This window comes from Acinetobacter sp. CIP 101934 (assembly GCF_000369585.1).
GTDB classification, from domain to species: Bacteria; Pseudomonadota; Gammaproteobacteria; order Pseudomonadales; family Moraxellaceae; genus Acinetobacter; species Acinetobacter schindleri.
This window is the reverse complement of record NZ_KB850094.1, coordinates 1,380,437-1,495,779: the sequence shown is the minus strand read 5'-3', so window position 1 is coordinate 1,495,779 and position 115,343 is coordinate 1,380,437. Positions and strand designations below refer to the sequence as shown.

The 115,343-nt window shown below is 42.4% G+C and carries 101 protein-coding genes, 1 tRNA gene, 1 other RNA gene and 2 pseudogenes; 51 read left to right on the top strand and 54 right to left on the bottom strand.

Going from position 1 to position 115,343, the window contains the following annotated elements; all coding sequences use genetic code 11:
• Positions 1 to 64 precede the first annotated feature (64 nt).
• A complete protein-coding gene (locus F899_RS07450; protein ID WP_004894501.1) occupies positions 65 to 544 on the bottom strand; it encodes a phasin family protein in 480 nt (159 codons plus the stop codon).
• A 203-nt stretch (positions 545 to 747) separates the two neighbouring features.
• Here F899_RS07450 and F899_RS07445 point away from each other — a divergent pair, with 203 nt between their 5' ends.
• From F899_RS07445 to fdx, 8 genes are all read left to right on the top strand, one after another.
• On the top strand, positions 748 to 1,392 hold the full coding sequence (locus tag F899_RS07445; protein ID WP_004812747.1) for a hypothetical protein: 645 nt from the start codon (positions 748 to 750) through the stop codon (positions 1,390 to 1,392).
• Between the two features lie 115 nt (positions 1,393 to 1,507).
• Positions 1,508 to 1,981 (top strand): Rrf2 family transcriptional regulator, encoded by a 474-nt coding sequence (locus F899_RS07440; RefSeq protein WP_004812744.1) that lies wholly within the window; start codon positions 1,508 to 1,510, stop codon positions 1,979 to 1,981.
• Position 1,982: 1 nt separating this feature from the next.
• Positions 1,983 to 3,200 (top strand): IscS subfamily cysteine desulfurase, encoded by a 1,218-nt coding sequence (locus F899_RS07435; protein WP_004812743.1) that lies wholly within the window; start codon positions 1,983 to 1,985, stop codon positions 3,198 to 3,200.
• A gap of 103 nt (positions 3,201 to 3,303) precedes the next feature.
• Positions 3,304 to 3,690, top strand: a complete 387-nt coding sequence (gene iscU, locus F899_RS07430) for a Fe-S cluster assembly scaffold IscU (RefSeq protein WP_004812740.1) — start codon at positions 3,304 to 3,306, stop codon at positions 3,688 to 3,690.
• A gap of 41 nt (positions 3,691 to 3,731) precedes the next feature.
• Entirely contained in the window at positions 3,732 to 4,052 is a 321-nt protein-coding gene (gene iscA, locus F899_RS07425; protein WP_004894496.1) for an iron-sulfur cluster assembly protein IscA, read from the top strand.
• A gap of 135 nt (positions 4,053 to 4,187) precedes the next feature.
• The gene (gene hscB / locus F899_RS07420; protein ID WP_004812736.1) at positions 4,188 to 4,703 is read left to right on the top strand and encodes a Fe-S protein assembly co-chaperone HscB; all 516 of its coding nucleotides are present in this window, start codon (positions 4,188 to 4,190) and stop codon (positions 4,701 to 4,703) included.
• 40 nt (positions 4,704 to 4,743) lie between these two features.
• Entirely contained in the window at positions 4,744 to 6,603 is a 1,860-nt protein-coding gene (hscA, locus tag F899_RS07415; protein WP_004894493.1) for a Fe-S protein assembly chaperone HscA, read from the top strand.
• A 15-nt stretch (positions 6,604 to 6,618) separates the two neighbouring features.
• Positions 6,619 to 6,957, top strand: a complete 339-nt coding sequence (fdx, locus tag F899_RS07410) for an ISC system 2Fe-2S type ferredoxin (RefSeq protein WP_004812732.1) — start codon at positions 6,619 to 6,621, stop codon at positions 6,955 to 6,957.
• Positions 6,958 to 7,097: 140 nt separating this feature from the next.
• Here fdx and F899_RS07405 read toward each other — a convergent pair whose 3' ends face one another.
• The 5 genes from F899_RS07405 to aspA all read right to left on the bottom strand — a co-directional run bounded on the left by F899_RS07405 (position 7,098) and on the right by aspA (position 14,833).
• Positions 7,098 to 8,576: an adenylate/guanylate cyclase domain-containing protein gene (locus tag F899_RS07405; protein WP_005221802.1), complete on the bottom strand. Its 1,479-nt coding sequence runs from the start codon at positions 8,574 to 8,576 to the stop codon at positions 7,098 to 7,100.
• 58 nt (positions 8,577 to 8,634) lie between these two features.
• On the bottom strand, positions 8,635 to 9,069 hold the full coding sequence (locus tag F899_RS07400; RefSeq protein ID WP_004894486.1) for an HIT domain-containing protein: 435 nt from the start codon (positions 9,067 to 9,069) through the stop codon (positions 8,635 to 8,637).
• 241 nt (positions 9,070 to 9,310) lie between these two features.
• Positions 9,311 to 12,769, bottom strand: a complete 3,459-nt coding sequence (gene mfd, locus F899_RS07395) for a transcription-repair coupling factor (protein WP_005221800.1) — start codon at positions 12,767 to 12,769, stop codon at positions 9,311 to 9,313.
• A gap of 122 nt (positions 12,770 to 12,891) precedes the next feature.
• Positions 12,892 to 13,251, bottom strand: coding sequence for a hypothetical protein (locus F899_RS07390; RefSeq protein WP_004894481.1), 360 nt, complete (start codon positions 13,249 to 13,251; stop codon positions 12,892 to 12,894).
• A gap of 130 nt (positions 13,252 to 13,381) precedes the next feature.
• Complete coding sequence (gene aspA, locus F899_RS07385) at positions 13,382 to 14,833, bottom strand: aspartate ammonia-lyase (protein WP_004894477.1); 1,452 nt, start codon at positions 14,831 to 14,833, stop codon at positions 13,382 to 13,384.
• Between the two features lie 409 nt (positions 14,834 to 15,242).
• Between aspA and putP the strand changes: the two genes are divergently transcribed.
• Positions 15,243 to 16,757: a sodium/proline symporter PutP gene (gene putP, locus F899_RS07380; protein ID WP_005221798.1), complete on the top strand. Its 1,515-nt coding sequence runs from the start codon at positions 15,243 to 15,245 to the stop codon at positions 16,755 to 16,757.
• A gap of 55 nt (positions 16,758 to 16,812) precedes the next feature.
• On the opposite strand, the gene F899_RS07375 is transcribed toward putP, so the two are convergent.
• Positions 16,813 to 17,310, bottom strand: coding sequence for an Lrp/AsnC ligand binding domain-containing protein (locus F899_RS07375; protein ID WP_004812716.1), 498 nt, complete (start codon positions 17,308 to 17,310; stop codon positions 16,813 to 16,815).
• A 118-nt stretch (positions 17,311 to 17,428) separates the two neighbouring features.
• Between F899_RS07375 and putA the strand changes: the two genes are divergently transcribed.
• From putA to F899_RS07355, 4 genes are all read left to right on the top strand, one after another.
• Positions 17,429 to 21,181: a trifunctional transcriptional regulator/proline dehydrogenase/L-glutamate gamma-semialdehyde dehydrogenase gene (putA, locus tag F899_RS07370; RefSeq protein WP_005221796.1), complete on the top strand. Its 3,753-nt coding sequence runs from the start codon at positions 17,429 to 17,431 to the stop codon at positions 21,179 to 21,181.
• 179 nt (positions 21,182 to 21,360) lie between these two features.
• The gene (trmA, locus tag F899_RS07365; RefSeq protein WP_005221794.1) at positions 21,361 to 22,443 is read left to right on the top strand and encodes a tRNA (uridine(54)-C5)-methyltransferase TrmA; all 1,083 of its coding nucleotides are present in this window, start codon (positions 21,361 to 21,363) and stop codon (positions 22,441 to 22,443) included.
• A gap of 242 nt (positions 22,444 to 22,685) precedes the next feature.
• Complete coding sequence (locus F899_RS07360; protein WP_008305254.1) at positions 22,686 to 22,910, top strand: hypothetical protein; 225 nt, start codon at positions 22,686 to 22,688, stop codon at positions 22,908 to 22,910.
• Positions 22,911 to 23,212: 302 nt separating this feature from the next.
• A complete protein-coding gene (locus F899_RS07355; RefSeq protein WP_005221793.1) occupies positions 23,213 to 23,794 on the top strand; it encodes a lecithin retinol acyltransferase family protein in 582 nt (193 codons plus the stop codon).
• A gap of 20 nt (positions 23,795 to 23,814) precedes the next feature.
• Here F899_RS07355 and F899_RS07350 read toward each other — a convergent pair whose 3' ends face one another.
• The gene (locus F899_RS07350) at positions 23,815 to 24,726 is read right to left on the bottom strand and encodes a bestrophin family protein (RefSeq protein ID WP_005221790.1); all 912 of its coding nucleotides are present in this window, start codon (positions 24,724 to 24,726) and stop codon (positions 23,815 to 23,817) included.
• 148 nt (positions 24,727 to 24,874) lie between these two features.
• Complete coding sequence (locus F899_RS07345) at positions 24,875 to 26,602, bottom strand: glutamine--tRNA ligase/YqeY domain fusion protein (protein WP_004894460.1); 1,728 nt, start codon at positions 26,600 to 26,602, stop codon at positions 24,875 to 24,877.
• Between the two features lie 477 nt (positions 26,603 to 27,079).
• Between F899_RS07345 and F899_RS07340 the strand changes: the two genes are divergently transcribed.
• The 3 genes from F899_RS07340 (at position 27,080) to F899_RS07330 (ending at position 28,972) form a co-directional block, all read left to right on the top strand.
• Positions 27,080 to 27,589: a peptidylprolyl isomerase gene (locus F899_RS07340; protein ID WP_004812701.1), complete on the top strand. Its 510-nt coding sequence runs from the start codon at positions 27,080 to 27,082 to the stop codon at positions 27,587 to 27,589.
• Between the two features lie 110 nt (positions 27,590 to 27,699).
• Positions 27,700 to 28,416: a UDP-2,3-diacylglucosamine diphosphatase gene (locus F899_RS07335; protein ID WP_005221788.1), complete on the top strand. Its 717-nt coding sequence runs from the start codon at positions 27,700 to 27,702 to the stop codon at positions 28,414 to 28,416.
• A gap of 94 nt (positions 28,417 to 28,510) precedes the next feature.
• Entirely contained in the window at positions 28,511 to 28,972 is a 462-nt protein-coding gene (locus tag F899_RS07330) for a super-infection exclusion protein B (RefSeq protein ID WP_227590966.1), read from the top strand.
• A 181-nt stretch (positions 28,973 to 29,153) separates the two neighbouring features.
• On the opposite strand, the pseudogene hpaI reads toward F899_RS07330, so the two are convergent.
• Positions 29,154 to 29,948 (bottom strand): annotated as a pseudogene (gene hpaI / locus F899_RS15560) (4-hydroxy-2-oxoheptanedioate aldolase).
• Between the two features lie 243 nt (positions 29,949 to 30,191).
• On the opposite strand from hpaI, the gene nfsB reads away from it, so the two are divergent.
• Complete coding sequence (gene nfsB / locus F899_RS07320; protein ID WP_005221780.1) at positions 30,192 to 30,845, top strand: oxygen-insensitive NAD(P)H nitroreductase; 654 nt, start codon at positions 30,192 to 30,194, stop codon at positions 30,843 to 30,845.
• A 108-nt stretch (positions 30,846 to 30,953) separates the two neighbouring features.
• The gene (locus tag F899_RS15395; RefSeq protein WP_004812688.1) at positions 30,954 to 31,175 is read left to right on the top strand and encodes a hypothetical protein; all 222 of its coding nucleotides are present in this window, start codon (positions 30,954 to 30,956) and stop codon (positions 31,173 to 31,175) included.
• Here F899_RS15395 and F899_RS07310 read toward each other — a convergent pair.
• From F899_RS07310 to F899_RS07295, 4 genes are all read right to left on the bottom strand, one after another.
• A complete protein-coding gene (locus F899_RS07310) occupies positions 31,144 to 31,998 on the bottom strand; it encodes a DMT family transporter (RefSeq protein WP_005221778.1) in 855 nt (284 codons plus the stop codon). The two genes, F899_RS15395 and F899_RS07310, sit on opposite strands and share 32 nt — an antisense overlap.
• 94 nt (positions 31,999 to 32,092) lie before the next feature.
• Positions 32,093 to 33,127 (bottom strand): class II fructose-bisphosphate aldolase, encoded by a 1,035-nt coding sequence (fba, locus tag F899_RS07305; RefSeq protein ID WP_004812686.1) that lies wholly within the window; start codon positions 33,125 to 33,127, stop codon positions 32,093 to 32,095.
• A gap of 119 nt (positions 33,128 to 33,246) precedes the next feature.
• Entirely contained in the window at positions 33,247 to 33,525 is a 279-nt protein-coding gene (locus tag F899_RS07300; RefSeq protein ID WP_004812685.1) for a hypothetical protein, read from the bottom strand.
• Between the two features lie 157 nt (positions 33,526 to 33,682).
• Positions 33,683 to 34,870, bottom strand: a complete 1,188-nt coding sequence (locus F899_RS07295; protein WP_005221775.1) for a phosphoglycerate kinase — start codon at positions 34,868 to 34,870, stop codon at positions 33,683 to 33,685.
• Between the two features lie 140 nt (positions 34,871 to 35,010).
• Here F899_RS07295 and F899_RS07290 point away from each other — a divergent pair, with 140 nt between their 5' ends.
• Entirely contained in the window at positions 35,011 to 35,394 is a 384-nt protein-coding gene (locus tag F899_RS07290) for a DUF2237 family protein (protein ID WP_005221773.1), read from the top strand.
• The gene (locus tag F899_RS07285; RefSeq protein WP_004812682.1) at positions 35,394 to 35,987 is read left to right on the top strand and encodes a Maf family protein; all 594 of its coding nucleotides are present in this window, start codon (positions 35,394 to 35,396) and stop codon (positions 35,985 to 35,987) included. Before F899_RS07290 ends, F899_RS07285 begins: the two co-directional genes overlap by 1 nt.
• Before the next feature lie 59 nt (positions 35,988 to 36,046).
• Here the strand turns inward: F899_RS07285 and F899_RS07280 are convergent, their stop codons facing one another.
• A complete protein-coding gene (locus F899_RS07280) occupies positions 36,047 to 37,366 on the bottom strand; it encodes a BapA/Bap/LapF family prefix-like domain-containing protein (protein ID WP_005221771.1) in 1,320 nt (439 codons plus the stop codon).
• Positions 37,367 to 37,738: 372 nt separating this feature from the next.
• On the opposite strand from F899_RS07280, the gene F899_RS07275 reads away from it, so the two are divergent.
• Entirely contained in the window at positions 37,739 to 38,908 is a 1,170-nt protein-coding gene (locus F899_RS07275; protein WP_005221768.1) for a ribosomal protein uL16 3-hydroxylase, read from the top strand.
• Positions 38,909 to 38,988: 80 nt separating this feature from the next.
• Here the strand turns inward: F899_RS07275 and F899_RS07270 are convergent, their stop codons facing one another.
• The 3 genes from F899_RS07270 to F899_RS07260 form a co-directional block, all read right to left on the bottom strand.
• Entirely contained in the window at positions 38,989 to 39,768 is a 780-nt protein-coding gene (locus tag F899_RS07270; protein ID WP_005221766.1) for a glutathione S-transferase N-terminal domain-containing protein, read from the bottom strand.
• Positions 39,769 to 39,869: 101 nt separating this feature from the next.
• The gene (gene rraA / locus F899_RS07265) at positions 39,870 to 40,379 is read right to left on the bottom strand and encodes a ribonuclease E activity regulator RraA (RefSeq protein ID WP_005221764.1); all 510 of its coding nucleotides are present in this window, start codon (positions 40,377 to 40,379) and stop codon (positions 39,870 to 39,872) included.
• Between the two features lie 11 nt (positions 40,380 to 40,390).
• Positions 40,391 to 41,056 carry a Rossmann-fold NAD(P)-binding domain-containing protein gene (locus F899_RS07260; RefSeq protein WP_005221762.1) on the bottom strand — a complete coding sequence of 222 codons (666 nt, stop codon included), beginning with the start codon at positions 41,054 to 41,056 and terminating at the stop codon, positions 40,391 to 40,393.
• Between the two features lie 214 nt (positions 41,057 to 41,270).
• Here F899_RS07260 and rpsT point away from each other — a divergent pair, with 214 nt between their 5' ends.
• Positions 41,271 to 41,540, top strand: coding sequence for a 30S ribosomal protein S20 (rpsT, locus tag F899_RS07255; protein ID WP_004786139.1), 270 nt, complete (start codon positions 41,271 to 41,273; stop codon positions 41,538 to 41,540).
• 248 nt (positions 41,541 to 41,788) lie between these two features.
• Here rpsT and F899_RS15920 read toward each other — a convergent pair whose 3' ends face one another.
• The 3 genes from F899_RS15920 to F899_RS07245 form a co-directional block, all read right to left on the bottom strand.
• Positions 41,789 to 41,914 carry a hypothetical protein gene (locus tag F899_RS15920; protein ID WP_005221760.1) on the bottom strand — a complete coding sequence of 42 codons (126 nt, stop codon included), beginning with the start codon at positions 41,912 to 41,914 and terminating at the stop codon, positions 41,789 to 41,791.
• A gap of 120 nt (positions 41,915 to 42,034) precedes the next feature.
• On the bottom strand, positions 42,035 to 42,784 hold the full coding sequence (locus F899_RS07250; RefSeq protein WP_034433974.1) for a histidine phosphatase family protein: 750 nt from the start codon (positions 42,782 to 42,784) through the stop codon (positions 42,035 to 42,037).
• Between the two features lie 60 nt (positions 42,785 to 42,844).
• A complete protein-coding gene (locus F899_RS07245) occupies positions 42,845 to 43,696 on the bottom strand; it encodes a 3'(2'),5'-bisphosphate nucleotidase CysQ family protein (RefSeq protein WP_005221758.1) in 852 nt (283 codons plus the stop codon).
• 12 nt (positions 43,697 to 43,708) lie between these two features.
• Here F899_RS07245 and F899_RS07240 point away from each other — a divergent pair, with 12 nt between their 5' ends.
• The 4 genes from F899_RS07240 to F899_RS07225 all read left to right on the top strand — a co-directional run bounded on the left by F899_RS07240 (position 43,709) and on the right by F899_RS07225 (position 46,713).
• Positions 43,709 to 44,395 (top strand): HAD-IA family hydrolase, encoded by a 687-nt coding sequence (locus F899_RS07240; protein ID WP_005221757.1) that lies wholly within the window; start codon positions 43,709 to 43,711, stop codon positions 44,393 to 44,395.
• Positions 44,388 to 44,828 carry an RNA-binding S4 domain-containing protein gene (locus F899_RS07235; RefSeq protein ID WP_004812671.1) on the top strand — a complete coding sequence of 147 codons (441 nt, stop codon included), beginning with the start codon at positions 44,388 to 44,390 and terminating at the stop codon, positions 44,826 to 44,828. Before F899_RS07240 ends, F899_RS07235 begins: the two co-directional genes overlap by 8 nt.
• 146 nt (positions 44,829 to 44,974) lie before the next feature.
• Entirely contained in the window at positions 44,975 to 46,018 is a 1,044-nt protein-coding gene (gene recA / locus F899_RS07230; RefSeq protein WP_005221756.1) for a recombinase RecA, read from the top strand.
• Between the two features lie 77 nt (positions 46,019 to 46,095).
• On the top strand, positions 46,096 to 46,713 hold the full coding sequence (locus tag F899_RS07225; RefSeq protein ID WP_005221755.1) for a regulatory protein RecX: 618 nt from the start codon (positions 46,096 to 46,098) through the stop codon (positions 46,711 to 46,713).
• A 201-nt stretch (positions 46,714 to 46,914) separates the two neighbouring features.
• Here the strand turns inward: F899_RS07225 and ffs are convergent.
• Positions 46,915 to 47,011, bottom strand: an RNA gene (gene ffs / locus F899_RS15390) — signal recognition particle sRNA small type.
• 293 nt (positions 47,012 to 47,304) lie between these two features.
• Here ffs and F899_RS07220 point away from each other — a divergent pair.
• Positions 47,305 to 48,126, top strand: coding sequence for a YbgF trimerization domain-containing protein (locus F899_RS07220; protein ID WP_005221754.1), 822 nt, complete (start codon positions 47,305 to 47,307; stop codon positions 48,124 to 48,126).
• 57 nt (positions 48,127 to 48,183) lie between these two features.
• On the opposite strand, the gene lpxA is transcribed toward F899_RS07220, so the two are convergent.
• The 12 genes from lpxA to rimO form a co-directional block, all read right to left on the bottom strand.
• Complete coding sequence (gene lpxA / locus F899_RS07215; protein ID WP_004894416.1) at positions 48,184 to 48,972, bottom strand: acyl-ACP--UDP-N-acetylglucosamine O-acyltransferase; 789 nt, start codon at positions 48,970 to 48,972, stop codon at positions 48,184 to 48,186.
• The gene (fabZ, locus tag F899_RS07210; RefSeq protein WP_026056779.1) at positions 48,969 to 49,454 is read right to left on the bottom strand and encodes a 3-hydroxyacyl-ACP dehydratase FabZ; all 486 of its coding nucleotides are present in this window, start codon (positions 49,452 to 49,454) and stop codon (positions 48,969 to 48,971) included. The genes lpxA and fabZ overlap by 4 nt, the downstream gene beginning before the upstream one ends.
• Before the next feature lie 5 nt (positions 49,455 to 49,459).
• Positions 49,460 to 50,530 (bottom strand): UDP-3-O-(3-hydroxymyristoyl)glucosamine N-acyltransferase, encoded by a 1,071-nt coding sequence (gene lpxD / locus F899_RS07205; protein ID WP_005221753.1) that lies wholly within the window; start codon positions 50,528 to 50,530, stop codon positions 49,460 to 49,462.
• Between the two features lie 3 nt (positions 50,531 to 50,533).
• Complete coding sequence (locus F899_RS07200; protein ID WP_005221752.1) at positions 50,534 to 51,031, bottom strand: OmpH/Skp family outer membrane protein; 498 nt, start codon at positions 51,029 to 51,031, stop codon at positions 50,534 to 50,536.
• A gap of 89 nt (positions 51,032 to 51,120) precedes the next feature.
• A complete protein-coding gene (bamA, locus tag F899_RS07195) occupies positions 51,121 to 53,610 on the bottom strand; it encodes an outer membrane protein assembly factor BamA (protein ID WP_005221751.1) in 2,490 nt (829 codons plus the stop codon).
• Between the two features lie 40 nt (positions 53,611 to 53,650).
• Positions 53,651 to 55,006, bottom strand: coding sequence for an RIP metalloprotease RseP (gene rseP / locus F899_RS07190; protein WP_004812654.1), 1,356 nt, complete (start codon positions 55,004 to 55,006; stop codon positions 53,651 to 53,653).
• Positions 55,007 to 55,009: 3 nt separating this feature from the next.
• Positions 55,010 to 56,206 carry a 1-deoxy-D-xylulose-5-phosphate reductoisomerase gene (gene ispC, locus F899_RS07185; RefSeq protein ID WP_004812652.1) on the bottom strand — a complete coding sequence of 399 codons (1,197 nt, stop codon included), beginning with the start codon at positions 56,204 to 56,206 and terminating at the stop codon, positions 55,010 to 55,012.
• Positions 56,207 to 57,031 carry a phosphatidate cytidylyltransferase gene (locus F899_RS07180; RefSeq protein WP_005221750.1) on the bottom strand — a complete coding sequence of 275 codons (825 nt, stop codon included), beginning with the start codon at positions 57,029 to 57,031 and terminating at the stop codon, positions 56,207 to 56,209.
• A gap of 3 nt (positions 57,032 to 57,034) precedes the next feature.
• Complete coding sequence (gene uppS / locus F899_RS07175) at positions 57,035 to 57,787, bottom strand: polyprenyl diphosphate synthase (protein ID WP_005221749.1); 753 nt, start codon at positions 57,785 to 57,787, stop codon at positions 57,035 to 57,037.
• Between the two features lie 7 nt (positions 57,788 to 57,794).
• Positions 57,795 to 58,349 carry a ribosome recycling factor gene (gene frr / locus F899_RS07170; RefSeq protein WP_004812648.1) on the bottom strand — a complete coding sequence of 185 codons (555 nt, stop codon included), beginning with the start codon at positions 58,347 to 58,349 and terminating at the stop codon, positions 57,795 to 57,797.
• Between the two features lie 77 nt (positions 58,350 to 58,426).
• Positions 58,427 to 59,155 (bottom strand): UMP kinase, encoded by a 729-nt coding sequence (pyrH, locus tag F899_RS07165; RefSeq protein WP_004812647.1) that lies wholly within the window; start codon positions 59,153 to 59,155, stop codon positions 58,427 to 58,429.
• 40 nt (positions 59,156 to 59,195) lie between these two features.
• Positions 59,196 to 60,539 carry a 30S ribosomal protein S12 methylthiotransferase RimO gene (gene rimO / locus F899_RS07160; protein ID WP_004894397.1) on the bottom strand — a complete coding sequence of 448 codons (1,344 nt, stop codon included), beginning with the start codon at positions 60,537 to 60,539 and terminating at the stop codon, positions 59,196 to 59,198.
• A 351-nt stretch (positions 60,540 to 60,890) separates the two neighbouring features.
• On the opposite strand from rimO, the gene glnL reads away from it, so the two are divergent.
• Entirely contained in the window at positions 60,891 to 62,000 is a 1,110-nt protein-coding gene (gene glnL, locus F899_RS07155; protein ID WP_004812645.1) for a nitrogen regulation protein NR(II), read from the top strand.
• A complete protein-coding gene (glnG, locus tag F899_RS07150) occupies positions 61,987 to 63,459 on the top strand; it encodes a nitrogen regulation protein NR(I) (protein ID WP_004894395.1) in 1,473 nt (490 codons plus the stop codon). Before glnL ends, glnG begins: the two co-directional genes overlap by 14 nt.
• Positions 63,460 to 63,519: 60 nt before the next feature.
• On the opposite strand, the gene F899_RS07145 is transcribed toward glnG, so the two are convergent.
• From F899_RS07145 to mnmG, 3 genes are all read right to left on the bottom strand, one after another.
• Complete coding sequence (locus F899_RS07145; RefSeq protein WP_005221747.1) at positions 63,520 to 63,846, bottom strand: hypothetical protein; 327 nt, start codon at positions 63,844 to 63,846, stop codon at positions 63,520 to 63,522.
• A 128-nt stretch (positions 63,847 to 63,974) separates the two neighbouring features.
• A complete protein-coding gene (mhpT, locus tag F899_RS07140) occupies positions 63,975 to 65,186 on the bottom strand; it encodes a 3-(3-hydroxy-phenyl)propionate transporter MhpT (RefSeq protein ID WP_005221745.1) in 1,212 nt (403 codons plus the stop codon).
• 305 nt (positions 65,187 to 65,491) lie between these two features.
• Positions 65,492 to 67,372 carry a tRNA uridine-5-carboxymethylaminomethyl(34) synthesis enzyme MnmG gene (mnmG, locus tag F899_RS07135; RefSeq protein ID WP_005221744.1) on the bottom strand — a complete coding sequence of 627 codons (1,881 nt, stop codon included), beginning with the start codon at positions 67,370 to 67,372 and terminating at the stop codon, positions 65,492 to 65,494.
• 265 nt (positions 67,373 to 67,637) lie between these two features.
• Between mnmG and F899_RS07130 the strand changes: the two genes are divergently transcribed.
• The 8 genes from F899_RS07130 to purD all read left to right on the top strand — a co-directional run bounded on the left by F899_RS07130 (position 67,638) and on the right by purD (position 75,648).
• Positions 67,638 to 67,982: a hypothetical protein gene (locus F899_RS07130; RefSeq protein ID WP_004894381.1), complete on the top strand. Its 345-nt coding sequence runs from the start codon at positions 67,638 to 67,640 to the stop codon at positions 67,980 to 67,982.
• A 126-nt stretch (positions 67,983 to 68,108) separates the two neighbouring features.
• Entirely contained in the window at positions 68,109 to 68,999 is an 891-nt protein-coding gene (locus F899_RS07125) for a bile acid:sodium symporter family protein (protein WP_005221743.1), read from the top strand.
• Between the two features lie 81 nt (positions 69,000 to 69,080).
• Positions 69,081 to 69,968: a bile acid:sodium symporter family protein gene (locus F899_RS07120; protein ID WP_005221741.1), complete on the top strand. Its 888-nt coding sequence runs from the start codon at positions 69,081 to 69,083 to the stop codon at positions 69,966 to 69,968.
• Between the two features lie 134 nt (positions 69,969 to 70,102).
• Positions 70,103 to 71,005 (top strand): 50S ribosomal protein L11 methyltransferase, encoded by a 903-nt coding sequence (gene prmA / locus F899_RS07115; protein WP_005221739.1) that lies wholly within the window; start codon positions 70,103 to 70,105, stop codon positions 71,003 to 71,005.
• A gap of 14 nt (positions 71,006 to 71,019) precedes the next feature.
• Positions 71,020 to 71,898, top strand: coding sequence for a DUF3426 domain-containing protein (locus tag F899_RS07110; RefSeq protein ID WP_005221738.1), 879 nt, complete (start codon positions 71,020 to 71,022; stop codon positions 71,896 to 71,898).
• 400 nt (positions 71,899 to 72,298) lie between these two features.
• Entirely contained in the window at positions 72,299 to 72,568 is a 270-nt protein-coding gene (gene fis / locus F899_RS07105) for a DNA-binding transcriptional regulator Fis (protein WP_001086304.1), read from the top strand.
• Between the two features lie 94 nt (positions 72,569 to 72,662).
• Positions 72,663 to 74,237, top strand: a complete 1,575-nt coding sequence (purH, locus tag F899_RS07100) for a bifunctional phosphoribosylaminoimidazolecarboxamide formyltransferase/IMP cyclohydrolase (RefSeq protein ID WP_005221736.1) — start codon at positions 72,663 to 72,665, stop codon at positions 74,235 to 74,237.
• 127 nt (positions 74,238 to 74,364) lie between these two features.
• Entirely contained in the window at positions 74,365 to 75,648 is a 1,284-nt protein-coding gene (gene purD, locus F899_RS07095; protein ID WP_005221734.1) for a phosphoribosylamine--glycine ligase, read from the top strand.
• A 47-nt stretch (positions 75,649 to 75,695) separates the two neighbouring features.
• On the opposite strand, the gene F899_RS07090 is transcribed toward purD, so the two are convergent.
• Positions 75,696 to 76,646 (bottom strand): DUF4062 domain-containing protein, encoded by a 951-nt coding sequence (locus F899_RS07090; RefSeq protein ID WP_005221732.1) that lies wholly within the window; start codon positions 76,644 to 76,646, stop codon positions 75,696 to 75,698.
• A 92-nt stretch (positions 76,647 to 76,738) separates the two neighbouring features.
• On the opposite strand from F899_RS07090, the gene F899_RS07085 reads away from it, so the two are divergent.
• The 9 genes from F899_RS07085 (at position 76,739) to F899_RS07045 (ending at position 89,626) form a co-directional block, all read left to right on the top strand.
• On the top strand, positions 76,739 to 77,293 hold the full coding sequence (locus F899_RS07085; protein ID WP_005221730.1) for a GNAT family N-acetyltransferase: 555 nt from the start codon (positions 76,739 to 76,741) through the stop codon (positions 77,291 to 77,293).
• A gap of 590 nt (positions 77,294 to 77,883) precedes the next feature.
• Positions 77,884 to 78,759 (top strand): MetQ/NlpA family ABC transporter substrate-binding protein, encoded by an 876-nt coding sequence (locus F899_RS07080; RefSeq protein WP_005221728.1) that lies wholly within the window; start codon positions 77,884 to 77,886, stop codon positions 78,757 to 78,759.
• A gap of 73 nt (positions 78,760 to 78,832) precedes the next feature.
• Positions 78,833 to 79,858 (top strand): methionine ABC transporter ATP-binding protein, encoded by a 1,026-nt coding sequence (locus F899_RS07075; protein ID WP_005221726.1) that lies wholly within the window; start codon positions 78,833 to 78,835, stop codon positions 79,856 to 79,858.
• Positions 79,855 to 80,550, top strand: a complete 696-nt coding sequence (locus F899_RS07070) for a methionine ABC transporter permease (RefSeq protein WP_005221724.1) — start codon at positions 79,855 to 79,857, stop codon at positions 80,548 to 80,550. The genes F899_RS07075 and F899_RS07070 overlap by 4 nt, the downstream gene beginning before the upstream one ends.
• 659 nt (positions 80,551 to 81,209) lie before the next feature.
• Positions 81,210 to 84,782 (top strand): DNA polymerase III subunit alpha, encoded by a 3,573-nt coding sequence (gene dnaE, locus F899_RS07065; protein ID WP_004894359.1) that lies wholly within the window; start codon positions 81,210 to 81,212, stop codon positions 84,780 to 84,782.
• Positions 84,783 to 84,817: 35 nt separating this feature from the next.
• Positions 84,818 to 85,666 (top strand): RNA methyltransferase, encoded by an 849-nt coding sequence (locus F899_RS07060; protein WP_004812609.1) that lies wholly within the window; start codon positions 84,818 to 84,820, stop codon positions 85,664 to 85,666.
• The gene (gene cysE / locus F899_RS07055) at positions 85,666 to 86,475 is read left to right on the top strand and encodes a serine O-acetyltransferase (RefSeq protein WP_004894357.1); all 810 of its coding nucleotides are present in this window, start codon (positions 85,666 to 85,668) and stop codon (positions 86,473 to 86,475) included. Before F899_RS07060 ends, cysE begins: the two co-directional genes overlap by 1 nt.
• Before the next feature lie 105 nt (positions 86,476 to 86,580).
• Entirely contained in the window at positions 86,581 to 87,489 is a 909-nt protein-coding gene (locus tag F899_RS07050; protein ID WP_004812606.1) for an ABUW_2363 family tetratricopeptide repeat lipoprotein, read from the top strand.
• A gap of 118 nt (positions 87,490 to 87,607) precedes the next feature.
• Positions 87,608 to 89,626 (top strand): esterase/lipase family protein, encoded by a 2,019-nt coding sequence (locus F899_RS07045; RefSeq protein WP_004812604.1) that lies wholly within the window; start codon positions 87,608 to 87,610, stop codon positions 89,624 to 89,626.
• 293 nt (positions 89,627 to 89,919) lie between these two features.
• On the opposite strand, the gene F899_RS07040 is transcribed toward F899_RS07045, so the two are convergent.
• Positions 89,920 to 90,852 carry an IS5 family transposase gene (locus tag F899_RS07040; RefSeq protein ID WP_004811110.1) on the bottom strand — a complete coding sequence of 311 codons (933 nt, stop codon included), beginning with the start codon at positions 90,850 to 90,852 and terminating at the stop codon, positions 89,920 to 89,922.
• Between the two features lie 118 nt (positions 90,853 to 90,970).
• Here F899_RS07040 and F899_RS07030 point away from each other — a divergent pair.
• The 5 genes and pseudogenes from F899_RS07030 to F899_RS07010 all read left to right on the top strand — a co-directional run bounded on the left by F899_RS07030 (position 90,971) and on the right by F899_RS07010 (position 97,256).
• Positions 90,971 to 92,211: pseudogene (locus F899_RS07030) on the top strand (GGDEF domain-containing protein).
• Between the two features lie 234 nt (positions 92,212 to 92,445).
• Positions 92,446 to 95,079, top strand: coding sequence for a DNA mismatch repair protein MutS (gene mutS / locus F899_RS07025; protein ID WP_005221719.1), 2,634 nt, complete (start codon positions 92,446 to 92,448; stop codon positions 95,077 to 95,079).
• A gap of 202 nt (positions 95,080 to 95,281) precedes the next feature.
• Complete coding sequence (fdxA, locus tag F899_RS07020; RefSeq protein WP_004812595.1) at positions 95,282 to 95,605, top strand: ferredoxin FdxA; 324 nt, start codon at positions 95,282 to 95,284, stop codon at positions 95,603 to 95,605.
• A 139-nt stretch (positions 95,606 to 95,744) separates the two neighbouring features.
• Positions 95,745 to 96,458 carry a D-Ala-D-Ala carboxypeptidase family metallohydrolase gene (locus tag F899_RS07015; protein ID WP_005221716.1) on the top strand — a complete coding sequence of 238 codons (714 nt, stop codon included), beginning with the start codon at positions 95,745 to 95,747 and terminating at the stop codon, positions 96,456 to 96,458.
• Between the two features lie 132 nt (positions 96,459 to 96,590).
• The gene (locus F899_RS07010) at positions 96,591 to 97,256 is read left to right on the top strand and encodes an O-methyltransferase (RefSeq protein WP_004812592.1); all 666 of its coding nucleotides are present in this window, start codon (positions 96,591 to 96,593) and stop codon (positions 97,254 to 97,256) included.
• A gap of 201 nt (positions 97,257 to 97,457) precedes the next feature.
• Here F899_RS07010 and F899_RS07005 read toward each other — a convergent pair whose 3' ends face one another.
• From F899_RS07005 to F899_RS06935, 15 genes are all read right to left on the bottom strand, one after another.
• Positions 97,458 to 98,300: a universal stress protein gene (locus F899_RS07005; protein WP_004812590.1), complete on the bottom strand. Its 843-nt coding sequence runs from the start codon at positions 98,298 to 98,300 to the stop codon at positions 97,458 to 97,460.
• Positions 98,301 to 98,487: 187 nt separating this feature from the next.
• Complete coding sequence (locus F899_RS07000; protein ID WP_005221714.1) at positions 98,488 to 99,108, bottom strand: acyltransferase; 621 nt, start codon at positions 99,106 to 99,108, stop codon at positions 98,488 to 98,490.
• Positions 99,101 to 99,700 carry an IMPACT family protein gene (locus F899_RS06995; protein ID WP_005221713.1) on the bottom strand — a complete coding sequence of 200 codons (600 nt, stop codon included), beginning with the start codon at positions 99,698 to 99,700 and terminating at the stop codon, positions 99,101 to 99,103. The genes F899_RS07000 and F899_RS06995 overlap by 8 nt, the downstream gene beginning before the upstream one ends.
• Before the next feature lie 107 nt (positions 99,701 to 99,807).
• The gene (locus F899_RS06990; protein WP_005221712.1) at positions 99,808 to 100,995 is read right to left on the bottom strand and encodes a beta-barrel domain-containing protein; all 1,188 of its coding nucleotides are present in this window, start codon (positions 100,993 to 100,995) and stop codon (positions 99,808 to 99,810) included.
• Positions 100,992 to 103,130: a type I secretion system permease/ATPase gene (locus F899_RS06985; RefSeq protein WP_005221711.1), complete on the bottom strand. Its 2,139-nt coding sequence runs from the start codon at positions 103,128 to 103,130 to the stop codon at positions 100,992 to 100,994. The genes F899_RS06990 and F899_RS06985 overlap by 4 nt, the downstream gene beginning before the upstream one ends.
• Positions 103,127 to 104,674: a TolC family outer membrane protein gene (locus tag F899_RS06980; RefSeq protein WP_004894333.1), complete on the bottom strand. Its 1,548-nt coding sequence runs from the start codon at positions 104,672 to 104,674 to the stop codon at positions 103,127 to 103,129. Before F899_RS06980 ends, F899_RS06985 begins: the two co-directional genes overlap by 4 nt.
• Before the next feature lie 140 nt (positions 104,675 to 104,814).
• Positions 104,815 to 105,555, bottom strand: a complete 741-nt coding sequence (lptB, locus tag F899_RS06975) for an LPS export ABC transporter ATP-binding protein (RefSeq protein WP_004812578.1) — start codon at positions 105,553 to 105,555, stop codon at positions 104,815 to 104,817.
• On the bottom strand, positions 105,555 to 106,121 hold the full coding sequence (gene lptA / locus F899_RS06970) for a lipopolysaccharide transport periplasmic protein LptA (RefSeq protein ID WP_004812577.1): 567 nt from the start codon (positions 106,119 to 106,121) through the stop codon (positions 105,555 to 105,557). The genes lptB and lptA overlap by 1 nt, the downstream gene beginning before the upstream one ends.
• Complete coding sequence (gene lptC, locus F899_RS06965) at positions 106,105 to 106,653, bottom strand: LPS export ABC transporter periplasmic protein LptC (RefSeq protein WP_004894330.1); 549 nt, start codon at positions 106,651 to 106,653, stop codon at positions 106,105 to 106,107. Before lptC ends, lptA begins: the two co-directional genes overlap by 17 nt.
• 33 nt (positions 106,654 to 106,686) lie before the next feature.
• Entirely contained in the window at positions 106,687 to 107,226 is a 540-nt protein-coding gene (locus F899_RS06960; RefSeq protein WP_004894328.1) for a KdsC family phosphatase, read from the bottom strand.
• A 3-nt stretch (positions 107,227 to 107,229) separates the two neighbouring features.
• Complete coding sequence (locus tag F899_RS06955; protein ID WP_005221710.1) at positions 107,230 to 108,207, bottom strand: KpsF/GutQ family sugar-phosphate isomerase; 978 nt, start codon at positions 108,205 to 108,207, stop codon at positions 107,230 to 107,232.
• A 272-nt stretch (positions 108,208 to 108,479) separates the two neighbouring features.
• Positions 108,480 to 108,555: transfer RNA gene (locus F899_RS06950), tRNA-Gly, on the bottom strand.
• Positions 108,556 to 108,620: 65 nt separating this feature from the next.
• Positions 108,621 to 110,042, bottom strand: coding sequence for a cysteine--tRNA ligase (gene cysS / locus F899_RS06945; RefSeq protein ID WP_005221709.1), 1,422 nt, complete (start codon positions 110,040 to 110,042; stop codon positions 108,621 to 108,623).
• A gap of 171 nt (positions 110,043 to 110,213) precedes the next feature.
• Positions 110,214 to 110,630, bottom strand: coding sequence for a hypothetical protein (locus F899_RS06940; RefSeq protein WP_005221708.1), 417 nt, complete (start codon positions 110,628 to 110,630; stop codon positions 110,214 to 110,216).
• Positions 110,631 to 110,699: 69 nt separating this feature from the next.
• A complete protein-coding gene (locus tag F899_RS06935; RefSeq protein ID WP_155757026.1) occupies positions 110,700 to 115,322 on the bottom strand; it encodes a type I secretion C-terminal target domain-containing protein in 4,623 nt (1,540 codons plus the stop codon).
• Between the last annotated feature and the right edge of the window lie 21 nt (positions 115,323 to 115,343).

Genomic DNA, 115,343 nt, shown 5'->3' with positions numbered 1-115,343 from the left:
CAATACTCTTCGACCTCTTTTTTTTTAAAAAATAAGCGAAAAAAACATTGAATAATGAATAAAGTCACTTTCGTTGTGATTTTTTAGACAATTCATCCTGTATTTTCCCCTGTTCTTCCATCAACTGATCGACTTTAGCATGCAGCTGCAGGATCAGTTTTTCTAGATGCTGTACGTCCTTCAGCGTCACTAATCCTATACGATTCAAGGAATGATGAACAGAGTGATCAATTAATTTTTCAACTTTATCTTTGGTATCTGTGACAGACTCTTTGGCCTTTTCTGAGACTTTTTCGACAGTTTGGTCGGCAATGTCAGTCGTTTTGGATTCAAGCTCTTCTCCCACCTTGACCAAAGAGTCGAATAATTTATTGCCTTCTTCTTCGGCACGAGAGAATGCACCCAGTCCAGCCAGCCAGATTTGTTTGGTATATTTTCGAAAGTCGAGGACCGACTTACGCTCTGATCCTGATCTCGACTTAGCTTTTGATGTTTTTTGTTCTGTTTCCGGAATTGCATCCTGTGCCGCTTCAGATTTGTCCATGTGCACGCCTCCTGATTATTTTCTATGCAAATTTTATATAGAAATCTACAAAATTACAGCATATTAGCAAATTTAATACTTGCCAGTTTTGCTAAACTGTTCTACAAAGCAATTTATTTCATGTTTTAAGTTTAATCCCTGAAATATCAATTAGGCAGGATGCTTTATATTTCAAATTTTTCAGGAAAGGATTGGTTGTATCTATGAGCGAATCGCAGCAAAGTCAAAAGCAGCCGCACTTATTGCTGACAATGACTTTAATTGTTTTAGAAACGATTTTCACTTTTATTCTAAAACATGATCGCGTTGTTGCATTACAAGCTAAAAAGTTTATTGATGAAAATATTGCTATTAAGATTAATAGTTATATTCCTTATTTCGACTTTTATGTGCAGTTTACCGATAAGGGTCTGCTATTTGACCATAAAGCGCCAAATAAAATCATTGACCTTGATGTGCGTACTAATCTGTCCGATCTGATCAAAATCTTTATTTTTGGCAATCGTCGCAGCATTAAGGCTATGCGTATTGATGGCAATCAGATCCTGAAAGACGAATTCCGTGATCTGCTGACCCTGTTTGCCCTGCCGAAACTGCTTGCTGACTGGAAACAGTGGCTGTATGAACCAAGAGACGAGTCTGAAGTCGTTACTTCACGTAATCGTCTGGCCCCACTTCTAGATAAAATTGACCAGCAACGTTCTAAAATTAATACCCTGCAAGTGGAAGTTAAGCAGTATGAAAACCGGATTCGACGCATGCAACGTCGTCAGAAGCAAATTAATATAATCTTTGGTCTTATTACCGTAGGTTTAATTACGTTATTAGTATATAATTGGCTTGCTTAATAAAGCCTTCTTTTTGGTACGATTTAACGTTTCATTTTGCATAATAAAAAAACTTGACTATTTTAGTCAGGATTCTTAAAATCGACACATCTAGTCTAACCATGTGTATCGAATCATGCGCTTAACCACTCGCGGTCGCTACGCAGTGACTGCTCTTCTTGATCTAGCTTTGCAGCCAACTGAACAAACGATCACGCTTGCTGAAATTGCAGCTCGTCAAACTATTTCCGTTGCCTATCTTGAGCAGTTATTTGCGAAACTAAAACGTCATGGCTTAGTTTCAAGTGTCCGTGGTGCCAATGGTGGTTATCATCTGGCGCGTAATGCTCAAGACATCACTGTGTTAGAAATCATTGAAGCTGTAAACGAAACTGTTGATGCCACTCGCTGCGACCATAAAGGCAATTGCCAGAATGGTGCGATGTGCTTGACTCACGATTTATGGCAGGAACTCTCCCACCACATTGCCGATTATCTCGCAAAAATCTCGCTTGCTGACCTCGTAGCACGTGACAACGTTCAAACCGTTTCACTTCGCCAAAATTCAGCATCTTTTGATTCAGCTCTTTTATCGGTTACAGGTATTTGACATGAAACGTCCGATTTATCTTGACTATGCAGCAACCACTCCTGTAGACCCTCAAGTTGCAGAACGCATGATGGAATGCTTAACTTTCGAAGGTACCTTCGGTAATGCTGCATCTCGTTCACATGCATACGGCTGGCAAGCGGAAGAAAAAGTTGAATACGCACGTGAACAGGTAGCTAACCTTATCAAAGCTGACCCACGTGAAATCGTATGGACTTCTGGTGCGACTGAATCTGACAACCTTGCCCTAAAAGGTGTAGCTCAGTTCTATGCATCTAAAGGTAAACACATTATTACGTCTAAAATTGAACATAAAGCAATTTTGGATACATGCCGTGAGTTAGAGTCTGAAGGCTTTGAAATTACTTATCTGGAACCACAACCAAAAACTGGTTTGATTACACCAGACATGGTTGAAGCTGCAATTCGTCCAGATACCATTCTTGTTTCCCTGATGATGGTAAACAACGAAATTGGTACCGTAACGGATGTTGCTGCAATTGGTGAAATCACTCGTGCCAAGAAAATTTTCTTCCACGTAGATGCTGCCCAGGCTGCAGGTAAAGTTGAAATCGATCTTTCTCAACTGAAAGTCGACTTGATGAGTTTCTCTGCACACAAAATCTATGGTCCTAAAGGTATCGGTGCCCTTTTTGTACGTCGTAGCCCACGTGTACGCCTGAAAGCACAAATGCATGGTGGCGGTCACGAACGTGGCATGCGTTCTGGTACGCTTGCGACTCACCAGATCGTAGGTATGGGTGAAGCATTTGAACTTGCAGGTAAAAACTTGCATTCTGAACAAGCGCGTTTACGTGTACTTCGTGACAAACTTTGGAATGGTTTACGTGACCTTGAACAGGTATTCCTGAATGGCCACGAAACTTATAACGTTGCGAACTACCTGAACGTGAGCTTCAACTTTGTTGAAGGTGAATCACTAATGATGGCTCTGAAAGATGCAGCAGTATCTTCAGGTTCAGCATGTACCTCTGCAACACTAGAACCGTCTTATGTTCTACGTGCATTGGGCCTATCAGACGAACTTGCACACAGCTCAATCCGCTTTAGCTTTGGTAAATACACCACTGAAGAAGATATTGATCATGTACTTGAAGTCACTAAAGCTGCTGTTGAGAAGTTACGTGAACTTTCTCCGCTTTGGGATATGTACAAAGAAGGTATCGACCTTTCTACAGTTGAATGGGCTGAACACTAATCTTGTATCGAAGATAACAGCATTTATGTTGTTATCTCATTGATAAAAGTTTTTTAATCCCCATATTTAATATTAGGCTGACCCCGAGGTTTGGAGAAGCAACATGGCTTATAGCGAAAAAGTAATTGACCATTACGAAAACCCACGTAACGTTGGTGTTTTAGACAAAAATGCAGAAAACGTAGGTACAGGCATGGTGGGTGCACCAGCATGTGGCGACGTGATGCGTCTTCAGATTCAAGTGAATGATGAAGGTGTAATCGAAGAAGCACGTTTTAAAACTTACGGCTGTGGTTCAGCAATTGCATCTAGCTCACTGGTAACCGAGTGGCTAAAAGGCAAAACTCTGGACGAAGCTCAAGCGATCAAGAATATTGATATTGCAACTGAACTTGCTCTTCCTCCAGTAAAAGTACACTGTTCTGTACTTGCTGAAGATGCCATTAAAGCTGCTGTAGAAGATTATCGTAGCAAAAAAGTGAAAGCTTAATTGCTGACGTGTATTTTTGAAGAAAGATTAACGGAGTTTTCATGATCCATTTAACTGAAAATGCTGCAACTCATATCAGCAATTACCTGAAAAATCGTGGTAAGGGTGAAGGCATTCGCGTTGGTGTGAAAACTTCAGGCTGTTCTGGTCTGGCTTATGTGCTTGAATTCGTCGATGACGCTGATACACATGATGAAGTATTTGAACAGTTTGGTGTTAAAGTTTTCGTTGACCCGAAAAGCCTGGTTTATCTCGAAGGTATGGAGATGGACTACGTAAAAAATGGTCTGAACGAAGGCTTCGAATTTAACAACCCGAACAAAAAAGGTGAATGTGGCTGCGGTGAATCCTTCACTATATAAGGCTTAATCATTAGCGTACATTTATCCTTGCAGCATTAAAACAGTGTCATCTACACTGTTTTAATTGCATTTAGGCAGTAGTTTTTAGCTGTACATTGCAGTTAATTTGCATATTAATCGTGGATCCAATCTCCCATGAATCATTTTGAGTTGTTCAACCTCCCTGTCGCACTTGATATTGATTCAGCTGCTTTAAAAGCTGAATTTTTAAAGTTACAGCAACAATATCACCCAGATAAAGCTGCAGACAAAGACCAGGCCCTGATCAAATCAAGTGAAATCAATCAGGCATATAAGGTGTTGTCGGCTGTGGATAGTCGCGCTGCTTACTTACTTTCATTGAAAAAACAGGATTATCATTTGGATCAGTCCATCAGTGATTTTGAGTTCCTGCAAGATGCGCTTGAAATTCGTGAGCAGCTTGATGATGCAGCTTCAGCAGAAGATTTATCTTCCCTAAAAGTTGAAGTTCAACAGTGGATTGATGGTCTGGTGCGTGAATTCAAAATAGATTATGAAGAGGAAGACTGGGCTGAGGCTCGCGATACTGTGCGTAAACTGCGCTTCTTTGTCAAAGTCATGGCCGATATTGATAAAGCGGAAGACCGCTTCCTCGATGACGACAGCTTTGACCTCGATGACGATTTTTAATTTCTCTCTTTAATATTTAACGTGCAAAGGATGTAACACTATGGCTCTCTTGCAGATTGCAGAACCAGGTCAATCAAGTGCACCGCATGAACACCGCATTGTGATTGGTATCGATTTAGGCACCACCCATTCTTTGGTCGCCACGGTTCTTTCAGGTAAAGCCAAAGTACTTAATGATGAACAAGGACGTGTGTTACTTCCTTCTATCGTTCATTATGCAGAGCAAAGCACTCAGTACGGCTATGAAGCTGCACCATTCATAATGACCGACCCAAAAAATACCATCGTTTCTGTAAAGCGTTTCATGGGTCGTTCTCAAGCGGATATTAAATTCCAGCACCCGTATACCTTAGTGGGTGAAGCGAATGAAATGCCAGCGTTTGAAACAGCTCAAGGTCGTAAAACACCCGTCGAAATTTCAGCACAAATCTTAAAACAGCTGAAAGACCGTGCAGAAGCAAGCTTGAAAAATGAGATTAATGGCGCTGTTATTACAGTTCCTGCATATTTTGATGAAGCACAGCGTCAAGCAACACGTGACGCAGCACAGCTTGCTGGCTTAAATGTTTTACGCTTGTTAAATGAACCGACTGCAGCAGCGGTTGCTTATGGTTTAGATCAAGAATCAAATCTAAGCACAGATCGCAACTATGTGATTTATGACCTAGGTGGTGGTACTTTTGACGTATCTATCCTGCGTTTCTCGCAAGGCGTATTCGAAGTATTAGCGACTGGTGGCCATACTGCTCTGGGTGGTGATGACCTGGATCGTCTGATTCTAAAATGGGCCAAGAAACAGCTGAATATTGAAACCCTCAATGATGCTGAATATGCACATTTCATTACAGCTGCGCGTAAAGCCAAAGAAGCGCTTTCTGATGCAGAGTCTGTAGAATTAAAACTGCTGGATCATGTCTTAACATTAGATCGTCCAACGTTTGAAGAAATCATTAAAATTGCACTGGATAAAACGATTAGCGTTTGTAAACGTGTAATGCGTGATGCCAAACTGGAACTGGATGATATTCAAAATGTTGTTCTGGTAGGTGGTTCTACCCGCTCCTATGCCGTTCAGAAAGCAGTGCGTGAAGTGTTCAATCAAGAACCTCTATGTACCATCAATCCGGATGAAGTAGTTGCAATTGGTGCCTCGATTACTGCGAACCAATTGATTGGTAATTCAACCGACGGTTCATTGTTATTAGACGTAACACCATTGTCTCTAGGTCTTGAAACCATGGGTGGTCTGGTAGAGCGTCTAATTTCACGTAATACCGCGATTCCTGTGGCACGCCGTCAAGAATTCACCACCTATCAAGATGGTCAGACCGCGATGTTGATCCATGTAGTTCAGGGTGAACGTGATCTGGTGGAGCATTGCCGTAGCTTGGGTCGCTTCGTACTGCACGGTATTCCCCCAATGACTGCAGGTCAGGCACGTATTGAAGTGACTTTCCAGGTGGATGCTGATGGTCTATTAACCGTAGCTGCGCAAGAAACCACGTCTGGCGTGAAAGCACAGATCGATATCAAGCCATCTTATGGTTTATCGAGCGAAGATACAGAGCGTTTACTGCTTGAAGGTTATAAATTTGCTGAAGAAGACAAAAACCTGCGTCATCTTCAGGAAACTAAAGTTGAAGCACAACGTGAACTTGAAGCACTTACTCAGGCCCTGAAAATGGATGCGGCGTTGTTAAGTGAACAGCAGCTTACTGATCTGCAAGCTGCTCAAGCCAAGCTTGAACAAGAGCTGCAAGGTACAGATATCAAAGCGATTGAATCTGCCGTAGAACAGCTTAAAATACATAGTGATGCATTTGCAGCTGCTCGTATGAACCAGCATATCGATGCAGCACTGAAAGGTACTAAACTCGACGACTGGTCAAACTCAAACTAATTTAAGGTAAAGACTATGCCACGTATTAAAGTTCTTCCACATGCGCAAATTTGCCCTGAAGGTGCTGAGTTTGAAGTTGAACAAGATGCCAATTTATGTGAAAGCCTGCTAAATAACGGGATCAAGATTGAACATGCTTGCGATATGTCATGTGCATGTACCACATGTCACGTGATTGTACGTCGTGGCTTTGACAGCCTGGAAGAAATGAATGATGTTGAAGCAGATCTGTTAGACCGTGCATGGGGCCTTGAGCCTGATTCACGTTTGTCTTGTCAGGTCAAAGTGGTGGACGAAGATCTGGAAGTTGAAATTCCCAAATACACCATCAACCACGCTTCAGAAAATCACTAAGTGATTTTCATAAAAAAACCACGCTCAAGCGTGGTTTTTTTACATCTGATCTTTATGGTGATTGTTTTTTCTTAACTCGCACGACTGGTCTTTTTTTCTGATTGATCTGACCTGATTTCATATTCCTGCTTCTCAGTCTCTTATTCTAATACCACAGGTTCTGCTGTACTCGCTGGTAGATGTTCAATGACTTCATCTTCAAGTTTTAACTTTACAATACCTTGTGAATTGGTCATCTTCTGCTGGGTCTGAATCCGCTTAATCATATTTTCAAGCACATTGACCAGTTTAGGATATTCGTAGTTCTGTACTTCATCCAGATTAAGTAACAGATGGAAACCTTTATATTCGTAGTCAAACCAGCGTTGATAATCAATTTTCTCTGAAGTAAATCGCTCCATTACTTGCCAAGTACGTACTGGCTCTTTAATCCCCTTCAGGAATACTGGTTTTTTTCCTGCACAAAGATAGTCATTCTTGATAAGTGTATGGGTATCTTCAGAAATCAGGATTTCATCTACTTCAGCAGCACATTGTAATCGTGCTGCCAGGTTGGCATCCCGTCCCACAATCGTATAAGCCATACGGTGATTAGCGCCATAATTGCCAACGTGGCAATAACCCGTCGAAATACCCATACGGATATGTAGCGGTGGATAGCCCATTTTCACCCAGCGTTCACGCAGGATTTTCATCTGCTGACGCATGGCAATCGCCATATCCAGACAGTTTTTAGCATCCTGCTCAACACCATCAGAATGCGGATCACCGAAAAAGATCAGGATCGCATCACCCATGAATTTATCTACCGTGCCTTCATAGTGCTTGGCGATTTCTGTCATGTGACTGAGATAGTCATTCAGCAGGAAGGCCAAGTCATCTGGAATCAGCGTTTCAGAGAGTTCCGTAAAACCCTGAATATCGGAAAAAAATACGGTAAGTTTCTTACGTTTATATTCAATCTTGGCTTCAGACTCACCTTTCATAATTGATTGCCACAGCTGCAAGGGTGCATAACGGCTCAGCTGGTTGGCAAATTCCATATAGCGGTTCATCTGATCATAATAATGGTTCTTTTTCTGCGCCATAAAACGTGCACGCGTGGTTTGATAATAATTACCTACACCAAAATAAGTCACCAGACAAAGGAAGCCCAAAACCGTCAACTCATTGCTGGTTGGCTGAAAATATTCACCAAAACCAAAGATAAAAATATTGCAGAAATAAAAAATGGCAATACCGATCAGGCTTGCCAATGAGAACGTCAAAAATGAAATTTTGTTACTGATTGCAGTATACAACAATGCGACCAGTCCCAATAAAGACAGTACCAGACTCATATGCATTGCAGAAAGAATGACTGCAATTACAGCAATGTCGAGCACAAAGAAGACATTACGCTTGATACTGGTGTTGTAGCGATAGATGAGCCAGCGCGACAGCTTCGGCAGAGCCAGTATAATCGCAAGAAAGAAAAACGGGATAAAAATCTGGTACTGCGTATCAGGATCTGTATAGTGAAAAACGACGATGACCAGCGACAGCATGATATATCCCATCAGTCGATGGAAATATTCAAACTGTTTCGGCTCTTTATGTACCCAATCGTCTATTTGCACTCAGTTGCTCCTTGCAGCACTGTATAATTTACAGGCCTGATTGCAGCATGGGATCAGATTAATCCATACGCCAGTCGAATGGCATATCTCCCTGACCACGTAGAGCCAGCATTAACGTCTGACGCATATGAGCAAGAACTTCACTGCTATAAGGAACCGCAGGAGTTCCCCACACTGGTTTTGGCCAAGCCACATCGTTCTGGTAACGAACTACATGATGAAAATGCAGCTGTGGAACCATATTACCTAATGCAGCCACATTCATTTTGTCTGCACGGAATACACGCGCAAGCTGACTAGACAACCAGCTTGATTCACGCAGGAACTGTTCCTGGTCGGCCTGGCTAAGTTCATATAATTCTGTAATGCCCGGCACACGTGGAATCAGGATTAACCACGGAAATTGCATATCATTCATCAAACGACATGTTGATAAAGGAAAGTCGCCTACAAAAAACGTATCTTGAGCAAGTTGAGGATGCAAACTAAACATATCTTTATAAATGATGCAAAATTAGAATGATGGCTAATACTAACATATCCAGTGCTAGCTGAATATTGTGAGCAATGTGTTTAAATACAAATTTGGATGATTTGTTATGAACTCGGTCACAACTCAGACTTTACCGAATCACACAAATTAATCAAGACTTTCTTTCCATTGAGGGGTGACTTCGCCATCGATTTAAAAGAATGGTCAGAATTCCTTTTCTGACCCATTTTTTAAAACCTTTTTAATGCAGCTCTTTCAGCAGGCTATCCAGCAAATCGTTTAAAAACTGAATACGTTTCTGATAGTCTTCGAGCATGACCATGACTTTCAGACGTTGCCCGCCATTCATCCGGAAATAGGTCGGATGTTTCTGCATCATCTGGATAATACTCATGGCCTGCACTGGCGTATCCGGAGCAAATTCGATATGCCCGCCCTGACCGCCAATGTCGATTTTGGTAATGCCCAGCTGTTCTGCTTTCAGACGAAGCTGATGTACTGCAAATAGCTGCTTCACTGGCTGTGGTGGAATACCAAAACGGTCAATCAGCTCCATACGGATATTGTCGAGTTTGTCTTGGGTATCGGTATTACTGATACGTTTATAGAACAGCAGACGCTGATGTACATCCCCCAGATAGTCATCCGGAATCAAGGCTGGCATATGCAGATTAATTTCTGCCGTTAAAGATAATGGTGCATCAAAGTTCGGTGTCTTGCCCTTTTGAATGGCTTTGGTGGCTTTTTCCAGCATTTCCATATACAGGCTATAACCTATCGCCTGCATCGAACCACTTTGCTGTTCACCCAAGAGTTCACCTGCACCCCGGATTTCCAGATCTTCGGTTGCCAGCATAAAACCCGCGCCCAGATTTGAAGCCCGTTGAATCGCATCCAGGCGTTTTTCAGCATCGCCTTTTAAACCTTTGATCGATGGAATCAAAAGATAAGCATACGCCTGGTGATGGGAACGACCAACACGCCCCCGCAACTGGTGCAACTGGGCCAGCCCCAGCTTATCCGCACGTTCAATAATGATAGTATTGGCACTCGGCACATCGATCCCGGTTTCAATAATGGTCGAGCACACCAGAACATTATATTCCTTGTGATAGAACTGCTGCATGACCTGCTCCAGTTCACGTTCACGCATTTGCCCATGGGCAACAATGACACGCGCTTCTGGTACCAGTTCACGTAGGCTTTCTGCAGCACGGTCAATGGTATCCACTTCGTTATGCAGGAAATAAACCTGACCACCACGCAGCAATTCACGCAGAATCGCCTCTTTAATGGTGTCATTGGTCTGTTCCTGCACAAAGGTTTTTACTGCCAGACGACGTGCTGGTGGTGTCGCGATGATTGAAAGATCACGCATACCACTAAAAGCCATATTTAGGGTACGGGGAATTGGTGTTGCGGTCAGGGTCAACATATCTACATCAGCACGTAGAGCTTTAATACGCTCTTTGTCGCGCACCCCGAAACGATGTTCTTCATCGACAATCATCAGGCCAAGATTCTTGAACTGGACATTTTCTTGCAAAATTTTATGTGTACCAATCACAATATCCACTTTGCCTTCTGCCAGGTCGTCAATCGTTTTAGTATGTGCCTTAGAAGAACCGAAACGTGACAGTACTTCAATGCGTACTGGCCAGTCCGCAAAGCGGTCTTTAAAGGATTCATAGTGCTGTTGTGCTAACAAAGTGGTTGGGACCAGAACTGCGACTTGACGGTTATTCTGCACCGCCACAAAAGCAGCACGCATTGCGACCTCAGTTTTCCCAAAGCCTACATCACCACAAACCAGACGATCCATTGGTTTGGCCTGCTGCATGTCATATAAAGTTGCTTCAATGGCATTGGCTTGATCTAACGTTTCTTCATAGGCAAAACTGCTGGCAAACTGCATATACAGGCTTTGATCCAGCTCAAAACTAATCCCGGGCTTGGATGAACGTCGTGCCTGTATATCTAGTAATTCGGCTGCGACATCGTGAATCTGTTCCAGTGCCTTACGTTTTGCTTTGCTCCAGGCATCTGTTCCGAGCTTATGTAGTGGTGCCAGATCAGGATCACCACCACTATAACGGCTGATCAGATGCAGATTGGTAACTGGTACATACACCTTGGCATCATCGGCATAATCCAGTTGCAGGAATTCATGGTCCTGATCGTCAATACTCAAGGTAATCAGGCCGGCATAACGCCCTACGCCATAATCAATATGTACAACTGGGGCACCAATGGTCAGCTCGGTCAGACTGCGAATCAGGAATTCTTCGGATACTTCCTGTTGACGCTTGCGACGGCGCTGTACCACCCGATGTTCATAGAGCTGGTTTTCCGAAATCACAGCGATACGATCAGTCAAAACCAGACCACGTTCTAAAGGTGCACTGGTAATGGCAATCGCATGTAATGATGCGACAAATGCATCAAAATTCTCAACAGTCGGGATATCCCCCAGACTTGGACGCAGTGCATCTTTTAGAGTTTCTCGGCGACCTGCACTTTCAGCCACGAGTAGAACAGGATGATTAGCTGCATCGATATATTTTTTAACTTCGATGAATGGCTTTTCCCGTTTCGGATCGACCGGCAGTCGTGGCGGTGTCTGAGTATCCAGATTTATAACACCCGCTTTTTCATCAAAAACATCTTGAGAGGCAATAATGCGACCAAACTGGTTCAATTGTTCCAGCACAAGATTAGTCTGGATAAACAGCATTTCCGCAGGCAGAATTGGCTGATCCACATTATGACGGCGATCCTCATAACGACGTACCACTTCAGCCCAAAACTGGTTTAATGACTCTTCCAGACCGCGATCTGTAATGACAATGCCATTCTTTGGTAAGTATGAAGCCAAAGTGCTGTAAGCTTGCATCGCTTCTGCACTAAAGAAAAGTGGCATGTAAAATTCAATACCGGGCGAAGCAATACCATCCATGACATCTTGATACATCGGGTTTTTCTTGGGATTTGCTGTGGGGAACAGCTCACCATAACGGTCCCGGAAAGTGGCGCGCCCTTCTTTCAGTGGAAATTCTTGTGCTGGTAATACGGTAAATTGTTCTAAAGTTTGCGTAGTGCGCTGGGTTTCCGGATCAAAAAATTTCAGCGTTTCAATTTCATCATCAAACAGGTCAATCCGGATCGGTGCATCCTGACCAGAGGCATAAATGTCCATGATGCTGCCGCGGACTGCAAATTCACCATGGTCATATACCGTATCAACCAGATGGTAACCCGCCTGAATCAGTTTTTTCTTTTGCTGTTCCAGATCAAGCTTTTGCCCGACACGAATATCAAAGTGTTCACCCAATACCCATGAGCTTGGTGCTACACGCTGTGCCAGCGTAGAAGCAGATAACAGCAACACCCCGGTTTGCGGCATATTGGAAAGAATTGCCAGACGTTCAGAGACAATGTCCTGATGCGGAGAGAGACGGTCATAAGGCAAAATTTCCCAGTCTGGAAATATAGTCGGCTTGATGCCATAAAATTCCAGTTCACTTTCCAGCTGACCAAGGTGCTGATTATTGCGTGCCACAATCACAAATAACTGTTTATGCTGCTTGGCAATTTCCTTCAGCAATAATGCTGTGGATGATCCCTGCAGGTTGCCTAACCAGCGTCGTTCACCAGCTTTGAGTTGTTTTAAATTGAGTTGGGAAATTTCTTGTTGGAACATGTATATAGCTTTAAAGTCTAAACAACATGTCCCTTATACTATCACGATGGTATCTGCGCATTTCGTTATTTTTATGCAGTCTTTGCTATCAGGAAAATAATGGTTTCTTTCCACTTCAAATGCTATTTTTTCTCACGCAGAAAATTTCGGTAATAATCATTCAACTTTTTTACGATTACTTTAAATTGCAGCAAGTTTTCTTCAGTATTGCCCAATCTTGAATTAAAACGTTGATTGGCAATTTCCAGATCAATTTTTTCATTAATGATCATGGCTGTAAAATATAATTCTTTCAGATCATCAAATGTTTTCATGCGTCGGTTAGACAGATATTCTAGTCTTTCACCTAACTCTTGATTCAGGTTAATCCCATCTACGATATAGCCAGTTTCTTCGGTATATTGAATATTATTTTCTTCTAGATAAAGCTGTGGAGGAGAAGGTTTATTTGATTTGAATAAAGTGCTGATTTTATCAAACATGCTATGTTCCGAATTCATCGTGGGATTTATCTAGTCTAGATGAAAATACCCCAAATCCACAGACTGGATTTGGGGTAAATGGTTAAAATCAGCACGATCCTATAAATCGTGATTCAAAGCCTTAAGAGCTTCAGGACACTTGTTCTAACTGATTGATCTCACTAGGTACTTCCGAGACCAGATTTTCAAAGGCAAAGATTTGATCTAACTGAGCCTGACTGAGCAGACCCAGCTCCAGTACGACTTGAGGCACAGTTTTATTTTCACGAATACACTGTTTTCCGATTTCATCACACATGGCATGCCCTAGCAGTGGTTCCAGCAAAGTGATAATGCCGATACTGCGCATCACGGCATTTAAACAGTTCTGCTCATTGGCCTGAATACCGGCAATACATTTTTGCTGTAGCGTCTGCATACCGTGGGTCAGCAATTGAATCGATTCATTTAAAGATACCGCGATGACAGGTTCCATGACATTGAGCTGTAATTGTCCAGCTTCTGCCGCCATGGTAACTGTCAGGTCATTGCCAATTACCCGAAATGCAATCTGATTCACCACTTCCGGAATCACTGGATTCACTTTGGCTGGCATGATCGAAGAACCTGCCTGTAATTCTGGCAAGCGGATTTCTGCCAAACCGGTACGTGGTCCAGAACTTAAGAGACGTAAGTCATTACAGATTTTGGACAACTTGACTGCCAGACGTTTCAGGCTGCTAGACAGAATAATGAATACGCCACAATCACTGGTCGCTTCTACATAATCTTCCGCGCCTTTTAAAGGCAGACCAGTAATGTGTGCCAAAGTTTCTACAGCACGCTTGGCATAACCCGTTGGTGTATTTACACCAGTTCCAATTGCTGTTGCACCCAGATTAACTTCCAGCAATAACTGACGCATCTGCTCAATCAGCTTAAAATCTTCTTTTAATAAAGTCGCAAAAGCGCGGAATTCCTGCTCCATAGTCATAGGAACAGCATCTTGCAATTGAGTACGGCCCATCTTGATCACATACTGAAATTCTGTAGCCTTACTATATAAAGTATCAATCAAAGATTTTTGCACATTGAGCAGTTCATCTAAACGTGTATAAGTCGCCAGGCGCAGTGCCGTGGGATAGACATCATTGGTAGATTGCGATGTATTCACATGATCATTCGGATGCAGAATATGATATTCCCCTTTACGATGCCCCATCAGTTCCAGCGCACGGTTGGCAATCACTTCATTGGCATTCATATTGATGGAAGTCCCGGCTCCGCCCTGATAAGGATCCAGTGGAAAAGCATCCTGCCAGTTTTCCGGATGTTGAATCAGCTCATCACAGGCTTGCTGAATGGCTGCACATTGTTGTTCTGAAATTTTCTGAAAATGTAGATTGGTTTGTGCAGACGCTTTTTTAACTTGTGCCAAAGCGCGAATAAAATGTAATTGCTGTCCTACAGTTAAACCTGATATCTGAAAGTTTTCCAGCGCACGTATAGTATGAATTCCATAATAACTATGCTGTGGAATCTGTTTTTTACCCAATAAATCCTGTTCGATTCTGTTCAAGTCAATTTGAAGCATATTGTCCATATTTTTTACTCTTGGCGATGATGCACCTTGATGGTGCTCTTCCACTATGCGCGGAGTGGTCAGAAACAAATAGAAATCTTTTAAGCGATATTTGCAACAAAATATGTCTAGTTCGCATTTGCTGTTAGTTTTGTAACTTTGTGTAATAAAATAACAAAAGTTTAATGATTTTAACTATTTATTAAAAATTAGCTTCTTAGCTCTAAATTAGACTATTCTTGGCTTTATTTAGCCATTTTGAATTCCATACTATTCTATTTAAAAAATCAAATTTACATAAAGCATACATAAAAACTGCTTAACTGTTACAGAGTGTAATTTTTAAACCGTGTTTGAATCACTGCCCTGTGAACGCAGTACAAAAAATCATCCCGGATGATGATGTGCAATATTTAAGGATACTCTGCCTATGAGCTCGCTAAACCCGACACTGATTACTTTTCTGTTTTATATCGTCGCCATGATTGGAATTGGTTTATACGCCTATCGTGCAACGTCCAATTTTGATGAATATATTTTGGGTGGGCGAAGTCTGGGCAGTGTGGTGACTGCACTTTCGGCAGGCGCCTCCGACATGAGCGGCTGGCTGCTAATGGGTCTGCCTGGTGCAATTTACCTGTCTGGCTTGTCTGAAGTCTGGATTGCGATTGGTCTGATTATTGGTGCCTGGCTGAACTGGCTCCTGGTGGCTGGCCGCCTGCGTGCCCACACCGAATACCAGAACAATGCCCTGACATTGCCCGATTATTTTACCAGCCGTTTTTCGGATAAGAAGCGGATTTTACGCTTGCTCTCTGCAATCGTGATTCTGGTGTTCTTTGCGATTTACTGTGCTTCCGGCATGGTTGCAGGTGCACGCTTATTTGAAAGCCTGTTTGGCTGGGATTATACCACTGCACTCTGGCTCGGTGCTGTTGCTACGATTCTGTATGTGTGTATCGGTGGATTTCTGGCGATCAGCTGGACCGATACCTTTCAGGCTGGTTTGATGATTTTCGCCTTGTTAATTACTCCGATCATTACCTATCTGGCATTGGGTGATAATGCTCAACAGGTCGGTACATTGCTTGAAACAGCCCGTCCACATGCATCCAATATGCTGGAAGGTCTGAGTATGGTGGCGATTATTTCAAGTTTGGCATGGGGCTTAGGCTATTTTGGCCAACCGCATATTTTAGTTCGTTTTATGGCGGCAGATTCGGTAAAAACCATTCCCGCTGCACGTCGTATCGGTATGACCTGGATGATCCTGTGTCTGGTGGGTGCAATGTCTGCAGGTTATATCGGAATTGCTTATTTTGCAGCAAATCCTGATTTACCTGCTGCAGCGATCGTGAACCAGAATCCTGAAACAGTCTTTATGGAACTGACCAAAATCCTGTTTAATCCTTGGGTGGCTGGCATCGTTCTGGCTGCAATTCTGGCTGCGATTATGAGTACTTTAAGCTGTCAGCTGCTGGTCTGTTCTACGACTCTTACCGAAGATTTATACAAAGGTTTCCTGCGTAAAAATGCTTCGCAAAAAGAACTGATCTGGGTTGGCCGTGGCATGGTGATTGTGATTTCCCTGATTGCAATTTCCTTGGCAATCAATCCGAACAGCAAGGTTCTCGGTCTGGTGGCTTACGCTTGGGCAGGCTTTGGTGCGGCGTTTGGTCCATTGATCATCTTCTCGCTGTTCTGGAAACGCATGACTCTCAATGGCGCAATTGTGGGCATGGTAGTAGGTGCAGTAACCGTAATTGCCTGGAAAAATTATATGGGCGATACAGGTTTGTACGAGATTATTCCCGGCTTTATTCTGGCAGCGCTTAGCATTGTGATTGTTAGTTTGCTGGATAAAGCTCCAAGTCACGATGTAGTCAATCGTTTTGAACTGGCGAAAGCCGAATATCAAAAAGAAATGGCAGAAATGAAGAAATAGTCTTTCTATTTCAAAAACAAAAGGGACTTTATGTCCCTTTTGTTTTATCAGCATTTTATACTTTAGCTTTGGCAGGTACTTTCAGCTTGATCTGCTGGGTTTCCTTAATTACTTCCATCACCGGATAACTGCGGGTTTCTTTTACGCCCGGCAACTGCCACAGAATATCACCGGAAATTTTACGGAATTCATCCATATTCGCACAGCGGATTTTCACTACAAAATCAAAGCCACCACTGATCATATGACATTCCACAATATCCGGAATATGCTGCACTGCTTCAGAAAATTCTTCCAGTACATTCGGTGTAGTTTTATCCAGCAGTATCTCGACAAAAACTACAAAACCGTTATTCAGCTTGACCGGATTTAGACGGGCTTCATAACCGAGAATAAATCCTTCCTTGGTCAATTTCTGCACCCGTGCCAGTACTGCTGTTGGCGACAGGTTCACCATTTCTGCCAGTTTGATATTGGAAATTTTCGATTCAGATTGCAGCAAATCAAGAATACGAATATCTATTCGGTCAAGGCTTACATATGGGCTATTCATTAGAATTATTCTCTAAAAATGATACAAACTATAGTGAGATATTCGTCAATTATTTTGGGATTATAGATTAAAACTCATTCAACTCAAAGAACCGTTTGACGCAGTACAGGAAGTCACTATGTCCACCATCCTACGCCCAAATTCGCACTCGAATGCCATGCAGCAGTCGAATTATATTGCTGAATTTAAGGATAAAAATGAATATGAACAGCGCATTAATTCTGCATGGCGACGTGCAGAATCCGAGTGCGTGGAAACCCTGCTGGAACATAGTGACATTTCCTCTGAACTGACGGACAAAATCCAAAGCCTGGCTTTTGATCTGGCGCATTCCTTGCGTGAACGTAAAGGTTCAGGTGGCAAGGCCGGCATTGTGCAAGGGCTATTACAGGAATTTTCGCTGTCTTCTCAGGAAGGTATCGCATTGATGTGTCTGGCAGAAGCTTTGCTGCGTATTCCGGATACGGCGACCCGCGACCTGTTAATTCGTGACAAGATCAATCAGGGCAACTGGAAAGAACATCTTGGGCAAAGCCAGCTGATGTTTGTCAATGCTGCGGCCTGGGGACTGATGCTGACCGGAAAGCTGATGGAAACCCCACAACAGAAAAACCTGTCAAGTCTGTTAACTGGCCTTTTGGCACGCAGTGGCCGTGGCATTATCCGCAAGGCGGTCGATGTGGCGATGCGTATGATGGGTGAACAGTTTGTGACTGGCGAAACCATTGATGAAGCCCTGAAAAATGCCGAACGTCTGGAAGAAAAAGGTTTCCAATATTCTTATGACATGCTGGGTGAAGCAGCCCTAACCGATCCGGATGCAGAACGTTATTATCAGGATTATCAAAATGCAATTCATGCCATCGGTCAGGCATCAACAGATAAAGATGTTTATAACGGTCCGGGCATTTCCATCAAATTGTCTGCGCTGCATCCACGTTATCAACGCTCACAGATGGATCGTGTTAATGATGAACTGTATAGCAAAGTACTGAATCTGGCGGTTCTGGCGAAAAAGTACAATATCGGTCTGAATATCGATGCGGAAGAAACCGAGCGTCTGGAAATTTCCTTAGAGCTTTTAGAACGCCTGTGTTTTGAACCGACACTTAATGACTGGAAAGGCATTGGTTTCGTGATTCAGGCCTACCAGAAACGCTGCTTTTATGTAGTGGATTATATTATCGATCTGGCTAAACGCAGCCAGAAACGCCTGATGATCCGTCTGGTCAAAGGTGCGTATTGGGACAGCGAGATCAAAAAAGCCCAGATCGAAGGTATGGCGGATTATCCGGTATTTACCCGCAAGGTACATACTGACCTGTCCTATATTGCCTGCGCACGTAAACTGCTGGCAGAACCCGATTATATCTACCCGCAATTTGCCACTCACAATGCACAAACTGTGGCCACCATTTACCAACTCGCCAATCCGGAACGTTACTACGCTGGTCAATATGAATTCCAGTGCCTGCACGGCATGGGTGAACCGCTATATGAAAATGTGGTCGGTGACAAAGCGGCTGGCAAGCTCGGTATTCCATGTCGTATCTATGCCCCAGTCGGCAATCATGAAACCCTATTGGCCTATCTGGTACGCCGTCTGCTGGAAAATGGTGCCAATACTTCTTTCGTGAACCGGATCGCGGACAAGAGCTTAAAAGTTGAAGATCTGATCGAAAATCCTCGTCAGACAATTATAAAGACCGCTCAACAGGAAAATGTATTGGGTGCCAAACATCCTCATATTCCCTATCCTCAAGATCTTTATGGCACACGTATCAATTCATCTGGACTGGATCTGGCCAATGATGCGGAACTCAATGCTTTAAATGAAGTTGCAGCAACTCTGGCTGACACCCAGTTCCAGGCAGCAGCAATGGGCACAGCTTTTTCAGAACCAGATACAAGTAATACTGTACAAGTAATCAATCCGGCCCAGCATCAGGATGTGGTCGGTACCGTTTATGAAGCAACGACTGAACAGGCAGAAATTGCCCTGATCCAAGCTGCCAATGCACAACATTTCTGGGCCAATCTGCCAAAGGATGAACGTGCCGCCTATCTGAATAAAGCCGCCGAGCTGATGCAGCAACGCCTGCTGCCCCTGATGGTTCTGCTATCGCGTGAAGCTGGTAAAACCTATGCCAATGCCATTGCTGAAGTACGTGAAGCCATTGACTTCCTACGTTATTATGCTGGCCAGATGTCAGATTTACCTGGCAATGTCCATATCCAGCCTTTAGGTACCGTACTGTGTATCAGCCCCTGGAACTTCCCGCTGGCGATTTTCACCGGCCAGATTTCTGCGGCATTAGTAGCGGGCAATACGGTAATTGCCAAACCGGCTGAGCAGACTCCGCTAATTGCTGCCCAAGCTGTACAAATTCTCTGGGAAGCTGGCATTCCACAAGATGTATTGCAACTGTTGCCCGGCCGTGGTGAAACCATTGGTGCCCAGCTGAGCCAAGACTCCCGTATTCAAGGCATCATGTTTACCGGCTCTACCGAAGTAGCAAAAATTCTGCAAAAAACCGTAGCCAAACGGTTAAACCAGTTTGGTGAAAGTGTGACCCTGATTGCCGAAACTGGTGGTCAGAATGCCATGATTGTCGATTCATCTGCATTGACCGAACAGGTGGTGCTGGATGTGGTTAACTCTGCTTATGATAGTGCTGGTCAGCGTTGTTCCGCCCTGCGTGTATTGTGTGTACAGGAAGATAATCTGGACACTGTACGCCATATGTTAAAAGGTGCTATGCAGCAGTTGCGAGTTGGCAATCCAGTTCTGCTCAAAACCGATATTGGTCCGGTCATTGATGCCGATGCCCAGCAGAACATTCAGAAGCATATTGATCAGATGCGCAGCAAAGGCCATAAAGTCCATCAATTAATGTTTAATCAGGATGCTTCTGAACTGGCTCAAGGCACCTTCATTCCGCCTACTTTAATTGAACTGCCAAACCTGAATGATCTGGAACGTGAAGTTTTTGGTCCGGTGCTACATCTGATTAGCTATAAAGCTGGCCAACTGCCACAGTTGCTAGATCAGATCAACAGTAAGGGTTATGGCCTAACTATGGGACTACATACCCGGATCGATGAAACCATGCAGACTGTGATCTCGAAAGCACATGTCGGCAACCTGTATATTAATCGTAATATTGTCGGTGCAGTCGTTGGGGTACAGCCATTTGGTGGTGAAGGTCTATCCGGTACTGGTCCAAAAGCCGGTGGTCCACTTTATATTTACCGTCTAATGCATCAGGTATCCGAGAAAAAGTTAGCTCAACCTTATGCGATGAATTCTGCTCAGGCAACGCTTGAAAATCCATTACTACAGGAATTTAAAGCTTGGGTATATAAAACTTTCCCAACGATTTCCTTAACCACTCCGGCTAAAATCACAACTGGGCACAGCTTTAGCCTGCAAGGTCCAACAGGTGAAGAAAACCAGTACATGATCTTGCCACGTGAAAGTATATTATCTCTGGCAACGAATGATGCTGATCAGATTCAGCAATTACTGGCGATTTTATCGGTGGGTAGTCGCCCGGCTGTACTGGCAGACAATACTTTTATACTTAAACATTTACAAAGTATGCCAGCAAAAGTGGTAAAGGCCATTAAAGTGATTAAAGATATGGAATCTGGTGATTTCGAAGCTGTACTGCATCATGGTGATGCTTCTGCACTGATTGATCTGCAGCAGCGTATTGCAACACGTCAAGGTCCAATTGTAGGTATTACTCATCTAAGTTCCGGAAATTATGAGATTCCGGTGGAACGTTTTGTAATTGAACGTGCAATTAGCATTAATACCGCAGCAGCGGGTGGTAATGCCAGTCTGATGACCATGTCAGGCTTATAAGCAGCTTTATCACTTATTTTATTTTAATTTCTTTCCTCTTAAGGCCAAATCTCTCCCCTTTGTAGATTTGGCCTTTTTTTTAGCAGCTTTTCCAGCCTGTTTCCCTGAATAGTCTTAGGCAGAACAGCAATTTTTTGCTACCATCTTGGCTTTCAAAATATTTGCGATTTTTACTGCATATGACCTCATCTTATCAGCAACAACTGGATGCCAAAGTTGAACGCATTAGCGCGCAATTTGCCGAATATCAACCACCTGCTTTAGAAGTATTCGAATCACCTGAACAGTACTATCGCATGCGTGCTGAGTTTCGGATCTGGCATACTGAAGATGACCTGTTTTATGCCATGTTTGAACGTGATGAGAACAATAATAAAAAAGTCATCCGTATTGATGAGTTTCCGGTGGCCGACCGCAGTATTAATGCCTTAATGCCACTCTTATTGGCAGCACTTAAGGCTGAGCCTATTTTATCAAATCGTCTCTTTGAAGCGCATTTTCTTGCCACTTTAAAAGGTGAAATGTTGGTATCACTGGTTTATCGTTGCCCACTGACTGCTGAATGGGAAGCTGCAGCTAAAGCCATATCAGAACAACTCAATATTAAGATTTTTGGTCGTAGTCGTGGGCAGAAAGTCATTTTAACTGATGACTATGTTGTTGAAGAATTGACTGTGTTCGATCGCAAGTATCAATATAAGCAAATTGAAAGCAGTTTTACTCAACCTAATGCGCAAGTCTGCCAGAAAATGCTGGAATGGGCATGCAATGCTGCACAGCAGTCTGATAAAGACCTATTGGAGCTTTACTGTGGTAATGGCAACTTTACCTTACCACTCTCTACCCGCTTCCGTCGTGTATTAGCGACCGAACTGGCGAAATCTTCAGTCTATGCAGCTGAATGGAATATTCAGCAGAACGGTATTGACAATATTCAGGTGGCTCGTCTGTCTGCTGAAGAATTCACCCAAGCCTATAACGGTGAACGTGTGTTCCGTCGTTTGCAAGAAGCCAAAATTGATATTTCAACTTATGATTTTGATACTGTCTTTGTCGACCCACCACGTGCCGGTATTGATGATGAAACACTCAAGTTACTGCAGCGCTTCGAACGTATCATCTATATTTCTTGCAATCCAGATACATTGCATGACAATCTGAAACAGCTGTCTCAGACGCATAAAATTACTAAATTTGCCCTGTTCGATCAGTTCCCATATACCCATCATGTGGAGTCAGGTGTGCTGCTGGAAAAATGCTAAAAATATTGTTTCAATTTATTTTTTTGTTACATAAATGGAGTTTCTAATAGCTCCATTTTTTGTTTTTAAAATAATGGACTTATACATGAATTCCATTATTTCAACTGAATAATATCGTTTGAAACACCTGCTGCAATCGGAAATTTTAAAGACTGTTTGCTGCTTTTATCACATAGGTCCTATTGCTTTATTTATTTAATTGGCTATATTTCAAGCTATGTTAGATCATGTATGAAGGCTCTATGAGTTTTTGGCAAAAGTTGTTCACTGCTGAACAACAAAATGAACACAAGAATCAAATTGCTTGTGTTGAAAATGACTGCGCTTGTAAGTCAAATGAACAGCTTCTTGAAGCATTGGCAAAAGCAACTGATGAAGACGTGATTGTCGGTATCAAAAAAGTTCTCGCTTCTCGCGGCTATAGCCGTAAGGAACTGAATGAACTGCAGCACTTGCCATTACAGTAGTGGTCAGGCTTTATTTAAAAAAGCATTTGTGAAAGCAAATGCTTTTTTATTGACTGAAATTTTTAAATAGAAGCATTATTCAATCTGTATGCCCTACTCTAGCTCTTGTCTCGGTTAAGTAATGATCCTCAATAATACTTAGGCTATTTTAATCTTAAGCTTTCTACTTTTTTCATCATTCCATTATTAACTACAACTGATCAGTTCGCTGATTTTTCAGACATAAACATCGATAAAATCACAAAAACCCGTTAAACTTGGTTTCTTGAAACATTTGTACATCAATTGGCATTCAGTGGCATATGCAACAAACTCAACGTTTTCCCTTAGGTGCTCACCTTATGGTCAAACACTTCGGCTATACCCATCATGGTATTTATGCCGGACGAGGTCGTGTGATCCATTATTCCGGTTTTGCGCACTTATTTAAAAAGCACCCGATTGAAATTACCTCGATTGACAAGTTTAGTCATGGTAAACCAATCCAAGTTCAGGAATATGCACATACCAAATACAAAGGCCGTAAAGTTGTGCGTCGTATGCGTTCACGCATGCATGAAAATAATTATCATCTGATTATCAATAACTGTGAACATCTATGTACCTGGGCGATTACTGGCGTGGAAAGCAGCCCGCAGGTGATCCGCATGATGAACCGTCTAACCACCATTGGTTATATCAGTTCGATGATGAGCTTCATGAACAGTATGTTTCTGACCTTAACCACCACCTGCTTTGCCTTGGCACTGTATATTAAAAAGAAATTACGCGACAAAGCAAAACGACGCTTACAGCAATACCGTGAGCTACAGGAACAATTCCAGGAACATACTCAGCAACCTGAAAAAACGCTAATTAAAAGCCCAAATAAATGGAGCTTTTAATATGGATAAAAATAACTGACTTAACTCAGATGCCCTTTCCAAGGCCTTAAAGGTTCAGGTATTTCCCGTCCTATAGAACTTAAAGTTTCCCGTTCGACCAAGCGCACGATTGAATCAAGCGCCAGGTCATTGTCCTGTAGTCCAAAAGGTTCTTCTAGCTCGGCACTCAACTCATCCAAGCCTAAAAACAGATAGGCAATCAATGCCACTAGGACTGGCGTCCATAATCCTAAATTGGCTTCCAGACTAAAAGGCAGAATAAAACAGAAAGAATATACTGCTCGATGCAACAGTACGGAATAAGAAAATGGCAACGGCGTCGACAGAATCCGGTCGCAACCTGCCTGAATATTTCCAAGCTCTACCGTATGCTGATTCAGGTTGTTATAAATAATATCGGAGATCTGCCCTGATCGGTAACATTCCACCAGCTGCTTCTGCATCTGTTCCAGTACCCATTGCGCAGGATTAACCTGTTGCTTAAGCTGATTGAAAGCAATTGGATCAAACTGAGTATCAGGCTGGTAATGCTCAATGTTACTCTCTTGCTGACGCAAACGATCGCGCAATAAATGGGTAAACAGCATCATCCGGTATAAGAGCAATTCCCTGCTTTCAGTATCGAGTATGTGAGTATCCCGACCCAAGTGACGTGTGGTGGCGATCAATGCACCCCAAAGTTTACGCCCCTCCCACCAGCGATCATAGCAGGCAGTATTTCGAAAGCTCAGGAAGATCGACAGAATTACCCCGAAGATGGTGAAGCCAATTGCAGGGACTGCAGGCAGGCTAAAAAAGTGCTCCCGGCTTAAATAAACCAATACGCCAGAAATCAGAATCACTGACATAAGTGCGGGTAATACCTTAGGCAAAATGGTGCCATGCCACGCAAACAGCAGACTAAAACTATTACTTTTATCACGGACGATCATGTTTTTGTTTTACGCTCCATAGAAATAGCCCAACCGAAGTTGGGCTATCTAAAGGTATTAGAACCAAACTGTTTTGAATCCGCCGAGGCCAATTGGTTTCCTTAGCAGCAAATGACCAATACAATTTAAGTCACCAAGCCAAAATAACTTATTTACCTGGCTTAAAGCTGTCTTTCAGGTCCAGAATACGGTTAAACACTGGCTTTTCACTTGAGTGATCGTATTGGTCCGCTACAAAGTAACCTTCACGTTCGAACTGGAAGCGGTCTTCCGGTTTAGCCTCTGCAAGTGCTGGCTCAATTACGGCTTGTACCACTTTCAATGACTCAGGGTTCAGGTTCGCCAGGAAATCATCCCCAGTTTCTGGATCAGATTCAGTGAACAGACGGTCATAGATACGAACTTCTGCAGGAATACCTTTCGTTGCAGATACCCAGTGAATTACACCTTTGACTTTACGGCCTTCGGGGTTTTTACCTAAAGTTTCAGGATCAATTGAACATTTCAGCTCAACCACTTCACCATTTTCATCTTTAATCACTTCATCACATTTGATGACATAAGCATGACGAAGACGCACTTCACCGCCAGGAATCAGACGTTTAAAGCCTTTAGGTGGTTCTTCTTCAAAGTCTTTACGGTCAATGTAAATTTCAGAGGTCAATGGAATCACACGCTCGCCCATATCCACATTTGGGTGACGAGAATGCGTCAGATCCATATCCGCTGGCAGATTGGTTAAAGTCACTTTCAGTGGATTAAGTACTGCCATACCACGTGCAGCCGCATTTTCCAGAGACTGGCGAATGCAATACTCCAGCATTGCTACATCGACGATACTGCCATCAACCTTAGATACACCTACCCGCTTACAGAAGTCACGCAGACCTTCCGGGGTGAAACCACGACGGCGCATACCCACCACAGTTGGCATACGTGGGTCATCCCAACCATTCACATATCCGCCTTCAACCAGTTTACGCAACTTACGCTTAGAAGTAATGGTGTAGTCGACATTCAGACGGCTTGATTCATACTGACGTGGAACAGCTGGGGATTGAACTTTCTCAACCACCCAGTCATAGAATGGACGGTGATCCTGAAATTCCAGTGTACATAAAGAGTGTGTTACACCTTCAATGGCATCTGATAATGGATGCGCATAGTCGTACATAGGGTAGATTTTCCATTTGTCGCCAGTCTGATGGTGTTCAGAATGCAGGATACGGTACAGAATCGGATCACGCATATGCACGTTTGGAGACGCCATGTCGATCTTGGCACGAAGCACAGCCTGACCTTCCGCAAACTCGCCATTGCGCATTTTCTCAAAACGCTCTAGGTTTTCAGCAACAGTGGCATCACGTTGTGGCGAGTTTTTACCTGATTCTACAAAGTTACCACGGTTTAACTTGATTTCTTCTGGAGACTGTAAATCCACATAGGCATCGCCCTGTTCGATCAGTTGAATAGCCCAGGTGTAAAGCTGATCAAAATAGCTCGATGCATAGCGCGGCTCACCATTCCATTCAAAACCTAACCATTTCACATCATTGGCAATACCATCAACATATTCTTGTTCTTCAGCATCCGGGTTGGTATCGTCAAAACGCAGATTACATAAACCATTAAATTCTTGAGCAATACCAAAGTTCAGACAGATCGCTTTTACATGTCCGATATGCAGGTAACCATTTGGCTCAGGTGGGAAACGTGTCACCACTTGTTGAGTACGGCCTGCTTCTAAATCATCAGTGATGACCTGGCGCACAAAGTCTAAGCCCGGTTGTTGTTCCTGCTGCTGCGCTGAATCGACTGCATTCTTGTTTTGGGTCGGGTTCTCGGGCAGAGATGTAACAACATCATTTGGCTTCATGATCAATCATTCACTTCTAAAGTTAAAAATAAGGGTTTTATGTCCTGTTACGGGAGGCTTTAGACATGCCGTAAAACATAAACTAAAGTCCCCTAGTTTAACTTTAGGTGATCAATCTCTCAACTGCTAACTGTGGCATTTGTTTTCTATTCAATCATTTTAAAATGATCAGGCTAGGTCTGCTGCAATTGCATACAAATTTGGACGAATGATCCGGAAGTTTTTCATAAATCTAATCGCATGTCGCTGTTTAAGAAAAGAAACATACTATTGCAAAAAAATGTGTCATTGTTAATTGGTAAAGCGCAGGCAACCATCTGTATTTGCCTGCTGGAACAATGCATAAATAAGATACGATTTTCAGAATTTTATCCGAGAAAAGTATATTTTTGCTTGCCTTGTCGATTACAGTTTGCTTATGCTTCTCTCATTCAAAAAAACCCATGACTTCAAAGGTCATGATCAGGAGATTACACAATGAGTTTTCCTCAAGTCGAATTAAACACCAATAAAGGTCGTATTGTTCTTGAATTAAACGCTGAAAAAGCACCTAAAACAGTGGCAAACTTCTTAGAATATGTACGTGACGGTTTTTATGACGGCGTAATTTTCCACCGCGTTATTGATGGTTTCATGATTCAAGGCGGCGGCATGGACGAAAACTTCAAAGAAAAAGCAACGCGTGACGCAATTGAAAACGAAGCTGACAACGGTCTGAGCAACGACGTTGGTACCATTGCAATGGCACGTACTCAAGCACCTCACTCTGCTTCTGCTCAGTTCTTCATTAACGTGAAAAACAATGCTTTCCTTAACCATACTGGCAAAACTGCACAAGGTTGGGGTTATGCAGTATTTGGTAAAGTTGTTGAAGGCATGGACGTTGTTGACGCAATCAAAGGTGTTCGCACTGGTAACCGTGGCTACCACGCTGACGTTCCACTAGAGAACGTTGTAATCGAATCTGCAAAAATCATTTCTGAATAAAAAACGTCCTCTCCGTTCTTTATGAGTTTTAAAGCGATGCTTTAAAACGGTGTAATGGAAAATCCCTCATATGAATGAGGGCTCTAGAGAGGAATAAAAGGAAAAGATTTGTGACCCATCTGTTTATCGCCGATTTACATTTGTCACCTGATCACCCTCGACTCGTTCGGGGGTTTTTAGATTTATTAGATGCCTATAAAGATAAGAATACCCAACTCTATATTCTGGGTGACTGGTTTAATGCCTGGATTGGTGACGACTATACCGCTCCTTGGCTGGATGAAATTATTGAGCATTTAAAACAGTTCACCAAAGCGGGTAATCAGGTTTATTTTCTGGTCGGTAACCGTGACTTCGCTTTGGGCAAAGATTTTCTAAATCAGTTCACAGGACAGCTCTTGCCCGATGTTCAGTTCTTAACGATTGCTGGCAAAAAGATTCGTATAGAACATGGCGACGAACTCTGCACCGATGACATCAGCTATCAAAGATTCCGTAAAATTATCCGTCATCCCTGGTTAGTTGGCTTTTTAAGGAAAATGCCGTTGTCTTTTCGTGCCCGGTTGGCACAAGGTTTCCGCAAGAAAAGCCATGAAGCGCAGCAGTTCAAAAGCTATGAGGTTATGGACGTGAATCAAGATGCTGTTAACACCGCACTACAAGATGTCGATCTGCTGATTCATGGTCATACTCATCTTGCCAATATTCATGATGTAAATAGCAAAAAGCGGATTGTCTTAGGCGACTGGAGAGAAGAATCTGCGCAGATTCTTGAGCTTTCTGGTGATCCTGAGCAAGAAATACAGCTGACGACTTGGTATTACTAAATATAGCGGAATTACGACTAAGAAAATTCACTTGCTCTTTATTAAAATGATCAGTTATCATTCAATTAATTTTATTATTTTTCATACACATAAAATGAAATCCAGTTTTCAAAAAGCTAATAGTATATTTCTTATATTTGTGTCCTTAATATTTGCAGTTTCTACTCTTGAAATTGACCCAAATCTAAGTCAATTTGTTAATAGCTACTTCACATTTTTATTAATTATATTCCTCATAAGTCTCTCATTTTTGATATATGACCTCATTGTTTTTCTAAAACGTCAAAAAGAACAACGAGATTTAATTTCAAAAACACAAAAAGAATTTATCAATTCTTTGACAAAATTATCTTATGAAGAGAAGAATATTCTGTCATTATTTATGGATGGAAAAGTTCAAGAAAAGAGTTTAAATTCTAATGATCAAGCAGTAGCTTGGCTTGAAGCGGTGAAGTTTATTTACAACACTGGAAGGCTAGAAGGTAATAAAAAAATTTATCGCATTGAACCTACTCTTTCAAAATATTTGATGCAAAATCCTAATACACTTTACTAATAAAAAGCCCTGAATTAATCAAGGCTTTTTATTTTAGGTGATTATGTAGGTACATAATGTGAAAAACTGTTTCATCAAGGTCCTGCTGAAGCTAACTTAAAAAACTGAATTACTAAATCTAAGCTAAATAATAGGCAACTGGTTACAGTTGTCTTTCTCATTTCAGGATGTAGAAAGCAGATTAATATCCACCTTCAGATTTCACCACTTCAGTACCCTGCTTATATTTAAATAACAGTTCACGCAAAGAATTCATCAGTACACTGGTATCCACGCCGACCGCAACAAATTCAGCACCCAAATCGAGATATTTTTGAGTAATATCATGTTGTGTCGACAGAATACCAGCCGCTTTACCAGCAGCACGAATCCGCTGAATCGCGTCAATCACGGCTTTTTGAACTTCAGGATGATTTGGATTGCCTTGATACCCCATGGTCGCAGACAGATCCACTGCACCAATAAAAACACTATCAATACCATCAACCTTTAAAATTTCATTCAGATTTTCCAGACCTTTTACCGATTCAATCTGAATCAACAGACAGATATCTTCATGAGCGGTTTGGTACTAATTCGGAATACTATTCCAGCGAGTAGCACGTGCCAGCGCTGCACCAACACCCCGGATCCCTTCTGGTGGATAACGTACCGCTTTTACCATCAGCTCGGCCTGTTCAACCGTTTCAACCATGGGGATGAGTAAGCTTTGCGCGCCAATATCCAGAAGCTGCTTGATGAGCTGTACACTGCCAATGGGTGGGCGTACCACTGCCTGGGATGGATAGGCTGCAATACTTTGTAGTTGCGATAACGTGGTTCTTAAATCACTAGGTGCATGCTCACCATCAATCAGCAGCCAGTCATAGCCGGCATTGGCAGCAATTTCTGTACCGTAAGCATCTGCCAGACCGACCCATAACCCGATTTGCTGTTCAGTTTTGAGTTTTCTTTTGAAGTAATTGGTGTATTGCATACGCCCGCTCGCTTGCATGTTATTGCTTATAAGCTTATTAAACGCCTCTTGGCAAAAAGTGCCAATAGTGAAAAGCTCTTTTATCATTAGCCAAAGCTCTAAGTGCTAACATTATAAATAGTAGATATCTGCACAACTTACGCTTTGCCTGAAGGAAATTTATTGTAATAATCCACTTCACTTACAGCATGACTTTACTGTATGCCCCCATCCAAGATCAACAAAGACGAATGGAGTCCAGTCATGGATTTACTTAAGGTTTCTGAATCTCGTTATACGACAAAGGCTTATGATCCATCCAAGAAAATTCCGCAGGAACAGTTTGATCGTTTGTCCGAGATTCTTCGCCTGGCTCCCTCTTCAATTAATATCCAGCCCTGGCATTTTTTTATCGCTGACCATGCGGATGCCAAAGCACGTATTGCCAAGGCTTTGGTGGGCACATATGCCTATAATGCACCAAAAGTATTGGATTCTTCGCATACGATTCTTTTCTGCACTAAAGCTGACATTACTGAGCAGCATTTAGATAATCTTCTGGAACGTGATGATGTACTCGGCCGTTTTAAAGATGAAATCGCCAAAAAAGCACAGCGCAATACCCGTACAGGTTATGTTGAATATTACCGTAATGAAAAAGGTGATATTCAGCGTTGGGCAGAAAACCAGACCTTTATTGCACTGGGTCAAATGTTAATTGCTGCAGCAATCGAAGGTGTAGATGCAACGCCCATTGGTGGCTTTGATGAAGGCATTCTTACTGAAGAATTGAAGCTCAATGAACAAGGCTTGATTCCATCTGTAATTATGACTTTGGGTTACCGCAGTGAAAATGATTTCAATGCCAAGCTGCCAAAATCCCGTCTGAAAGCTGAAGATGTTTTCACCAAACTGTAAGCATTTTATGCTATAAAAGGGGCGCAAAGCCCCTTTACTTGTCATTATGGGCCTAATTTTTGCTTAACTAAAGAACACTTATAATTCAGAATAACAATAGAGGTATCCATGTCAGTTCTTCCATCCAGACCAATGAAATTTGAATGCAAACACTGCGAAAAAATCTATCTACATCAATATAAGCATGAACAGCATCGTTATCCGCATTGTCCACACTGCCGACAGGCTGGCATGCTTCTGGGCCTGGCTGAAAAAGAAGACCTGATTCGCCTACCATTAGATTATGCCAGTGCCTATGTCAAGCAGACATGGCATAGGCTAAGCAGATAACACTGGCAAGCCCCAGCACCAACCCGAGACTGCTTGCAGGCTTTAGACGCTCTTTAAAGAAGACCAGGCCTGCAAGTACCCCAAACACCACTACCAGAATATTCATTCCCGCAAACACAATCGCTGGTGTATCTTTTAGCAGCATATGCGCTTTAACATAAAACGCTATATTGGCGAAGTTCAGCCCCCCTAGAACCAGCCCGGCGCCAATATGCTTCAAATCACCAAGATGATGATATTTAATCACTAGATAAGTCATTGAGAAAATAAAGGCACAAATGAACATCAGGTTCAGCGTCACAGCGAACTGTAATCCCAAACTGGTGGTGTATTTCAATAACACATCAATCAGTGCATATCCGACCCACACTAATCCCAGATACAGTATACCTCGAGTTCCTTTGCCATTATCATTCCGATTAGATAACAGGACACAAATCACCGCAGTGATTCCAAGGCCGATTCCAATGATTTTCAGCTGGCTAAACTGTTCCTGAAAGATGAAGTAAGCTGCTGCAAGAGAAAGTACGACTGATAGACGCTGGGCAATTTCTGTCTTTAGGATCCCCGCTGTTTGCAAAGCCCGAGCCAGTAGCAGAAATACACTTGGCAACAAGATGCCTAAAGCAAAAATCAGTAACCACGGCGTATGAGTGACTGATACATGTGCCAGATCAGGTTTAAACCAGAAATAGCAAAGAACACTTGCTGTGGCATAGTTCCAAGCAATCAGATGAATGGGATTGAGTCCCCTGTTCCTTCCTGTCTTGAGTAAAATCGAGACCATAACGCTGCATAGTGCAGCTGCAAAGATCAGTTCCATTGCATGCTCATCATTATTTTTAAGTACGCTATTTTAATACAAAAAAAGCCCACAAGATTTTTGTGGGCTTTCAAGCATGATTTCAGGCTAGCAATTAGTAGCGAGAAACCATTTTTTCCAATGAGATTGGACGAATCTTGTCAGCATTACCTGCTGTACCAAATGCTTCGTAACGATCTACACAGATTTGCTTCATTGCTTCAACTGTTGCAGCAAAGAATTTACGTGGATCGAATTCACTTGGTTTTTCAGCCATCATACGACGCATTGCACCAGTAGATGCTAAACGCAAGTCAGTATCGATGTTAATCTTGCGCACGCCGTGTTTGATCGCTTCAACCAGTTGCTCAACAGGAACACCATATGTTTCTTTGATATCGCCGCCATACTGGTTAATTACAGCTAACCATTCTTGTGGCACAGAGCTTGAACCGTGCATTACAAGGTGCGTATTTGGCAGTGCTTCGTGAATTTCTTTAATGCGGTCGATCGCAAGAATATCACCTGTAGGTGGACGCGTGAATTTATACGCACCGTGAGAAGTACCTACAGCAATTGCTAAAGCATCAACGTTAGTATCAGCTACGAATTGACGCGCTTCTTCAACTGAAGTTAAAAGCTGAGAATGATCGAGTACACCTTCAGCGCCCACACCATCTTCTTCACCCGCCATACCTGTTTCAAGGCTACCCAGACAACCAATTTCACCTTCAACAGAAACGCCACACGCATGCGCCATTTGTACCGTACGACGAGTTACATCGACGTTGTATTCATATGAAGTTGGTGTTTTACCGTCTTCACCCAAAGAACCATCCATCATCACTGATGAGAAGCCTAACTGGATAGAACGTTGACATACGTCAGGGCTGGTACCGTGGTCTTGATGCATTACCACTGGAATGTGTGGCCATTCTTCGATTGCTGCCAAAATCAGATGACGCAAGAACGGTGCACCTGCGTACTTACGTGCACCCGCAGATGCCTGTACGATTACAGGTGAATTTGTTTGGTCTGCTGCCAACATAATGGCACGCATTTGTTCTAAGTTGTTTACGTTAAATGCTGGTACGCCGTAAGCATGTTCGCCGGCGTGATCCAAGAGCTGGCGCAATGAAATAAGAGCCATAATATCCTCCCAGTGAATGCCACATATTCTACATGCACAAAGGTTTCAATTCAGCAACAAATAACACTATTTAAAAAAAATCCCTGCATTTGCAGGGATTTTGTCTCACATTGACCCAATTAAGGTGCCACTGCTTCCGAAGTTGCTGCAACTGACTCGTCTGCAGTCGCTGCATCTGCCGGAGCATTCGCAATTTCAGCAGGAATGTCGGTATTTTTTTCATCTAGAACCGGCTGATCAATTGCATCAATCGCTGCTTGCTGTTCTGGCGTTACAGTCTCATCTGCAACAGCTGCCGAAGCTTCTGCTTCAGCTGCTGGGGCATTTTCCTGTTTCGCACATGCAGTCAGTGCCAATGATGCTGCCAATAATGCCGCTAAAGTTAACTGTTTTTTCATCACGTAATCTCATCATTTGGTGATTTAATGTGTGCATCTTATGACAGATTTATTGCATTTTAATGACGAAGCCATGAATGGTAAGTATCCGCTGTCAAAAAAAATGACATAAAAAAAGCTGACACTTGGCCAGCTTTTTTTAGGCTAAAACATGCAATTAAGCGCGTTCTAGGAGTACCGCAACTGCAGGAAGGGTTTTACCTTCGACAAATTCAAGGAATGCACCGCCGCCAGTCGAGATATAACCAATTTTGTCAGCAACGTTGTATTTATCAATCGCAGCAAGCGTGTCACCACCACCTGCAATCGAGAAACCTTCCGATTCAGCAATCGCTAATGATAAAGTTTTCGTGCCTTCACCGAATTGATCTACTTCAAATACGCCCACTGGACCGTTCCAAAGAATCGTTTTAGACGTTTTCAAAATTTCAGCAAATGCTTTTGCAGTTTCTGGACCTACATCAAGGATCATGTCGTTGTCAGCAACATCTTCAACTTTTTTCACAACCGCTTTAGCAGCAGCTAATGAGCCCAGGAAGTCATCAAAATTGATTTCAGATGCATTAGCAACCACAACGTCTGTTGGAAGTGGCACAGAAACTTTTGCTGCAATTGCTTTAGCTGTGTCGATCAAATCACTTTCACACAGTGATTTACCTACATTGTAGCCAGCAGCTGCAAGGAAAGTATTTGCAATACCACCACCTACGATCAATTGATCACAGATATCAGAAAGTGAAGTCAATACGTCTAGTTTAGTTGAAACCTTGGAACCAGCAACGATTGCCACCATTGGTTTTTCAGGAGTTTTCAACGCACGACCCAAAGCATCCAATTCTGCTGCAAGTAAAGGACCCGCTGCCGCCACTTTCGCCAGACGAGCCACACCTTCAGTAGATGCTTCTGCACGGTGTGCTGTACCAAATGCATCCATTACAAATACGTCACAAAGTGCTGCATATTTCGCTGCAAGCTCAGGATTATTTTTCTTTTCACCGACGTTGAAGCGGCAGTTCTCAAGTAAAACCACTTGACCAGGTTGAACTTCAACGCCATCCAGGTAGTCAGTGAATAACTTTACTTCCTGACCTAATGCTTCAGTCAAATATGCTGCTACAGGTGCAAGTGACTGTTCAGCTTTAGGCTCACCTTCAACTGGACGACCAAGGTGTGAATACACCATAACCGCTGCACCTTTTTCTACGGCAGCTTTAATAGTTGGCAATGCTGCACGTAAACGCGCATCGCTAGTAATCACGCCATTTTTAACAGGGACGTTTAAATCTTCACGAATAAGAACACGCTTACCCGCAAGGTCAAGGTCAGTCATACGTTGAAAGTTCATCTAGAGCTCTCTTTATAGATATTAAAAACGAGGCGATTTTAAATGATTATGCAGAAAAAGGTTAGCATCTTTTGCAGAAAAGCTAACGATTGCCAAAGTTTTGTTATGATAGGAAAAAGCATCCATCAGATTCAGTACCCATGTCGATACATCCAGATCCAGATTTAAACCGTTTAAATGTTTTGGGCGAGCCATTGGCGAGCTGCTGTTTTGACCCGATTACCGGCTACTTCCGTAATGGTTTTTGCCACACTTCCCCTAGCGACCTGGGCCAGCATACAGTTTGTGCACAGATGACTTCGGAGTTTTTAAATTTCTCCCAAAAAGTAGGTAATGATCTGATTACACCGTTACCAGAAGTCGGTTTTCCGGGGCTTCAGCCAGGTGATTTCTGGTGTATTTGCGTGACGCGCTGGGTGGAAGCTTATGAAGCAGGCCAGGCGCCACCAATCAAACTGCAAGCCTGTCATAAAGCAGTTCTAGCCTATGTCCCCCTGCATGTTTTAGAAGAATACGCTGTCTAATGAATACCGCAAAGATTATTCTGGCCTCTTCCAGCCAGACCCGTAAAGAATTGATGAATCGCTTACGTCTTGACTACGTATCGATCGTCCCGGATATCGATGAATCACCGCAAGGTGAAAATCATGCGGATGACTTAGCCAAGCGACTGGCTTTTGAAAAAGCCCGACATGTGGCTGAGCAACACCCAGATGCAATCGTCATTGGCTCTGACCAGGTGGCTTGGCGTGAAGGCGCACCAGATATCTTTATTGGCAAGCCCTTAACTGCTGAAAAGGCAGTTCGCCAGTTACAGGCCAATTCAGACAAGATTGTATATTTTAGTACAGCACTGAGCGTACAACAGAAATCTAGCGGTTTTGAGCAAACTCTGGTTGAGCATTATAAGGTAAAATTCCGCAAGCTATCTCAAGCTGAAATCGAACGTTATATTGACATTGAACAGCCTCTGCACTGCGCTGGTAGCTTTAAATGTGAAAGCTTAGGCATTAGTCTGTTTGAAGAAATGATTGGTCAGGACCAGACGACGTTAATGGGCATGCCGATGATCAAGCTATGTAATATCTTGCGTGAGCTGGATATTCTGGTGCCTTAAAAATTAGTAAGGAAGCAGTTTTAGGACTGCTTTTTAGCAACTATCGATCAGGTAAATATTTAACCAATAATCTGTTGCTGCTCAGATAAAAGCTGTTGCAACATGAGATCTGATTGATTTTCCAATATCAACGGATCGCTGGCTTGCGCAACCTCTTCAGCATCAGTTTGAATAATAATTTGATCCCCTTCATTCCCTACTACAATAATATTGTCTACATGACTAGAATCAGAAAGCAGTTCAGCTAATGAAACAGTATCTGTTCGCATAAAGTCGATATCCATCAAACTACTTTCTTTTTCTGTACCCTCTAACAACAGATTCATCTGATTATTTAAATTTGAAATTGCATCCGCTGTATTTAGTATTTTATAAACTTGCGTATTGCTATCTAAGCCCGAAGAAATAAAATCTATGAGCTGTTTAGCATCAATAATGTCCTCGTTCCCATCTGATGGAATAACATCATGATTAGTATCAACTGCCACTTGTTGCTCTTCAAAGCTATTCCTCATAAATTCTTGTGATGTTTTGAATCTGCTCACAGCTTCTTGATCAGGAACGGTATCTTCATTTTGTTCAACTAGGTTAAGTCGAGCTAGTCGAAGTGTTGGATTTGTTGGTTCTGGTTGCCCCGGCTCTGGCTCAGGTTCTACTGGCACTTCTGGTTCCGGCTCTGGTTCTATTGGTACTTCCGGCTCTGGTTCCGGTTCAGGTTCTACCGGTACTTCCGGCTCTGGTTCCGGTTCAGGCTCTACCGGTACTTCTGGTTCAGGTTCTGGATCTACCGGCACTTCTGGTTCCGGTTCTGGCTCTACCGGAACTTCTGGCTCAGGTTCTATCGGTACTTCCGGTTCAGGCTCAGGTTCAGGTTCTGGCTCTACCGGTACTTCCGGTTCAGGTTCTACTGGCACTTCCGGCACAGGATCTATTGGCACTGGCTCATTTAGCTCTAACTGTTCATCATCTTCAACCTCACCACTGTCTGTCGCTGCAACTCCACCAATGAGCAATGTACCAATCGCTATCCACTCCCAATTTTCTGCAAGAAACGAGGAAGATGGTAATAATGTATCTGTCCTTGAAATCTGCTTATATTGCTTGGTCACCTCATCAAACCAATATAAAGTACCGCTTTGCTCTTCAATCACAAGACTAGACGTTAAACCTTCATGATTGTTTGCATAAAAATTTTCAACCACCAATCTTTTGCCATTTCTCAATACTAAAATCAGATTTGTACCGTCTTGAGACATCTGGACAATATCTGATTTAGAAATTTTGATTTTTACAATGGAGCTTTGATCAACTCGAACCGTATCAGCATTAAGTTGTATTTTTTCTTTTGTTTTTTTATTAATTAATTGAATTTCTTTCATTTTATTTACCAAATTATTTTTATTCTCCTTACAAAAAATTGTGTCATTTCGTCACTTATGTCAATCAAAGTATGTTTTTCACTATTTTATTTACATAATTATCACTTTTAATTGAGCTACTCTAATTTGGTTCATATCTTTGTAATTCTTATCCTTCATTCAAAATGCTATTCTTCTTATTCAATTTTTAAGAGCGCTAAAATTTTTTAATAAATTAATTTTTAAATAAAATTCTCATCATTGATTTTATGAAAATAAATATTACTTAGTTTGCTCTCCTGGTATTTATAAAAGCTCTATTTCTCACCATCTCGCTTGCACCATTCAATAACTCAAGGGACAATAAGCAAAATTTATCTTGTAGTTAATCCTATGTCCCAACCTTTAGATGTATTAGGCGGAATTACCGCTGAACAATTCCTTGCTGAATACTGGCAGAAAAAACCTCTCCTAGTACGTAATGCCATGCCTGAAATTGCTGGCCTGCTTGAACCTGATGATGTCATGGAGCTGGCTCTGGATGAAAACGTCACTGCACGCTTGATCAAGCAAAAAGACCGCGACCCGAACCAATGGTCAGTGAAATCTTCACCTTTACTAAAAGCTGATTTCCAGAAAATGCCTAAATTATGGACACTCCTTGTTCAGGCAGTAGATCATTATTCCTTTGATTTATCGGAACTCTGGAAAAAATTTCCATTCATTCCACAATGGCGCCGTGATGACATCATGGTGTCATATGCGCCTCAGGGTGGTTCTGTAGGCAAGCATTTCGACTTCTATGATGTCTTCCTTGTACAAGGTTATGGTCATCGTCGCTGGCAATTAGGTCAGATGTGTAATGCAGAGACTGAGTTTGTTCCGGGTCAGCCATTAAAATTACTTCCAGAAATAGATGTAAACTTTGATGAAGTTCTTGCTCCAGGCGACTTACTGTATGTTCCACCTGGGCTTTCACACTACGGCGTAGCTGAAGATGACTGTTTAACTTTCTCTTTTGGTTTCCGTATGCCAAATATCAGTGACATGATGGACCGTGTTGGGGACAAGTTTGCTGAAAATGAAGTTTTACGTAATCCCCTAACTGATATCATTCGTGATCAAATCAGTGCTGCCGGTGAAGTCGCAGCTAATGAGCTTGAATATCTGCAAAGTAAAATCATGGAGCAGTTACATAACTCCAATGTACTTGAAGATGCCATCATGAGCCTGATGTCTGAACCTAAATACCCAGAAAATATTCCAGAAGCAGAAGAAATTGGTACTGGCGACCTAGAAGAAGCATTAGACCAAGGCTATAGCATTATGCTCGAGCCTGCATCACGCCTGCTTTATACTGAAGAAGATGATGAAATACTATTCTGGGGCAATGGTGAAGGTTTATGTGTCTCAGAAGCTTTTGCAGAAAAACTCAAGCTGATCGCCAATGGGGAGTCTGTGATGCTCAATCTGGACTTTGCTGATGAAGATATGCTGGAAGACCTGGCAGATCTGCTCAATGAATCCATCCTCATGCTGGTTCCGCCTGCTGAAGAAGAATAACAAACAAAAAAAGAGGGTCATTTGATCCTCTTTTTTTGTTGGTGACCTAGGAAATTCTTTAATTAAAAAATTTACGAAAATTAAGCGCCATACTGACCTTTTAGATATTTCACAATATCTTTAGATTCGAACATTTTTACATTGGTATTCGGATCGACCAGATAAGGCACCTGGATATTGTTCCCCATCATGGTGAACAGCTGTTCGCGTTTACCGCCTGGCAAGGGCTCGTATTCTCCTGGCTTTAAGCGTAGCTTGGCTGGGCCATAATCTTGCCAGCGTTCTTTCGCCACATTGTGGTAGATATAAGGAATTTCCAGCTCAGACAATACACCACGGACTATACGGGTATACGGGCTGGCTTCAAACCCCCACAGCTCCAGAAGCTGTTCAGGTGCAGGTTTATTTTTCTTTAATGGTTTTGCCATACCACCGCGTAAACCGTTGACCATCGTACCGGCAATTGCAGCCACCGGCACCTTTGGATAATTTGAATATTTCGCCGGAGTCTTACCAGTTTTGCCATAATGCTTAAACAGGTGATGAATGATATCCTGAGATTCGTAAAGTTTATCTCCCGTATTTTCATCTACTAAAAATGGGAACTGGAGTTTGCCTCCCTGCTGTTTTACTTCAGGACGGAAGCGTTTACCGCCTCGTGGGCATGGATACACTTCATAATCAAGGTTGAGTAAAGTCATCACTTCACGGACACGGCGACAGAATGGCGAGCCTTCGTACTCATAAAGCTTTAAGGGTTTTTCAGGCTGGTTTGGAAATGGCGTTCCGGAAACTCCTCGTCCACCTTCCAGAAATGCGGATGCCAATGCCTGTGCTACTTTAATCTGATGGCCTAACATATCGTCTGTCCTCTTTATTGTTTTAAAGCCGTGAAAGCAGCAATCTAAACTGACTGACTTTCACGGTATAGCTGATTTTTGTATGTTTTCAATAAACAGGATTAGTCCACCAGTTTTTCTTTAGACAGCACGATCCCGTTATTGTCCGCATAAACGTATTCACCTGATTGAAAAGTCACGCCGCCAAAGTACAGTGGAACATCGACTTCACCAATACCTTTGCGATTGCTCTTTTGAGGAATCGAAGCTAAGGCATGCACACCAAGATCCAGTTCGGCAATCGCATCCACATCACGTACACAACCGTAAATAATTACACCATTCCAGTGATTCTTTACTGCTGATTCAGCAATCAGGTCACCCATCAGTGCACAGCGCATCGAAGCACCACCATCCACCACCAGGACTTTGCCTGTACCATCGGTTGCTAATAATTCTTTGACACGAGAATTATCTTCAAAGCACTTTACTGTGACAATCTGGCCACCAAAGCTTTTACGTGCCCCATAGCTTTTAAAAAATTTGCCATCCAGGCATGGTGTTACGAATTGCAGGTCTTTATCTGGATTATCATCAAGCAGGTCACAAGTTACAAATGGTACGCTGGACACGATTTTTACCCTCATTTCATTTTTTGTATGGCTAAATTATCATAAATTTCAAATTTCACAGTCTGATTCAGGGCTGCATATACCATAGTATGAGCCACCTGCTCGGCTGTCACTGGCTTGTATTTAAAAGAATCCGGTACCAAATGCGAAAACTTGCCAAACAGGTTCTGTGCAGCATCTTCCAGTAAACGTTGATGACCACGTTCACCCATTAATAAAGATGGCCGGATCAGACTGATTCGTTCCAGCGTTAAGGTCTGGATATAATCTTCCAGCTCGCCTTTGACCCGATTATAGAAAAACCAGGATTCAGCATTCGCCCCCATGGCACTAATCAGCAGATAATGCGCATCCGTCTGTTGAACCAGCTCGGCAAAATGGGCATTGATGGTATAGTCCACATTATAAAAAGCATCTTTGGAACCTGCCTGCTTTAAGGTTGTACCCAGACAGCTGAAAGCATGGGTATGTCCGCTGACATCCTGATCATTCAACATCAGAAAATCCTCAAAGACCAGTTGTTTGACTTTGGGCCATTGCTCAAACTCTGGCTGGTGCTTGCGTACCACGACACTGATACGCTTGCAGCTCGGCTCATTAACCAGCTGTTGTACCAAGCTCTTACCCACAAGACCTGTGGCACCAATGATGATTGGATATGTTATGGTTTTAGTCATTTTTTGTACGATCTCCCTGCCTGAATACTAATCTAACGTTTTCTTTAGAATTTTTCTGCAACTAAAATGTTGTCAAAGCATGTCAAGACTTGACTTAAGCCCTCAGTTTCCTCAAAATATGGCACTTGTTTACGGGCTGGTGATAGTTCTTCTGATGTTGGTTTTCAGTTGAGTTTCAGCCCGCCCAGACCAATCTATTTCAAGGAGTGCACGAGTGGCAAACTCTGCTCAAGCTAAAAAACGTGCTCGTCAAAACGTTAAAGCACGCAAACACAACGCAAGCTTGCGTTCTATGGTTCGTACCTATCTTAAACGTACAGTAGCTGCTATTGCTGCTGGCGACTATGCTGTTGCTACTGAAGCTTACAAAAAAGCTGTTCCAGTAATCGACCGTATGGCTGACAAAGGTATCATCCATAAAAACAAAGCAGCTCGTCATAAGAGCCGTTTGAACGCGCAAGTTAAAGCATTAGCTTCTAACTAATCGCAAATGAAAAAAGCCCTTTTAGGGCTTTTTTTGTGCCCAAAATTTAGTAAATCAACAAAATGATCTATTCAATAAAAAGATCATTTTTGAATAAATAAACTTTATAAGATTATTTCCACTCAATTCTTCTTCCTTATTTCCCAATATTTTTAAAATATTCTTTAAAACTTATGGAATCCTATTTCCTGCCCAAAATAGGATTGATAAAAGTAAGAACGGGAATATCAGCCAGTTTAATATTTGAATTATTGATCCTTATCCATAGAATGTGGCGTTGTGGTCTTGTCCTGCTCTGGTGAATCCGTATCACGTTTCTGACAGGCGCTTAGACCCACTATAATAACCAAACTTAAAATTGTGATGATTTTCATTGTTTTTCCTATACTTTGAATATCTGTTTAAATATCAGCATAGTGATTTTTGATGATTATTCTATTTCACTTTCATAAGACAAATGTAAAAAGCTCAACCCTCATGATTGAGCTTTTAACTTATTTCCTGGTGTGTAATTCCGCATTCTGAAACTGGGAAATATCCAGTTCATACACCTTACCGCGCCAGATCCATTTCAGTTTAGACTCCTCAAACACATCACCTTCGAACCAGACAAACAAACCTTCCATCATTTTTGGCCAGTCTTCCCGGCTAACTTCCTGATGACCTGACATGACTGCAATCATAGCTGCCAGAATCGTGTCATGACTTACTGCCAGACTGAGTCCATACGGCGTTTTTGGATGCGTGTTATAGATTAATTCCAGCACATCGACCACCCCATGAATCGGATGCTTCATGCCCGGCAAGGCGTTATTCACAAAGCTATTAATAAAACCTAATGCACCCTGTTTCTTGAAATATGGCCCAGCCTTCTGAATATCTAGTACAAAACTGCCAGGCTCGACCAGTAAGCCTTGTTCGATAATTTCAATGTTATGGGTATGCGATGCCTTATTGGTTGTATCTGCACCCTCAATCATAAGGGCGGCAGTATCGACACAACGCTGAATAGGGCTAGAGATACAATGCTGAATATGACGATCAGTTTGATTGACCAGATAAGCCCCCCACTCCTGCGCCAGATCACGCCCCTGTGATGTTAATTGCAAGTCGTAGCCTGCCAGGCCTTGACCAGCAACTTCTTCACGCAAGGAATGACGCGTAAACAGAGTCACAGGTGTCTTCGTATCAGGCAATAAATCTATTGCGCTGAGCATACTCGGTGGAAGCAGTTTTAATGCCACAATCTTGCCAACTGGTCTATTAACGGAATCAGCTTCACTATAACATGAACACTACACAGCTCAATCACTGCCTTGCATATCAGCCAGTGCCTTAAAGGCCAATATCTTCATCTCTTTGGTCTTATAGGCAATAAAACCACCATTTAATAAGGTCTCACGCTGGTTATAACTAAATGGCCGTCCTTTAAAATCTACCAAACCACCGCCAATACGTTCCAGCAAACATTGCCCGGCACTAGTGTCCCATTCACAAGTCGGATGGAAACGCGGATAAATATCCACCTGATCTTCCAGAATCATGCAAAATTTATAAGCACTGCCAGCTTTAAACTCATCAAACTCAGTAAATTTAGCCAAACTTTCCAGATAAGCCGCATATTTAGGCTTTTTTTGGCTACTTTGACTTAGACCAATATGCACCGTGTCTTGTTGAGATGCTGGAAAATATTCATGCCAGCAATCTTGCTGAATGTCATATTTTAGCGGCATACCTTGTTCTGGACAAAAATAAATAAGCTGTTGTGCCGGAATTGCAAGAATGGCAAAAGTCGTCAGATTATCTTTGACCAGGCTCAGATTAATGGTGAATTCTGGTCGTTGATGCAGAAATTCCTTAGTGCCATCCAGAGGATCGAGCAGCCAGAATGTAGACCATGCCTGACGGTCCTCCTGTTTACCTTCTTCAGAAAGTAACGGTAAATCAGAAATTTCAGCGAGGACCTGAGTCAGAAAAGTATTGACCCGGTAATCGGCTTGCGTCACAGGCGAATCATCCTTTTTCCTTTCAATGTCAAAAGCAGCACCGGAACAATATTGCTGATATTCTTCTCGCAAAATTTCACAAGCCTGTGTCAAAATGGGCACAAACTGCAAAATCATCGGATCTTGTGGTGCTGTTGCTGCTTTAAACATAGAAAACCTTATATGCCGAATTGCTCAGAAAAACCGCCCATTATTTTTGATATGGACGGGACCCTACTTGATCTTGCCTATGACGATTTCATCTGGAATGACCTGCTTCCTGTCCGCTATGCTGAAACGCACCATTGCAGCCTGGAGCAAAGTCGAACAACGCTTTATGCATTCTATCAAGAACATAATCATACCCTAAACTGGTACTCATCGCGCTTTTGGACAGCTAAAGTCGAAGTGGATGTTCTGGCGATGCAAATCGAGCATAAATCCAAAGTCGCATTAAGACCACAGGCACTGGAGTTAATGGATTATCTAAAGGCAAATGGCTACCCGATCTGGCTGGCCACCAATGCCGACTGTGCCGGACTCAGCTTCAAATTGGAACATCTGCAACTCAAAAATTATTTTGACGTGATTGTCAGCTCTGAAACTATCGGGTATGCCAAGGAGTTTGTTGAATTCTGGCAAGGTCTAAACGCCCTGCATCCCTTTGATCCTGAGCAGGTCTATTTTATTGATGATACGGAAAAAGTATTGAATGGTGCCAAAGCCTATGGCATTCAGAATCTGTTCAGTATTAAACAGCCCTCCTCCAGCAAAGTTTCTCGCGAGACTTGCAATTACCCGATGCTGCACCAATTAACAGATTTAATCACATATTTAAATCAGGCTGAGGTTAACAAGCAATATGCGTAAATCGTCTTTACCCGAAGATGCGGTAGGCATGCGTATAGATAAATGGCTGTGGGCGGCACGTTTTTTCAAAACGCGCTCCATTGCCAAGAATGCCATTGAAGGCGGCAAGGTGCATATTGGCGGCGAACGTGTCAAAGTCTCCCGTGAAGTTCGGATCGGCATGGAAATCACGGTCCAACAAGGCATTGACAAGAAAACTGTTGTTGTCAAAGAACTATCTGATGTCCGTGGCCCTGCTCCAGTTGCGCAAACACTTTATGAAGAAACTGAAGTCAGTATTGCCCGACGGGAATTGATTGCATCACAAAGAAAGTTGCATAATCTTGCTCGTCCGGATCACCGACCAAGTAAAAAAGATCGCCGTGACATCAGTAAATTTAGAGACGAAAATAGTCAGCTATTTGACCAGCATTGGTCATATAATGATGATTAAATTCAAGCGTCAGCGTATGTCGTACATGCACTGAATTTTATAGAATATCAGGGAACTTTCTGTCACTATTATACCTGTGGAACAAAGCTCTAATTTAAGACATCCACTTGAGTACTAATTTAGTGACATCGTATTGAGGTTGTAAGATGGATGAGAATAAAAACAAGGCGCTGAATGCTGCCTTAAGCCAGATTGAAAAACAGTTTGGCAAAAACACAGTAATGCGTCTTGGTGACAATACCGTTCAAGCAGTTGAAGCTGTATCTACAGGCTCTTTAACGCTTGATATCGCGCTCGGTATTGGCGGATTACCAAAAGGCCGTATTGTCGAGATCTATGGTCCTGAATCTTCAGGTAAAACCACCATGACATTACAAGCAATTGCTGAATGTCAAAAAGCTGGTGGTACTTGTGCATTCATCGATGCAGAACATGCGCTTGATCCTCAATATGCACGTAAATTGGGCGTAGATATCGACAACCTGCTGGTATCTCAACCCGACCATGGTGAACAGGCACTTGAAATTGCCGACATGCTGGTACGTTCAGGCGCGATTGACCTGATCGTTGTTGACTCCGTAGCTGCCCTGACCCCTCGTGCTGAGATTGAAGGCGAAATGGGTGACTCACACATGGGTTTGCAAGCCCGCTTGATGAGCCAGGCACTGCGTAAAATCACTGGTAATGCCAAGCGTTCAAACTGTATGGTGATCTTCATTAACCAGATCCGTATGAAAATTGGTGTGATGTTTGGTAGTCCGGAAACTACCACTGGTGGTAATGCACTGAAATTCTATGCTTCTGTACGTCTGGATATCCGACGTATTGGTCAGGTAAAAGAAGGCGACGAAATCGTTGGTTCTGAAACCAAAGTCAAAGTTGTGAAGAACAAAATGGCACCTCCATTTAAGGAAGCCCTATTCCAAATTCTGTATGGTAAAGGTGTAAACCATCTCGGCGAACTGATTGACCTTGCAGTACAGCAGGAAATCGTACAGAAAGCCGGTGCTTGGTACTCTTATCAAGGTGACAAGATTGGCCAAGGTAAGAACAACACAATTCGTTATCTGGAAGAGAACAAAGCACTTGCAGATACCATTGAAAAACTGATTCGTGAGCAGCTTTTGACGACAGGCAATGTGGTTGAAGATAAAGACGAAGAAGAACCAGCAGACTTTCTGGATGCATAATCCTTAAACGTCTTACAGAGCGCCCTACGGGGCGTTTTTGTTATTATGGACAGGTAATATAATGAATTGGATTCACTATGTCTGATGCAAAGTTCACTAAGCTCCTGGATTATGAAACCATCAAGCAACAGTTTGGCGATGCTAATGATTCACCCCAGCCAGCAACTTCATCCCAAGCTGATGCCCTGCCCGAGTTTGATCCTGAAGAAAGCTTATTTGATAACAAGCAGGAAGATAAAACGAAACCGGGCTTAACCGGCTCCCGTTTGCGCTCCTACGCCTTTGCAGTACTGACCCGTAAGGAATATGCCAAAGCGGAACTGATCGAGAAACTGTGTTTATATGCAGAAAATCGTGATGAAGTACTAGAGCTTGTTGATGAGCTTTCCCGTGAGAATTATCAAAGTGATCAGCGTGTTGCAGAAACTTTGCTTTCCAGCCAAAAGCGCAAAGGTAAAGGCCCGAATCAGATTAAAATGAAGCTGAAAAGCAAAAAGATTGATACAGCTTTAATTATAGATGAACTTAAAGAAACCGATTGGGTTCAGCAAGCTTATAAACTGAAGCTCAAGAAATACGGCCCTGAAGTTACAAAAGATCCCAAAGTCAAAGCCAAGCAGATCCGTTTTCTCATGTACCGGGGTTTTGAAATGGATGCCATTATGAAAGCGATTAACCGTAAAGCAGAAGATTGATTACTTTTTCTAAAGGCCTGAATAACTAAAAGTCTTGAATATTGAATTTTAAATAGTGTGGTGAACAAGCTTAAAGATGAAATAAAATAACCATGAGCTGAGACATTAAAATAATAAGATATACAATTTGAGCTTATGAATAAAAGATTTGAGAAAATTCAAATTGGTATTGTTTTTATTATATTAAAAATATGGTGGCAACCCTACCAGCAAAGCTTCGGCACATCGCAGTTCTACTACCGTTGCTACCTTCCGGTCCTGGCGGGGTTCGCAGAGTGCAATTGCGAAGTAACCGGCAGGGCTACCATTGCAAGAACAGAGTATAGAGATTTTTAATGAACTTGCAAGCGAGAATACCAAAAAATCTGGTACAAGCTATCCATTTGATTATTTTAAAAACAATGTAGGATTAATTCAGGATTTTCTGTAAATCCGAGATACAAATTCCTGCCCGGAAAACCCCTTCAACTTTGTAAAAGCATGTTGCAATTCCCGGCAATGCCGTTTTAAATGTGTGGCATATACATTGAATAATTTATTTGATTGACCACCTTGAACGTTGGTTCATTCAAAACAACATGGATAAAATAGATGATGTTTAAAAAACATGTCTTATGCGCGTTCAGCATGCTCTGTACCACTTCGCTCTTTGCTGCAGTTCCAATTGAATCTCGAGGCTTAAGCCAGGGTGGTAACAGTACAGCACCTACCAACACCCTGCCTGCGATTTCCTCAGGAGTAGATACCCCGGTACAGACCAATATGAGCTGGCAATTGCTGCAAAAAAATCAGCAACTGGAAAGTGATATTCGTGGCTTGCGCGGCAAGATTGAAGAACAGGACAACGAAATCCAGTCGCTAAAAAGTGAACTGGCTAACCGCTATGCCGATCTCGATCAACGTCTTGAGTTATTACAGCAAAAGATTGATCCTGAACAAGGCACTGGGGAGGATAATCAACAGGATACTGCACCCAGCTCAGGAGCAGGCAACAGCAAGTTAAGCCAAGCTCAGACATCAACAGCTTCGAGCTCTTCTGCTCAACCCTCCGAGTTAGAAAAAGCCGCATATACAGTAGCCCTGGATGCCTACAAGAATGGCGGTGCCACAAAAGCGATTGCACCGATGCAGAATTTCATTAAGAATAATCCAAACAGCGTGTATATCAGCAATGCCTATTTCTGGTTAGCAGAGTTTAATCTGTCGATTGATCCACCGAATTTTACTGAAGCGAAGCGAAATTATGCCATTGTGGCAGACCGCTATCCAAATTCGGCAAAAGCTGCCCGTGCTTTGTATCAATTATATAATGTCAGCAGTGAAGTAGAGAAAAACAAGACCTTGGCTGCACAATATAAATCTCGCTTGTTGAAAAATTATCCGCAGTCTGAAGAAGCTAAATTCTTTAAATAAAAAGATTCAGAAATAAAAAAAGACACCTGAAAAGGTGTCTTTTTTATGAATAGTCTGTTAACGCACAATACCACGTTTAGACTGCTCCAAAGAATCAAGCAAGCGCTGTGCTTCAGCCACTTCTGGCAGAATCTCTGCACGAATTTTTTCAATTGCTTCTTGTGTGGTTAAACCTGATTTATAGATCAGTTTAAATGCCTCACGTAGGCCATTGATTACATTTTTCGACCAACCCTTACGACGCATCCCTTCCACATTCATTGCAAATGCATGCGCAGGATTGCCGGAAACCATTACATAAGCAGGCACATCTTTAAGAATCAGTGATGCACCACCGATCATGCTATAAGAGTCGATCTTACAGAACTGATGGATACCTGAGTTCCCCCCAATTACCACATAGTCACCCACATGGACGTGACCAGCTACACCCACATTATTTGCAAAGATATTGTGATCGCCCACCATACAGTCATGTGCAATATGCGTATTTACCATCAGCAGGTTATGACTGCCGATTTTGGTAATGCTATTGTCCTGAACAGTACCACGGTGCAGACTACAATGTTCGCGAATCTTGTTATGATCACCAATCTCAAGCCAGGTTTCTTCACCTGCATATTTCAGGTCCTGACAAACTTCTCCCACACTCGCAAACTGGAAAATCTCATTGTGTTCGCCAATGCGTGTGTACCCACCCACAACGACGTGTGAATGAAGTTTGGTACCTGCACCAATAGTGACATTTGGCCCAATAATACAGTAAGGACCAATTTGAACATCTGAAGCAATTACTGCAGATGAGTCAATAATGGCAGTTGGATGAATAAGGGAGTTATTGCTCATGCCTGCTCGACTTTCTGATGCGAAACCATAATTTCCGCGGTTGTTGCGACTACGCCATCTACTGTGGCTATACAATTATATTTGTAAATGCCACGTTTTTGCATCACTAATTCAGCTTTTAATACTAATTGGTCGCCTGCAACCACTTGTTTTTTAAATCTAACCTTCTCAGCACCAGCAAAAAGGAACAAAGAGCCCTCTGTTGGAGTCTCATTGTTCATGACGAAACCAAGAATACCTGCTACCTGTGCCAGTGCTTCTACAATTAGCACACCTGGCATGATTGGGTAATTAGGAAAATGGCCCTGTAAAAACTCTTCATTAATTGAAACGTTTTTATAACCCACGATGCCATTATCAGTAATATCTACCACGCGATCCACAAGCAGGAATGGATAGCGATGAGGCAAATACTCACGAATCTTTTGAATGGTCATTGGCAATTCAGGCTTCGTGAATGTAGGCAAATTCGATTCTGTCATCATAATTATTTACGCAACTTAAATGTTGATTCAATGGACTCAATTTGAGACTGCATATGATCAAGGCGTTTCATTATCTGGGTCAATGGCACATCTGCTAATTGTCTAATGCGAACCACTGTGCGCTTCCACTTCTGATTTTCAAACAATCCGATACCTGAAGAATATTTTCCAGCTTCAGAAATATTATTTGTCACCATTGACATTCCGGTCAAAGTCACATTATCCGCAATATTCAGGTGTCCTGAAATCGCTGTAGCCCCACCAATGATACAGTTTTTGCCAATACTGGTACTGCCTGCAATCGCTGTTTTTGCTGCAATGGCAGTGTTGGCACCAATTTTAACGTTATGGGCGACTTGCACAAGGTTATCAATAATGACGCCATTTTCCAGAATTGTGTCATCCAGAGCACCACGATCAATACTGCAATTGGAACCAATACGGACATCATGACCAATACGTACCGACCCTAATTGTGCAATGCGGTGCCATTTACCTTGATAAGGCGCAAAGCCAAAACCTTCACTGCCAATGACGCTGTTGGCATGGATACGTACCCGGTCACCAATTTTTGTCATACCGGTCAAGGTGACATGAGCATCAATAAAACAGTCTTTACCAATTTCCACCTGGTTATCCATCTGCACATGGGACTGAATGACCGTATTTGACCCGACTACACAATTTTCACCGATCACCACATAGTGACCAATATAGGCATCATCTGCAATTACAGCCGAAGGATGAATCTGTGCCGTACTTTCTATACCACGTTGAGTCTGCTTTTGCTCAAATACATGAGTCAGCATTGCAAAAGCAAGATAAGGATTTACCACGACAATAAAGTTCTGATGTGAACTTAGCTGTGTTTTAAGCTCAGCTGTCACAATCAGAGCACCTGCCTGGCTTTGAGCTGCCTGTTCCAGATATTTATCAGCAGTAACAAACGCCAGATCCTGTACTGTTGCATGCTCAAGACTTGCCAAGCCTCTTAACTGCAAATCGGACTGACCTATACACTCACCTTGCACCAGACGAGCGAGGTCAGCTAATTGAAGCTGTTGATGATTCATTGATTATTTAATTGCATTAACCTTTTGAATCATTTTATCAGTTAAATCATACTTAGGGTCATAGGCAAGCGCGCTATTTTTATTCAAAACCACATCCAGCTTGTTTTCTTGGCGTAATTGCTCAGCGACTTGCTTCACACGTGCATCAAATACAGTACGAACCTGCTGAATAGAGCTTTGCGCGCTAGTCTGTATAGCTTGCTGTAACTGACCTAACTCTTTAAATTTTGCCTGATATTGTTCTTCGAGCTTTTTCTTATCTGCCGCACTCATTTTAGGGTTTGCCTGGGCACGTTGCTGAATGGCTTCCAATTCTTTATTTAGCTGCTCAATTTTGGCGGTTTGTGGTTTGATAGTCTGCTGGAATGACGTATTTTGCTGTTTTAGATATGTGCTATTTTCCACCAAACGTTCCAGATCAATTACTCCAACACCAGCTGCCTGTACCGTTGAAGTTAAAGTTACCACAGCGATACCCATCGCCATCATCATTTTTTTCATCTGTATTTCTCTATCTATAAAAATGGCCTTACAAATAGTAATTTCTTACTATTCACAAGGCCAAATAATATTAACTTTGGTTAATTAAATTAGAAGGTACGACCAATTTCGAATTGAACACTCTTAGTATCGTCACCTTTTTTATCATTCAACGGATATGCATAACTTAATGATAATGGGCCGATCATAGTAATCCAGGTAAAGCCGGCACCCACGCTATAACGCATGTTATCCAGTTCAAAACCGAAGTTGTCTTTACAATATTTTCGCCCGTTCACTGAAGAACCATTAACAAAAATATTTTCATTTGAGACATCACACTGTGTATCAAAGACTTGTGCACCTTCAGCAAAAATAACAGGTCTAACCTGACGTGCCCAATCTCCTTTAAATGGAACTGGAAGAGCAAGTTCAGCACCAAACTGCACTAAGGTATTCCCACCGACTTCCTCTGGTGTAGGATCAGTTCGTCCAATATCAGAGAAATAAACACCAGGGTATTTTGGTCCTAAAGTACTATTTTCAAAACCACGCACCGAGCCGAAACCACCCGCATAGAAGTTTTTATAGAATGGCAGATCATTACCATAACCTAACTTACCATAGCCACGCGCGACAAAATTCTTGCCCAATGGGAAGTAGGCTTGCGCATCATAAGTGACCTTTTGATATTCCACATCACTGCCTGGTAATGCAATTTCTGCATTGACACGATGTGACATGCCTGTCGTCGGGAAGATAGGACGGTTAAGCGTGTTATACGACCAGCCTAAATTCAGATTATAAGTTAAGAAGTCACCCTTAAACTCCTGCCCATAAGAAATATTTCTACAATCTTCAGTTGGATTACCATCAGCATCTAAAATAGGCTCACAATATTCTCCACTCTTTGTTTCTTTACCACCATTTCTTTCTAGGTAGTCAGCAACATAGGTCGAAACATAAGGGCCTGTGGTCACATCGGTCTGATCAATATTCAGACCAAAACTAATACTCTGGTTCTCATCGATTGGATAACCAAAGTTAATCCCACCACCAAAACTATCTGTTATATAGTTGTTGACGTTATAGTCATCATCCAGCTTGGTTTTACGGTAGTACAGGTTATAACCACGACGCACACCATCAATAGTAAAGTATGGATCGGTTACACTCAGGTTATAGTAATCTTGAGTTTCAGAGCGTGATAGATCTACCGATACACTATTCCCTGTACCCAGGAAGTTGGTCTGACTTAAACCGGCCTGGAAGGTAACACCACCACTTTGCGAGAAACCAACTGCCAAGGTACTTGTCCCGGAATGTTGCTCTTCAACCGCAACATTTAAATCAATCTGATCCGGTGAACCAGGAATACGCGCCGGTTTAATATCAACCGATTTAAAGAAACCGGTACGTTCCAGACGGACCTTAGACAGATCAATTTTTTCGTTACTAGCCAGTGCGCTTTCCATCTGACGCATTTCACGACGTAATACTTCATCCGCAGTTTTGTTATTACCAGTAAAATTAATGCGACGTACAGTCACCTGCTGACCTGGGTTGATGTAATAATTTAAGTCAACCAGTTTAGTATCTTTATTAATTTCTGGAACAACATTTACTTCAGCGAAATAATAGCCAGCATTACCATATTTACGCAGTAATAACTGTTTAACCGCATTCACTTTTTCCTGTGAATAAATTTCACCATCTTTGTATAGTTGTAAAACTTTGAGTTCATCTGCTGAATAAAGCGCATCACCCAGGAATTTGGTCTCACCAAATTTGAATTGCTCACCTTCATCTACCGATACTTCAATAAAGACATTTTTCTTATCTTCACTCAGGTTCAGACTTGAGTTATTGATATTGAAATTGATATAACCACGATTCAGGTACATGGCACGCAAAGCTTCAAGGCTTGCTGCCATTTTCTCACGTGCATAACGGTCATTACGGGAAATAATCGAATTCCAAGAGCTTTCCTTGATTGCAAAAGCCTGCTTGATCTCATCTTCTTTAAAGACCGTATTCCCAATAATATTAATGTCAAAAACTTTTGCAGCCTTACCTTCCACAAATTCAATCAGAAGATCGACACGGTTATTTGGCTTCGGTGTAGTCTTTACTGTAATGTCTGCATCATAACGACCTTGCTGCATATATTGCTGTTCAAGCTCGGTTTCTACAGTTTGCAGAGCAGATTTTTTTAGAACCTCACCTTCAGCAAGACCCATTTTTTTCAAACCTTCTTCCAAAGCTTCCTTCGGAATCAGCTTGTTGCCTTTTAGTTCAATCTTGGAAATAACCGGGCGTTCAACCACCTGGAATACTAGCGTATTTCCAGCTTGAGTTGCCTTGATATCATCAAACAAGCCTGAGGCATACAGACTCCGGATCGCATTGGCAATAATCGGATCATTGACACGATCACCACTATTGATTGGCACCAGGCCATACACATTTTCGGGAGTGAGACGAACCAGTCCGTCAAATTTTATATCTTGTACTACAAATTCATCTGCTGCATATACTTGTTGTGCAACTGCCATAGCACTAACGAGTGCCAAAGGCATAAATAAATGTGTGTGCTGCATGCCAGTCTTTTCCGCTTGTTAATTTATTCCATCTACGTTGTTATAAACGCATAAAATCATTAAATAGTGCAAGTAGCATCATACTACCCAGCAATACCATACCAATTTTTAAGCCAACCAATTGTATTTGTTCAGAAACAGGTTTACCACGTAATAATTCAATAAAATAGTAAACCAGATGTCCGCCATCAAGCATTGGAATTGGCAGTAAATTTAATATCCCTAAACTTACACTCATTAGCGCCATAAAGGAAATAAAAGTTTGCCATCCCATTTCCGCACTTTGACCTGCCACTTTGGCAATCGTGATTGGACCAGATAAATTATCCAGACCAATCAGACCACGAACCATCTTCACAATCGAGTTCAGAATCATTGAAGACAGTTGCGTCGTTTTGTCAAAAGCCATGACCAGTGCCTCAGTCGGACTATATTGAATTGTCTGTTTATATTCTGCCGGGATTGTGATTTTGCCTGGGTCACTTTGTACACCCAGCATACCCGTCACTTTACCCATGTTGTCACGTTTCGCCTGTGGCATCACCTGTAAATGCACCACTTGGTTATTACGTAACACATCTATTTTTAATAATTTTTCTGGTGATGCCTGGACAACCTGTACCACATCAAACCAGTTTTTCATCGCCACCCCATCAATGGCAATGATCTTGTCACCTTCCTTCATGCCTTGGCGGATTGCAGCTCCATCGTCACTGAGCTTAGATACCACGGCAGGAATTTCTGGACGATACGGTATAAAACCTAAAGTATCCAGTGGAGACTGTGACTGATCTTTCAGAAAACTCTGAATCGGCAATTGGAAACTTTTTATCTGTCCATCACGTTCGGCCTGAATCGTAATCAGCCCGGTTTCACCAACACGATCAACCAAGGCATAATTCAGCTTTTCCCAGGTTGCGACTTCAGTGCCATCCACTGCGGTAATTTTGTCACCTTGCTGCATCTGTACAGCAGCTGCAGGTGTATTAGGCAAAACCTGACCCACACGGGTATTTAACTGCTCCTGTGCAGGTAAAAATAAAATCCAGAATAGAATCACTGCAAAGAAAAGATTAATTAAAGGACCAGCCGCAACAATCGCGATACGTTTCCATGGATGTTGACGATTAAATGCTTTAGGGAGGTCCTCTTCAGGTACATTACCTTCACGTTCATCGAGCATTTTGACATAGCCGCCAAACGGCAAAGCAGAAAGCTGATACTGGATACCAGACTTTTTTGAAGTCCATTTAATTAGCGTTGGACCAAATCCAATCGAATAAACTAAAACCTTTACGCCAAGTTTTCGAGCTACAAAGTAATGTCCAAATTCATGGATCGCAATCAGGGGACCCAATAACAGAATTGCAGCTGCGATAATAAACAAGGCGTTCATGGCTTAACTTCCTTTATTCACAACGAATTGACGGGCGATATCACGCGCCTGCCGATCAGCCTGAAGAATCACTTCCAGCTGATCTGCTGTCCGATTGTCCATCGAATTCAGCGTATATTCAACTATCTGAGGTATTTGAATGAAAGTAATTTTTTCATGCAAAAATGCTGCCACGGCAATTTCATTGGCTGCATTCAGAATAGCAGGCGCAATCCCGCCTTGCTGCATTGCCTGGCGTGCCAGTTTTAATGCAGGAAAACGCTGGGTATCCGGTTGCTGGAAATTCAGTTGTGAATGTACAAATAAATCTAATGGAGCGACATGCGTACTGATCCGCTCTGGCCATGCCAAGGCATGTGCAATCGGGGTACACATATCCGGGTTACCCATTTGCGCCAAAGTTGAACCATCTACATATTGAACCATGGAGTGAATAATACTCTGTGGATGCACGACAACTGTAACAAATTGTTCTTTTACTGCAAATAAATGACAGGCTTCAATCAGTTCCAAACCTTTATTCATCAAGGTTGCTGAATCTACTGAAATTTTTTGACCCATTGACCAGTTTGGATGTTTGCAGGCTTGTGCTGGTGTGACCGTCTGCAGCTGATCGAAAGTATGATTTAAAAATGGACCACCAGAGGCAGTTAACAGAATCTGCTGTACACCCAGTTTTGGCTGACCGTTACGCTCAGCATCGAAGTAATTCGCCGGCAAACACTGGAAAATTGCATTGTGCTCTGAGTCCACAGGTAGCAATAAAGCCCCATGATCACGAGCAGCCTGCATCATAATATCACCAGACATCACCAAAGCTTCTTTATTAGCCAACAGGACGCGTTTTCCCGCTTTGACCGCAGCCAATGTCGGCAAAAGGCCAGCTGCACCAACAATCGCCGCCATGACTATATCTACTTCTGGATGTTCAGCAACTGCAATCAAGCCTGCTTCATCTGGTAAAATTTCTATTTCGGATAACTGTTGCTGTTTCAGCAATTGTGCCAGTTCATCTACTTTAAAGGCTGGCACCACAGCGATTTTTGGTCGAAACTGCTTACAGATCTCGACCAGTTCAGCAATACGGCTTTGTGCAGTCACAGCATATACGCTGTAAGCTTCAGGATGTCGCTGCAGGATTTTTAAAGTACTTTGCCCAATAGAACCTGTAGCACCCAGTATACAAACAGCTTGTGACATTTATAAATCTACGCCAATTAGTTTTAAGACATACATGCCTGCAGCAAAAATCGGTGCTGCAGCAAGGAGAGAATCAATACGGTCTAATACACCACCATGTCCTGGCAGAATACGTCCCGAATCTTTAATACCAGCACGACGTTTGATCATCGATTCAAACAGGTCGCCAAGCACAGAACTAAAGACTGTTAATACTGATAAAATCAGGAATAAAAGCAGTTCGGGGATACTGATATTAAGATAAAGTAATGTGACTGTAATGACAATCAACATGGATGTGACGATTCCGCCATACAACCCTTCAACCGATTTGTTTGGACTAACTTTCGGTGCGAGCTTTTTATTGCCGAACTTGCGTCCAATAAAATAGGCACCACTGTCTGCCCCCCAAACCAGCAAAAACAGATACATTAACCACCAAGGTGAATACTGCCAGACTGAATAGATTGCAGTGACCGCCGCCGAGATCAGGATCACACCAATACCATTTAAAGTAACATTGTACCAGCCATCATATTCAGGATAGGATTTAACCCAATAGATGCTGAGGATCCAGGTCAAAATCGATGCCGCCCAAAGCAGCATTGAGATGTCTGAAAAATAGAGTGCAAGTGCTGAAAGAACTGCTGTGAGTAAGCCATAACCCCAAGCAAACGGCTTAATTACTTTTTCCCCCTGACGTGGCATGAGTTTAAACCACTCATAACCTGCCACACCTGCAGCAACGACCATCAACACAAACATTGGGTAATATGCAGTAGTGGCAAACATACAACTGAGTACAACAGCCACCAAAACCAATGCGGTTATAATCCGCTCTAACATGTATTAATTCTCAAGTTTCTCTTGCTGAATCTGTTCTGATGTCTTACCAAACCGACGTTCACGCCCACCAAATACGGCAAAGGCATCATCAAGTTCTTCCGTGGTAAATTCTGGCCATAAGGTTTCAGTAAAATACAGTTCCGCATAAGCTGCCTGCCAGAGCAGGAAGTTTGACAAGCGGAAATCTCCACCGGTACGGATTAACAGATCCACAGGTGGTAAATCACTAAGACTTACATATTGACCAAAAACATCAGCATTAATTGCATCAAGTTCTAATTTATTTGTTAAAACATCCGCAGCAATTCGCTTCGCAGCCTGCGCCATATCCCACATACCACCATAACTAATGGCAATAGTGAGCGTCATGCTATCGAACTTAGCAGTCCTTTCCTCAGCATGCAACATTAAAGCTTGCAGCTCTGAAGATAAACGGCTGCAATCACCAATAAAGCGCAAGGCAATATTGAATTTTTCCATGCGCGGTAACTGTTCATGGATGGTGTCTTCGAGCAATCGCATGAGCAGATCCACTTCATACTGCGGACGATTCCAGTTTTCACTCGAAAACGCAAATACAGTTAAAGCCTGGATTTTTCTTTTTCTACAGTGTTCTACAATTGGATCAAGGACGCTTTTACCTTCACGGTGTCCTTCACCCTTTTGCATCTGATTTTTTTTGGCAAAACGATTGTTGCCATCCATGATGATGGCAACATGTTTTGGAAGACGGGAACTCTCTTCAGAAACGGTCATTGATGAATTAGACCTTCATCAATTCAGCTTCTTTTGCAGCCAAACGTTTGTCAACTTCAGCAACATATTTATCAGTAATTTTCTGGATTTCGTCAGAAGCACGACGTTCTTCATCTTCAGAAATTTCTTTTTCTTTCAATAAAGCTTTGATATCGCCCAAAACATCACGACGAATGTTACGAATCGCAACTTTAGCGTTTTCAGCTTCGTTACGCGCAACTTTCTGCATGTCACGGCGAGTTTCTTCAGTTAACGCAGCCATTGGTACACGAATTGCGTCAGCAGTAATCGGGTTAAGCCCTAAATCTGATTCACGAATGGCTTTATCAATTGCAGCAACCATTGAACGTTCAAATGGTTGAACCAGCAAGGTACGTGAATCTTCAACACCTACGTTTGCAACCTGGTTCAATGGCACGTCAGAGCCATAGTAAGGAACCATAACACCGTTCAGAATCGATGGATGTGCACGTCCAGTACGAACTTTGGCAAAACCATGCTCCAACGAGTCAAGTGACTTGTTCATACGGTCTTCTGCGTCTTTTTTAAGATCGTTAATCATATGATCTTCCTTACTTAATTCTAAAAAATGTAAAAGCTAAATTTTGACTAGTATAAAGTGCTTCAAGGTTCACGTCATCAATTGGTAACGTGAGTACCCTCTTTTTCACCCATCACAACGGACAATAAAGCACCAGACTTGTTCATATCGAAAACTTGTAGCGGTACGTTATGATCACGGCATAGGCAGATCGCCGTTAAATCCATCACACCCAGTTTTTCATCAAGCACTTGGTCAAAGGTTAAGGTTTCGTATTTAACAGCATCTTCAAATTTGCTTGGATCTTTATTATAGACACCATCAACCTTGGTTGCTTTCAGAATCAGGTCCGCTTCAATTTCAATGCCACGCAAGCAAGCTGCTGTATCAGTGGTAAAGAACGGGTTACCTGTCCCCGCAACAAATACGCAGACTTCACCACGCGTCAGGTGACGAATCGCATCACGGCTTGAGTAAGATTCTACAACGGTGCCAATTGGCAATGCTGAAAGTAAACGTGTCTTGATGTTACGGCGTACCAGCGCATCACGTAATGCCAGACCGTTCATCACGGTTGCCAGCATACCCATCTGGTCACCGGTTACACGACCAACCAGACCATCTTTCTGCAACTGGCTACCACGGTACAAGTTACCACCACCGACAACAATACCGACCTGTACACCCAATCCAACCAGGTGTGCAATCGCTAAAGACATCTGGTCAAGGATTGGTGCATCAATACCCATATCCTTGTTGCCGGCAAGCGCTTCACCTGAAAGTTTCAGCAAAATACGGCCAAAACGCGGCTTTTTAGAATCCAACATCATCAAACTCCAAATTATTTCATTTAATTTTATCTAAGTATTAGGCTGATTTAATCGAAATCAGTTTTGCAAACAGGTCATATTCGTCCGCATCGGTAATTTCGACTTCAAGCAAAGCACCTGTCTTAATCAGGCTCTTGTCGATATCTTCAACAAATACATTCCCATCAATCTCTGGTGCATCGGCATAAGAACGTGCTACAGCAACCGGGAATTCCTCTTCCAGATCATCGACTAGCACTGTCATTTTCTGACCGATACGCTTTTGCAGCTTGGCTGCTGAGATCGCTTGCTGGACCTGCATGAAACGTTCATAACGTTCTTGCTTGATTTCTTCCGGCACGTGATCTGGCAGATCATTCGCTGCTGCACCTTCAACTGCTGAATAAGTGAAACAACCCACACGATCCAGCTGAGCTTCCTGCAACCAGTCCAACAACATTTGGAAGTCTTCTTCGGTTTCACCCGGGAAGCCCACTACAAATGTCGAACGCAGCACCAATTCAGGACATTTTTCACGCCATACTTTCAAACGTTCTAATGTATTTTCACTGTGCGCAGGACGCTTCATCAGTTTTAATACTTTAGGACTGGCATGCTGGAATGGAATATCCAGGTATGGCAGGATTTTGCCTTGTGCCATCAGATCAATCACTGCATCCACATGTGGATATGGGTAGACATAGTGCAGACGCACCCAGATGCCTAACTGACCCAGCGCTTCACACATATCATAGAATTTGGTCTTAACTGGCTGACCGTTCCAGAAGTCAAGTTTGTACTTGGTATCCACGCCGTAAGCAGAAGTATCCTGGGAGATGACAAGTACTTCTTTTACACCAGCACGTTTTAGTGCCGCAGCTTCTTCAAGTACAGAACCGACTGGACGCGATACCAGATCACCACGCATGCTTGGGATAATGCAGAAAGTACAACGGTGGTTACAGCCTTCTGAAATTTTCAAGTACGCATAGTGTTTTGGAGTAAGGCGAATGCCTTGCTCAGGAACCAGATCAATAAATGGATTATGTTTTGGCGGTTCAGGGACATATTGATGAACCGCATCCATTACTTCTTCATAAGCCGCAGCACCGGTCACTTTCAGGACATTCGGATGCATTTGGCGAATCTTGTCTTCGTCTTTACCTAGACAGCCCGTCACAATCACGCGACCATTCGCGCTCATCGCTTCACCGATGGCGTCTAGAGACTCTTGTACTGCAGATTCAATAAAACCACAGGTGTTTACCACTACTAAATCAGCACCGTCATAATCCGATGCGACATCATAACCTTCAGTCTTCAACTGAGTTAAAATTCGTTCAGAATCTACCAATGCCTTAGGACAACCTAAAGAAACAAAACCGACTTTGGGGGACTTCATGAATCTGCGCTCCACTAGAATGCGCGTATTGTATGTCTTTTCGAAACATAAAAACAGTTGAAATGGAGACTGATTACATCAAGCACCAAAATAAAGCCATAAAATATTCAATATATTTATACATGCACCAAAATTGAACATTTATGATTTACATGCTGATTTTTATCAGCTATACCATTAACAAATCATGCATCTTCATGACCCCACTTCCATTTCATTGCAATAATTTAGGGATTATTTAAAAAGTTGGCGTGCATTTTGCTTAATGTGCATCAAATGAGAACTTAAGACTTTAAATTTTGCTTTATGAAGATGCCATTGCGCTATTTTAATACAGGAAAACCATCGCTAATGGATCAGCCCCTTTCCATCGACTATCGCCTTTTGGTGGACAACCTGACCACTGCTGTCATGCTGATTGATAGCAACCTGAATATCTATTATCTGAATACTGCCTGCGAGGCCATGTTCGATATCAGCTTGTTACGCGCATTTGGCACACCGGTATTAAATATCCTGCAAGCCCCTACAGATGAGTTCAATACTGAAGAGTCGCTGTATAACACCCTGCATACTGGACAACCTTATACCCGCCGTGAAGCGACCATTATTGTCAATTTTAAGGACATTCATGTGGATTACACGGTTTCGCTACTGAATGCAGGCAAACCACATCACCCCTTATTGCTGATTGAGCTGAATCAGCGTGACCGTATGCTGAAAATCTCGCGTGAAGAAAACTACATTCAGCAACATCAGGTGGCGCGCCAGTTGATCCGTGGTGTAGCACATGAAATCAAGAACCCGCTTGGTGGTATTCGTGGTGCAACACAGCTTCTCGCACGTAGCCTGGATGATCCGAAATACAAAGAATTTACAGATATTATTATCAGTGAAGTGGATCGCCTGAGAAATCTGGCGGATAGTATGCTGGGCTCACGTCAATTGCCAAGCTATGAAATGGTCAATGTGCATGAGCCTTTAGAACGTGTCCGTTCACTAATTGTAAATCAGACCAAAAAGAAAATTAAAATTACCCGGGACTATGACCTGTCCCTGCCAGAAGTTTTAGCAGACCGCGATCAGCTGATTCAGGTCATGCTGAATATCTGTGTGAATGCGGTTCAGGCGATGACTGAAAACAAAGACTTCTTTGTCGAGCATCAGCCTGAACTGATTTTAAGAACCCGTATTCAGCGTCTATATACTATTAATGGTGTGATTCATCGTTCAGTGGTACGCATCGACATTGAAGATAATGGTCCGGGTGTACCAGACGATATTATTGAAGCCGTTTTTTACCCGCTTGTGACCAGCCGTGCCAAAGGAACCGGCCTGGGCCTCAGTATTGCTCAAAATATAATGCACCAACATAACGGAATGATTGAATGCCAGTCAGTTCCAGGAAAAACCGTATTTAGCTTATTTTTACCTTGGGAGTCAGATCATGTCGCGAAATAAAATATGGGTGATTGATGACGATCGTGCCATGCGTTGGGTACTCGAAAAAACATTCAAAGAAGAAGGTTTCGACGTTACCAGTTTTGAAGAAGCCCAGTCGGCACTTGATCAGCTGAGTGTGGATGCACCAGATGTGATCCTGACCGATATCCGAATGCCGGGTATTGATGGCTTAACCTTTTTAGGTAAGGTCAAGAATACTAATCCTGATCTGCCGGTTATCATTATGACGGCGCACTCGGATCTGGAATCTGCAGTATCAAGTTATCAGACCGGTGCCTTCGAGTATCTGCCAAAGCCATTTGATATTGATGAAGCGCTGGCATTGGTGAATCGTGCCATCCTGCACATCACCAAGTTACAGCAACAGGAATCTGCAAAAGCGGCTCCAACAATTCAATCGACTGAAATTATCGGTGAATCTCCTGCAATGCAGGAAGTATTCCGCGCTATTGGCCGTCTATCTCAATCGCATATTACTGTTTTGATTAATGGTGAATCCGGTACAGGTAAAGAATTGGTGGCACATGCTTTGCACCGCCATTCACCACGTAGCAATAAGCCATTTATTGCCCTGAACATGGCAGCGATTCCAAAAGACCTGATTGAGACTGAATTGTTCGGTCATGAAAAAGGTGCGTTTACGGGTGCCAATACCCAACGTCAAGGCCGTTTCGAACAGGCTAACGGCGGTACATTGTTTCTAGACGAAATTGGAGACATGCCATTTGAAACCCAGACCCGTTTACTCCGTGTCCTGGCAGATGGTGAATTTTACCGTGTAGGTGGTCATATTCCAGTTAAGGTCGATGTGCGTATCGTGGCAGCAACTCACCAGGATCTGGAAAAACTGGTACACGATGGCCGCTTCCGTGAAGACTTGTATCACCGTTTGAATGTAATTCGTATTCATATTCCTAAACTGGCACACCGTTCTGAAGATATTCCAATGCTGGCTCAGCATTTCCTGGCCCGTGCAGGCAAAGAGCTTGGTGTCAATCCGAAGATTCTGCGTCCTGAAACTCAGGAATATATGCAGAAGCTGCCTTGGCAAGGGAACGTGCGTCAGCTGGAAAATACCTGTCGCTGGCTAACGGTGATGATCACAGGTCGTGAAGTTTATCCAGAAGACTTGCCACCTGAACTAAAACAGATTCCTATCCAGCAGGACAACGGCGCACCAATTCCAAATCTGAATCAGGTTGCTCCGCACCATTGGGATGAATTACTGAACCAATGGGCAATTCAAAAGCTAAAAAATGGTGAGATGAAGATTCTCGACATCGCAACACCAATGTTTGAACGCACGCTGATTAATGCAGCCCTTCAGCAAACGCGTGGCCGTAAACGCCATGCTGCTGAGCTTTTAGGTTGGGGTCGAAATACATTGACGCGCAAACTTAAAGAGCTGGGTATGGACAGTGCAGATGATGATGTTGAAGAAGAAGTTGAAGGTTAATTTTTAAAGTCAGCCACAAAAAAGCGCCAATTGATTTGGCGCTTTTTTTCATTCTGAGATTTAAGCGGTAAGGCCAATATAACGTGAATAACCTTCCACACCCAGATCGGATTTTAAAATTATAAATTCCGGATAAGTACTAGTAGTCAACTCTGCGAACATATTGACCTGATCATCATTAGCATGTAAATCATCCACAGTATGTTGCATGGTCTGCTCAAACTCATCGGTAATGTATTCAAAACCAATATCCATGGCAATAAACAGAGTATGTTCACAAGGCTGGACATATTGCTCTTCTTGCCAGTTAATAATCTGTTGCTGGCAATGTAGGCAGGCAATATTGTCGGTCGCGTCTATATCCAGCTCAATTAACTGATAGCTCATATCTCAATTTCGTTTTTTAGTTCAACTTATATTAACAAAAATTACCTGCGAAATAATCTGTCTAAATATCTTCAAATAAAAAAAAGCCGGCCATCAGACCGACTTTTTTCATAGATAGATTACTTAAATTAGTGCTTGTTTTGTGTCTTATAACGGGACAAAGCAGTGACTGCCACAGCAGAAATCACCACAGCCGGCAAGCTGGCCCACAGAATACCTGTTGTTCCCAAGCCCAATGCCAGAATCTTGCCAGATAATAGTGGACCAGTCATGGCGCCCAAACGCCCGAGTGAAATTGCACTTCCCACTCCCGTAACTTTACCTGCCCCTGAGTAGAAGATTGGAGAAATACCATACAGGATAGATTGGCCACCGGTAGAGAAAATTCCACCCATTAAACCGGCCAAGATCAGCAATGGAATTACTTTACTGGTAAAGAGTAAAATCAATGCAATTGCCAGGCCTACATAAATGATAGCAGCCACTTGCCAGAGTTTCAGGCGATCTAATAAACAACCTAGCCCTAAAGTACCAATTACAGCACCAACCTGGAAGATCAGCATGATACTAAAAGCTTCCTGCTTGGAAAGCCCTTGTTCCATCAGTAAATTTGGTAACCAGCTGATCAGGATATAGTTAATCATTAAGGTAAAGAAAAAGCCGAACCACAATGGCACAGTACGTTTATATTGTTCCTGTTTAAACAGTACTTCAGCCATATTGGGTACTGCGATCTGTTGCTCAGTCGTTTGAACTTTAACAGCACGCGGTTTGTCTTTTAAAATCATAGCCATGAAAGGCAGCAGAACCAAGGGGGTCAAACCACCGATCAGGAATAATGTTTGCCAGCTAATATCCTTAAAATAGATTGCCAGCCCGGCAACAAAAATCGCACCTACAGGCAAACCACAATACATTAAGCTGTTCAGCTTACCCCGGTTACTTTCAGTCGCCTCATCCCCTACTACTGAAATCATGGTGGGCATTGCAGCCCCCAAACCCAAACCCGTCAGGAAACGTGCCGCATATAAAATTTCAATACTTGGCGCGATCGCCGTAAGTGCGAAGAACACCCCAAAAATAGCTACTGATAGCATTAAGACTCGTTTCTGTCCTAAATAGTCCGCGATACGCCCACCAAAGAAAGCACCGAATAACATACCAAAAACGCCGAGGCTAAATACATAGCCCATTTGCACCTGATCAAGTGCAAACGTTTCTGCAATACCTTTGGCAGTAATTCCAGGGGCTTGTAAATCAAAGCCTTCAAAAAATGCGACCCAGAAACACAAAAATATCACCAGAAATTTTTGTATTTTTTCCTTTTGTGTCAACATCATGATTCATTTTCCTCAATTCCAGGCTTTTTTTGGCTTAGCCCACTGCCTAATTGTTAATCTAATCCTTTCGAATAAATAGCACTACAATGGTAGGATTTGAAATGTAAGGATTTGCTTTTTCACCTCCAAATAAGACTTAAAAACAATGACAGTGATTCTATTTTTAGATGAAAAATTATTAATATTATTATTTTTCAATGATTTATTTTATTGGTAGCTTTTAACTATGGAATCATTCATCTAGGTGATTATTAACTTTTATTTATAAAAAAACCCGCATTTTGCGGGTTTTTTAACATCAAATCTTAAGCAGATTTTTTGGTTTGAGCATTCTTACGGATGGTGATCATCACCAATTGAACGGCTGCTGGTGTTACACCAGGAATGCGGCTTGCCTGAGCAAGTGTTTCAGGACGAATATCTTTCAGCTTCAAGGTAATTTCGCGAGAAAGACCAGAAACAACATCGTAATCGAAATCAGCAGGAATACGAGTTTCTTCCAGACGTTTCATTTGTGCAACGTCCTGATGCTGACGGTTGATATAACCTTCGTATTTCACTGCAATCTCAATCTGGTCACCCACTTGTTGAGAGACTTCAGAACCAGTCAATTCAGCAATTTGAGCGAATGTGATGTTTGGACGTTTTAACAAATCAATTGCAGAACATTCTTTAGAAAGATCCGCACCTGTCATCTCAACGAATTTTTTACCCATTGGGTTGTTTGGTGCAGCCCAAAGATGTTGCAAACGACCTGTTTCCGTCTCTACAGCTTCCATTTTTTCACAGTAAGCTGCCCAACGTTCGTCATCAACTAAACCCATTTCACGGCCGATTGGTGTTAAACGTTGATCCGCGTTGTCTTCACGCAACATCAGACGATATTCCGCACGTGAAGTGAACATACGGTACGGTTCTTTAGTACCTAAAGTGATCAAGTCATCAACCAACACGCCCATGTACGCTTCATCACGTTTCGGTGTCCATTGCTCTTGATCCCACGCACGGCGTGCAGCGTTCAAGCCTGCAAGTAAACCTTGCGCACCTGCTTCTTCATAACCTGTTGTACCGTTGATTTGACCTGCAAAGTACAAGTTATTAATCGCTTTGGTTTCCAAAGTGAATTTCAACGCTTGCGGGTTGAAGTAATCGTATTCAATCGCATACCCTGGACGCAGAATATGTGCATTCTCCATACCACGGATTGAGCGCACCAATTCAAACTGCACATCAAATGGCAGTGAAGTTGAAATACCGTTTGGATACAACTCATGCGTATCCAAACCTTCAGGCTCCAAGAACACTTGGTGAGAGTCTTTATCGGCAAAACGGTGAATCTTGTCTTCAATCGATGGGCAGTAACGTGGACCGACACCTTCAATCACACCCGTATACATCGGTGAACGGTCTAAACCGCCACGAATAATGTCATGGGTTTTTTCATTGGTATGAGTAATATAGCAGTTCACCTGTTCAGGGTGCATAGACACATCACCCATAAATGACATGGTCGGAGATGGGAAATCACCCGGCTGTGGTGTCATCACAGAGAAGTCAACTGAACGTGCATCAATACGTGGTGGTGTACCTGTTTTTAAACGACCAACAGGAAGATTTAATTCACGTAAACGATGTGCCAATGAAATCGATGGTGGATCACCTGCACGACCACCACTTGATTTTTCAAGACCGACGTGAATCACACCACCCAAGAATGTACCCGCAGTTAACACCACAGTTTTCGCATCAAAGCGAATACCCATTTGGGTTACTACACCTTTAACGGTATCGCCTTCAACAATCAGGTCATCTGCTGCTTGTTGGAAAATATCAAGATTCGCTTGGTTTTCTAATGTTTCACGAATTGCAGCTTTATAACGTACACGGTCAGCTTGCGCGCGCGTCGCACGAACCGCAGCACCTTTACGTGAGTTTAAAATTCGGAATTGGATACCGCCTTTGTCAGCAGCAAGTGCCATGGCACCGCCCAAGGCATCAATTTCACGTACCAAATGCGATTTGCCAATACCACCGATGGCTGGGTTACAGCTCATCTGCCCTAAAGTCTCAATATTGTGAGTTAAGAGTAAAGTCTGTCGACCCATACGCGCCGCAGCCAATGCTGCTTCCGTACCTGCGTGACCGCCACCGATCACAATGACATCGTATACTTTAGGATAGTGCATAGTGGTATTTGAGAGATTAAAAAAGGATAGCCGAAGATTATAGCAAAAATTGCAGAATAGTTGACAAATTCAGTGGAATTAATTCAAGGTCACCCTATCGTATTTTTATAAACCTTCTTAATTGTCACTTAATCTTTCATTTTTTAGCAAAACACCGATAAATCAATACATAGAGCTTGTATTTGTTACCTGATCGCAATTGTGTGCAGCTGAGTATTTTCTAAGATGTAAATTTGACGCCACACGAAGAAAAAAGGTGAAATAAATGGATAAGAAAATATTATTTTCAATAATGCTCGGTGCACTATCAGTAACAGGTATGGCAACTGCAAATGATAAGGTTGCTAAGGTTTACAATCCAGATTTGTATCAGAAAGTCTGTAAAGGCAAATCAGCTGGTGATGCCGTAACTTTTGCTCATCGTGGCATTATCTGGAACGGAACCTGTGAACCACAGTTTTTTTCCAACTCCAAAACAGCCTTAATGGGTGATGAAGCTGAAATTTACAGTGCTTGCCAGGACGCTTCTGGAAACACCACAACCACTGTTAATGGTCAGGAAATTAGTGGTAAGTGTGCTTTGGGCTTCACCCCTCCTCGACCTAAATAAAACTCTTTGAAGTGATACAAGAATAAATGGGCAAAATTGAGGTTTTGCCCATTTTCTATTGATTATTTAATAATTTACGTTAAACTGAATTTAAAACTGAAGATCCAATAATAAAAAGGACATTCTATGGATTCGGTATTTTTCGTTTTTTTATTGCCGGTGCTGCTGGCAATTTTGATGATGGGGTTAGGACTTGAATTACGCGTCAAGGATTTTATTCGTGTACTCAACTATCCTAAGGTCATTTTTATTGCCTTATTTATCCAGCTGATCCTGTTGACCAGTCTGGCTTTTCTGATTTGTATCATATTAGATTTGCCGCCGCTACTGGCTGTGGGTTTAATGCTGCTGGCAGCCTCTCCGGGTGGACCAACTGCCAATCTGTTCAGCTACCTATATAAAGGTGATTTGGCGCTTAACTTCACCCTGACTACAATTAATACTTTTATATCGATCTTCACCCTGCCTTTTATTATTAATTTATCCTTACATTTTTTCCTGGGCAGTGACGATACCATTACCATGCCAGCCATGAAGATGGTTCAGGTATTTTTTATCATATTACTTCCTGTTATCTTCGGTATGGCATTACGGGCTAAATTCCCAAGGCTCACAATCACTGTCAATCGCTCAATGCGTATTTTCGCAATTGGCTTCCTCATTGCATTATTTGTATTTGCAGTCGTACGCGAACGCCATAATCTGATGGAATATTTCAATAGCATCGGAATTGCGACCGTAATTTTTGGCTTTTCCAGCCTGTTTATTGGTTATTGCCTACCTTTACTGCTTGGTATTCCAGACCGTCAGGCACGTGCTTGTACCTTTGAGGTGGGCATTCATAATACCGCTGTTGCCATGACTATCGCTATTACCGTATTAGGCAATAATACTATTGCCATCCCTGCGGGTATCTATACTATTGTCATGTACACTCTTGCCACCTTTTTTGGCATTATCCTGAGCCGTCAACGCATCATTTATCAGAAATCCAAGCATCGTTTATCAGATTTGTAAACACACTATATAAACCATAATTTCCTCTGTATGCTGGACTTAAAAATAGATAAAAAAGACATTTAAATAAGGAGCATACAGATGGATTCTGGCTTTATTACCATATTGTTACCACTGGCTTTAGCGATCATTATGATGGGGCTTGGACTTGAACTTACCCCACGTGACTTTAGCCGAGTGACCCGCCATCCCAAAGCTGTACTCATCGCACTTTTCTGTCAGCTGATTATCCTGGTGGGAATCGCCTTTGTACTATGTAAACTACTAGCTTTACCACCACTGTTATCAGTCGGTTTGATGCTCTTGGCTGCTTCTCCAGGCGGTGCCACAGCCAACCTGTTTAGCTACCTATTCAAAGGTGATCTGGCGCTGAATATTACTTTGACAGCAATCAACTCAGTCATTGCTGCAATTACCCTTCCTTTAATTATTAACTTCTCGATCTTGCACTTCATGCAGGATAGCCAGCAAGTTGGCCTGCAATTTGGCAAAATTCTGCAGGTCTTTGCGATTATTCTGATTCCAGTTGGGATTGGCATGCTGATTCGTCATTATGCACCAGGTGTGACAGCAAAATTGAATCGACCACTGCGGATTTTTGCTATTACTTTTCTGGTTCTTATTATTGTCGCAACCATTGTGAAGGAACGTGCCAATATAAGTGAATATCTGACTCAAGTCGGACTGGCAACTGCCTTATTTTGTATCCTGAGCCTTGGCATCGGCTATCTGGTTCCACGACTCCTTAACATTAATAGCGCTCAAGCCCGCGCCAGTGCTTTTGAAATCGGCATTCATAACAGTACCCTTGCGATGACCATTGCCCTGACCGTGATTGGCAGCTCAGCAGTAGCAATGCCAGCGGCAGTTTATTCTATTTTTATGTATATATTTGCTGCAATTTTTGGCACTTTACTGAATCGACTTGCACCGCTTCAGGTACAAAAACCCCTGACAAATCTAGATTAGATAAAGTCTAAAACCTTCAGAAGGATGTCTCAGGCATCCTTTTTTTATTTACACCTGCACAGCAATCTAGCCGCACAAAAACCGGAACTTCCGTTACAATAGCTTTTTGAAAAGATATACATAAGGTTATTTCTGTGAAGTGGTTACAAATTCATATTACGGTTGATCAGGCTCAGGTTGATTTCACTGAAACATTACTCAGCTCGCTGGGTGCGGTGAGCGTGACGCTGGATGATGCTGAAAATCAGGATTTACTTGAACCACTTCCAGGTGAAACACCGTTGTGGAATAAAGTGATTGTTACCGGTATTTATGCACAAGAAGAAGGCGAAGAAATCGATGTCGATGCACTCGAAACCTTTATTCGTGCACAAATGCCTGAAGCGCCTATCCGTCATGAATTTCTGGAAGATCAAGCTTGGGAACGCACCTGGATGGATGCTTATGAACCAATTCAGATTTCTGACAAGTTCTGGATTGTGCCAGAATGGATGGAACCACCTGAAGCAGATGCAGTAAATATCAAGCTCGATCCAGGTCTGGCTTTTGGTACAGGCAACCATGCTTCTACTTTCCTCTGCCTGCAATGGCTGGGAAAAACAGATCTTAAAGACAAAATCGTCATCGACTATGGTTGCGGTTCAGGCATTTTGGCTGTTGCTGCCCTGCTACTTGGCGCGAAAAAAGTATATGCAACCGATATTGATCCACAAGCAGTATTAGCCACCCAACAAAATGCTGAACTCAATGGTGTACTTGATCGGCTTTATGTAGGCTTACCGGAAGAATTTAACGAAGAGCTTGGTGCAATAAAGGCAGATGTTTTCGTTGCCAATATCCTGGCAGGTCCACTGATGATGCTTGAACCACATTTTGCAGAATTGGTAAAAGCTGAGGGTGAATTCGCACTTGCAGGTGTTATTGAAGAACAAGTTACTGATGTTACTAGCATTTACTCTAATCATTTTGATATATTAGAAGTAGCGAAGCGTGATGAATACTGGTGTCGAATTTCTGGTAAACGCCATAAGAATTAAATAAGCGTGAATGTATGAGTGATAAACGAACCCTCTGCCCGACTTGTTCCACAATCTACAAAGTAACGGTTGCCCAGTTAACCATTGCTCAGGGTATGGTTTGTTGTCCCAAATGCACCACCTCATTTAATGCACTTTCTCATCTGGTGACCGAACCTCAGCCTTCGGCCACTGGCACCCCCCCTGAAGCTAATGTTGAGTCTCTTAGTCCAGCTCAAGCTGCATCACAATTTGATGCAGACTTATATAACAGCAAGATTTCTTCTCGCCTCAACAATCTTCTACATATTTTTGATGAAAAAGTTGAAAACTCGAATATTGATCTCAAAACCTATTTGAATAATCTGAACTATTTTAGTACCGAGCCCATCAGTGCCCTTCCAGCCATGAACTGGGAAGAAGATACAGATGAAAGAAGTCAGCGCTCTATCTTGCAATATATTGGCTGGACAGCAATAAATGTATTATTACTCGGCATATTGGTTTTTCAGTTCTTTTGGTTTAATCCACAGTACTTAAAGAATAGTCATGTGATGGGTACAGCGTTTAATGCTGTTTGTGATGTATTCAATTGTTCAAATATGGAAGAGCATTACGACCTGATTAATACCAGGAATGTTAAAGTCACGGCATCAGATTCGAAGCAAACCCGATTTACAGGTGAGCTGATCAATTATCATGACCGTAGCCTGGCCATGCCAGTTTTGCGTCTCGACTTAAAAGATAATGGGGTGATTACTGCTTCCTATACGCTTTCACCTTCAGAATACCTGACTGAAAGTTTAGTGAGCATCCAGCGTATTCCAAAAAATAGTCCTTTTAAATTCGACTTTCAGGTTCCAGTCAAGCGAAAAAGTTTCGATAGCTATAGTTTAGAAATAATTCGTCCTTGATATTGAAAAAAACTATCAAAAAAGATAAAAAAACTAAAAAAAAATGCAGTTTTCTTGCTCACTTTTTTGTAGACAATGGTATTATACGCGCCACGAAAGCTATGTGCTGCCAACTCTTCGCTAATTTTTCACAACAAATACAGTCTTGCTAATGCGCTCTAACACTTATTGCGTATCGTGCAGATTTTTTTGTTTGATTTTTGGTCGGTAACAAAAATTTAACAATTGTTACGCTTATATTTCGACCAACTGGCTGAGATGTGTCAAGCTACATGCTCAATGTAATGACCATGTTTTAGAGCTTCTGTTTTAGGATCTAAAACAGAAGCTCATTTAATTTATAGACCACTTTTATATATCACTTTACCCAAGTGGTATTTGATTTTTCGGATTAATTCGCATGAATAGCAAATCTCCTATTTTTACTGCACAATCTGATGTCGCTCTTCGTATTCACGTAGATCGCGCAGTTCGCCACTATTTTGCACAACTGCAAGGCGAGCAACCTTCTCAGGTGTATGACATGGTGCTGGCAGAAATGGAGAAGCCTCTTCTATCTGTAGTTCTAGAATATACGCGTGGTAACCAGACCCGCGCTGCTGAAATTCTCGGCTTAAACCGCGGTACTTTGCGTAAAAAGTTAAAAGCACACGGTTTAATGAGTGAATAAATGATAAAATGCTTGCGTTAATCGCAGGCATTTTTTTTGACTGTAAATTAGCTATTTAGATTTAATCTGTTCCTTGGTAACTGTGACGAAGATCATGACTATTAAACGCGCTTTAATCTCTGTTTCCGACAAAACCGGTATTGTCGAGTTTGCACAAAACCTTGCTGCTCTAGGGGTAGAAATTTTATCTACTGGCGGTACATATAAATTGTTGAAAGACAATAATGTCGCTGTAGTTGAAGTTTCAGAGCACACTGGTTTCCCAGAGATGATGGACGGCCGTGTTAAAACACTACATCCGAAAATTCATGGCGGCATTCTGGCCCGTCGTGGTCTAGACGAAGCTGTGATGGCTGAACACAACATCGATGCGATCGATCTTGTTGTTGTTAACCTATATCCATTTGCTGCGACTGTAGCAAAACCAAACTGTTCACTTGCTGATGCGATCGAAAACATCGACATCGGTGGTCCGACTATGGTTCGTGCTGCTGCAAAAAACCATGCTTCTGTCGGTATCGTAGTGAATGCATCTGACTACGCAACGGTAATTGCTGAGCTTAAAGCGGAAGGTGCTTTATCTTATGCAACCCGTTTTGACCTGGCAGTGAAAGCATTTGAACATACTGCGCAATACGATGGTATGATCGCATCTTACTTAGGCGCTCGCGTAGGTGTCGAGGAGGGTCAGGCTGACAAATTCGCGCGTACTTTCAATACACAATTGAACAAAGCTCAAGATTTACGTTACGGTGAAAATCCGCATCAGTCTGCTGCATTCTATGTAGATCCAGCTGCAACTGAAGCTTCTGTTTCAACTGCAAAACAGTTACAAGGTAAAGAACTCTCTTATAACAACATTGCGGACACAGACGCTGCACTTGAATGTGTTAAATCATTTGCAAAGCCTGCTTGTGTCATCGTTAAACATGCCAACCCATGTGGCGTTGCAGTATCTTTAGACGGTATCAAAGCTGCTTACGATCTTGCTTATGCAACTGATCCAGAATCTGCATTCGGCGGCATCATTGCATTCAACCGTGAATTAGATGTTGAAACTGCACAAGCAATTGTTGACCGTCAATTCGTTGAAGTAATCATCGCTCCTAGCGTTGCTGAAGGCGTGCTTGAAGTCACTGGTGCGAAGAAAAATGTACGCGTACTAGTATGTGGCGAACTTCCAAAGATTGACGAACGTGCTGCACAACTTGACTACAAACGCGTAAACGGCGGTTTGTTAGTTCAAGATCAAGACTTAGGCATGATTACTAAAGATGATCTTAAAGTTGTGACTAAACGCGCACCAACTGAACAAGAAATTGATGACATGATCTTCGCTTGGAAAGTTGCTAAATACGTGAAATCTAACGCGATTGTTTATGCGAAAAATCGTCAAACCATTGGTGTGGGCGCAGGTCAAATGAGCCGTGTCAACTCTGCTCGTATTGCTGCAATCAAAGCTGAACATGCAGGTCTTGTGGTTGAAGGTGCTGTAATGGCGTCTGACGCATTCTTCCCATTCCGTGATGGTATTGATAACGCTGCCAAAGCTGGTATCAAATGCATTATCCAACCGGGTGGTTCTATGCGTGATGAAGAAACAATTGCAGCAGCTGACGAAGCTGGCATTGCAATGGTATTCACAGGCATGCGTCACTTCCGTCACTAATTGATGGATTAAATTGTAATGACAATGTCATTTACATTAAGAGACATAGATTTCTAATCTTGCATAAAGTCCTCTCCTTTAAAGGTTGAGGACTTTATGTCATTTTCGATTCATGGAGTATGAACCGATGAATATTTTAGTTTTGGGTAGTGGCGGTCGTGAACATGCATTGGCATGGAAAATCGCACAAGATGAACAAGTTACACAAGTTTTTGTTGCACCGGGAAATGCGGGTACAGCAACTGAACCAAAATGTGAAAATGTCGCACTGAACATTTTAGATAACACCGCAATTATCGACTTTGCTAAAAACAATGCCATTGAGTTGATCATTGTTGGCCCAGAAGCACCACTGGTAAATGGCGTAGTCGATGCATGTCGCGCGGCAGGTGTGAAAATTTGGGGCCCTACCCAATTTGCTGCTCAGCTGGAAGGCTCTAAAGCATTCGCTAAGCACTTCTTAAAACGCCATAACATTCCAACAGCTTTCTACGATGTATTTACCGAAGTAGATGCAGCGAAAGCCTTTGTAGAGAAAAATGGTGCACCAATCGTGATCAAGGCTGATGGTCTTGCTGCAGGTAAAGGCGTGATTGTTGCCATGACCAATCAAGAAGCATTTGATGCGATTGATGACATGCTGGCTGGCAACAAATTCGGTGATGCGGGTTCACGTGTAGTCATCGAAGAATTCCTTGCAGGTGAAGAAGCCTCTTTCATTTGTATGATTGATGGCGACAACATCTTGCCAATGGCAACATCACAAGACCATAAGCGTATTTTTGAAGGCGACCAAGGTCCAAACACCGGCGGTATGGGTGCTTACTCACCTGCGCCTGTGGTGACGGCTGACGTGTTTGAAAAAACCATGAATGAAGTGATGCGTCCTACCGTTGAAGGTATGAAAAAAGACGGTCATGTTTATACTGGTTTCTTATATGCTGGCTTGATGATTGACGACAAAGGTCAACCAAAAGTGATCGAGTTTAACTGTCGTTTTGGTGACCCTGAAACTCAGCCAATCATGATGCGTTTAAAATCATCATTAGTTGATTTGGTTCAAGCAGGTATCGAAGGCAACTTACCTGCCGAAGCTGAATGGGATGAGCGTAAAACTGTTGGTATCGTGCTTGCATCTCGTGGCTACCCTGAAACGTCTAGCAATGGCGATGTGATTTCAGGTTTAGACACTGAAATGGCAGATGCGAAAGTGTTCCATGCAGGTACGAAAGCACTTGAGAATGGCGATATCGTAACTGCTGGTGGTCGCGTACTTTGCGTAACTGCACTTGGTAACACCATTGGTGAAGCTCAAGCCAAAGCATTAGAGCTTTGCGAAAAAGTGACATTCGACGGCGTTCAATATCGTAAAGATATTGGTTATCGCGCAATTGCACGTGAAAATGCTTAATTTGATTTAAGCATAAAAAACCCCGATTCGTTCGGGGTTTTTTATGCTTATAATTTATTTTTCACTATATAAGCTAGAAGCTCTTTGCCTTTATCAGTAACTATCACATTACTCGCCGTGCTCGTATTTGTTAGTTTCTGTTGTTGCATTAAGTTATGGATTATTAATCTTGGCGCTAACTCATAAAAAATAAACATATCCAGTTTTGTTGCATTCATTGAGTTGTTTACACCAACTACTATCTTATCTTGAAAACTCTTTATTGCATGTAACACAGTAATCTCATCAGGGAAACTATCTTCCTCTTTCTTTAAGCTCTTTAAACTAACCTTTTCTTGTGAGAAAAGCTCAATTAATTCTGCTATATCCTCTTCCGAAGTATTGTTGCTCGCTTTTTTGCGTTTTAATAAAACATTTTCTTGTTGCAGCACTCTATTTTCTTGCTGCAATTTTAAGATTTGATCTAAATATTCTTGAGGATTCTGTACAGAATCAGCCCTAATCCAACCAACAACTTGATTTTCTTTTTCTAATTGTCCAATACTTTCGTGTACTGCTAATTTAATATCTTTATAATCTTCAAAGAATGAGCACATATAAGATGTGACATTAGTTTTAAAATTTTCCCATTTAGGTCGGTTCTCAAGCTCTAAAACCTTAGTACCAACTGATTGAACTTTTGCTTGTAGCGCTTCATCTTCCATGACCACAGCAAACAAAGGTTTGTTTTGTTGCAATGCATAATTATATTCTAACTCTGTATAACTCAATCCTGATTCAGGTTCGATAGATCCATAACGACCACCTAATATCAGCATGTAAATATCAGATTCATCAATCCATTTCTTGATAATGTCCCACTGACTCTTATTTGAAGCTGTGAATAGCTCCATACCTGCTGGAATATGGCCTGCTTTTAAAATCGCTTCTACCGCTGCTTGTCTTTCATTGATTAAATCTAAGTATGTAGATGATATGAAAACTTGATATTTTTTCATTAGATTTCGTATAACAAATTAATTTGATAAATATTCTAATAGAATTACATAAGTTTACAAACAATGATCAATAAATCAGATTAACTTTATCTATGACAAACATCCAAACCCCTCGCCTGATTCTGCGCCAATGGCAGGAATCCGACACTGCCCCATTTATCCAAATGTGTGCAGATGACGAGGTCATGCACTACTTCCCTAAAAAACTCGATGCGACTGAGGCAACTGCTTTTCTAGAACGCATCCGCACAGACATCGAAAAACGTGGTTGGGGCTTGTTTGCCGTAGAACTGAGAGCCACAGGCGAATTCATCGGATTTATTGGTCTGAATGTTCATCCACCTGAACTAGAATTTGCCGATGCCCCTGAAATTGGCTGGCGTTTACTGCCACAATATTGGCATCAAGGCTATGCAACTGAAGGTGCAAAAGCTGTACTGAAATATGCCTTTAGAACCCTGCGTCTAGAGAAAGTCATTTCTTTTACTGCTCGCATCAACACACCATCAGAACGTGTCATGCAAAATATTGGCTTAGAAAAACTAGGAGAATTTGACCATCCGCTTGTATCTTCCGATCATATCTTGTGTAGACACGTACTCTATGAAAAACAGCGTTCGGATTATCTGCATATCCCCTTCTGTTAAAACATGCTTGCAGTATCATGAACTAAAAAAACCAAGATCAGATCCTGCATCGCCTAGTGAGCATGAAGGAAAGATTTATCTCGTTAAGATAGAATTTTCTTAATTTCCCAAGAATCAGATATTTTTCTTATATTTATCTATATGCATTTTTATGCTTAATATCGGCAAAAATATTATAAAGATCATCTTTTCATCAGAATGAGTATTCAATTTATTTAAAGTAAAAATAATATATTGTAATTACTAACATTTTTATGAATTAGCTATTCACTTAATCAGATAAGCAATCATTTTTTTATTCACTATATTGAATAAACAATAATTGGTATGATTGCGCCCATCCAGAGCATCATTTACGACTATATCTTTAAATAATCTCTATTTACTTTCTCCAAATAGAAAAAGTATATAGCATTTGGTGAACTCTAAACCGATCAAACTAACGTGAACTATTGCAGTACATTTGCATTTTCCCTGCCGGAGCCACATGCGACATCGATCTAGAGTCAGATGAAAGTGTAATAAAACTCCACTTTAACATGACCTTAAAATGCATATACTTTAGGCAACACGAGAATTAGGACATCTTTATGAAAAAGCTACTTGGCGTTTTACTCAGTGCATCTGTATTGACTTTAACTGCATGCGGAAAACAAGAAGCCCCTGCAACGGATGCAGCACAAAACAAAGACTCAGGCGAACTGCAAACAGTGACTATGGCTTCTACAGGTTCAGATGCTGATATCTGGCGCTACATTGCCACTTTACCTGAAACCGAGCAAGCTGGCATCAAGCTGGATGTAAAAAACTTCACTGACTATGTGTCGATGAACACTGCTGTTGCCAATAAAGAAATTGATGTTAACGCATTCCAGTCTTATGCCTATATGGTGGCTTATAACGACGCTAATACACAAAAGATTGCTCCACTTTCTACGACTTATCTTGAGCCAATGGGGATTTACTCAAGCAAAGTAAAAAAAGTAGAAGACTTTAAAACTGGCGCTACGATTGCCATTCCAAATGACGGCGCAAATGAATCACGTGCACTGTTATTATTGCAATCTGCGGGTCTGGTAAAACTTAAACCAAACTTTGATCTGGTTAAAGGTACGCCTGCTGACATCACTGAAAATGCGAAACAGATCGTGATCAAGCCGATTCAAATGGCAACAGCGGTACGTGTAAAAGATGAAGTCGATGCGATTGTTTTAGGTAATACCCTGGCAATGGAAGGTGGTCTGAACGTATTGAAAGATGCGATCTACTATGAAGCCATTGATCAAAGCACTAAAATGAACGTGAACGTTTTAGCAGTTGCAGCCGATCGTCAAAATGATCCTGTACTTCAAAAAGTTGGCCAGTTGTATCATACTCCTGCTGTGAAAGCCTATGTTGATGAACACTTTGGCGGTACAAAGGTTGCGGTAAACAAACCGGTAACTTATTTGACCGAAGCAAAGTAATACAATAATCAATACTCAAAACAGGCAAGGATAACTTGCCTGTTTTTTTATTCGTGATGCAGTATTTGACACTATGATTGAATTTAAAGACATCTCCAAACAGTACGAGCTGAAGGGCCAGACCTTGCATGCCCTGAACCGGATCAACTTGCAGATTCCGACTGGCAGTATCTTTGGTATTATTGGCTATAGTGGTGCTGGTAAAAGTACCCTGATTCGCCTGATTAACCTGCTGGAACGACCAACTTCGGGCCGGGTAATAATTAATGGTACAGATTTTACTGCTTTGGATGCCAAATCATTGCGTCAGGAACGTACCCAGATTGGCATGATTTTCCAGCATTTTAATTTGATGCAGACCAAAACTGTGGCTTCCAATATTGAAATGCCAATGAAACTGCTTGGCTGGAGTAAAGCTGAACGGGAAAAGCGTCTTGAAGAATTGCTGGACTTTATTGATTTAAAACATAAACGCAATGCTTTTCCAGATGAACTTTCTGGCGGTCAGAAGCAGCGTGTCGGTATTGCCCGTGCCTTAGCAAATCATCCAAAGATCTTGTTATGTGATGAAGCAACCTCAGCACTCGATCCGCAAACGACTAAATCTGTACTGCAACTGCTGAAACGCATTAATCAGGAACAAGGCATTACGATTGTGATGGTCACCCATGAAATGGATGTGATTGAAACTGTGTGTGATTATGTGGCAGTCATGGAAAAAGGTGATGTGATTGAAACTGGCTCTACCTTACAGATTTTCAGTCAGCCTCAGCATCCGACCACGAAAAACTTTATTCAAACCGTACTACAGCAAAACTTGCCCGTAAATATTCTGACGAATCTGGAAAATCAGAATCACCACAGTATTTATTGTTTAAAGTTCCTGGGTAGCTCAGCGCAGGAAACTGTGATTCAGGGCGTGATTAAACAGTTTGATATCAGTTTGAATATCCTGTTTGCCAATATGACTGAAATTAATGGTTCGGTGATTGGACAGATGTTTATCCAGCTTCTCGGTGATCCTGCACAAATTACAGCTGCAATACAATATCTCAGAGATCACGGCGTACAGGTAGATCAGGCAGGAGTACAGGAATGAGAGACTTATTTGTACAGTGGCTTACTACGATCACTGCGCCTTTCTGGAAAAGCTCGCTGTCGATGGACCAGTTCGTGACCGCACTGCAAGAAACTTTCCATATGGTGTTCTTCGCGATGCTGTTTGGTTGTATCTGGGGTTTTATTCAGGCGATTACTCTATTAGTTACTCGTCCAAATGGAATTTTGCCAAACCGGGTGATTTATCATGGTCTAAATCCGATTGTAAATGCACTGCGTTCCCTGCCATTCATTATCTTGTTGATCGCAGTGATTCCACTGACTAAATTTCTGGTCGGAACATCAATTGGTACTTGGGCAGCAATTGTGCCTTTGACCATTTATGTGGGGCCTTATATCGGCCGCTTGGTAGAAACCTCTCTGCTGGAAGTAAATGAGGGCATTATCGAATCTGCCCAAGCCATGGGTGCAACGCCAATGCAGATTATCTTTAAGTTTATTTTACCTGAAGCACGCAGTTCACTCATTCTAAACTTGACTACTGCTACCATCAGTTTGATTGGAGCAACGGCAATGGCCGGTGCTGTCGGTGCGGGTGGTATTGGTGACTTAGCGATTTCTTATGGTTATCAGCGTTTTGATACCTCTGTAGTCATCATGACGGTGATCGTATTGTTGATTCTGGTGCAGATTGTACAAAGCCTCGGTGACTGGTTATCCCGAATTCGTTAATCTAGTTCTTTAAATAAAGCCCTCTTTTTGAGGGTTTTATTTTCTACCCATAAAATATCTGTATCTTAAACATCGAAGCGAACACATGGATGCTGCCGTTGATCTGTCTTCCGTAAGCTTTACAACTTATTCAAGAGCCAAGAGGCACCATCAGATCTCTCATAAATTCTTAAAAAAGCATTAGCAATTTGAACCCTTATTGATAAAAAGCCCTATTAAAAAATCAAAAAAGTATTTGTTACATGTCACGGCGACAGGAAGTCGCCTGTTGACCTGTCTTCCGCAAGCTTTACAACTTATTCAAGAGCCAATAGGCACTATCATCTCTCTCATAAATTCTTAAAAAAGCATTAGCAATTTGAACCCTTATTGAAAAAAAGCCCTATTAAAAAATCAGAAAAGTATTTGTTACATGTCATGGCGACAGGGATGTCGCCTGTTGATCTGTGGTACAGGGATGTACCATCAGATCAACAAAGGGGTTTTGTTACTTTTGCCCCGTCAAAAGTAAAAGGAAATATCTCCAAACCTCTAGCCCATAATCAGTTTAAAAGAACAAATACAAACTTGACCTAAAAGTTAGCCATTTCCCCTCAATTTCAAACTGAAACAATAAATCCCGTGCTAAACTATCGAGTGGTTTTTGCAGGGACTCATTTATGCACTTTGTTCATCTTGGTATTCATACAGAATTTTCGATTACTGAATCCATCGTACGGATACCGGACCTGGTCAAAGCTGCCGCAAATGACGAGATGCCAGCACTCGCGCTAACCGATTTATCTAATCTCCATGCTGCGGTCAAATTCTATAAAAAATGCCTAGATAAAGGCATCAAGCCAATTCTCGGTTCTGAAATTCGCCTGAATGATGCCGAACATCGTGTCACCCTGCTGTCCATGACCAATAAAGGCTGGCGTAACCTGACCGAACTGGTTTCTGAAGGGTTTATTAGCGGCCAACAACTAGATATTCCTTGTGTACAAAAAGATTGGATCTTAAAGCAGCACGATGACATGATCGTATTGCTGGGTATGCAATCTGATGTCGGCAAAATGCTGATTACCTCAAATCCCGATAAGGCTGAACCTTTACTACAAGAATGGGTAGAGAAATTTGGTAATCGCGTATATTTAGCGCTTACTCGTACCAGTCGTCCTAATGAAGACCTTTTCATTGAAGAAGCGGTCAAACTCGCCAAAAAATATAATATCGGTGTAGTCGCACATAATGATGTGCATTTTATTGCACGCGAAGATTTTGAAGCGCACGAAGCACGTGTCTGTATCGCCGATGGTTATGTACTTGGTGATAATCGCCGCCCTAAAACCTATAGTCCTGAACAGTATTTTAAAAGTTCAGCAGAAATGTCAGAGCTTTTCTCGGATATTCCAACCGCGATTGAAAATACCTTTCATATCGCAAGACGCTGCAATGTCACCTTGCGTTTAGGCTTTAATGACCTGCCAGACTATCCGATTCCGGAAGGTCATACCATAGGCAGTTATTTTACCCATTTATGTGAAGTCGGTCTGGAAGAACGCCTAGACTTTCTGTATCCCCCTGAACAACGTGGTGAGGACTGGCCGGAAATCCGTCAGCCTTATGATGAACGTCTGGCCTTTGAAATCAAGATTATTCTGGACATGGGCTTCCCGGGTTACTTCCTGATCGTAATGGACTTCATTCAGTGGTCCAAAGGGAATGGTGTACCGGTAGGTCCGGGCCGTGGTTCAGGTGCCGGTTCTCTTGTAGCCTACAGTTTAAAAATTACTGACCTTGATCCACTGCGTTATGACCTGCTATTCGAACGTTTCTTAAACCCGGAACGTGTTTCGATGCCTGACTTTGACGTCGATTTCTGTATCGCTGGTCGTGACCGCGTAATTGATTATGTAGCGCGTACTTATGGCCGAGAAGCAGTTTCCCAGATTGCGACCTTCGGTACCATGGCGGCCAAAGGGGCAATTCGTGACGTGGCACGTGTCCTCGGTAAATCCTATGGTCTGGCTGATCGCATTTCCAAACTGATTCCCACCAAACCTTTGGGTTTAAGCCTGGAAGAGTCTCTGGAAGCCGAGCCACAACTGAAAGACGTCGTTACCAATCCCTCCAATCCGGATTATGACGATGCTTCTGAAATCTGGGAAATGGCGCTCAAGCTTGAAGGTATTACCCGGAATACCGGTAAACATGCCGGTGGTGTAGTAATTGCACCAACCAAGCTGACAGACTACTCAGCTGTGATGTGTGATGCTGATGGTACTGCGCGTGTTGCCCAATTCGATAAGGACGATGTTGAAGCAGCCGGCCTGGTGAAGTTCGACTTCCTGGGTTTGCGTAACCTGACCGTAATTGAAGATGCGGTTAAGAATATCAATAAACGAATTCAGAGCGATAAACCGCTGGATATTGCTTATATCCCGCTAGATGATAAAGATGCTTATCTGGTCTTTGCTGAAGCCAATACTACCGCGGTCTTCCAGTTTGAATCCGTGGGCATGAAAAAGATGCTGAAAGAAGCACGCCCAAGCAAGTTTGAAGAGATTATCGCGTTCGTATCATTGTACCGTCCGGGTCCAATGGACCTGATTCCTGACTTTATCCATCGTATGCACGGCGGTGAGTTTGAATATCTGCATCCCCTGCTTGAAGGCGTATTAGAGCCAACTTACGGGATTATGGTCTATCAGGAACAGGTAATGCAGGCTGCACAGTTCTGTGCCGGCTATACCCTCGGTGGCGCGGACTTGCTGCGTCGTGCCATGGGTAAGAAAAAGCCTGAGGAAATGGTCAAGCAGCGTAAAATCTTCATTGAAGGTGCTGCGAAAAAAGATATTGATGAGGCCACGGCTAACCATATCTTCGACTATATGGAAAAGTTTGCCGGCTATGGTTTTAACAAATCGCATGCGGCAGCTTATGCTCTTGTTGCTTACCAGACGGCGTGGCTGAAAGCCCATTATCCGGCTGAGTTCCTGGCAGCGGTGATGTCTTCGGAAATGCAGAATACAGATAACGTGGTATTCCTGATTGATGACTGCCGCAAGAATAATCTGGAAGTATTACCACCATCCGTCAATATGTCGATCTACCAGTTCCATGCTACTGATGAAAAAACCATTGTCTATGGCCTAGGAGCGATTAAAGGCGTTGGTGAAGCGGCTATGCAGTCGGTGATTGAATCCCGTCAGAAAGAAGGTCCCTATAAAGACCTGTTTGACTTCTGCCATCGTATTGACCTGAAAAAAATCAATAAACGGACTTTGGAAGCCTTGATTCGTGCCGGTGCTTTGGATTGCTTGGGCATCGAGCGTGCTGACCTGATGGCACAACTCCCTGAAGCGGTACAGGCTGCGGATCAGGCTCGCCAAAACCGTGAAACTGGTATTATGGATCTGTTTGGTGAAGTTGAAGAAGTTCAACGCAAACCTTCTAAGCCAGTCAAACCGTGGTCCGATGAAGTCCGCCTTAAAGGCGAAAAAGATACGCTTGGTCTATATCTGACTGGTCACCCGATTGATGTTTACCGTAATGAGCTGAAAGCTTTTGTACCGTGTCAGATCAATGAACTGCCCCCAACCCGCCGTGGTGTGACGACAGTATTTGCAGGTCTGGTAGTGGATGTAGCCAACTTCCCGAACCGGATGATGGTGACGCTGGATGATGGTACGGCACGGATTGAAGTATCCACCAATCATGAACGTTTTAACCGCTTTAAAGACATCGTTCAGGTGGATCAAGTGGTGGTAATTGAAGGCGAAATTTATGAGCGCGAAGGTTTTGACCGTCCAATGGGTCGTCTGACTAAAGCCTTTAGCCTGAACGAAATCCGCCAGAAACGAGCCAATAGCATCAAGATTACCCTGCAAGCGGAACATTACAGTAAAACCCTCAGCCGTGATCTGCAACAGATTTTAATGCCATATACCAATGTGGATATGAGTACGCATATTCCAGTCATTCTTTATCTGGATTATGACTATGCAACGACTGAGCTGCATCTGGGCCTGAACTGGAAAGTCGCTCCGCTGGATGAGCTGCTGGTCAAATTACGGGACTACTTTGGTAAGGCTGCCTTGCATATTGAATATCAGGTTAAATCTAAAGCTGCCCGCGCGGTATCTTATGAAGAGGCCAAGCCGGTTGAAGTGCCGCCTCCCCCTGCAGATATGAGTATGGATGATGCCCTGGCGCAATATGAAGCCGAGTCTCAGCCGCAATATTCATAAATTCTGACCTTTAAAATATTTATATTGGAATCATCATGAGTCAAATTGACAATGCTGCTGTTTCAGCACATCTCTCCCATGTGCGTATTGTCATGGTCAATACCACTTTACCTGCCAATATCGGCAGTGCCTTACGTGCCATGAAAACCATGGGCTTGTCCAAGCTGGTTCTGGTGGCACCAAAAACCTACCCACATCCGGACATTGATGCCCTGGCTGCAGGTGCAACTGATCTGATCGAACAGATCGAGATTGTCGAAACCCTTGAAGATGCCATTAAAGACTGCCAGATTGTATTCGGTACCAGCGCACGCAGCCGTACCATTCCCTGGCCTCTTCTGGATGTGCGTCCTGCGGCTGAAAAAGCGCTGTCTGCGGTCGTGCAAGAGCAACAGGAAATTGCGATTCTGTTTGGTCGTGAAGACCGTGGCCTGACCAATGAAGAACTGGCAATGGCAAATTATCACCTCACTATTCCAGTGAATACCGACTACGGTGTACTCAATGTCGCACAAGCAATTCAGGTCATCTGCTATGAACTGCGTATGGCTGCATTGGATCAGGTAGAACATCCACGTGATGCTAAAGCCACCATGCAGGTCATTGATGGCATTGAAATGGAATGGGATGAACCGCTGGTGAATCATGAACAGATGGAACAGTTCTATCCACATTTAGAAAAAATGCTGGCAGAAATTGAGTTTATGGATCCTAAAAATCCACGATTGCTACCTTTACGCTTGCGTCGCCTATTTGGACGTATACAATTAGATCGTATGGAATATCATTTACTCCGTGGTATTTTCAGCCGGGTTCAGGCCTTGAATAATGGCACCTGGAAGAAATCTTCACACACTACCCAACAGGACAAGGATCAAATCTAATGTTTAAACAGCTCAAAGAGGATATACAGGCTGTCTTCGCGCGCGATCCTGCTGCACGCAACACCCTGGAAGTCTTGACCACATATCCTGGTATTCATGCGCTGATGATGCATCGTGTGGCACATGAACTGTGGAACAAAGACTGTAAAGGCACAGCACGTGCTTTATCCTCATTCAGCCGTTTTGCTACAGGAATTGAAATCCATCCGGGTGCCAAGATTGGCCGCCGTTTCTTTATTGACCATGGTATGGGTGTGGTGATTGGTGAGACAGCTGAAATTGGTGATGATGTTACTCTTTATCACGGTGTGACCTTGGGTGGTACGACCTGGAATAAAGGCAAACGTCATCCAACCCTGGAAGATGGTGTGGTTGTGGGTGCCGGCGCAAAAATTCTCGGTCCGTTTACAGTTGGTAAAAATGCCAAGGTCGGTTCCAATGCTGTTGTAACCAAAGCCGTACCGGCCAATACCACAGCGGTCGGTAACCCTGCGCGGTTTATTACCAAAGATCAGCCGAAAGATGAAGCTGAAGCACGTCGTCGCGATTATGCAGAAAGTATTGGTTTCCAGCCATATGCAACGACACAAGATCAGTCTGATCCGATTATTGAAGGTATGCGGGTTCTACTTGACCGTATTCAGCAAAATGAAAAACGCATGAATATGCTTTGTAACCGTTTATCTATGCTTGACCCTACTTTCAAGAAAAACCAGCTGAATGAACATCCGCTCAGCAAGGAAGATCTAAAGATTCTGGAAGAAGCTCGCCGTGAGTGCGAAGCACAGACTTCTCAGTCTAAGGCCTGATCAAAAACGGTAACACGCCGTAACTTGCATGTTCGTTACAGTTTTCTTAGACTGACGAACATGCAATCTCACAATTTTTCAAAATAACATAAATGGATGTATACCATGACATTTAAGCCTTTGGCACTTGCCTGCTTCGCAGCGCTGGCATTGACCGCATGTTCAACTCCATCTTCAAAGCAAGACACACCTAAAAATGCAATGGTGTTCGCTGAGCCGGAACTGACCCCACCCTTTTATGCATTAAATCCATTCAATTATAACGAACCACCTCCATTTGAAGTGCACTTACAGAAAGCTGCTGCTGCGCCTGTCACCAAAATGGTGGTGAACCGTGCTGATAACCCATCAGAAAAAATTACCCTTGATGTGAATCGTCTGATCATTCCAACAGTAAACAGCAATACGCGTTCTATGCGTTATGCGACTTTAGCTGGGCCGAATGAAATTGATATCACTGAGATTGATGATTTCTTGCAATTAGTTGAAGGTAAGGCACGACACTATCCACCACGTTTCAGCGACCGTCAGGAACGTAGAGGCTTTGAACTGAAACTGAAACGTGTCACTCAGGAACTCGATACTTTAGCTGCCAACAATAATGCCTCTTTCGATATTTTAATGCGTGCATTTAAAGCCAGCGTTATGGCGCGTAACCTGGACCTAGGTTCAGTCTATACTACTAAATCATTGGCTTATGCACAGCGTATTCTGAAATTGAACCAGGATGATGCTGAAGCCAACTTCTGGTTCGGTTTTGGTCTGTCTGAGGGTGGCGGTCAGCGTGAAGCAATTCCATATCTGGAAAAAGCTATGAAAGCTGGTGTTCAGGAAGCCTACTTATCTGCGGCAAACAACTACATTGCCATGGAAAATAAAAAGAATGCAGTTCAGGTGCTGAAAAATTACAAGGTGAAATACCCACAAGAAGCACAAGTAGCAGACCAGCTGATTCAGGAAATTGAAAAGCAAGGTCGCTGGAATGTATGGCAAGTGCTGACACCCAAAAATTAAAGTGAAAATGGTCGTGATCTGAGTTACAAAATAGACTGCTTCGGCAGTCTTTTTTCTGATAAAAATAAGTAAAATACAAAACATTATTTCAATATTTAACTGAGCATTCAGATTTCATATGCACTATAAAATGAATAAAGCATTCGTCCTCTGTTCACTCTTATTCACCACAGTTCTGACCGGCTGTCAGGTGGTCAGTGTGAAAGAACAAGCCTTCAATGTCACCATCAGTAATGAACGTGACAGCATTTTAACCAGAGATAAACTGAGTGAAGCCAGCCTGAATGTTCTGTCCATGACTGGGCGTGAAGCACGCATCTGTACTGAACAACCCCAGGAATGCGTAGAGGCGCTCAAGGAGATCCCGCAGATTCTGGACGAACAGCTTCTGTCTACTGCCAGTGAGTTATATCTGGCCAAATCGCTGCAATTGGGTAAAGGTTCAGAATGCAAAAGCAGCGTTCTGACCAAGACCCAATCTGAAGAAAAAAAGCAGCTACAAAAACAGAATATCCAGAAATGCCAAGATCAGCAGCTGGCGATGCTGGACCAAAGTATTCGTTATAGCTATGCCTATCTGTTCAAAACCCAGCGTGCTCCACAAGATCGTATCTTTGACAACCGTCAGGTACAGATTCGTGACTTTTATAACCTGGCGATCTCGCATTTGATCCATGTTTATTCCGAGCGTCATCAGGCCAAAGAAGGCAGCCGCAAGATTCAGGTCGGCAACAGCATTTACACAGTAGATTTTGAAAACTATCCTGAAATCAAAGACCAGCCTTTTGAGAAGCTCATGTCGACCTATAACATGAATTTCTCTGGTCTACGTTCAATTACCCGTCGAGACGGTTTTGGTTCGGAATTTGTAGTGGTCCTTCCCGAAGAAAAACGTATCACACCAAATAAAAAATATATTGTCGATCCACTGAATTTCAAATATGCAGAAGGCAGCAATCCGAATATTCATTCGGCGCGTTATCTGGCCACTACTATTACCGCAGTTCCTAAATCTGCGACCAGTATTGATCAGATTATTAACGGTCCGGAATTCCAGCTCAAACTGCATGATCCTTACAAACATGAAAAAGTAACTGTTGCAGGTAAACAATATGCGCTGGCTGCAAATTTCTCGGCACCCTATGGCCTATGGCTGGCTGAAAATAACTTAGGACGTGCTGCCTATCTGGTGCTGATTGACCGGGATGACAACCTGATCATGCCGCATCTTTATATGCTTGAACCCTACAATCCGAAGAAAAAAGTGATTGTCCTGATCCATGGCCTAGCCAGTAGTCCTGAAGCCTGGATTCGTCTGACCAACGACATTATGGGTGATCCGGTATTAAGGGAAAATTTCCAGGTCTGGCAGGTATTTTATTCTACCAATATGCCGATTCTGGAAAGCCGTTTTCAAATTAATGCCCTGGTTCAGCAAGGCTTTGCCCGGGTTGCGAACAATGCACCAGCCAAAAAAGATGCGGTACTGGTCGGACATAGTATGGGAGGCGTGATTGCCCGTTTAATGGTCAGTCAGGCTGATATTACTCAAGATGCATTCAAGCTGGTACAAAATACCCGCATTGCACAATTTAAGGATAACCCGCTCTTTAAAGCACGCCTGCAAATGCAACCTATTCCGAATTTCACCCGGGCCATTTTCTTAGCGACACCGCATCGTGGGACGGAATATGCCGATCGCTGGCATACTAAACTGGCCCGTAAAATTATCCGCATACCAGGCGCATTTTTGGGTGCCTTTGCCGATACCTTACAAGGCGAAATCGGATTAAAGGACTTTGTCAAAGAACTGGGACATGACCTGATTCAGAATGGTCCAAGCGATCTGAGTGAAAATTCGAAATTTACTGCATTAACTAAGGATATTCAGCCTTCTAAAAATATCAAATTTCATTCTATTATCGGCAATACCGTAGATACGCAAGATACCAAGCTCATGAGCGATGATATCGTTTCATACGAAAGTGCTTACTTGGAAGGTGCTGTATCTAGCAAAGTCATTAAGGGTGGCCACTCGATTCAGGAAACGCCTGAAGCTGTACTCGAGTTACGTCGTATCTTGAGGTTGCACCTGACTGAACTCGGTTTATATCAGCCGCAAAAAGTACTGAAATAAGTATAAAAAACCGAAGTTAAAACTTCGGTTTTTTATTTTCTCTCTTGCGAAATAGCTATAAATCTAAAGTTACTTAATTTAAGAGCATGTAAATTGATAAGCACTTCTAAGAGATGATAAAGATAGTTAGGCAATCAAATTACTTTTTTATGATATATATGAAATATAATTTTTTTATATATAAAAGGATATTTCTTGAGCAGGATACTTTATCTGTGCTATCAATAGTTTAACCATTCGAGGCTTTGTTGCATAAAGATTTTAAAGATAGAGCTTTCCTAAGTTGTTTAAATTTAAGTGACAACTTGGGTGTGAGGTCGGCCGAGCTCCGTAAACTTATTTAAGATGGCCACACGTGCATGAATCTCGTTGACTTGGCTATCAAAATTCCGAGCACTGAGCTTATCGCCTAATAATTTGATGCAGTGCATCTTGGTTTCTACCAGACTTCGCTGATGGTAGCCCGACCATTTTTTCCATAGTGTCCTGCCTAAACGTTTAACAGTGCGAAGTAATTCATTTCGCTCTAGCGAATGAACTTTTGTATCTTTCCAAGGCTTCGCATTTTTTCTGGGTGGAATAATCGCATGGGCATTTCGATCTGTGATCAACTGGCGACACCGCTTTGTGTCATAAGCACCATCGGTATAAACGGAGTCAATATGCTCATCTTGAGGAATCTGATCGAGTAAATCACCAAGTACTTGTGAATCACTGACATTATTTGTCGTAAGCTGAACGGCACGTATTTGCAGTGTTTCAGCATCTATACCAATATGCAGTTTACGCCATTGCCGACGGTATTCAGGCTGATGCTTCTTACGCTTCCATTCGCCTTCACCTAAAAATTTTAAACCCGTAGAGTCGACGAGTAGGTGTAACCCATCACGACTTTTCTGGTAGTTAATTTGAATATCAATATACTTTTGTCTTCTACAAAGCGTCGTGAAGTCTGGTGCTGTCCAATCTAATCCGCAAAGTTTAATTAAGCTTTGAACAAAACCAGTAACCATGCGTAAAGTGAGTCTAAATAGAGATTTGATCATCAAACAGCATTGAATCGCTATGTCGGAGTAGGTTTGACTTCGACCTTGTTTGCCTTGAGGTTCTGCATACCATTGTGTTTTTGGATCGAACCAAATGGCAATATTCCCACGATTAATGAGAGCTCGGTTATATGCGGGCCAATTGGTTGTGCGGTAGATTTTGTGTGTAGGCTTCTTCATTTGGAAATTATATTGCCGAAGGAGTCCTTAAGAACAGCTTTGTGCAACAAAGCCACCATTCGATACAATCTACAGTATCAGTAGTTAAACGACTTTATTTGCTTAGTAATGGTATTTTATGAAATTAGCTGGCTCTAAACAGATTAGCCATGAAAAAGTAAATGAGCTGATTGCACATGGACTGAACTATGTGTATTTCAGAAAAGAACTCGAGCCAATCTATCGCCAGCAATACCGTGACGAAGCTGCTTATGAATTTCGTTTTCGGGGCAGCATTATTCTGGTTCTGTATTTTGTGCTCAGTTACGGGATTTTTCAGACCATTTCAATCGATGAAAAACTGATTCATTGGCTTTCTCTGTATGCCTGGGTTGGGGTAATTACCATCGCAGTTTGGTTAATGTCGTTTAGCAAGCCGTTTAATCGTTTCTTTGACCTGTATACCACGTTAGGTGCGACCAGTGCGGTCGCGATTTCTTTTGTGATTATTCCCGTGATTGGCCAGGATATTGATAATGTGACGCCCTGCTGCACGTGGCCATGATGTATGCAGTCGTCATTAACTATAGCTTTGTCGGTATGCGCTTTTATTCAGCACTCATTGCGGGTTGGGGCGGTGGACTGATTGGTTATCTGGTCACGGTTTCTCTCAACTACGATATTGACTGGACCTTCTTACATCGTACCTATACGTTTAGCAGCCTCCTTGGAATGATTATTGCCTATGCGATTGACCGCCAGCATCATGAGAACTATTTGCAAAATTGTATTATCGAACTGCATAAAGAGGAACTGACCCAACAGGCACAAGAACTGGAACGGCTGACCCAACTTGATGCGCTCACTGGCCTGGCCAATCGACGTTATCTGACAAAATATCTGGACACACAATGGCGCCACGCACTACGACATCAAGCGCCTTTGAGTATCATGATGGTGGATATCGATTACTTTAAAAACTATAACGACCATTTTGGACATATTGCCGGTGATGCATGTCTACAATTGGTAGCCCAACAGTTACAAGGCATTTCTTCCCGCAGTATGGAGCTGGCGGCACGTTATGGTGGAGAAGAATTTTTACTGGTCTATCCTTATATCGATGAAGTAGAAATACAGAAAATTGCCCAGGAGCTGATCCAACGCATCAATGCTTTGCAGCTGTTTCATCCTGCCAGTCAGGTATCGGGTCATGTCACAGTGAGTATTGGCTGTGCCAGTATCAAGCCTCAAGAAAATGATCGCCTTGCTGATTTTGTTGCTCAAGCTGATGAGGCGCTATATGCTGCAAAAGCAGAGGGTCGTAATCGGTTTAAGATCGCTCCTCGTCAGTCTAAAAACAATGTATATATGATTTAAACCTGACTCCGAGCCATATTTTTCGTGTTTAAAACCGGCAATCTTTCATTAGACTCGATAGAAGTCATCGAATCCATTTCTTTCTAAAAATTAATTTTGCTAGACTTAGCTCAATACACATTTTGCATGGCTGTTTTGATGGTTTCTGCTTTGGTAAATGAATAGCGACTATATTGCCTTCAGCTCATCAGCCTTAACCAGTCTGCCCATTATTTTTTAAAGGATTTCTTCTTAATGACCAGTTCAGAACTCATGGCTGATCTTTCTACCCTAACACCTATGATGCAGCAATATATGTCTGTGAAGATGCAGCATCCGCATTCATTGATGTTCTATCGTATGGGTGATTTTTACGAACTGTTCTTTGAAGATGCCCATAAAGCAGCCAAAATTCTTGGCATTACCCTGACCCATCGCGGCAAGGCCAATGGTCAGCCGATTCCAATGGCAGGTGTGCCTTTCCATGCGGCAGAAGGATATTTGGCCCGTCTGGTAAAAAAAGGCGAAACGGTAGTAATCTGCGAGCAGATCGGTGAAGTTACAGGTAAAGGTCCGGTTGAACGTGGTGTGGTTCGGATTATTACTCCAGGAACATTAACCGATGATGCCCTGCTGGGTGCACATCAAACTTCTAATCTGGTTGCGCTATGCATTCAGCAAAATAAAATTGGTATCGCTTTACTGGATTTAAGTGCCGGTATTTTCAAAGTTCAACAAATTGATTATGACCTGAACCAACTGGCAATTGAGCTGGCACGTCTGATGCCAAGCGAAATTGTCGTGGACGAAAATCTGCAAGAGCAGGATCTGGTTGAACATTTGAAACGCCAACTGGATGTGCCGGTCAGCAAACGCCCAAATGTCGACTTTAACCTGAACAATGCCCAAAAGACTTTATGTGACCAGTTTGCTGTGAGTACACTGGCAGGTTTTGGGATTGATCATCTGCCACTCGCCAAAGCCGCAGCGGCTGCATTGATTCACTATGCCAAAGAAACCCAGAAAACTGCACTGCCGCATATTCGTAGCATTCAGCTAGAACAAAGTTCAGACTTTATTGCGCTAGATCCGGTTACTCGTCGCAATTTAGAGCTGATTGAACCCTTATTTGAACATGGTACTTCGCTATTCCAGTTAATCAATGATTGTCAGACAGCAATGGGTGGCCGCCTGCTGAGTCGCACCCTGATGCAGCCTTTACGCGATACTGCCATTCTGGATGAACGTCTGGATGCTACTCAGGTATTATTAGACGGCTTTCATGAATCGCCAGTACGTCTGGTCTTAAAAGAAATCAGTGATATTGAACGTGTATTAAGCCGTATTGCATTGGGCAGTGCACGTCCACGGGATCTGGTTCAGCTGCGTCAGGCCTGTGCTCAGATCCCGTTCCTGCGTCATGCACTACAACCGATGGTCAGCCAGCAGCAGTCCAAATTACTTATTCAAATGAATGAAGAGCTTGGTGATTTCCATGGTCTGCATGAACGTTTGATGTCAGCCATTGTGGAAAATCCACCAGTTCTGTTACGTGATGGGAATGTTATTGCCGAAGGCTTCGATGCAGAACTGGATGAGTTACGCAAAATTCGCGATCATGCCGGGAAATTCCTGATTGATCTGGAAATCAAGGAACGTGAGCAGAGTGGTATTCCAACCCTGAAAATCGGCTATAACCGTGTTAGTGGATACTATATTGAATTGACCCGAGCACAGGCTGAACAGGCACCGGAACATTATATTCGTCGCCAGACCTTAAAAAATGCTGAACGTTACATCACACCAGAGCTGAAAGCCTTTGAAGATAAAGTCCTCTCAAGCGAATCCCGTGCACTGGCGCGTGAGAAATTGCTCTTTGAAATGCTGCTGGATGAATTGCGTGAGGACATTGGCAACCTACAAATGATGAGCAGCGCCATCGCACAGATTGATCTACTGTGTAACTTTGCGCATCAGGCACGCCTACGCAACTGGTCACGCCCGAAATATAGTCCGGAAATTGGCTTGAAAATCCAGGCAGGTCGTCATCCTGTTGTGGAAGCTTTAAGCAAAACTGCCTTCACTCCGAATGATACGCAACTCGATTATCAGCACCGGATGGCCATTATCACTGGTCCAAACATGGGCGGTAAATCTACCTTTATGCGTCAGACTGCACTGATTACCCTGCTGGCCTATTGTGGTAGTTATGTTCCGGCGCAGGCTGTAACCTTGGGGCCAATTGACCGCATTTTTACCCGGATCGGTTCGGCAGATGACCTGTCTACAGGTAAATCCACCTTCATGGTAGAAATGACTGAAACTTCGCAGATTCTGCATCATGCGACTAGTCAATCACTCGTGCTGATGGATGAAGTGGGTCGTGGTACCAGCACTTATGATGGTCTGTCTCTAGCTTGGGCATGCGTACTGGATCTCACCCGACGTATTCAATGTTTATGTCTGTTTGCTACGCATTATTTTGAGTTAACTGAACTGGCCAGCGAATCAGGTATTGATAACTATCATGTGACTGCCCGTGAAGTGAATGGTAACCTGATTTTGCTGCATAAAGTGCAACAAGGTCCAGCCAGCCAGAGTCATGGCCTACAGGTCGCCAAACTTGCCGGTATTCCAGCAAGCGTAATCCGGGAAGCACAAAACCGACTGCGTATTCTGGAAAAGCAGCACCATACCAAGCCTCAAAGTCCACAACCTGATCTGTTTGCGATTGAACAGGTCGAAACAGTCGTTGAGCGGATTATTGAGGTGGAAAAACCATCGGCTGCACTTGAACTGCTGGAAGACATTGATGTCGACAGCCTCAGTCCGCGTGAAGCCTTACAGCAGCTTTATGCACTGAAAGATCTACTGAAACTACCAGGCTAAAATCCTCAACCGCCTCATCCAGTATGAGGCGGTTTTGTTTAAGGGAGCTATAATCTCTGAATTTGATATCTGCATCGGTTTTTTTGCAAAAATAACAGCCCTATATATAACAAATATCAATAAAAGGAATTGTTAGTTGCTGCAGTTTTTGCCTAAAATACACATTAGTTATTAGAACCATATTTTTTAGGTAGCTGTCGCCATGACCTTCGTTGTCACTGAAAATTGTATTAAATGTAAATATCAAGACTGTGTTGAAGTTTGCCCTGTAGATTGTTTCTATGAAGGTCCGAACTTCCTTGTAATTAACCCGGACGAATGTATCGACTGCGCGTTATGTGAACCAGAATGTCCTGCAAATGCAATTTTCTCTGAAGATGAGTTACCTGAGGGTCAGGAAGTATTCATCGAATTGAATGCTGAGCTGTCTCAAAAATGGCCGAATATCACCCAAATTGGTGATCAGCCAGCTGACCGTGAAGAATGGAACGGTAAAGCAGACAAACTGCAATATCTTGAAAAGTAATTTTCAAATCCCCAAAAAAGATCAGCATAGTCTGATCTTTTTTTGTACCTGATGCACACATTTCATTGCAATTTATCCTGAATTTCTTCGCAAAAGTGGACTAAAATAGCGCTATTTTATAAATACCTGATTTCTAATAATGAAGCATTTTTACAAGGGATTATTGGGTCTCAGCATGATCCCTTTTGTCATGGTGGGCTGTACCACCGCGACAAAGAAACCAATGACCTTGCCAGATGGAAAACGGATTTACATTCCTCAGGAACAGGTTAAGGTTGACCGTAAGGTGCTGCCTAAGAGTATTCCTTTTGCCTATACCAACTGGGCAGCCGTAGCAAATAACCTCTCTCGTGTACGCGAGTATGAAGTATTTTTAGAACGTAATTCAGTAGGTAATATCATTCCAAGTTTTGAATTGATGCGTACTGCACGTGACTGGTCGCGTTGTGGTGGACCGCAGTATATGGTGCCGAGCCGTGAGCTGTGGAACAATCAGTTACCAACGTTACGTGTATTTAAATATCTGGTTGCAGCCAATGTCCTCAATGATTTCGAAGTGACCTCAGTTTATCGTGATCTGCCACTCAATAAATGTGCTGGTGGTGCTAACTCTTCACGTCACCTGTATAACTCTGCGATTGATTTCCGTATTGGCCCGGAATTCCCGCAGCCAGAAGATTATGCCTATATTGAGAATACCAAGTTCAAACTTTGCCAGTTCTGGATACAACATGGTCAAAGCCTGAATATGGGCTTAGGTCTATATGCTTCAGGTCAGATCCATATTGATACCCAAGGTTACCGCACCTGGGGCCCGGATTTAAGCCGTAGATCTTCAATGTGTAATTACTAAGTCATTCCAACTACAATACAGAATATGTAAATCGTTCTGTATTGTTCATTTTCAAAGCAAATATAAAACAATAAATTGCGCTCCACTGCGAAAGGTTTAAAATGCCTGCATCGCAACAAAGGTGCTCAAGCTATGCAACAAATGTGGACAGATCTCGACAATTATATTGATTCACATTTAATTCCAGATGATCCTATTCTGAAACAGACTCTTGAAAATACAGCTGCGCATGGATTTCCTGATCATCTGGCGGTAGCTGCCAATCAGGGCATGCTGTTACAGATGCTGATTCAGATGAATGGCTGCAAGCGTGTACTTGAACTCGGAACTTTTGCTGCATATAGCACCATGTGGCTGGCACGTGCCCTGCCTGAAGATGGTTATATCCTGACCATTGAAGGTCGTGATACGCATGCCGCAATGGGTCAGGAAAATATCGAGCGTGCCAACCTCAAACAGACAGTCGAACTTAAATGTGGCCGTGCAGCAGATATCCTAAAAGCCCTACCGGAAGATACAGAACCATTCGATTTTATCTTTATTGATGCGGATAAACAGAGCTATCCTGAATATCTGGAGCTCAGCCTGAAACTGTCTCGTTCAGGTACAGTAATCTTTTTAGACAACGTGATTCGTGCTGGGGCAATTATTGATTTGGACAATAATAAGCCAAGTATTGAAGGTATTCGCAGCATGTTTGAAGCAATGCAGAATCACCCGCGCCTACTTTCCAGTACTGCTCTACAGACCGTGGGCAGCAAAGGTCATGACGGTTTTGCACTGGCTATTGTTAAATAACAGTCTGAGAGCAAAAAACACCCAATAAAGTATTTTAAATATATAACAATAACTTATGAGATGTAACCACAGAGTTATCCACAATATATGAGGATAACTCTGATTATTTTTAAATCAAACTGTAACAATTTCCAACTTCAAGCTTTTTAATTTCGTGGAATTGTTATTTTAACTTTATAACGCTTTTTCCAATATTTTCCTTTACTTGGCAACCAGAAGCGGTACTTTGGAATTGCGGAAAATGGTGGTTGCGATACTACCCAGGAAGAACTGGTGGATTTTGCTGTGACTGAATGCACCCAGTACAATCAGCTGAATTCCCTGCTCCTGCTGATAAGACAGAATGTTCTCTGCCACATCACCATAGCGGTATTCAGGAACAACATCCAGTCCGGCTTCTTTCAGATAATTTAACGGTTCATTCAGGATTTCAGCATGATCTCCGACATACAGCAAATGACACTGTAGAAGTTTCAGTAAATCACTTTCTGCAATACGTTTCATCATCTGGATACAGGTTGGTGAATATTCATAGGCAAAGATAAAGCGTGTTGGCGGTTTAAAGTTTTCACCCACTGTCATTACCGTACAATTGGCACCACGGATAAAGTTTTCCACATTGGTGCCCATTGGCTTGTTTTTCTCAGCCGAGCGCTCACCCAAACGTCCAATGACGACAATATCATCAGGTCTGAGTAACTGAAAGCTTTGTTCAAGGAAGTCCCCTTTTTCCTGAATATGGATGGTGTTGATATTGTGTTTTTCTTTGATCTGGTCAGAAATGTGTCGCAACAGATTATTGCTATAGTCTAAAGCTAATTCACTCTGTTTCTGTTCAAGTTCAGCAAGTTCTTTCAGCAACATGGCATTGCTTTCAAAACCAATCACACCACTAATTTCCCCCAAATGATAACTTGCAGGGTAATAATCCAAAACTTGCAATAACACCAGCTCACGATGAGTCTGCTTGGCAATCCATGCAGCCGCTTCTGCGAGGGCATTAATGCATGGAGAAGAATCAATGCAGGCAATGACACGTTTCATGTTTAGCCTCTCTCATTATAATAAAAGTTCTTAGATATTTTTAAGTTAGCATAGCCTTCGGCAAATGTGCAGCGAATTCTGTAGCACAGGATTTGAATTATGTTATTTTTTATGTGACGTTCTAGTGGCTTATACATTTTTAAACTACCAGAACAATCCTTGTATCGTCTGAAACTCTAAATATGTATTAATCCCGGTAGCGAATCAGTTTGGCCGGATTACCTGCAACGATCATGCGTTCATCCACATCTTTGGTGACCATACTGTTCATACCAACAATGGCCTGATCCGCAATTTTCACTCCGTCTTTAATGCCGACATGAGCACCCAGCCAGACATCACGGCCAATTTCAATCCCTTTGGAACGCACCGGCTGTTTATAAATGGGCTGTTCCAGCTCCATCCCATGATCAAAAGCGTACAGGTGACAATATGCTGCCATACGTACCTGATCATGCAACTTAATTCCTACCCGTCCACCATCCAGAATACAGTGGTGATTAATCGCGACTTCATTGCCAATTTCTAGTGGCCCATGCAAGGTACAGTCCGCTGCGATAAAGCTATGATCACCAATCACTATTTTTCGGCCCGGTTCAGCGAAGATATGGGCCAGTGGTGAAATAAAGCAGTTCTCACCAATCTCGACTGTTTCCATTTCACGCAGATAGTCCTGATATTCGCGCTGCCACTGTTCTGCCCAGCCCCGGTTTTTAGGTTTGAGTGACCAGTATAGCCACGGCATATAATTAAGACGATGCTTATGCTGCTCGCGGTATTTCAGTAGAGGGTCCTGCTGCTCAGTCATCTTGGGGCTCATCTATAATTTTTAAGGCTTCACGTCCGCGGCTGATATCCTGGATCTTCAAGGCAAATGGCTCAATCTGATGTTTCTGCATTTGCGCAATAACCTCGACGCCTTCTGCGGTATAATCTTCCTGATAGTCAATCTGTTGCTGATTCAGCTCATACTGAAAAATAGCCCATTCACTAAAATTACAACGAAAGGACACTTTCTTCTTTTCAATCAGTTCAATCTTTTCAGCTAAGATTAGGCATTGCCCCGCACACCCCCCATAAGCACGAACCAAACCACCCGTACCTAGCTTGATTCCTCCATACCAGCGATTCACCAGCACCAATACATTGGTCAGCTCATTGCCTTCAATGGTCGCTAAAATCGGTCGACCTGCGGTGCCAGAAGGCTCGCCATCATCATTAAAACGCACATTATGTCCAATTTTCCATGCCCAGCACTGATGCGTCGTGGTGGTATCACGATAAGCTTCCAGAAAATCCTTTATATCCTGTTCGGATTCCACCGGCGTGGCAAAGGCCTGAAAGCGGCTTTTCTTGATCTCTTCTTCAAAACTGACAAGGCTGGCAATAGTAAAAGACATTGGATTCAAACAATAACATCACTGTGTTGCAGTATAACGTGTTTGTCTGCACAAACAAAAAAGCCCCTAGACATAGAGGCTTGAATTTGTACAACTACAATGATGTATTAACGTTCGCGCAATGCTTCTTTGGCCTTGTTAAACGGTTTAACCAGATAATCCAGTACGGTTTTTTCACCCGTACGGATATCCACGGTGGCCACCATGCCCGGGGTGATATTAAATTCCTGTCCGGCTTTATTGGTCAGCTTGTCATTTTCGGTACGGATATACACACGATAGTAAAATTGGTCCTGTTTGACTTCATCACGTAGAGTATCGGGGGAAATCACAGTGACTTTACCTTTCAGGCCGCCATAAATGGAATAATCATAAGCGGTGATTTTAACCAATGCTTCCTGATCCGGGCGGATAAAGGCAATATCACGTGGTGAAATACGTGCTTCGACCAGCAATTTTTCATCCAGCGGTACAATCGTCATCAACTTGCCGTTTTGTGGAATGACGCCTCCCAAGGTCATGACATCAATTTCCTTCACCACGCCACGTACTGGCGATTTGAAAATAGTCCGGTTCAGCGTATCGGATTTACCACGTACCACCTGTTGCTGAGTTTCTACATCCGTATTGGCTTTGGCAAGCTCTTCACGCGCTTTCACAAAATACTGGTTCCGTACATCATTCATCTGGTTTTGCAGGTCATTGGCTTCACGTTTTAAACGCAGAACTTCCACTTCGCTTGCAGCACCTTTTGCAACTAATGGTTCAGTCATCGCCAGTTCTTGCTGTACCAGTACCAATGCCTGCTGTAACCCTGCTAAAGATTGTTCCAGATTAGCACGACGCGATTTATATAATGCAGTTTCCTCTGCCACCAGTTTTGGCTCCGTGAGAACCTCTGGCGGGAAGGACAACGGCGCACCGGTGACTTCAGCACGTAAGCGTGCCGCGGTTGCACGCGAAGAAATTAACAGAGAAGCCGATTCACCTACATTGGATTCAAAACGGGTGGGATCCAGCTGTGCCAATACCTGACCCTGCTCGACAATTTCACCTTCTTTGACGTTCAGTTTGGTGAGGATACCACCTTCTAGAGACTGAATAACCTGTTCCTTGGAAGAGGGTATCACTTTACCGGTGCCTGTCGAAACTTCTTCCAGCTTGAACAGCCATGCCCACGTCAGCAGAATCAGTAAGCCTATGCCAATGATCCAGATAATCACACTTGATTTTGGCAAAGGTGGTTCCTGAAAGCTGACTTTGGTTGAACGCTTGATTTCCTGTTGTGCACTCATGCGCTTGCTCCCGTAACACGCTTCGCTCCACCTTGTGATTGGTTCAGGATCTGGTCCCGCGGACCATCCATCACAATCTTGCCGTCATTTACGACAATAATACGATCTACCAGTTCAAGTACCGCACGACGATGTGTAGCCACCACCATGGTTCGGCCAATCAGATAAGTTTTTAAATTATCAATCAGCTGTTTCTCAGAAACATCATCAATGGCAGCAGTGGGTTCATCCAGCAATAAAATTCGTGGTTGGCGAATCAGTAAACGAGAAAGTAACAAGGCTTGACGCTGCCCCCCAGAGAAGCCCACACCACCTTCCAGAATGATATGGTCCAAGCCTTCTTTCTTTTCCTGAACAAAGCCCAATGCACCTGTGAGTTGCAAAGCTTCCAGGATTTGCTGGTCAGTTGCCAGTGGTGCACCCAGCGTCAGGTTTTCACGAATGCTGCCATAAAATAACTGTGAATTTTGATTCAGTAGGCCCATATCACGGCGCACATCTGCCGGATCAATCAGGTTCAGGTCAATCCCATCAAGTTTAACCTTGCCCTGTAACGGCGTTTGCATACCGGATAACAACTGCAATAAGGTTGATTTACCGGCACCATTACGCCCCAAAATCGCAATCTTCTCACCAGGCTTGATGTCCAGTTTGGGAATTACTAGAGTCGGTTTAGGGTCATCTTCACCATATTTGAATACTGCCCCGCTCAGCTCGTACTGACCTTCGAGTAATGGGCGGTGAATCAGATGTGAATAATCCGGCTGATCTACCGGCTTTTTCATCAGTTCATCCAAACCGTTTTTCGCGACTTTCGCCTGCTGTAAACGCCCCAACACACCGGTAATTTGGGAAATTGGCGCAAGCATACGCGAAGACAGGATTGAACAGGCAACCAGTGCACCTGTGGTCATTTCACCTTCCATAACGGCAAAACAGCCCACTAACACGACGATGGCAAATGTCAGGCCTTGAATCTTTTGCGTCCAGGCGGTCATCAAACCAACGATTTTACGTTGCTGCATGCTGACATCCGCAGACACTTCATTCATATGGTTCCACTGGTTCTGGAAACGCGATTCAGCACGCAGTAGCTTGATGTCTTCAATTCCTTGTACTGCTTCCACCAGCAATGCATTACGGATTGCAGATTCACGCATGCCCATTTGTGCCAGCTCACCCAGTTTTTTCTGTGCCAGAATCCCCGGTAGAATCATTATGGGTACGACTAACAGCATCACCCAGAACAGGTTTCCGCCAATGAGCCAGAAAATCCCCAAGAACAGGAAGAAAAATGGCAGGTCGGCAATTGCAGTCACCGTAGTAGACGTCACCAATTCACGAACACCTTCCAGTTCACGAATCTGTGAAATAAAAGTACCGGTAGATTTTGAACGCTCTTTATTTTTAATGCGTAAGGCATGACCAAAAACCTGGTCAGAAATACGTAAATCAGCGCGCTTGCCGATAATATCAGACAGATAGATCCGGGAGACGCGTAAGGTAAATTCGAAGATTGCCGCAATCAATACACCGCCTGCCAGTACCCATAAGGTCGGGATGGACTGTGAAGGAATGACCCGGTCATACACGTTCATGGAAAAGACAATGGTCGCCAGTGCGAGGATGTTCGCGATTAAAGAAGCAAACATCACATCGATATAACGTTTCCAGTCATTCAGGACAATTGACCAGAACCAGTTTTTTTCAAAAGGCTTGATATATTCATCGACCCGGGCATCGGGTACTGAAGATTCAGGACGCAGGATATAAAGGCTTTTAGCACCCTGCTTCAGATGTTCCAGGTCAAAGACCTGAGACAATCCCTGATCGCCACTGAGCTGTACACTGGCATTGCCTTCATTATCAATGCGCTCGATGACACCCACTTCGCCATTTTCAAATTCTACCAATATTGGCAATTTCCATGGACTGAGCAGACTGGCATCAAATTTATTTTTACGTACATTCAGTCCGATTTGACGCGTGACAACTTTGAGCAGCTCATCAACATCATGATGCTGGTTCCAGTCGAGTTGTAAGCGGATTCTTTCCTCAGATGGCTCGATGCGATAATGCTTGGCGATATTAAGTATCGCCTGAAGCCACGGCTGATAATTTATTGTATTACTCATGGCTGTACTTCAAACCCCTGAATAGAAATACGGTTAAGGTCATAAAGATCGCGTGTACGACCAGTGACCTGAATGTACTGAACAATAGCGGTATAAATATCGTAACGCGCAGTTTCGATTTCTTGGGCTGCGCTGTGAATTGCCTGCTCTGCATTAAGCAGATCGACTACGGTTCGAGTACCGAGTTTATATTGTTCCTGATACAGCTCTCTGGTGCGCACAGTGGTTGCACGGCGCTGTGCCAGAATGTCCATTTGTCGCTGTTTATTTTCAATCTGTTCTCGAATCAAGCGGACCTGATCGACTACATCCAGATAGGCAGTATTGACCTGAGCACGTGCTGCTTCTTCAGCAAAACTGGCTGCACGGGTCTGTGATCTGGTCGCCCCACCTTGATAGAAATTACTGGTGGCTTCAATCATCACAGAGTTATAAAAGCCATCATCTTCATTATTATTCGGATTGCGACCATTAATGGCCTGACTCATACTCCCTTTGATATTAATGGTAGGATAAGTATTTAGCTTGGCCTGCTCTTTTTGCGAACGTGCAACTTCCACGCCAGCATGTGCCAACATCAACGTCGGAATACTGGTAAATTCAGGCTCCTGGTAAAGTCCGGCCTGTTGAATCAGACTATCTGGAATTTCCCACTCTACATTGGATATATCAAAGCCGAGTAAAGTGCGCAGTTTTTGTTGATACTGACGTAACTGGGTTTGTTGCACAATCAGGTTATTCTCTGCAGCTTCCAGATTGGATTGGGCCTGAATCGGATCGGCCTGACTGCTGATCCCGGCTTTGGCTCGCAGATTGGCAATTTCCGCAATTCGTGCAATCCCTTGTTTCTGCTGCTCGGCAATCTTGGTGATTTCCTGATAGCGCTTGATATTGACAATGGCATCTGCCACTTCAAGTGCAATCTGATCCAGGCTGACTAGAACCCGTGCCTGCGCTTCGGCAAGCTTGGCTTCTTCAGTGGTTACGCTGGATTTTACCTTGCCAAAATCATATAGCATTTGGGTCGCATTCAAGGAAACTACCTGACGACCGCGTTCGCCCTTGGTTAAATCTGCTGTTCCAAATCCACCCGAAATCTGTGGATAGTATTGTGCCTTTGCCACATCAATATTGGCAGCCTGAGAGGACAGCGAAGATATACTTTGTGAAATCTCGGGACGACGCTGAACTGCTGTAAGTACAGCCTCCTTAAGATTAATTCGTCTGGGAATTCCCATGGCTGGAATATTATTCTGGGAACGAGTACCATTCTGAAAGCCGCCTACTTGGGGCAACTCCTGAACACGTGAGGTATCCAGCTGATAATTACTCAAATCCCGCAGATCAACCGTATGTGAGGATTTTACAGGTTCAGGGGAGAACAGTTTACTGACCCCTTGTTTGAATCCCTGAAAATATCCCTTTTCCGTATCTGCCGCATAAACCTGAGACATTTGCAAAGGCAGTAAAAGGGCGATCAATACCCTTTTTTTTCCCTGTAAATTACCCCGAAGTTTATTAATTTTTTTTGCTTGCAATAGCATGATTATTGGTGTCGTTTTTAAACTAACTATATACCAAAAATATTTTAAAATTGATGATACTAAAATATTTTCGACGAAAAAATCCCACACAACAACGCTAAAGTTGACTGTGTGGGCTTGATTAAGGTAATAAAGCCGAATTACACGGTAAAGTCATCACCCAGATACACTTTTCTAACAGTTTCATTATTCAGGATTTCTTGTGGTGTACCTTCTGCAATCACTGCACCTTCACTGACAATATACGCATGCTCACAGATTGCCAAAGTTTCACGCACATTATGATCAGTAATTAATACCCCAATACCACGATCTTTCAAGGTTGTGATAATGTCTTTAATATCTCCGACAGAAATCGGATCGACCCCGGCAAAAGGTTCATCAAGTAACATGAATTTTGGATCAGCTGCCAGCGCACGGGCAATTTCCGCACGACGACGCTCACCACCAGAGACACTCATGCCCAGAGAATCTTTGATATGGGTAATCTTAAAGTCTGCCAGCAATTCTGCCAGGCGCTGCTGACGCTGGGCTTTGGTCAATTCCTTACGGGTTTCAAGAATCGCCATGATATTTTCAGCAATGGTCAACTTCCGGAAAATAGAAGCTTCCTGCGGCAGATAACCAATCCCTTTACGGGCACGTTCATGCATAGCCAAATCTGAGAGATCCAGATCATCCAGATATATTTCACCTTTATCCATACGCACCAGACCAACCACCATATAGAAGCTGGTGGTCTTACCTGCACCATTCGGACCAAGTAAACCAACGATCTGACCACTTTCCATGCTGAAGGATACATCCTTCACCACCCAACGTTTACTATAGTTTTTCGCCAGATGTTTAATGGTTAAGGTTTGAACCTTTGATTCAGCCATTAGTCACGTGCTCCCGGGAAGGATTTAGAACTGGATGGTGGAATCACAATCTGTACACGACCTGAAGAGGAACCGGTTTTATTTGGCGTACCAACAGCTTCAATATCCCCCTTATTCATACTATATCGAAGCGTATTACCACGGATACTGGCTCCATCCTGTTCCAGGAAGGCATTACCTGTCAGGGTAATAATACCGGTATCAGCATTGTAGACAATCTTCTGTGCCTGACCTTTCGCGATTCCTTTAGCAGCATCGATTTGTTGCTGGAAACGTGCAGGACTGCCATTTGCTGTAATCGTGCTGATTTGCTTCTTGCTGTTCAGGTTTGCCACAATTGAGTTTGCCTGAAGTTTCATAGTCCCTTGCTCAATAATGACATTACCGGTATAAGTCGTGATACCGGTACGCTCATTAAAAGTTGCACGGTCAGCTACCAGCGAAATAGGCTGCTGACGGTCTGAAGGAATTGCAAGCGCTGCGAGTGAAGTAAACCCGAGCACAGCAGCAAGCGCAGTACGCTTCAGGAAAGTAGTCGTCATTTTAGGTTTAAGAATTTGGTTCATACTTTCCTCGAATATTAAAAAATTCGTATTGACCGTCATTTAGATTTGCCTTCAAGCCCTGACTGATAAACTCAGCTTGTGGAGTCGTTACTTCTACAGCTTTATCCGTTTCAATTTCTCGTGTTTTAGGGAAACCTGTTAACTCTTCTGTCTTGAACTGAAGCTGACCATCTTGCAGAATCTTGGTTGCTACCACCTGCTGAGAAAGGATCACTTTAGTATTATCCTCATAGCCATTCACAAGTTTGGCATAAAAAGTAGAATCTACTTTGCCATCCTTGTACATAGAAGCATTCATATTTTCCAGCTTCGAGGTTTTTTTCTGCATATCCTGCTCGAGTCGATCGACTTGAGCACGAACAGCCAGCTCACCTTTTTCATCGGTTTGCGTCAAATTAATATTTTCAGCCGTGGATTTCATACTGCGTGCAGCATCTACCTGAAGCTTATTGCCACTTCCACTGAAATAATAATAACCACCACTTATGGCTGCGAGAATAATCGCGGTTACGTATAAAACTTTAGTATCCATAAGCGGTGTACTTAATCCAGAACGTATAGTTGATTAATATGGCGCACGAGTAAACTTTTCAAGTAATTCTTGGTAAACACCTTTAGACATTAAAAGCATGTCACAGATCTCACGCACCGCACCACGGCCACCCATCGCCTGAGTCACCAGATCGGCACGACGACGTACTTCGACATGACCATTTGGAACTGTCACTTTCATGCCAGCAATGGCAAAAGCTGACAGGTCGGGCCAGTCATCGCCCATATACAGGCAATCTTCAGGATCGATATTCAACTGAGCGCAAGCTTCTTTGAGGGCAACGCCTTTGTCTTCACGCCCCTGATAGACTAGGTCTACCCCTAAATCAGACATACGCTTTTCTACAATATTACTTTGACGTCCAGTGATGATAATCACTTTAATTCCAGCTTGCTGAACCAGCTTCATACCCAGACCGTCACGAATATCAAAGGACTTGATCTCATCACCCGTATTGGTTAGCGTGACAAAACCGTCACTTAGAATCCCATCTACATCAAGCACCAGTGCTGCAATATGACGTGCCTGCTCTAATAATACATAAGATGCCATCTATTAATTTACCCCAGCCTGAATCAGGTCATGCATACTAATTACACCAATGACTTTATTGGCATCATCAACAACTACAAATTGATTAATTTTACGTTCATTCATACGTTCTAGCGCTACTACAGCACGTGCTTCCTGAGAAATCGTCAGAGGATTTTTGATCATCACTTCTTGAATCGGCAGATTGACATCAAAACCTTGCTGCTTATCAATCAATCGGCGCAAGTCCCCATCCGTGAAAATACCCAGCAGAACATCATTTTGATCGACAATTGTGGTTAAACCTAGGCGTTTATTTGAAATTTCGTATAAAACTTGATTCATCGGTGTATCTGGTGACACTTTCGGCAGTTCTGCACCAGTATGCATCAGGTGTTTAACATGCAGCAATAAGCGTTTACCCAAGGCACCTGCTGGATGTGAGAGGGCAAAATCATCAGCAGTAAAACCACGTGCATCCAGCAGTGCTACAGCCAAGGCATCACCTAACACCAGAGTTGCTGTAGTACTTGAAGTTGGTGCCAGACCAAGCGGACAAGCCTCTTGCAGATTACCCAAAGTTAAAGCGACATCAGCATTTTGTGGCATAGGGCCTTTGTCGTCACCACTAATGGTAATTAAAGGAATTTCCAACCGCTTAATCAAAGGCATCAGCATCATGATTTCATCACTCTTGCCTGAGTTTGAAATGGCAATCAGTACATCACCCGGCACCAGCATGCCGAGATCTCCATGTCCCGCCTCACCTGGATGCATAAAAAATGAAGGCGTACCTGTAGAGGCAAAAGTCGCGGCCATTTTGCGGCCAATATGCCCGGATTTCCCCATCCCGGTAATCACCAGACGCCCCTTACACTGCAGGATAATTTCACATGCCTGACTAAAACGCTCATCGATTTGGGCAGCTAAAATCTGTAATGCATGTTCTTCGATACGCAGTGTTTCAAGTGCAACTTTCTGGAAGTCTATTTGATTTGGCATATTTGGTGGGTTCAAAGTAGGTTTACCTTAACTCTATACAGAGTTGACTCAGTCTAGCAAAAATAATTTTCGCAATTTTATCATATCTATGCAAATTACAGGTTTCAAAATGTATGGCTTTTCATAAAACTTAAACTGAATGTTTTGAAACTTGCCTGACTAAAAGCCCCTTATTATTCAAAATTTAATCATATAAATCAGTTCTGATTTTCCTTTTTATTTTGCACAGACAATAAAAAACCCCAATCTTCCGATCAGGGTCTTTTGAATTTTGGAGCGGGAAACGAGACTCGAACTCGCGACCCCAACCTTGGCAAGGTTGTGCTCTACCAACTGAGCTATTCCCGCAATATGGGAGTGAATTATAGAGAGTTTCTGCTAACTGTCAACTCTCTATCGATTCAACTGTCGAATTAATCAGCACGACGCCATACAGTTCCTTGACGGGTATCTTCCAGCACCACCCCTTGGTCTAATAAAGACTGGCGGATTTCATCGGCACGAGCAAAGTTTTTCTCTTTTTTGGCATCTTTACGTTGCTGGATCAGATCTTCAATCTGCTCTTCAGACAAGCCTAAAGCTTCCTGACCAATATCAGACTTTAAGAATTCGTCGACATTGTGCTGTACCAGACCCAGAATATTGGTGAGATGGCGCAGAGTAGAATAATAAACAGCAGCCTGTTCCTGATTCTGATCTTTTACTGCACGATTCAGCTCTTTATTCAGTTCAAACAATACAGCAATGGCTTCTGGTGTATTAAAGTCATCACACATGGCTGTATTGAAACGCTCAACAAAGCTTTGATCCAGAGTTTCAACCAGTTGTTCGCCATATACTGCCTGATAAGCTTTGAAAGAATGATAGAAACGCATCAGCGTATTTTTCGCTTCTTTTAAGGCCACATCAGAATAGTTCACCGGGCTGCGGTAGTGTGAAGACACAATAAAGTAACGCACCACTTCCGGATGGAATTTTTCAATCACATCACGGATGGTAAAGAAGTTACCCAAAGACTTCGACATCTTTTCACCATCAACATTGATGAAGCCGGCATGCATCCAGTAGTTCACATACTGCTCACCTGTCGCTGCTTCAGATTGTGCAATCTCGTTTTCATGATGCGGGAAGCTTAAATCAGCACCGCCACCATGAATATCAAAATGATTGCCCAGGCAGCAGGTTGACATCGCAGAACATTCAATATGCCATCCTGGACGACCATTGCCCCATGGTGAAGCCCAAGAAGGTTCATTTTCTTTGGCATGTTTCCAAAGTACAAAGTCAAATGGGTGTTTTTTCTCAACTTCGACGTCTACACGTTCAGAAGCGCCTGCCTGCATATCTTCCAGTTTACGGCCTGAGAGACGGCCGTATTTGGCGAATTTTTCAACCTCGAAGTAAACATCACCATTATTTGCCGGATATGCAGTCCCTTTTTCCACCAACGTCCCAATCATGTTTTGCATTTGCTTGATGTAATCAGTGGCTTTTGGTGCTTCATCCGGTGCAAGACAGCCTAACTTGGCGAAGTCTTCATTCATGGCATCAATAAAACGGCTGGTCAGTGATGAAATGCTTTCCCCATTTTCATTAGCACGTTTAATAATCTTATCGTCAATGTCAGTGATATTACGGACATATTTTACTTTCCAGCCCTGACTGCGCAGAAAACGGATAATATAGTCAAATGCAACCACGGTACGTGCATGTCCGATATGACAGTAGTCATAGACCGTCATCCCACAGACATACAGATCAATCTGACCTTCTTTACGAGGCACAAATTCTACTTTTTTACGTTGCTCTGAGTTATATAGAACAAATGGTTGCATAGGTCTTCTAGAATGCTTTTACAAATGATGGCTCATCTTAACCTAAGCATTATTTTTCATAAAGTTTTAAGATATGTTTTTATAAAATTAGCAAATTCATTAATGAATTTAAGAATTAAAAAAAAGACCAGTATCTAACTGGTCTTTTTTCACTCGTCGTTTTAATACATTTTAGGACTGAGTTTCACTTTTGCATTGGATCAGTGCTTCTTTAGTTTTTGGACCAAAGTGATTTACGATGCCCGTACTATATACATTAATCCAGTTTTGTTCACCTTTCTTATAAAAGTCGACATCAAAACCTGTGTATGCAACCGTAAATTGATACTGCGAACCATCACTTGCTTTTCTACCCTGACGTACAAATCTCTTCTCAAATACACCCGATTTTTTCTTCGCAGAAATTAAACGCAAAATGCTTTTATCTCCGATCACATATGATAAGTTGTGGGCTTTCTGCACGGAACAATCAAGAGCATATCGACCTTGAAAATTACCTAAATTTGCTGATTTTTTTGTTTCCGTATTTGCATTTGCTAGCGTGAATGATGCTGTAAGGACTAATACAGACAATAATGCTTTTTTCATGTTTGACTCGATATTTGTAAATGACAGTTCATCAGGAGAAAGTGATTCCACTTTCTCCTGATCGATGAATTAACCAATAAGTTGTTGATTTGCGATTAATTGATTGAGTAAATCCAGCTGAGCTTGCTGCGTAGCAACAGTTTGATTCTCTAGTACCAATAGATCGGTTTTTTGGAACTCATCTGCCTTACCATCACGGTCAATTTGAACGATAGCTTTACCATCTGCAGTTTTTCCGATCGAGACAAATTCTTTCAGATCATCACCTTGCTCATAACCTACTAACAAGGAACTTACATCGATTTTGTCGGCATTTTCATCTGTTAATGATGTTGTTAAGTGGAAGTCAGTCCAAGTATCTATGCCGTTACCACCATTATTATGAGACAAATCTAAAACATCAAAAATTACAGTGTCAGAGCCTGAGCTTAAAGTATATATATCATTAGAAGCTGAACTTTCAACTAGATTATTAAATTCATTCCCTTGAATAACTTTAGCAACACTAAATTCTATCGCTGCTTTATCAGACTCGCCTGTTGGAGAAATAATTTCATAGTCGAAATACTCTCTACCACCACCAAGACCGTTTGGCGTGAATACGTAACTACCATCTGATTTTACTACAAGATCACCATAACTACCGTAAACTGTGATTTCTTGAACTTCATTAGAACCTAAATAAAGATATTTATTTCCAAATTTCACGATAGCTTGATCTTTTAGACCAAGCGCGAATTTATCGTTAGAAAGGAAATTACCTATAACCTGGCCAGCTAGATAATCGGCATCTTTGCCAGTAGAGGTCCATGAATCATGGTAGTTATATGTTTGAGAGAAATTGAAACCATAATCCATTCCTGTACCATTATGGCCATCGATGGAATATTTCACTGTATAAGTACCAGATTTTAAATTCTCCCAAGTATGTGAGAGCGTATCTTTTTGCACATCTTTAAGTGAAATTGTATCTCCTACTTTAGAATACGTAACCTCTCCAGTTTGGGCATTTTTAACAATTTTATATAGCTCAAAATGCAAACCTGTCTTGTAAAGACCTTTAATATCCAAATCAACATTTAATGAGAATGTTAAATCTGTCGTCATATATGGCGTATTTACAATCTCAATAACTTTTGATTCCTTGTCCTTAATTTCATCCCATATTGGTAAACGGAGTCCTGTCTTTTCATCAATAATGACTTGTTCGACTTTATTCACCATTGGTGCAGCAATATCAATTTCCTTTTTTTCTGAATCAAATTGCTTATCTTGATTTGCATCAACAGTAGATAATTTGACATTTAGGATTGAAGATACAACTTCACCATTCGCTTCTTTATACGAATAGCTAAATGTATCGATCATGCCAAACTGCGGTATTTGATAAGTAGCATCGACGAAATACTCATAAGTACCATCTGCATGGTACGTTAATGTTCCATATGTGCCCTTCACTACAGTCGATTCCAGACTTTCGACTTTTTTTCCATTTAAAGTATAGATTTTTCCATCAACTGGAATATCTAACTTACCTGAAACCTCACCTTTATACACTACTGGATTATTGTAGTCTTCAACCGAAATTTCTTTAACTTCCAGTGTTGTACCACCAATAGCACCGATACCACCAGTGCTATTTAACAATGCCACATACTCGCCTTCAGGGAAATCAAGATTAATTGGATCTCCAATATGAATACCACCTAAAGGAATGACCAATGTTACTGGAAGAACGACGTAGTTCGGCTTGGTGTAAAACAATTCAAGCTGACCATTATCAAGTTTTTTATAAACCTGTAAGTCAAATATGCTTGCTACAGATACAGCCTGATAAGCACTTGCATGGAATTTAATATTCGCCAATTCTCCCGATTTGACACTTATATTAATACTATTATCAGCAGAGATAATTCCCGCATCTACAACGTCGCCTAATGATATTTCAGCCACACTAAATGCTGTCGCATTAATCTTACCTTTCGTTATGGTATTGAGATTAACATCCTCAAGTTCTACCTTCTCAACTAAAGTTTTAACCGTCGGCTCAATCTCTAACAAAGCAACTACTGTCGATAAGCCATTCTCTGTATTTGAGAAGTCTAAAGTAATTTTAAGTTGTGCATTATCAGATTGACCAGAAATTGGGTCATAAATCGTATATGTAAATTCTTCTACATCACCATAGTTAAAGTTTTTACTGTTAAAGGCTTCATAACTATAAGTACCATCTGCTGAAATGGTTAACTGGCCATATTTACCTTGAACTGTCACTGCATCAGTAATTTGATCAGTTTTAACTGATACCACAACACCTTTAGCATCTATTACCTGCGTAATAAATGAACTCTCAATATTTGGCCCTACATCCTGCCCTTTTGCTTGTAAATCAATGTCATTAATTAAGTTACCTTTAGCAATACCTGAAACAGAAATTGGATTAGCATAGTTCAACACTTTATTCTGTGTTGCTTCAAGTGTATAGCCGTATAGTGCATTTACACCACTTGTAGGCTCTAAAACTGCATAATATTGGCCTTCGTCAAACGTATACGTAACAGGTTGTTTAGAAGCACCACCTAAGAGTGCTACGCCAAACCAGTTCTCTTTTAACTCGACTAATTCCAATTTATTCGTTTTTTCATTTAATTTATAAACATACAAATTGTAATTAGTGAGAACCTGAACACCTCCAGATTTTCCGTTAAAAGTAATGACCTGTTCCGTTAACGGATCAACTTTAAACTGCAGTGAATTTTTAGGTGTTAAAGCCCCAAGATCAAGCACACTACCTAAACCGATATAAGCAACATTAACTGTAGTTTTACTGTATTCACCTAACTCAGCCTTTGTCATGAAATGTTCAGAAGGAGCCACATTTAGATTTAGATCAACATTATTATCTACAGCAAGTAACTCCTGAGTCGCTTTAGAAATATTAATTATTAAAGTTTCTGATGCACCATTATCAACAGTATATTTAAACGTCTCTACTAAGTCTGCATTAGCAAATTGTGGACTAACGGTATATTTATATGCACCATTCGGCTGAATCATCAATTTACCGTATTTACCATTAATTACTGTAGAGCCATTAATTTCCGTTATTACAGGTTCGCTCACTTCATTTGATGATGACTTTTCTGTCGTAACCTCAACTTTTTTAACTTCAATATTATCTAAAGCATCATTATCAATAACGTTTCCTTCAGCTGTATAGAAAGTCGTAGATGGACTTACTGTTACAGTAGTTTTTTGCAAAACACTGACTAAATTATTAACCAAGTTACCAACAACAACATCAATGGCTTTATCTAAAGCAGTCATCAACGGGTTAAGTAATGTGGAGCCAATAACTTTATCGACTAATGCGGATATAGGGAATGTTAAAAGATTAACTGCATTTAAAATACCTTCTAGATAATCAACGAGTGTTGCACCTGCTATTGAATCTTGACCTAAAATCGATTTCAACTCTTTAATTAAGGCATCTTGATTATCTTTACCTAATAAATAACCACCTTGACCCAAATTAGCCAACTCGATATCACTGATCAATTTTTTCAGTTCACTTTGATCTGCATATGTTGCGATACGATACTGACCTGGCTCTAAACCACTAAATGTGACAGAAGCACTATTGTTATCAATCGCTCCTAACGCATATTGAGTTCCTAATGATGCAACAACACCATTTTGACCCATTGGTGCAGAAATGAGATTAACCCACTCACCTTCATTATTCTTTTGCTGTAAAACAACACCATATGCCTTTGCAACAGACAATAATGAACTAGTATCTAAACTTACTTGAACTGAATGATTACCTGCATATTCATCAGCTGTAAATGTAAATTCTGTTCCTGCCTTTATCGTATTTTGTGTAGTATTGGTTACATTAAATAGGTTAAGAATATCAACACCAGTAGCAACTAAAGTGTCTTGATTAACAGATGTTGGCACACCTGAAATATTATTAAAATCAGACACCAATCCACTCAATAACGAGTCATTAGATAAAATACCAGTATTAAATTCTGAACTACCATTGCCAGCATCATCTTGAATCGCATTTTTATCTTTCAAGTCTTTATCTACATAAGAAACCTGAACTTTATCGGATTGATAAATCGGCTTCACAGTTGTGATAACAACTTGCTGATCAACGATTTCAACCCCTTGAATCTCAACAACCTCATCCGTATTTTTGATAATCACAAAGGAGTCGAATGTAGGAGGATTATCGTTATCAAGCAATTCATCAAACTCTAGAACGATCTTTCCATCCTCATTAATATAACTATTCGTATATTTAGGAGCTTCTAAATCTATAGCATATGGAGCATTTGCTGTTTTATTCGATTCATTACCCGCTTTATCTTTGAATGTTACTTCAGCAACAACCTCACCCGCCACATCTCCAAATGATGAACCTGATAATTCCGCTGTCCACGTGCCAGTTACGGTATCGGTAATAATCGCATTTACTGTTTCAGTTCCAACAGTAACAGTAATTATCGTTTCAATGCTATCAGCAGGAATTGAAGTTAATTTACCAACAATCGTAACTTTATCTTGAGATTCTGCAATATTCACAATGCCATCTTGTGCAACAGTTTCGATTGTGAAGATCACGCCGTCCAACGCTGGTGGGATGATATCAGATTCAAATCCACCATTGGCTTTATCCAAGACTTTCTCTGAACCCGGGTT

Bases quoted from the DNA above. Each gene is read 5' to 3' on its own strand.
- F899_RS07450 (WP_004894501.1), bottom strand. From the start codon at position 544: ATGGACAAATCTGAAGCGGCACAGGATGCAATTCCGGAAACAGAACAA.
- F899_RS07445 (WP_004812747.1), top strand. From the start codon at position 748: ATGAGCGAATCGCAGCAAAGTCAAAAGCAGCCGCACTTATTGCTGACA.
- F899_RS07440 (WP_004812744.1), top strand. From the start codon at position 1,508: ATGCGCTTAACCACTCGCGGTCGCTACGCAGTGACTGCTCTTCTTGAT.
- F899_RS07435 (WP_004812743.1), top strand. From the start codon at position 1,983: ATGAAACGTCCGATTTATCTTGACTATGCAGCAACCACTCCTGTAGAC.
- iscU (WP_004812740.1), top strand. From the start codon at position 3,304: ATGGCTTATAGCGAAAAAGTAATTGACCATTACGAAAACCCACGTAAC.
- iscA (WP_004894496.1), top strand. From the start codon at position 3,732: ATGATCCATTTAACTGAAAATGCTGCAACTCATATCAGCAATTACCTG.
- hscB (WP_004812736.1), top strand. From the start codon at position 4,188: ATGAATCATTTTGAGTTGTTCAACCTCCCTGTCGCACTTGATATTGAT.
- hscA (WP_004894493.1), top strand. From the start codon at position 4,744: ATGGCTCTCTTGCAGATTGCAGAACCAGGTCAATCAAGTGCACCGCAT.
- fdx (WP_004812732.1), top strand. From the start codon at position 6,619: ATGCCACGTATTAAAGTTCTTCCACATGCGCAAATTTGCCCTGAAGGT.
- F899_RS07400 (WP_004894486.1), bottom strand. From the start codon at position 9,069: ATGTTTAGTTTGCATCCTCAACTTGCTCAAGATACGTTTTTTGTAGGC.
- mfd (WP_005221800.1), bottom strand. From the start codon at position 12,769: ATGTTCCAACAAGAAATTTCCCAACTCAATTTAAAACAACTCAAAGCT.
- F899_RS07390 (WP_004894481.1), bottom strand. From the start codon at position 13,251: ATGTTTGATAAAATCAGCACTTTATTCAAATCAAATAAACCTTCTCCT.
- aspA (WP_004894477.1), bottom strand. From the start codon at position 14,833: ATGGACAATATGCTTCAAATTGACTTGAACAGAATCGAACAGGATTTA.
- putP (WP_005221798.1), top strand. From the start codon at position 15,243: ATGAGCTCGCTAAACCCGACACTGATTACTTTTCTGTTTTATATCGTC.
- F899_RS07375 (WP_004812716.1), bottom strand. From the start codon at position 17,310: ATGAATAGCCCATATGTAAGCCTTGACCGAATAGATATTCGTATTCTT.
- putA (WP_005221796.1), top strand. From the start codon at position 17,429: ATGTCCACCATCCTACGCCCAAATTCGCACTCGAATGCCATGCAGCAG.
- trmA (WP_005221794.1), top strand. From the start codon at position 21,361: ATGACCTCATCTTATCAGCAACAACTGGATGCCAAAGTTGAACGCATT.
- F899_RS07360 (WP_008305254.1), top strand. From the start codon at position 22,686: ATGAGTTTTTGGCAAAAGTTGTTCACTGCTGAACAACAAAATGAACAC.
- F899_RS07355 (WP_005221793.1), top strand. From the start codon at position 23,213: ATGCAACAAACTCAACGTTTTCCCTTAGGTGCTCACCTTATGGTCAAA.
- F899_RS07350 (WP_005221790.1), bottom strand. From the start codon at position 24,726: ATGATCGTCCGTGATAAAAGTAATAGTTTTAGTCTGCTGTTTGCGTGG.
- F899_RS07345 (WP_004894460.1), bottom strand. From the start codon at position 26,602: ATGAAGCCAAATGATGTTGTTACATCTCTGCCCGAGAACCCGACCCAA.
- F899_RS07340 (WP_004812701.1), top strand. From the start codon at position 27,080: ATGAGTTTTCCTCAAGTCGAATTAAACACCAATAAAGGTCGTATTGTT.
- F899_RS07330 (WP_227590966.1), top strand. From the start codon at position 28,511: ATGAAATCCAGTTTTCAAAAAGCTAATAGTATATTTCTTATATTTGTG.
- nfsB (WP_005221780.1), top strand. From the start codon at position 30,192: ATGGATTTACTTAAGGTTTCTGAATCTCGTTATACGACAAAGGCTTAT.
- F899_RS15395 (WP_004812688.1), top strand. From the start codon at position 30,954: ATGTCAGTTCTTCCATCCAGACCAATGAAATTTGAATGCAAACACTGC.
- F899_RS07310 (WP_005221778.1), bottom strand. From the start codon at position 31,998: ATGGAACTGATCTTTGCAGCTGCACTATGCAGCGTTATGGTCTCGATT.
- fba (WP_004812686.1), bottom strand. From the start codon at position 33,127: ATGGCTCTTATTTCATTGCGCCAGCTCTTGGATCACGCCGGCGAACAT.
- F899_RS07300 (WP_004812685.1), bottom strand. From the start codon at position 33,525: ATGAAAAAACAGTTAACTTTAGCGGCATTATTGGCAGCATCATTGGCA.
- F899_RS07295 (WP_005221775.1), bottom strand. From the start codon at position 34,870: ATGAACTTTCAACGTATGACTGACCTTGACCTTGCGGGTAAGCGTGTT.
- F899_RS07290 (WP_005221773.1), top strand. From the start codon at position 35,011: ATGTCGATACATCCAGATCCAGATTTAAACCGTTTAAATGTTTTGGGC.
- F899_RS07285 (WP_004812682.1), top strand. From the start codon at position 35,394: ATGAATACCGCAAAGATTATTCTGGCCTCTTCCAGCCAGACCCGTAAA.
- F899_RS07280 (WP_005221771.1), bottom strand. From the start codon at position 37,366: ATGAAAGAAATTCAATTAATTAATAAAAAAACAAAAGAAAAAATACAA.
- F899_RS07275 (WP_005221768.1), top strand. From the start codon at position 37,739: ATGTCCCAACCTTTAGATGTATTAGGCGGAATTACCGCTGAACAATTC.
- F899_RS07270 (WP_005221766.1), bottom strand. From the start codon at position 39,768: ATGTTAGGCCATCAGATTAAAGTAGCACAGGCATTGGCATCCGCATTT.
- F899_RS07260 (WP_005221762.1), bottom strand. From the start codon at position 41,056: ATGACTAAAACCATAACATATCCAATCATCATTGGTGCCACAGGTCTT.
- F899_RS15920 (WP_005221760.1), bottom strand. From the start codon at position 41,914: ATGAAAATCATCACAATTTTAAGTTTGGTTATTATAGTGGGTCTAAGC.
- F899_RS07245 (WP_005221758.1), bottom strand. From the start codon at position 43,696: ATGTTTAAAGCAGCAACAGCACCACAAGATCCGATGATTTTGCAGTTT.
- F899_RS07240 (WP_005221757.1), top strand. From the start codon at position 43,709: ATGCCGAATTGCTCAGAAAAACCGCCCATTATTTTTGATATGGACGGG.
- F899_RS07235 (WP_004812671.1), top strand. From the start codon at position 44,388: ATGCGTAAATCGTCTTTACCCGAAGATGCGGTAGGCATGCGTATAGAT.
- recA (WP_005221756.1), top strand. From the start codon at position 44,975: ATGGATGAGAATAAAAACAAGGCGCTGAATGCTGCCTTAAGCCAGATT.
- F899_RS07225 (WP_005221755.1), top strand. From the start codon at position 46,096: ATGTCTGATGCAAAGTTCACTAAGCTCCTGGATTATGAAACCATCAAG.
- F899_RS07220 (WP_005221754.1), top strand. From the start codon at position 47,305: ATGATGTTTAAAAAACATGTCTTATGCGCGTTCAGCATGCTCTGTACC.
- lpxA (WP_004894416.1), bottom strand. From the start codon at position 48,972: ATGAGCAATAACTCCCTTATTCATCCAACTGCCATTATTGACTCATCT.
- fabZ (WP_026056779.1), bottom strand. From the start codon at position 49,454: ATGACAGAATCGAATTTGCCTACATTCACGAAGCCTGAATTGCCAATG.
- lpxD (WP_005221753.1), bottom strand. From the start codon at position 50,530: ATGAATCATCAACAGCTTCAATTAGCTGACCTCGCTCGTCTGGTGCAA.
- F899_RS07200 (WP_005221752.1), bottom strand. From the start codon at position 51,031: ATGAAAAAAATGATGATGGCGATGGGTATCGCTGTGGTAACTTTAACT.
- bamA (WP_005221751.1), bottom strand. From the start codon at position 53,610: ATGCAGCACACACATTTATTTATGCCTTTGGCACTCGTTAGTGCTATG.
- rseP (WP_004812654.1), bottom strand. From the start codon at position 55,006: ATGAACGCCTTGTTTATTATCGCAGCTGCAATTCTGTTATTGGGTCCC.
- ispC (WP_004812652.1), bottom strand. From the start codon at position 56,206: ATGTCACAAGCTGTTTGTATACTGGGTGCTACAGGTTCTATTGGGCAA.
- F899_RS07180 (WP_005221750.1), bottom strand. From the start codon at position 57,031: ATGTTAGAGCGGATTATAACCGCATTGGTTTTGGTGGCTGTTGTACTC.
- uppS (WP_005221749.1), bottom strand. From the start codon at position 57,787: ATGACCGTTTCTGAAGAGAGTTCCCGTCTTCCAAAACATGTTGCCATC.
- frr (WP_004812648.1), bottom strand. From the start codon at position 58,349: ATGATTAACGATCTTAAAAAAGACGCAGAAGACCGTATGAACAAGTCA.
- pyrH (WP_004812647.1), bottom strand. From the start codon at position 59,155: ATGTTGGATTCTAAAAAGCCGCGTTTTGGCCGTATTTTGCTGAAACTT.
- rimO (WP_004894397.1), bottom strand. From the start codon at position 60,539: ATGAAGTCCCCCAAAGTCGGTTTTGTTTCTTTAGGTTGTCCTAAGGCA.
- glnL (WP_004812645.1), top strand. From the start codon at position 60,891: ATGGATCAGCCCCTTTCCATCGACTATCGCCTTTTGGTGGACAACCTG.
- glnG (WP_004894395.1), top strand. From the start codon at position 61,987: ATGTCGCGAAATAAAATATGGGTGATTGATGACGATCGTGCCATGCGT.
- F899_RS07145 (WP_005221747.1), bottom strand. From the start codon at position 63,846: ATGAGCTATCAGTTAATTGAGCTGGATATAGACGCGACCGACAATATT.
- mhpT (WP_005221745.1), bottom strand. From the start codon at position 65,186: ATGATGTTGACACAAAAGGAAAAAATACAAAAATTTCTGGTGATATTT.
- mnmG (WP_005221744.1), bottom strand. From the start codon at position 67,372: ATGCACTATCCTAAAGTATACGATGTCATTGTGATCGGTGGCGGTCAC.
- F899_RS07130 (WP_004894381.1), top strand. From the start codon at position 67,638: ATGGATAAGAAAATATTATTTTCAATAATGCTCGGTGCACTATCAGTA.
- F899_RS07125 (WP_005221743.1), top strand. From the start codon at position 68,109: ATGGATTCGGTATTTTTCGTTTTTTTATTGCCGGTGCTGCTGGCAATT.
- F899_RS07120 (WP_005221741.1), top strand. From the start codon at position 69,081: ATGGATTCTGGCTTTATTACCATATTGTTACCACTGGCTTTAGCGATC.
- F899_RS07110 (WP_005221738.1), top strand. From the start codon at position 71,020: ATGAGTGATAAACGAACCCTCTGCCCGACTTGTTCCACAATCTACAAA.
- fis (WP_001086304.1), top strand. From the start codon at position 72,299: ATGAATAGCAAATCTCCTATTTTTACTGCACAATCTGATGTCGCTCTT.
- purH (WP_005221736.1), top strand. From the start codon at position 72,663: ATGACTATTAAACGCGCTTTAATCTCTGTTTCCGACAAAACCGGTATT.
- purD (WP_005221734.1), top strand. From the start codon at position 74,365: ATGAATATTTTAGTTTTGGGTAGTGGCGGTCGTGAACATGCATTGGCA.
- F899_RS07090 (WP_005221732.1), bottom strand. From the start codon at position 76,646: ATGAAAAAATATCAAGTTTTCATATCATCTACATACTTAGATTTAATC.
- F899_RS07085 (WP_005221730.1), top strand. From the start codon at position 76,739: ATGACAAACATCCAAACCCCTCGCCTGATTCTGCGCCAATGGCAGGAA.
- F899_RS07080 (WP_005221728.1), top strand. From the start codon at position 77,884: ATGAAAAAGCTACTTGGCGTTTTACTCAGTGCATCTGTATTGACTTTA.
- F899_RS07075 (WP_005221726.1), top strand. From the start codon at position 78,833: ATGATTGAATTTAAAGACATCTCCAAACAGTACGAGCTGAAGGGCCAG.
- F899_RS07070 (WP_005221724.1), top strand. From the start codon at position 79,855: ATGAGAGACTTATTTGTACAGTGGCTTACTACGATCACTGCGCCTTTC.
- dnaE (WP_004894359.1), top strand. From the start codon at position 81,210: ATGCACTTTGTTCATCTTGGTATTCATACAGAATTTTCGATTACTGAA.
- F899_RS07060 (WP_004812609.1), top strand. From the start codon at position 84,818: ATGAGTCAAATTGACAATGCTGCTGTTTCAGCACATCTCTCCCATGTG.
- cysE (WP_004894357.1), top strand. From the start codon at position 85,666: ATGTTTAAACAGCTCAAAGAGGATATACAGGCTGTCTTCGCGCGCGAT.
- F899_RS07050 (WP_004812606.1), top strand. From the start codon at position 86,581: ATGACATTTAAGCCTTTGGCACTTGCCTGCTTCGCAGCGCTGGCATTG.
- F899_RS07045 (WP_004812604.1), top strand. From the start codon at position 87,608: ATGCACTATAAAATGAATAAAGCATTCGTCCTCTGTTCACTCTTATTC.
- F899_RS07040 (WP_004811110.1), bottom strand. From the start codon at position 90,852: ATGAAGAAGCCTACACACAAAATCTACCGCACAACCAATTGGCCCGCA.
- mutS (WP_005221719.1), top strand. From the start codon at position 92,446: ATGACCAGTTCAGAACTCATGGCTGATCTTTCTACCCTAACACCTATG.
- fdxA (WP_004812595.1), top strand. From the start codon at position 95,282: ATGACCTTCGTTGTCACTGAAAATTGTATTAAATGTAAATATCAAGAC.
- F899_RS07015 (WP_005221716.1), top strand. From the start codon at position 95,745: ATGAAGCATTTTTACAAGGGATTATTGGGTCTCAGCATGATCCCTTTT.
- F899_RS07010 (WP_004812592.1), top strand. From the start codon at position 96,591: ATGCAACAAATGTGGACAGATCTCGACAATTATATTGATTCACATTTA.
- F899_RS07005 (WP_004812590.1), bottom strand. From the start codon at position 98,300: ATGAAACGTGTCATTGCCTGCATTGATTCTTCTCCATGCATTAATGCC.
- F899_RS07000 (WP_005221714.1), bottom strand. From the start codon at position 99,108: ATGACTGAGCAGCAGGACCCTCTACTGAAATACCGCGAGCAGCATAAG.
- F899_RS06995 (WP_005221713.1), bottom strand. From the start codon at position 99,700: ATGTCTTTTACTATTGCCAGCCTTGTCAGTTTTGAAGAAGAGATCAAG.
- F899_RS06990 (WP_005221712.1), bottom strand. From the start codon at position 100,995: ATGAGTGCACAACAGGAAATCAAGCGTTCAACCAAAGTCAGCTTTCAG.
- F899_RS06985 (WP_005221711.1), bottom strand. From the start codon at position 103,130: ATGAGTAATACAATAAATTATCAGCCGTGGCTTCAGGCGATACTTAAT.
- F899_RS06980 (WP_004894333.1), bottom strand. From the start codon at position 104,674: ATGCTATTGCAAGCAAAAAAAATTAATAAACTTCGGGGTAATTTACAG.
- lptB (WP_004812578.1), bottom strand. From the start codon at position 105,555: ATGGCTGAATCAAAGGTTCAAACCTTAACCATTAAACATCTGGCGAAA.
- lptA (WP_004812577.1), bottom strand. From the start codon at position 106,121: ATGAACCAAATTCTTAAACCTAAAATGACGACTACTTTCCTGAAGCGT.
- lptC (WP_004894330.1), bottom strand. From the start codon at position 106,653: ATGGATACTAAAGTTTTATACGTAACCGCGATTATTCTCGCAGCCATA.
- F899_RS06960 (WP_004894328.1), bottom strand. From the start codon at position 107,226: ATGGCATCTTATGTATTATTAGAGCAGGCACGTCATATTGCAGCACTG.
- F899_RS06955 (WP_005221710.1), bottom strand. From the start codon at position 108,207: ATGCCAAATCAAATAGACTTCCAGAAAGTTGCACTTGAAACACTGCGT.
- cysS (WP_005221709.1), bottom strand. From the start codon at position 110,042: ATGCAACCATTTGTTCTATATAACTCAGAGCAACGTAAAAAAGTAGAA.
- F899_RS06940 (WP_005221708.1), bottom strand. From the start codon at position 110,630: ATGAAAAAAGCATTATTGTCTGTATTAGTCCTTACAGCATCATTCACG.